Origin of the sequence: Algibacter sp. Ld11 (assembly GCF_045066735.1) — a bacterium.
Taxonomy (GTDB): domain Bacteria; phylum Bacteroidota; class Bacteroidia; order Flavobacteriales; family Flavobacteriaceae; genus Algibacter.
In genome coordinates this window covers 519,045-634,387 of sequence record NZ_JBISHH010000026.1, presented here as the reverse complement: position 1 = coordinate 634,387, position 115,343 = coordinate 519,045, and the positions used below count along the sequence as shown (strand labels likewise).

Annotated in this window: 96 protein-coding genes, 3 tRNA genes and 1 other RNA gene (2 of these 100 cut by a window edge); 39 read left to right on the top strand and 61 right to left on the bottom strand. The window is 32.9% G+C overall.

Going from position 1 to position 115,343, the window contains the following annotated elements; genetic code table 11:
• Positions 1-449 carry the end of a DEAD/DEAH box helicase gene (locus ACJJV4_RS19155; protein WP_405297004.1) on the top strand. 904 nt of this gene lie to the left of the window's left edge, so the window shows 449 of its 1,353 coding nt (coding positions 905-1,353); its start codon lies off the left edge, out of view; it ends in the stop codon at positions 447-449.
• Positions 450-506: 57 nt separating this feature from the next.
• Here ACJJV4_RS19155 and ACJJV4_RS19150 read toward each other — a convergent pair whose 3' ends face one another.
• Positions 507-1,058 carry an NUMOD4 domain-containing protein gene (locus tag ACJJV4_RS19150; RefSeq protein ID WP_405297003.1) on the bottom strand — a complete coding sequence of 184 codons (552 nt, stop codon included), beginning with the start codon at positions 1,056-1,058 and terminating at the stop codon, positions 507-509.
• A gap of 190 nt (positions 1,059-1,248) precedes the next feature.
• Positions 1,249-1,656, bottom strand: a complete 408-nt coding sequence (locus tag ACJJV4_RS19145; protein WP_405297002.1) for a MotA/TolQ/ExbB proton channel family protein — start codon at positions 1,654-1,656, stop codon at positions 1,249-1,251.
• Between the two features lie 190 nt (positions 1,657-1,846).
• On the opposite strand from ACJJV4_RS19145, the gene ACJJV4_RS19140 reads away from it, so the two are divergent.
• Both ACJJV4_RS19140 and ACJJV4_RS19135 read left to right on the top strand, forming a co-directional pair.
• The gene (locus tag ACJJV4_RS19140) at positions 1,847-2,896 is read left to right on the top strand and encodes a sensor histidine kinase (protein ID WP_405297001.1); all 1,050 of its coding nucleotides are present in this window, start codon (positions 1,847-1,849) and stop codon (positions 2,894-2,896) included.
• Positions 2,897-2,898: 2 nt separating this feature from the next.
• Positions 2,899-3,615: a LytR/AlgR family response regulator transcription factor gene (locus ACJJV4_RS19135; RefSeq protein WP_405297000.1), complete on the top strand. Its 717-nt coding sequence runs from the start codon at positions 2,899-2,901 to the stop codon at positions 3,613-3,615.
• Positions 3,616-3,664: 49 nt separating this feature from the next.
• Here ACJJV4_RS19135 and ACJJV4_RS19130 read toward each other — a convergent pair.
• The 10 genes from ACJJV4_RS19130 to ACJJV4_RS19085 all read right to left on the bottom strand — a co-directional run bounded on the left by ACJJV4_RS19130 (position 3,665) and on the right by ACJJV4_RS19085 (position 14,432).
• Positions 3,665-3,738 (bottom strand) — tRNA-Arg (locus tag ACJJV4_RS19130).
• Positions 3,739-4,135: 397 nt separating this feature from the next.
• On the bottom strand, positions 4,136-5,518 hold the full coding sequence (locus tag ACJJV4_RS19125; RefSeq protein WP_405296999.1) for an ATP-binding protein: 1,383 nt from the start codon (positions 5,516-5,518) through the stop codon (positions 4,136-4,138).
• Between the two features lie 16 nt (positions 5,519-5,534).
• Positions 5,535-5,930 carry a response regulator gene (locus tag ACJJV4_RS19120; protein WP_405296998.1) on the bottom strand — a complete coding sequence of 132 codons (396 nt, stop codon included), beginning with the start codon at positions 5,928-5,930 and terminating at the stop codon, positions 5,535-5,537.
• Positions 5,931-5,934: 4 nt separating this feature from the next.
• Positions 5,935-7,662: an ATP-binding protein gene (locus ACJJV4_RS19115; RefSeq protein WP_405296997.1), complete on the bottom strand. Its 1,728-nt coding sequence runs from the start codon at positions 7,660-7,662 to the stop codon at positions 5,935-5,937.
• Between the two features lie 78 nt (positions 7,663-7,740).
• Positions 7,741-8,205 carry a hypothetical protein gene (locus ACJJV4_RS19110; RefSeq protein WP_405296996.1) on the bottom strand — a complete coding sequence of 155 codons (465 nt, stop codon included), beginning with the start codon at positions 8,203-8,205 and terminating at the stop codon, positions 7,741-7,743.
• A gap of 21 nt (positions 8,206-8,226) precedes the next feature.
• Entirely contained in the window at positions 8,227-10,542 is a 2,316-nt protein-coding gene (locus ACJJV4_RS19105) for a TonB-dependent receptor plug domain-containing protein (RefSeq protein ID WP_405296995.1), read from the bottom strand.
• A 7-nt stretch (positions 10,543-10,549) separates the two neighbouring features.
• Entirely contained in the window at positions 10,550-11,089 is a 540-nt protein-coding gene (locus ACJJV4_RS19100) for a YfiR/HmsC family protein (protein WP_405296994.1), read from the bottom strand.
• A 995-nt stretch (positions 11,090-12,084) separates the two neighbouring features.
• Positions 12,085-12,159, bottom strand: a tRNA-Pro gene (locus ACJJV4_RS19095).
• A gap of 34 nt (positions 12,160-12,193) precedes the next feature.
• A tRNA-Ser gene (locus tag ACJJV4_RS19090) sits at positions 12,194-12,282 on the bottom strand.
• A 101-nt stretch (positions 12,283-12,383) separates the two neighbouring features.
• Complete coding sequence (locus tag ACJJV4_RS19085) at positions 12,384-14,432, bottom strand: HD family phosphohydrolase (RefSeq protein WP_405296993.1); 2,049 nt, start codon at positions 14,430-14,432, stop codon at positions 12,384-12,386.
• 210 nt (positions 14,433-14,642) lie between these two features.
• Here ACJJV4_RS19085 and ACJJV4_RS19080 point away from each other — a divergent pair, with 210 nt between their 5' ends.
• Both ACJJV4_RS19080 and ACJJV4_RS19075 read left to right on the top strand, forming a co-directional pair.
• Positions 14,643-15,821 carry an acetyl-CoA C-acyltransferase gene (locus tag ACJJV4_RS19080; protein WP_405296992.1) on the top strand — a complete coding sequence of 393 codons (1,179 nt, stop codon included), beginning with the start codon at positions 14,643-14,645 and terminating at the stop codon, positions 15,819-15,821.
• A gap of 92 nt (positions 15,822-15,913) precedes the next feature.
• On the top strand, positions 15,914-16,663 hold the full coding sequence (locus tag ACJJV4_RS19075; protein WP_405296991.1) for an NlpC/P60 family protein: 750 nt from the start codon (positions 15,914-15,916) through the stop codon (positions 16,661-16,663).
• A gap of 74 nt (positions 16,664-16,737) precedes the next feature.
• Here the strand turns inward: ACJJV4_RS19075 and ACJJV4_RS19070 are convergent, their stop codons facing one another.
• Together ACJJV4_RS19070 and gyrA are read right to left on the bottom strand one after the other, a co-directional pair.
• On the bottom strand, positions 16,738-17,988 hold the full coding sequence (locus ACJJV4_RS19070; protein WP_405296990.1) for a tetratricopeptide repeat protein: 1,251 nt from the start codon (positions 17,986-17,988) through the stop codon (positions 16,738-16,740).
• A gap of 17 nt (positions 17,989-18,005) precedes the next feature.
• Entirely contained in the window at positions 18,006-20,579 is a 2,574-nt protein-coding gene (gene gyrA, locus ACJJV4_RS19065; protein ID WP_405296989.1) for a DNA gyrase subunit A, read from the bottom strand.
• Between the two features lie 258 nt (positions 20,580-20,837).
• Between gyrA and ACJJV4_RS19060 the strand changes: the two genes are divergently transcribed.
• Together ACJJV4_RS19060 and ACJJV4_RS19055 are read left to right on the top strand one after the other, a co-directional pair.
• On the top strand, positions 20,838-23,387 hold the full coding sequence (locus ACJJV4_RS19060; RefSeq protein ID WP_405296988.1) for an ATP-dependent Clp protease ATP-binding subunit: 2,550 nt from the start codon (positions 20,838-20,840) through the stop codon (positions 23,385-23,387).
• A gap of 84 nt (positions 23,388-23,471) precedes the next feature.
• Positions 23,472-23,852 carry a hypothetical protein gene (locus ACJJV4_RS19055; RefSeq protein WP_405296987.1) on the top strand — a complete coding sequence of 127 codons (381 nt, stop codon included), beginning with the start codon at positions 23,472-23,474 and terminating at the stop codon, positions 23,850-23,852.
• A 44-nt stretch (positions 23,853-23,896) separates the two neighbouring features.
• Here ACJJV4_RS19055 and ACJJV4_RS19050 read toward each other — a convergent pair whose 3' ends face one another.
• Positions 23,897-24,382, bottom strand: a complete 486-nt coding sequence (locus ACJJV4_RS19050) for an Lrp/AsnC family transcriptional regulator (RefSeq protein ID WP_405296986.1) — start codon at positions 24,380-24,382, stop codon at positions 23,897-23,899.
• Between the two features lie 133 nt (positions 24,383-24,515).
• On the opposite strand from ACJJV4_RS19050, the gene metE reads away from it, so the two are divergent.
• A complete protein-coding gene (gene metE / locus ACJJV4_RS19045) occupies positions 24,516-26,819 on the top strand; it encodes a 5-methyltetrahydropteroyltriglutamate--homocysteine S-methyltransferase (protein WP_405296985.1) in 2,304 nt (767 codons plus the stop codon).
• Positions 26,820-26,850: 31 nt separating this feature from the next.
• Here the strand turns inward: metE and ACJJV4_RS19040 are convergent, their stop codons facing one another.
• Entirely contained in the window at positions 26,851-28,245 is a 1,395-nt protein-coding gene (locus tag ACJJV4_RS19040) for an MFS transporter (protein ID WP_405296984.1), read from the bottom strand.
• 76 nt (positions 28,246-28,321) lie between these two features.
• Positions 28,322-29,143 (bottom strand): M48 family metallopeptidase, encoded by an 822-nt coding sequence (locus ACJJV4_RS19035; protein ID WP_405296983.1) that lies wholly within the window; start codon positions 29,141-29,143, stop codon positions 28,322-28,324.
• Positions 29,144-29,346: 203 nt separating this feature from the next.
• On the opposite strand from ACJJV4_RS19035, the gene msrB reads away from it, so the two are divergent.
• On the top strand, positions 29,347-29,823 hold the full coding sequence (gene msrB / locus ACJJV4_RS19030; protein ID WP_405296982.1) for a peptide-methionine (R)-S-oxide reductase MsrB: 477 nt from the start codon (positions 29,347-29,349) through the stop codon (positions 29,821-29,823).
• Positions 29,824-29,883: 60 nt separating this feature from the next.
• Positions 29,884-30,435 (top strand): DUF1572 family protein, encoded by a 552-nt coding sequence (locus tag ACJJV4_RS19025; protein ID WP_405296981.1) that lies wholly within the window; start codon positions 29,884-29,886, stop codon positions 30,433-30,435.
• A gap of 313 nt (positions 30,436-30,748) precedes the next feature.
• On the opposite strand, the gene ACJJV4_RS19020 is transcribed toward ACJJV4_RS19025, so the two are convergent.
• Complete coding sequence (locus ACJJV4_RS19020; RefSeq protein ID WP_405296980.1) at positions 30,749-32,035, bottom strand: NAD(P)/FAD-dependent oxidoreductase; 1,287 nt, start codon at positions 32,033-32,035, stop codon at positions 30,749-30,751.
• Between the two features lie 176 nt (positions 32,036-32,211).
• Here ACJJV4_RS19020 and lpdA (ACJJV4_RS19015) point away from each other — a divergent pair, with 176 nt between their 5' ends.
• Positions 32,212-33,588, top strand: a complete 1,377-nt coding sequence (gene lpdA, locus ACJJV4_RS19015; RefSeq protein ID WP_405296979.1) for a dihydrolipoyl dehydrogenase — start codon at positions 32,212-32,214, stop codon at positions 33,586-33,588.
• Positions 33,589-33,650: 62 nt separating this feature from the next.
• Here lpdA (ACJJV4_RS19015) and ACJJV4_RS19010 read toward each other — a convergent pair whose 3' ends face one another.
• A complete protein-coding gene (locus ACJJV4_RS19010) occupies positions 33,651-34,148 on the bottom strand; it encodes a hypothetical protein (RefSeq protein WP_405296978.1) in 498 nt (165 codons plus the stop codon).
• 92 nt (positions 34,149-34,240) lie between these two features.
• Complete coding sequence (gene aroQ / locus ACJJV4_RS19005; protein WP_405296977.1) at positions 34,241-34,657, bottom strand: type II 3-dehydroquinate dehydratase; 417 nt, start codon at positions 34,655-34,657, stop codon at positions 34,241-34,243.
• Positions 34,658-34,803: 146 nt separating this feature from the next.
• Between aroQ and xerD the strand changes: the two genes are divergently transcribed.
• Together xerD and ACJJV4_RS18995 are read left to right on the top strand one after the other, a co-directional pair.
• Positions 34,804-35,700 (top strand): site-specific tyrosine recombinase XerD, encoded by an 897-nt coding sequence (gene xerD, locus ACJJV4_RS19000; protein ID WP_405296976.1) that lies wholly within the window; start codon positions 34,804-34,806, stop codon positions 35,698-35,700.
• Between the two features lie 140 nt (positions 35,701-35,840).
• Positions 35,841-37,055 (top strand): PAS domain-containing protein, encoded by a 1,215-nt coding sequence (locus tag ACJJV4_RS18995; protein WP_405296975.1) that lies wholly within the window; start codon positions 35,841-35,843, stop codon positions 37,053-37,055.
• Here ACJJV4_RS18995 and rny read toward each other — a convergent pair whose 3' ends face one another.
• From rny to ACJJV4_RS18975, 4 genes are all read right to left on the bottom strand, one after another.
• Positions 37,056-38,630, bottom strand: a complete 1,575-nt coding sequence (gene rny / locus ACJJV4_RS18990; protein WP_405296974.1) for a ribonuclease Y — start codon at positions 38,628-38,630, stop codon at positions 37,056-37,058.
• A gap of 59 nt (positions 38,631-38,689) precedes the next feature.
• A non-coding RNA gene (ssrS, locus tag ACJJV4_RS18985) (6S RNA) lies at positions 38,690-38,814 on the bottom strand.
• 58 nt (positions 38,815-38,872) lie between these two features.
• Positions 38,873-39,166 (bottom strand): cell division protein ZapA, encoded by a 294-nt coding sequence (locus ACJJV4_RS18980; RefSeq protein WP_405296973.1) that lies wholly within the window; start codon positions 39,164-39,166, stop codon positions 38,873-38,875.
• 15 nt (positions 39,167-39,181) lie between these two features.
• Entirely contained in the window at positions 39,182-39,472 is a 291-nt protein-coding gene (locus ACJJV4_RS18975) for a hypothetical protein (RefSeq protein ID WP_405296972.1), read from the bottom strand.
• A 165-nt stretch (positions 39,473-39,637) separates the two neighbouring features.
• On the opposite strand from ACJJV4_RS18975, the gene ACJJV4_RS18970 reads away from it, so the two are divergent.
• Together ACJJV4_RS18970 and ACJJV4_RS18965 are read left to right on the top strand one after the other, a co-directional pair.
• Positions 39,638-41,323, top strand: coding sequence for a M23 family metallopeptidase (locus ACJJV4_RS18970; protein WP_405296971.1), 1,686 nt, complete (start codon positions 39,638-39,640; stop codon positions 41,321-41,323).
• A 23-nt stretch (positions 41,324-41,346) separates the two neighbouring features.
• Entirely contained in the window at positions 41,347-43,803 is a 2,457-nt protein-coding gene (locus ACJJV4_RS18965) for a carboxypeptidase-like regulatory domain-containing protein (RefSeq protein WP_405296970.1), read from the top strand.
• Between the two features lie 11 nt (positions 43,804-43,814).
• Here the strand turns inward: ACJJV4_RS18965 and ACJJV4_RS18960 are convergent, their stop codons facing one another.
• A complete protein-coding gene (locus tag ACJJV4_RS18960) occupies positions 43,815-45,284 on the bottom strand; it encodes a cell wall anchor protein (RefSeq protein WP_405296969.1) in 1,470 nt (489 codons plus the stop codon).
• Between the two features lie 137 nt (positions 45,285-45,421).
• Positions 45,422-46,570 (bottom strand): cysteine desulfurase family protein, encoded by a 1,149-nt coding sequence (locus tag ACJJV4_RS18955; protein ID WP_405296968.1) that lies wholly within the window; start codon positions 46,568-46,570, stop codon positions 45,422-45,424.
• 225 nt (positions 46,571-46,795) lie between these two features.
• Here ACJJV4_RS18955 and ACJJV4_RS18950 point away from each other — a divergent pair, with 225 nt between their 5' ends.
• On the top strand, positions 46,796-47,698 hold the full coding sequence (locus ACJJV4_RS18950; protein ID WP_405296967.1) for a hypothetical protein: 903 nt from the start codon (positions 46,796-46,798) through the stop codon (positions 47,696-47,698).
• 2 nt (positions 47,699-47,700) lie between these two features.
• Here the strand turns inward: ACJJV4_RS18950 and ACJJV4_RS18945 are convergent, their stop codons facing one another.
• Both ACJJV4_RS18945 and ACJJV4_RS18940 read right to left on the bottom strand, forming a co-directional pair.
• A complete protein-coding gene (locus ACJJV4_RS18945; RefSeq protein ID WP_405296966.1) occupies positions 47,701-48,264 on the bottom strand; it encodes a Smr/MutS family protein in 564 nt (187 codons plus the stop codon).
• Positions 48,265-48,269: 5 nt separating this feature from the next.
• Positions 48,270-48,464 carry a hypothetical protein gene (locus tag ACJJV4_RS18940; RefSeq protein WP_405296965.1) on the bottom strand — a complete coding sequence of 65 codons (195 nt, stop codon included), beginning with the start codon at positions 48,462-48,464 and terminating at the stop codon, positions 48,270-48,272.
• 174 nt (positions 48,465-48,638) lie between these two features.
• Between ACJJV4_RS18940 and ACJJV4_RS18935 the strand changes: the two genes are divergently transcribed.
• The 3 genes from ACJJV4_RS18935 to ACJJV4_RS18925 all read left to right on the top strand — a co-directional run bounded on the left by ACJJV4_RS18935 (position 48,639) and on the right by ACJJV4_RS18925 (position 51,212).
• Positions 48,639-50,492, top strand: a complete 1,854-nt coding sequence (locus ACJJV4_RS18935; RefSeq protein WP_405296964.1) for a T9SS sorting signal type C domain-containing protein — start codon at positions 48,639-48,641, stop codon at positions 50,490-50,492.
• A gap of 102 nt (positions 50,493-50,594) precedes the next feature.
• Positions 50,595-50,879, top strand: coding sequence for a DUF2752 domain-containing protein (locus tag ACJJV4_RS18930; RefSeq protein WP_405296963.1), 285 nt, complete (start codon positions 50,595-50,597; stop codon positions 50,877-50,879).
• Positions 50,880-50,888: 9 nt separating this feature from the next.
• Positions 50,889-51,212 (top strand): CCC motif membrane protein, encoded by a 324-nt coding sequence (locus ACJJV4_RS18925; protein WP_405296962.1) that lies wholly within the window; start codon positions 50,889-50,891, stop codon positions 51,210-51,212.
• A 71-nt stretch (positions 51,213-51,283) separates the two neighbouring features.
• Here ACJJV4_RS18925 and rocD read toward each other — a convergent pair whose 3' ends face one another.
• Positions 51,284-52,564: an ornithine--oxo-acid transaminase gene (gene rocD, locus ACJJV4_RS18920; protein ID WP_405296961.1), complete on the bottom strand. Its 1,281-nt coding sequence runs from the start codon at positions 52,562-52,564 to the stop codon at positions 51,284-51,286.
• A 215-nt stretch (positions 52,565-52,779) separates the two neighbouring features.
• Between rocD and ACJJV4_RS18915 the strand changes: the two genes are divergently transcribed.
• From ACJJV4_RS18915 to ACJJV4_RS18885, 7 genes are all read left to right on the top strand, one after another.
• Positions 52,780-53,949 (top strand): mechanosensitive ion channel, encoded by a 1,170-nt coding sequence (locus tag ACJJV4_RS18915; protein ID WP_405296960.1) that lies wholly within the window; start codon positions 52,780-52,782, stop codon positions 53,947-53,949.
• Between the two features lie 192 nt (positions 53,950-54,141).
• On the top strand, positions 54,142-55,554 hold the full coding sequence (gene rlmD / locus ACJJV4_RS18910; protein WP_405296959.1) for a 23S rRNA (uracil(1939)-C(5))-methyltransferase RlmD: 1,413 nt from the start codon (positions 54,142-54,144) through the stop codon (positions 55,552-55,554).
• A gap of 61 nt (positions 55,555-55,615) precedes the next feature.
• Entirely contained in the window at positions 55,616-56,167 is a 552-nt protein-coding gene (locus ACJJV4_RS18905) for a DUF6452 family protein (RefSeq protein ID WP_405296958.1), read from the top strand.
• On the top strand, positions 56,133-56,861 hold the full coding sequence (locus ACJJV4_RS18900; protein WP_405296957.1) for a DUF6048 family protein: 729 nt from the start codon (positions 56,133-56,135) through the stop codon (positions 56,859-56,861). Before ACJJV4_RS18905 ends, ACJJV4_RS18900 begins: the two co-directional genes overlap by 35 nt.
• Positions 56,862-56,891: 30 nt before the next feature.
• The gene (locus ACJJV4_RS18895) at positions 56,892-58,457 is read left to right on the top strand and encodes a hypothetical protein (protein WP_405296956.1); all 1,566 of its coding nucleotides are present in this window, start codon (positions 56,892-56,894) and stop codon (positions 58,455-58,457) included.
• An 83-nt stretch (positions 58,458-58,540) separates the two neighbouring features.
• Complete coding sequence (locus ACJJV4_RS18890; protein WP_405296955.1) at positions 58,541-59,251, top strand: hypothetical protein; 711 nt, start codon at positions 58,541-58,543, stop codon at positions 59,249-59,251.
• The gene (locus ACJJV4_RS18885; RefSeq protein WP_405296954.1) at positions 59,252-60,121 is read left to right on the top strand and encodes a hypothetical protein; all 870 of its coding nucleotides are present in this window, start codon (positions 59,252-59,254) and stop codon (positions 60,119-60,121) included.
• A gap of 237 nt (positions 60,122-60,358) precedes the next feature.
• Here the strand turns inward: ACJJV4_RS18885 and ACJJV4_RS18880 are convergent, their stop codons facing one another.
• A complete protein-coding gene (locus ACJJV4_RS18880) occupies positions 60,359-60,943 on the bottom strand; it encodes an RNA polymerase sigma factor (RefSeq protein WP_405296953.1) in 585 nt (194 codons plus the stop codon).
• 235 nt (positions 60,944-61,178) lie between these two features.
• On the opposite strand from ACJJV4_RS18880, the gene uvrA reads away from it, so the two are divergent.
• The gene (gene uvrA, locus ACJJV4_RS18875; protein WP_405296952.1) at positions 61,179-63,962 is read left to right on the top strand and encodes an excinuclease ABC subunit UvrA; all 2,784 of its coding nucleotides are present in this window, start codon (positions 61,179-61,181) and stop codon (positions 63,960-63,962) included.
• A gap of 177 nt (positions 63,963-64,139) precedes the next feature.
• Here uvrA and ACJJV4_RS18870 read toward each other — a convergent pair whose 3' ends face one another.
• A complete protein-coding gene (locus tag ACJJV4_RS18870) occupies positions 64,140-66,803 on the bottom strand; it encodes a T9SS type B sorting domain-containing protein (RefSeq protein ID WP_405296951.1) in 2,664 nt (887 codons plus the stop codon).
• Positions 66,804-67,244: 441 nt separating this feature from the next.
• On the opposite strand from ACJJV4_RS18870, the gene ACJJV4_RS18865 reads away from it, so the two are divergent.
• Positions 67,245-68,753: a hypothetical protein gene (locus ACJJV4_RS18865; RefSeq protein WP_405296950.1), complete on the top strand. Its 1,509-nt coding sequence runs from the start codon at positions 67,245-67,247 to the stop codon at positions 68,751-68,753.
• Between the two features lie 32 nt (positions 68,754-68,785).
• Entirely contained in the window at positions 68,786-69,913 is a 1,128-nt protein-coding gene (locus tag ACJJV4_RS18860; protein WP_405296949.1) for a hypothetical protein, read from the top strand.
• 7 nt (positions 69,914-69,920) lie between these two features.
• Here the strand turns inward: ACJJV4_RS18860 and ACJJV4_RS18855 are convergent, their stop codons facing one another.
• From ACJJV4_RS18855 to ACJJV4_RS18840, 4 genes are all read right to left on the bottom strand, one after another.
• Complete coding sequence (locus ACJJV4_RS18855) at positions 69,921-70,907, bottom strand: aldo/keto reductase (protein ID WP_405296948.1); 987 nt, start codon at positions 70,905-70,907, stop codon at positions 69,921-69,923.
• 151 nt (positions 70,908-71,058) lie between these two features.
• A complete protein-coding gene (locus ACJJV4_RS18850; RefSeq protein WP_405296947.1) occupies positions 71,059-72,819 on the bottom strand; it encodes a serine hydrolase in 1,761 nt (586 codons plus the stop codon).
• Positions 72,820-73,027: 208 nt separating this feature from the next.
• Complete coding sequence (locus ACJJV4_RS18845; protein WP_405296946.1) at positions 73,028-73,975, bottom strand: NAD(P)H-dependent flavin oxidoreductase; 948 nt, start codon at positions 73,973-73,975, stop codon at positions 73,028-73,030.
• Positions 73,976-74,048: 73 nt separating this feature from the next.
• A complete protein-coding gene (locus tag ACJJV4_RS18840; protein ID WP_405296945.1) occupies positions 74,049-75,278 on the bottom strand; it encodes a class I SAM-dependent rRNA methyltransferase in 1,230 nt (409 codons plus the stop codon).
• A gap of 123 nt (positions 75,279-75,401) precedes the next feature.
• Between ACJJV4_RS18840 and ACJJV4_RS18835 the strand changes: the two genes are divergently transcribed.
• Positions 75,402-75,749, top strand: a complete 348-nt coding sequence (locus tag ACJJV4_RS18835; protein WP_405296944.1) for a DUF4377 domain-containing protein — start codon at positions 75,402-75,404, stop codon at positions 75,747-75,749.
• 71 nt (positions 75,750-75,820) lie between these two features.
• Here ACJJV4_RS18835 and dnaK read toward each other — a convergent pair whose 3' ends face one another.
• Complete coding sequence (dnaK, locus tag ACJJV4_RS18830; protein ID WP_405296943.1) at positions 75,821-77,725, bottom strand: molecular chaperone DnaK; 1,905 nt, start codon at positions 77,723-77,725, stop codon at positions 75,821-75,823.
• A 477-nt stretch (positions 77,726-78,202) separates the two neighbouring features.
• On the opposite strand from dnaK, the gene ACJJV4_RS18825 reads away from it, so the two are divergent.
• The gene (locus ACJJV4_RS18825; protein ID WP_405296942.1) at positions 78,203-81,751 is read left to right on the top strand and encodes a choice-of-anchor I family protein; all 3,549 of its coding nucleotides are present in this window, start codon (positions 78,203-78,205) and stop codon (positions 81,749-81,751) included.
• A 217-nt stretch (positions 81,752-81,968) separates the two neighbouring features.
• A complete protein-coding gene (locus tag ACJJV4_RS18820) occupies positions 81,969-83,390 on the top strand; it encodes an L-serine ammonia-lyase (protein ID WP_405296941.1) in 1,422 nt (473 codons plus the stop codon).
• A gap of 160 nt (positions 83,391-83,550) precedes the next feature.
• On the opposite strand, the gene ACJJV4_RS18815 is transcribed toward ACJJV4_RS18820, so the two are convergent.
• The 6 genes from ACJJV4_RS18815 to folE all read right to left on the bottom strand — a co-directional run bounded on the left by ACJJV4_RS18815 (position 83,551) and on the right by folE (position 87,998).
• Complete coding sequence (locus ACJJV4_RS18815) at positions 83,551-84,366, bottom strand: mechanosensitive ion channel family protein (RefSeq protein WP_405296940.1); 816 nt, start codon at positions 84,364-84,366, stop codon at positions 83,551-83,553.
• Between the two features lie 23 nt (positions 84,367-84,389).
• Positions 84,390-84,560: a hypothetical protein gene (locus ACJJV4_RS18810; protein ID WP_405296939.1), complete on the bottom strand. Its 171-nt coding sequence runs from the start codon at positions 84,558-84,560 to the stop codon at positions 84,390-84,392.
• Positions 84,560-85,144, bottom strand: coding sequence for an RNA polymerase sigma factor (locus ACJJV4_RS18805; RefSeq protein ID WP_405296938.1), 585 nt, complete (start codon positions 85,142-85,144; stop codon positions 84,560-84,562). Before ACJJV4_RS18805 ends, ACJJV4_RS18810 begins: the two co-directional genes overlap by 1 nt.
• Before the next feature lie 332 nt (positions 85,145-85,476).
• Positions 85,477-86,877, bottom strand: a complete 1,401-nt coding sequence (lpdA, locus tag ACJJV4_RS18800; protein ID WP_405296937.1) for a dihydrolipoyl dehydrogenase — start codon at positions 86,875-86,877, stop codon at positions 85,477-85,479.
• Positions 86,878-87,074: 197 nt separating this feature from the next.
• Entirely contained in the window at positions 87,075-87,353 is a 279-nt protein-coding gene (locus ACJJV4_RS18795; RefSeq protein WP_042494720.1) for a hypothetical protein, read from the bottom strand.
• A gap of 57 nt (positions 87,354-87,410) precedes the next feature.
• Positions 87,411-87,998 carry a GTP cyclohydrolase I FolE gene (gene folE / locus ACJJV4_RS18790; protein ID WP_042494719.1) on the bottom strand — a complete coding sequence of 196 codons (588 nt, stop codon included), beginning with the start codon at positions 87,996-87,998 and terminating at the stop codon, positions 87,411-87,413.
• A gap of 121 nt (positions 87,999-88,119) precedes the next feature.
• Here folE and ACJJV4_RS18785 point away from each other — a divergent pair, with 121 nt between their 5' ends.
• On the top strand, positions 88,120-88,782 hold the full coding sequence (locus tag ACJJV4_RS18785; protein WP_405296936.1) for an ABC transporter ATP-binding protein: 663 nt from the start codon (positions 88,120-88,122) through the stop codon (positions 88,780-88,782).
• On the opposite strand, the gene ACJJV4_RS18780 is transcribed toward ACJJV4_RS18785, so the two are convergent.
• The gene (locus tag ACJJV4_RS18780; protein ID WP_405296935.1) at positions 88,779-89,945 is read right to left on the bottom strand and encodes an MFS transporter; all 1,167 of its coding nucleotides are present in this window, start codon (positions 89,943-89,945) and stop codon (positions 88,779-88,781) included. The genes ACJJV4_RS18785 and ACJJV4_RS18780 overlap by 4 nt on opposite strands.
• Before the next feature lie 85 nt (positions 89,946-90,030).
• On the opposite strand from ACJJV4_RS18780, the gene ACJJV4_RS18775 reads away from it, so the two are divergent.
• Together ACJJV4_RS18775 and ACJJV4_RS18770 are read left to right on the top strand one after the other, a co-directional pair.
• A complete protein-coding gene (locus ACJJV4_RS18775) occupies positions 90,031-90,816 on the top strand; it encodes a TIGR02757 family protein (RefSeq protein WP_405296934.1) in 786 nt (261 codons plus the stop codon).
• Positions 90,817-90,979: 163 nt separating this feature from the next.
• The gene (locus ACJJV4_RS18770; RefSeq protein WP_405296933.1) at positions 90,980-92,173 is read left to right on the top strand and encodes an ATP-binding protein; all 1,194 of its coding nucleotides are present in this window, start codon (positions 90,980-90,982) and stop codon (positions 92,171-92,173) included.
• 271 nt (positions 92,174-92,444) lie between these two features.
• Here the strand turns inward: ACJJV4_RS18770 and ACJJV4_RS18765 are convergent, their stop codons facing one another.
• From ACJJV4_RS18765 to ACJJV4_RS18715, 11 genes are all read right to left on the bottom strand, one after another.
• Positions 92,445-92,873 (bottom strand): peptidylprolyl isomerase, encoded by a 429-nt coding sequence (locus ACJJV4_RS18765; RefSeq protein WP_405296932.1) that lies wholly within the window; start codon positions 92,871-92,873, stop codon positions 92,445-92,447.
• A gap of 290 nt (positions 92,874-93,163) precedes the next feature.
• Positions 93,164-93,658 carry a hypothetical protein gene (locus tag ACJJV4_RS18760; RefSeq protein WP_405296931.1) on the bottom strand — a complete coding sequence of 165 codons (495 nt, stop codon included), beginning with the start codon at positions 93,656-93,658 and terminating at the stop codon, positions 93,164-93,166.
• Positions 93,659-93,758: 100 nt separating this feature from the next.
• Positions 93,759-95,474, bottom strand: coding sequence for a hypothetical protein (locus ACJJV4_RS18755; RefSeq protein WP_405296930.1), 1,716 nt, complete (start codon positions 95,472-95,474; stop codon positions 93,759-93,761).
• Between the two features lie 57 nt (positions 95,475-95,531).
• Positions 95,532-95,945: a hypothetical protein gene (locus tag ACJJV4_RS18750; RefSeq protein ID WP_405296929.1), complete on the bottom strand. Its 414-nt coding sequence runs from the start codon at positions 95,943-95,945 to the stop codon at positions 95,532-95,534.
• A 48-nt stretch (positions 95,946-95,993) separates the two neighbouring features.
• Positions 95,994-96,509 carry a hypothetical protein gene (locus ACJJV4_RS18745; RefSeq protein WP_405296928.1) on the bottom strand — a complete coding sequence of 172 codons (516 nt, stop codon included), beginning with the start codon at positions 96,507-96,509 and terminating at the stop codon, positions 95,994-95,996.
• An 82-nt stretch (positions 96,510-96,591) separates the two neighbouring features.
• Positions 96,592-97,827, bottom strand: coding sequence for a DUF6638 family protein (locus ACJJV4_RS18740; RefSeq protein WP_405296927.1), 1,236 nt, complete (start codon positions 97,825-97,827; stop codon positions 96,592-96,594).
• Between the two features lie 87 nt (positions 97,828-97,914).
• A complete protein-coding gene (locus ACJJV4_RS18735; protein WP_405296926.1) occupies positions 97,915-98,376 on the bottom strand; it encodes a lipocalin family protein in 462 nt (153 codons plus the stop codon).
• Between the two features lie 41 nt (positions 98,377-98,417).
• Positions 98,418-99,005, bottom strand: a complete 588-nt coding sequence (locus ACJJV4_RS18730) for an NUDIX domain-containing protein (RefSeq protein ID WP_405296925.1) — start codon at positions 99,003-99,005, stop codon at positions 98,418-98,420.
• A complete protein-coding gene (locus ACJJV4_RS18725; protein ID WP_405296924.1) occupies positions 98,995-100,956 on the bottom strand; it encodes an AAA family ATPase in 1,962 nt (653 codons plus the stop codon). The genes ACJJV4_RS18730 and ACJJV4_RS18725 overlap by 11 nt, the downstream gene beginning before the upstream one ends.
• Before the next feature lie 76 nt (positions 100,957-101,032).
• On the bottom strand, positions 101,033-102,097 hold the full coding sequence (locus tag ACJJV4_RS18720; protein WP_304404912.1) for a hypothetical protein: 1,065 nt from the start codon (positions 102,095-102,097) through the stop codon (positions 101,033-101,035).
• A gap of 242 nt (positions 102,098-102,339) precedes the next feature.
• The gene (locus ACJJV4_RS18715) at positions 102,340-103,683 is read right to left on the bottom strand and encodes a microtubule-binding protein (protein ID WP_405296923.1); all 1,344 of its coding nucleotides are present in this window, start codon (positions 103,681-103,683) and stop codon (positions 102,340-102,342) included.
• 409 nt (positions 103,684-104,092) lie between these two features.
• Between ACJJV4_RS18715 and ACJJV4_RS18710 the strand changes: the two genes are divergently transcribed.
• A complete protein-coding gene (locus ACJJV4_RS18710; protein WP_405296922.1) occupies positions 104,093-104,251 on the top strand; it encodes a hypothetical protein in 159 nt (52 codons plus the stop codon).
• A gap of 56 nt (positions 104,252-104,307) precedes the next feature.
• Positions 104,308-104,520, top strand: a complete 213-nt coding sequence (locus ACJJV4_RS18705) for a hypothetical protein (RefSeq protein ID WP_405296921.1) — start codon at positions 104,308-104,310, stop codon at positions 104,518-104,520.
• 81 nt (positions 104,521-104,601) lie between these two features.
• Here the strand turns inward: ACJJV4_RS18705 and ettA are convergent, their stop codons facing one another.
• Complete coding sequence (gene ettA / locus ACJJV4_RS18700; RefSeq protein ID WP_405296919.1) at positions 104,602-106,293, bottom strand: energy-dependent translational throttle protein EttA; 1,692 nt, start codon at positions 106,291-106,293, stop codon at positions 104,602-104,604.
• A gap of 62 nt (positions 106,294-106,355) precedes the next feature.
• Positions 106,356-106,538, bottom strand: coding sequence for a CAL67264 family membrane protein (locus ACJJV4_RS18695; protein WP_042494706.1), 183 nt, complete (start codon positions 106,536-106,538; stop codon positions 106,356-106,358).
• A 278-nt stretch (positions 106,539-106,816) separates the two neighbouring features.
• Between ACJJV4_RS18695 and ACJJV4_RS18690 the strand changes: the two genes are divergently transcribed.
• Complete coding sequence (locus ACJJV4_RS18690) at positions 106,817-108,001, top strand: MFS transporter (protein ID WP_405296918.1); 1,185 nt, start codon at positions 106,817-106,819, stop codon at positions 107,999-108,001.
• A gap of 83 nt (positions 108,002-108,084) precedes the next feature.
• Here ACJJV4_RS18690 and ACJJV4_RS18685 read toward each other — a convergent pair whose 3' ends face one another.
• From ACJJV4_RS18685 to ACJJV4_RS18670, 4 genes are read right to left on the bottom strand one after another with little or no spacing between them, the layout of a single operon-like run.
• Positions 108,085-108,807: a pirin family protein gene (locus ACJJV4_RS18685; RefSeq protein ID WP_405296917.1), complete on the bottom strand. Its 723-nt coding sequence runs from the start codon at positions 108,805-108,807 to the stop codon at positions 108,085-108,087.
• A gap of 17 nt (positions 108,808-108,824) precedes the next feature.
• Positions 108,825-109,262: a MarR family winged helix-turn-helix transcriptional regulator gene (locus ACJJV4_RS18680; RefSeq protein ID WP_405296916.1), complete on the bottom strand. Its 438-nt coding sequence runs from the start codon at positions 109,260-109,262 to the stop codon at positions 108,825-108,827.
• 2 nt (positions 109,263-109,264) lie between these two features.
• Positions 109,265-109,795, bottom strand: coding sequence for an NADPH-dependent FMN reductase (locus ACJJV4_RS18675; RefSeq protein WP_405296915.1), 531 nt, complete (start codon positions 109,793-109,795; stop codon positions 109,265-109,267).
• Positions 109,796-109,797: 2 nt separating this feature from the next.
• Positions 109,798-110,154, bottom strand: a complete 357-nt coding sequence (locus tag ACJJV4_RS18670) for a DoxX family protein (protein ID WP_405296914.1) — start codon at positions 110,152-110,154, stop codon at positions 109,798-109,800.
• Between the two features lie 147 nt (positions 110,155-110,301).
• Here ACJJV4_RS18670 and ACJJV4_RS18665 point away from each other — a divergent pair, with 147 nt between their 5' ends.
• A complete protein-coding gene (locus ACJJV4_RS18665; RefSeq protein ID WP_405296913.1) occupies positions 110,302-111,930 on the top strand; it encodes an acyl-CoA carboxylase subunit beta in 1,629 nt (542 codons plus the stop codon).
• 82 nt (positions 111,931-112,012) lie between these two features.
• Here the strand turns inward: ACJJV4_RS18665 and ACJJV4_RS18660 are convergent, their stop codons facing one another.
• Positions 112,013-115,343, bottom strand: the 3' portion of a protein-coding gene (locus ACJJV4_RS18660; protein WP_405296912.1) for a VIT domain-containing protein. The gene runs 104 nt beyond the window's last position; the window shows 3,331 of its 3,435 coding nt (coding positions 105-3,435); its start codon lies beyond the right edge, outside the window; its stop codon occupies positions 112,013-112,015.

The following is a 115,343-nucleotide window of genomic DNA, read 5'->3' as shown; positions in this document are numbered from 1 at the left end:
TTATGGCTCGTGGTTTGGATATTGACAATGTATCGCATGTTATTAATTTTGACACACCCGATTTTCCGGAAAATTATATGCACCGCATTGGAAGAACTGGCCGTGCTGAGCGCCAAGGTGAATCGTTATTACTTTCAACTGTAAAAGAAACTGTTTTAGTTGAACATATTGAAGCTTTAATGAATATGGAAATTCCTGTTCTGGAAATTCCTGAAACTGTTGAAATTTCTACAGAGCAAATTGATGAAGAACGCGCTCAAATAAAAGAACATTACAACCCTACTAAGCGTAAGGATGAAGATGCTCCTGGACCTGCCTTTCATGAAAAATCGGCAAAAAACTCTAAAGAAAATCTAGGTGGTTCTTACAAGTTTAAAATTGCCGCAAAATATAAGAAACCTAAAACGCGTGGCGACAAGAATTATAATAAGCGTAACAAAAAGAAGTAAGTTATCGACTTACTAAAACAAAAAGAGGTTAGCTAAAAAGTTAACCTCTTTTTGTTTTCAATAATCTGTTACATGTTTCCAGTTTTCACCAGAAACTACACGATACAATTGCATTTCTGAAATCCCAAATTCTTTTGCAATCATTTTAATGCGTGTGCGCCGATTGGGGTTATTTACCTTTCTTCTAATTAGACGAACCCTACTTTCGGTAAGCTTAGCGTAAGATCGATCTATTTTTCTGTTTTTAAAATTTGTCCCCGAAAATTGATGTACTTCTTTTTCTCGCTTGGTTGCCCATTTTAAATTTTCGAAATGATTATTTTTTTTGTCATAGTCTAAATGAATAACATAAACCTGACCTTCTTCTTTTTCTAGAAAATGCTGAGCAACAAGTTTATGTATATAGCGCCCTGTACTTTTACCATTTACACGTTGCTTTAAAGAAATACTTGGATAGCCATTGGTTTGTGATAAATTTACGAGTTTTTCGCGGTCGTGTTTACAATTAATTAAGCGACCATAATTGGAAATCTTGTAGTTTTCAAATTCGGCTATTTTGTCATCAAAAACTACGTGTTTCCATTTTTCTAATGGATAATCACGTATCATATTTTATATTTTTCGTTAAGGTTTGATACAATATAAAATATATTTACTTAAATACATCTTTTTAAAACCTTAATTTTATTCTAAAAGCGCTGTAAACCCTTAAATATCAATTTATTTTGAGTTAGCTAAAAAAGAAAACCTTCAATTTATTAGTATAAAAAGAAGGCCATAAAAATATATTGTTATGGTGTTATTTTGCTCGAAGTGCTTTTAAAATAATAATTCCAATTCTTATTAAAATAAAAGTAATGGTTCCGAATACGGTTGTTAAAAAGGAGATTTTTAAACCAGCAGCAAGCATTCCAGAGGAAATACTTCCCATGCTCTCTATAACATCAAAAGCAGTAATTAAACCTATTATAGAGCCTAAAAACCCAAAAACTAATCCTAATAAACTTATTTCTGAAGCCAACTTTGTCATTTTTATAGATTGCAAAGCATCTTTTTTCAAACATAAAAAGGCACGAATAATAAAAAACAAGGCTAATAAAAAGCAAATTAATATTAATGACATAAAAAGTGGGCCACCTTCCATAAAACGATCGACAAAAACATTAGACACTAAAAAAGTTGACAAGAAATACATAGAAATTTTCATAATTAATAGTTTTAATTTAACATATAGCAAAACTAGCCCCTTTATGCAAGCTACAAGATAAAATGCGATAGATGGCCAATTTAGCACTTGTTATAACTTTAGGTTAAATCCCTAACAGAATCAGTTATCTATCTATAAAACACCTTTAAAAATCAAAAATATAGTATTATTGTAAAGCTACAATAAAAGTATGTTAACAAAAACGATATTAAATAAAACAGGGCAAGCCTTGCTACACGCTATTTTTTGGTGCGGTGTACTCTTGTTTTATACTTATTTTTTTGGTTTTAATAGCGCCGATTTTAATTACGTATTATCGTTTTCTTTGTTTTTAATGCCAATAACCATAGCTACCACTTATGTTTCTATATACAAGCTTATTCCAGATTATTTTGTAAAAAAAAGATATGTTCTATTTGGATTATACAGTTTGTACACCTTTATAATTTCGGCATATTTAATTGTGGTTTCCGTTTTTTACGGGCTTATTTATTTGTCCCATTTTCAATTTAAAAATATGGCGCCCATTAGCAAAAGCTTATTGTTAGTTGGTACGGCAGTGTATTTAGTAGCCATAATTGTAAGCGCTTTTAAATTATTAAAACTAAATGTAAAACATAGTGATGAAACAAAGAAGCTAGAAACAAAAATTTTAGAAACCCAGCTCAAGTTTAAAGAACAGGAATTAAACTACTTAAAAATGCAAATTCATCCGCACTTTTTGTTCAACACCCTAAACACTCTATATGGTTTTGCGCTAAAAAAAGCTGATGAAACTCCTGATATGATTTTAAAACTATCAAACCTTTTAGATTACTTACTTTATCAAACCGACAAACCTTTTGTTTCGTTAACAGAAGAAATACATCATATTCAAGACTATATTGATTTAGAGAAAATGCGGTTTAATAATACTTTAAGTATTAATTTTTCGATTAATAACATTTCCGAAACATCAAAAATAGCCCCCATGTTATTACTTCCGTTTATAGAAAACAGCTTTAAACATGGCATTATAAAAAACGGCAAATTAACGATTGATATTGATTTACATTGCGATCAAAATAAAATAAGCTTATTGGTTGTAAATACATCATCTAACACCAACGCGTCTAAAAATGGTATAGGGTTAGAAAACATAAAAAAACGATTAGATTTACTATATTTAAATCAATATGAATTAAAAATTGAACAAAATCAGGATTTATTCAAAGTGAATTTAAACCTCGAATTAAACTAAACATGGAAAAAACCAATAACATTTCATGTATTATTGTTGACGATGAAAGTATAGCTAGAGATGTTATAGCTAATCATGTTTCAAAAATTAACAACATTAAAATTGTTGCCAGTTGCACTAATGCTATTGAGGCTTTTAATTATTTAAATACCCACAAGATCGACTTAGTGTTTTTGGATATAAATATGCCTGAAATATCAGGAATTTCGTTTGCCAAATCGATCAACAAAGACATCAAAATTATTTTCACAACAGCCTATCGTGATTATGCTGTAGAAGGTTTTGAGCTGCAAGCTGTAGATTACTTGCTAAAACCTATTTCCTTTGATAGGTTATTACAAGCCGTAACTGCTTATTTCAAAACTTACACCAACATTAATAACGATAAAACACCAATTTTAGAAAAGCACGACTTCATGTTTGTAAGGGCAGACAGACGTATGATAAAGATAGATTTTTCCTCAATTTTATATATTGAAAGTTACAGTGATTATATAAAAATTAATTTGAAAAACGAAACTATTGTAACTAGAGAAACTATTAGCGCTATTGAGGCTAAATTACCTAATGATGCCTTTTTAAGAATACATCGGTCGTTCATTATTTCTCTTAATTTTATCACATCTTTTACCAACGAAGAAGTAACCATTGATAAAACATCTTTAACCATTAGTAGAAGTTACAAAAAAGATGTTTTGAAGGTTCTTGAGAAATTCTGAAAACATGTATAAAACAAAAAAGCTCCACTATAAATAGTGAAGCTTTAAGTGAGCCCTGAAGGATTCGAACCTTCGACCGCCTCCTTAGAAGGGAGGTGCTCTATCCAGCTGAGCTAAGAGCCCGTAGTTTTTATGTTTCTACGAAAACATTGTATCAATAGATATTTTCTATGTTATACAATATATTTTAAATTGGTTATAATTAAAAGATAACCTTAAATTTAAGAACTTAAAAGTAAAGGGTTTTACTTTATCGGGTGCAAATATATAACTTGTTAGAGTTCTAAACAACAAAATTTACTTTTAATTTTAAATAAATAATAGAATTTAAAATCAAATAAATATTCCAGATTTAACGACAAATACAAACGAATTAGTAACACATTGAAATTCAGTATTTTTTATTTTATAAAAAGACTTAAATGCTTTTTTTTCTGATAAGGTAAAAATTAAAAAAATATTTATTATCTCCCATTTTTTTAAGTTAACCAACAGGTTTGAATTAAAAACAAGAAAATATTTATTGGACTTTTTTAATATTATTACAGTTATTTGGTATAACCTCACTGTTCACATCCATAAGTGGAATTGAAAAAAAGAATGAACTCCCTTCTCCTAAAGTAGAATCTAACCACATATTTCCTTCTAAAAGATTAACTAACTTTTTTGCAATAGTAAGCCCCACTCCTGCACCCTCATAAGGCCGGTTTAAAGAACCATTAACTTGAGTAAAACTTTCAAAAATTAAATCTTGATGTTTTTTCTCAATACCTATACCCGTATCCGAAACAAAAAATACAATATGTTTCTGTTCTTGCTTTTCGCATATTCTAAATCCGTAGTTAATAGCACCGCTTTCAGAAAACTTAATTGCATTTCTCAATAAATTAACCAAAATGTTTGTTAATTTGAGCTTATCGGTATAGATAGTTAAACCGCTATATATTTCAGGTATTCCCAAATTGAAATCTAAATGTGATTTGCCCAACCTTTCTAAATAAATTTTCATGTCTTTATGAATTTCATTTAGAAAGAGATTCAAATTAACATCCTTTATAAACACTTTTGTTTTGCCAGATTCAATAAGCGATACATTAAAAAGATCATCAATCAATTTAAGCAACTGTTCACCACTATTATTAATTATTTCGATGTATTCCAAAACTTCATCTGCTGATGTGTCCCTATCGATTAAACCAGAAAGCCCTATAATAGAATTAAGAGGTGTACGCAACTCGTGAGACATCGTTGCTAAAAATTCAGACTTTAATCGGTCACTTTCTTCGGCTTTATCCTTAGCTACTGTTAATTCTAAGGTACGCTCTTTTACAAGGTTTTCTAAGTGATTTCTATAAGTTTCTAGCTCTTCATTTTGAAGAATAATTTTTTCTTGTTTTTCTAAAAGTAAATTATTTTTATTATTTAGTTCATGCGTACGTAATTGAACTTTTTGTTCTAGCGAAGTGCTTAACTCTAATAATTCGTCATTTTGAATTTTAAGCTGATTTTCTTGCTGATAGCTTTTTAAGGCCTGCTTAACTGTTAAAACAAGATCATTAGTATGCCATGGTTTAGAAATATATCGATACAAACCTGCGTAATTTATTGAGTTTGTAACCCCTTCAATAGTGGCCTGTCCTGTTAACAATATATTTAAGGTTTCGGGCGATTTACTATGAAGATTCATCAAGAACTCATCTCCCTTCATAACAGGCATTGCATAATCTGCAATAACCACTTGTATTTTATAGTTTAAACTTATTAAGTTGTCGATAGCCTCTAAAGCTTCATTACCAGACTCTGCTGTTTCTATAATATATTTATTGCCAAACGCATTTTTTAGTTCCGTTTTTAAGCTATTTAAAACGATTTTCTCATCATCGACACAAAATATCACATCCATTTTCATTCGTCATCATTTAAATTAATTGCATACCCGAATCAATACAAGAAAATAACTCGGACCGAACCCATGGTTTTTTAATACACTTATATAAATCTGCTTCACTTTCTGTTTTTTTAATCGACATAGCATCTGCATGGCCTGTTAACATTATTTTTAATGAATTAGGGTACATACTATGCACTTTAATTAAAAACTCATCTCCTTTTATGGAAGGCATTAACCAGTCGCTAATTATTATTAATTTGGTGCTTAAATTTATGTTTAAGTCGTCAATAATATCTAAAGCTTCTGCCGCACTTTCTGCAGTTTCATATAAAAATGAGTTTCCGTAATTCTCTTTTAATTGTGCTTTAATACTATCTAGTATAATTTTTTCATCATCGACACATAATATTACATTTTTCTTCATAGTATTATTGTTGAGGTTTTATAGGTTCTATATTGTTGCTACCAATTATAGGTAAATAAACACTAAACGTTGTTTTACCTGGTTCGCTTTCTACTTCAATTTTTCCGTTATGCTTTTCTATAATTCGTTTTGAGATATCTAGCCCAATTCCTGTACCTTCTCCTGTTGGTTTAGTACTAAAGAAGGGATCGAATATTTTATCAATTTCATCTCTAGGAATCCCTCTACCACTATCGGTAATTGATACCACTACCCAGTCTTTATCTACATCTGTTTTAATTGTTAATCTACCACTTAGATCCATTGCATAAATCGCATTGTGCAAAATATTAGTCCATACTTGGTTCAACTCATCATAATAGCAAAGAATTTTTGGTATCTTCTTATATACCTTTTCTACTTCTATCCCTTGCTTAATTTGGTTATTGTACAAAATTAAAACACTTTCAATACCCTCAGTAACATCTGCTAAAACTTGCTCTTCGTAGTTATTAACTCTTGATGAATTCTTAAGTGCGAAAACAACTTTTGAAGCTCTATCGGCGGCAAACTCAATATTTTCTGTACTTCTTTGTAAGCCCGTAATTTTATAAGCTGTTTCTATAATTTTTTCAGCATCTTCATGTTGTAATAAATCGAGATAGTTTTCTACATTTTCCACAACCATCATGTCTACAAAAGTATCTGCAAATGAATAGGCGTTTGCAATATCATGATTTTCAAGTAATTTAGATATCTTTTTTTTAAGTGTACGCTCTTCTTTTGAAGTAAGCATATGCTTGTTTTTTTTAAAAGAATCTTCAACTAATTCTAAAAATTTTGCTTTTTTATCTTTGGGTAATTCATTAATAAATAATGGATATTCATTCAACACAAAACACATGGTTTTATTAATATTACCAATAGATGACCGAATAGCACCAAGTGGTGTATTAATTTCGTGTGCAACACCTGCGATTAACTGCCCCAGCGCCGCCAGTTTTTCTGAATTAATAAGCTTTTCTTGGGTTTGCTTTAAATCGCCTAAGGTTTCTGTTAACTCATGCGTTCTCTGCTTTAAAGCCTCTTCTCTTACATAGATTTGAGATAACATTTTATTGTACTCATCAACTAAAACTCCAATTTCATCATTACCTTGCTTATTAACCCTTAATTTATAGTTTCCAACTTCAGAGATTTCTTTAGTAGCCTTGGTTAAGTTCAATATAGGTTCCGAAAGTACTTTTTGCAACCATGTAGCAAGTATATAATTAACGAGAAGTAGTGATACTAATAATATAGCCATTTTAACCAAATAATCGTTAATTTTCATGGTTAGTTCTTCTGTAGAAACCCTTAAATAAATGGTTCCTGCAAATTCATCATCACTAAAGATAGGTTTAGATACACTTAAATAATTGTTTTCAAATTTATTCCAAGACCCTTTTTTAACGGTACTAGAAATAGAAATTTTATTCCCGTTTTTATAGTATTCAGCAAAAACTTCATTTTTATCATTATAAACTATACCCACTTCTAAAGATGGGATATTTTGTAATTTCCCTAACGTCTCTGTTGCACTTTCTGAAACATCAAATACCAAAGGCACAGCGCAATAATCTCCAACTAGCGTGGCGTTAATTACGGCGTTGTTTTTCATATCCTCTTTAAAATCTGTTATATTACTAAAAATAACATAAGTAAAACCCAATAATAAAGAGGACAAGGATACTAACTGAATAATCAGCATCATTTTAACTTTAATAGAAAGGTTTTTAAAGATCATTATTAATATAAATTAAATGATTTTTGAAGATGAATTAAAAAAAAATTAGATAAATGTTATTGTAAGCTCATAATTTTCACCGCCAAAAACCGATTCTACCGTTCCTACTACTTTAGATGATGATATAGATATAATATCAATAGTTGAAAACCCCATTTCACCAACAACAGGATAGTTGTAAACAATTGGTTCTCCAAAAGACAACAGTGTGTTATCGGAGTTTAAAGACCATGTGCTTTCAAATACACTGGCTCCTGCTGCATCTCGCTGAACGAATGTTCCATCAGATTTGAATTCAAAAGAATAGTTTCTAGTTTCCTCTGGTTCAAGCACCATAATATCTGTAATCTCTATAGTTCCATAATTGATAGTAGGTGAAAGCATCTTACTTTCTATTACCCATGTTTTAGAACTCATTATGTCGCTTTTCGTTTCAGAATCACTAGAGCTACAAGATGTTAAAGATATAATTAAAGCAAAAATAGCAGTTAAATAATAATTGTTTTTCATAATTAAGTGAGAGTTAAATTTTTAGTATTTCCATTGTAGACCTATTAATACAATAGATCCAATATTGTCTGCAAAGCCATACTCGCGGTGCTTACCTAATATATTTTTAGCGGTAATATTAGCCGATATGTTTTTATTTAATTGATAGATAGTTTTGACATTCAAAATCATGTTAGTTCTAATGTCCATCTGGACTTTAGCGTCATCAATATTCTCTACGCTAGATATTTGATAGTAATTATAGTTCGCAAACTCATGATTAGAATAAATGTAAGCATCTGTATTAAAACTCCACTTATCATTAGGTTTATAATTCAATGAAAAGCCTCCGAAAAAAGAAGGTGTTGCTTCTTCACTCCATTGTGTAGGATTTGTTCTATTACTTAATGTAGTAGTTAAAATATCGTTAGTAGCATTAGGCTCTAACACAATATCTGTTAATTCAATCTCTATATCTTTCCTGCCAGAAATATTAGTTTTTTGATAGGTACCAAATGCCTTTGCTGAAAAATTATTGCTAAAATCGTAATTTAAAGTAAACCCTAAACCGAATTGATTAGCGTTTAAATCGTAATTTTCAAATATTACTGAACCATCAGCATGAAGAGATAATATTTCTCCAGGTTCACCAAATTCATCTATTTCTTGGGTTGTTACATAATCGTAATACGCATTTGGATTTACAAAATTATCTACTTTAGAATAGAACGCCTCGAAATCTAAAGTTAAATTTTTATTCAATTTAGTTCTCCAGCCTACTTCAAAACTTGTAATAGTTGGGTATTTTAAATCTTTTTGGCCACTAACAGTAAAATCTACAGGTACATTTACACTAGCAGCGCTACTGTCATATTTCACAGTTAAATCACTGTTTAGATAGGTATCAAAAAAGAACGGGGACTTACTAGCTCTAGAAAAAGAGCCACGAACTAAATTGTTTTTATTTAACCTATAAGTAGATGCTATTTCGAAATTGGTAAAATAATTTTTATTAAACCCAAACTTATCTACTCGAACAGCTCCTATCATTCTAAGTTTCGCTATTGGTTTCCATTCTGTTAATATGAAAGCGGAATAAGAAAAAGTTTCTCTAGGTTCGTCTTTAAATTCATAATTTAAATTATTGAAACTTAATGGTTCATCGTAAGTAAACGGGCTGTTATATGATAAAAATTTATAATTTACTCCCGGCCTAATACTAAACGATTTAAACTCTTTAAAATACTCTAGATTCCCTTCAACATTAGTAAACTTGTAAGAATTGAACTTATAGTTGTTTTCATCCTTTCCTGAGTTAATATTTAATTGTCCGTATAAGTTGTTGTGCTGTATTTTTGCGTTTAAATAATAACTTTGTGATTCCGTTTGAGACAATGGCGTCGCTAGATTTACAAACCCTGTTCTCTGGCTTTGAGATTTTTGAGCGCCCACGGCAATATCAATGTTTGAATTCTCGGTGTAATGATGTGTAAAGAATATATTTGCTCCTGCCCGTCTTAAACTAAGATCTTCATTATAATAGGCTCCAAGCTCTTTTTGATACTCAGTAAAATTCCATGGCTCATTCCCGTTAATATCTTTCACAGGGGATACAAACATGGTTAAACTATCTACACCAACATAACCTTTTCTTATAAAGTCGAAATAATCTGTATCAAAACGATAGCGTTCTGAAAAATTACCCGAAAATGAAAGCTTTGTTTTATCATCCCAATTATAACCTATATTTAAACTAGCATTTTTAGCTTTATTAGTACCTAATTGTGTATTGACAGTTATGTTTTTACCTTTTTTATCTGCATGAGATGTAATGATGTTAATAACACCTGTAACAGCATTAGGCCCGTATAATGCGGATGCTGGACCTCGAACAACTTCAATTCTTTCAACATCATTCAAATCAACAGGTAAGGTTTCCCAAAATGTTCCTCCACTAAAATAACTGTATACTATTCGGTTATCAATCATAACCAATATTGTTGTATTATACGATAATGTTAAATAAACATTTTTTGTTATATCATCATATCCTCGTATATGTATGTCGTAATTTCCAGGTGTTATTTCTCTCACTATTAATCCCTGAGACAAGCGCAATGCCTCTGGAATATTTGTAACTCCTGAATTACTTATTTCCTCTTTGCTAATAATAGTTGTAGACAAAGGTGTTTCAAATAAATCTTCGGGGTGTTTAGAGGCCGTTACAACAACATCAATATCTAACAACTCTTCAAGAGTCATTTCATTATAAACTTTATCTACTTGCGCAAAAGTTTTAAAGCATAACAGAGATGTTATGATCATAATGAATAAAAGTATTTTCTCCTTAAAATTCATAATTGTTTCATTTAAAAATTTTTCCTATCCTCAATATATCTGATGAGAATGATTGACCTTCCATATCTAATGATGTTAAATTCACTAATATCTTGGGTTTACTATTTTCAATTCCAAATCCGAGGGATATTTCGCCTTGCTCGACAAAACGAGTTGTACCAGTAACTGATAAAACATTATTAACTTTACATATATTAGAAAAACCGTGTATGCCTTCCATGAAGTACACAACGTGGCATCCAGCAATATTTTTTTCTAATTCTTTTGGGGTAATTGCTTTAACAATCATAGAACTACCTAAACCTTTGATAAATTCATCTTTATCTAGTATAGAATTATCATTAAAGACAACTAAAATTTTAACTTTTGTGTTTTGAGGAATTTGAGGATTGTATTTTAAAACCTTAGTTAATAGTGCAGCTTGAATATTTTCGGGTACAGAAATTTTTTGTGCAAAACTTGAAGTACTACAACAGAGAAAAATGAAAGCAAAAAGTAGCCCCTTAGCTAAAAAGATGATATTTTGTAGGAACTTATTGTTAATCATTTGTAGGTTTCAATTTTACTTAAATTAATATTTATAACAAATTATACTTTTTTAAAATACTACAATATGATTTATATCATACTGCAAATTTATTACAATACACTTCCAAAACTGCAAAACGAGGGCAATTAACTTTAAGCAGAAAGTAGTGTGATATTAATTTTACTAATCCTTAATAGATATAGTGGGCTTATTTTAATAGAAAAAATTAGTTTTTGTAGTCGCCTCGCAGCGCCTTAATGATAATAGACTTTATTTATTTTATTACATTTAGCTATGCTTCTTGATTAAACAGAACTTGAAACACGAGAGTCAGCTTTTTTTAATAATTGAGCTAGTAATACATCATATTCTTTTACTATTCTACATATAGACTAGTAAAAAGCATTGATAAAATGCTCTTTTTTAATTTCATTTGGGACTATTTTTGTTATGCCATTAATTAAATAAGAAACAAAAGTTGATTCTATATTAAAAAACGCTATGTTAATATTTTGCTAAAATAAACTTTTTAACCGACATAAAAGCATTTTAACGATGTTTACCAGTAATTTATAATAAAAACAAATAACACAGAAGTAAATATCCTACAGGGCAACCAAGAAAAACAACCTTCGAATTCATTTAGAGATAGAATAAGCCTAATACTAAAACCCCTACTCTTCTCTTACAAAAAATAGCACATATATATCTCTAAGTTGAAACCAAATGCTCGCTTCCTTAATATATGCTTTCGAATAAGTTCTTATTATATTTTATATCTAAACAACTATCTATTTAAATATCTTTAACATAATTCTATTCAGGTTCTATTAAATACATCAAGTATTACTAAATCGAAATGAGAAAAACAACAATAACTAAAATACCTTAATTAAAACGTTATTAATTTTAGTAAAAAAAATAGTAATAATTTACAATGAATAAATGTCAAACAAAAAAAACACCGCCAATCAAAGATTAACAGTGTTTTAACAGCTCCTATAATAGGTTAGTCGGGGTGGCAGGATTCGAACCTGCGACCTCCGCGTCCCAAACGCGGCGCGATAACCGGGCTACGCTACACCCCGAATTGGTTATCTATATTTCAAGCGAAATATTTTGCGGAGAGACAGGGATTCGAACCCTGGGTCAGTGTTTCCACCAACGACGATTTAGCAAACCGCTCCTTTCGGCCACTCAGGCACCTCTCCAATAATTGTTCTAAGAACATCGCACTAATATTGTAATGCGGGTGCAAATTTAGGTTTTCATCTTAAATCTAACAAACATTTTTTAGTTTTTTTTTTGAAAATTATTCAGGGTATTCAATTCTTAAATGGTAAATGTTTGCTAGCTTGTGTTTTAGCACTTTTTTAATCGATTCAATTTCTTTGAAAGTGATGTTCGCATTTAAAAATTGTCCCTCATCTATTTGTTTATTGATTATATTTTCTACAAAAGCGTCTATTTTGGTCGAGGTTGGTTCCTTTAAACTCTTAGATGCAGCTTCAATACTATCGCACATCATTAAAATTGCAGTTTCTTTACTAAAAGGCTTTGGTCCAGGATAGCTAAAATCCAATTTATCTACAACATCATGATTCTTTTTTTCCTGCATATAGAAGTAATAAACTACACTAGTACCATGATGCGTTCTAATAAAATCGATAACACGGTCTGGTAAATTATTTTTCTTAGCTATTTCTATTCCATCAATAACATGGTCGGTAATTATTCTAGCACTTTCTTTAGAAGACAGCTCGTCGTGTGGGTTAATTCCTGTAGATTGATTTTCGGTGAAATATGTCGGGCTCTTCATTTTACCAATATCATGATACAAAGCTCCTACCCTAACCAACATGGCATTTGCTCCAATTTCATTTGCTGAAGATTCTGCCAAATTAGCAACGTTTAGAGAGTGGTGAAATGTACCAGGCGCTTTATTCGATAATTCTTTTAAAAGCTTAGAATTAGTATCCGAAAGCTCTAACAATGACACATCGGAAACTAAGCCAAAAACCTTTTCATAAACATAAATTAAAGGTTGTACAAATAATGTCGCTAAGCCACACAATACAAAATAACCAAAAGTTTTCCACTCTAAAGTTTCCACGGTACCTTCATGTATTACAAAAAACGCAAAATAAGCTATGAAGTAAATAAGTGTAATTTGTCCAACCGAAATAAATAAGTTAGCTCGTTTATAAAGTTCTTTTACCGTTAAAATGGTTACAATACCAGCAATAATTTGCAAGAACATATACTCGTAACTATTAGGCACAACAAAACCTAACAGTAATACCGTAATAACATGAGAAAACAACCCTAATCGTGCATCGAAAAACGCTTTAAAAACCAACGGCAAAATACAGATAGGCACTACATAAATAAACTTAGAATTGTAATTTACCACTAAAGTGGTTAGAAAAATTAACAAAAAAATATTAAAAAATATAAACGTGACTTTCGTGTTATTTTCAAATACACTCAATCTATATTTTCTTAAAAATAACAAAAGCATAAGCAAAGCCAACGCTACTAAAAGCGTGTAAGCAAACAAAATCCAGATATAACTAGATTTGCTCCAAACCTGAGATTCGTATTCAGATTGTAAAGACTTTAATATTTGATATTTATCCCCCTGAACAACTTCTCCCTTAGAAACTATTAAAGTCTGCTTTTCAATACTACCTCTTGCATAAACTATTTTATCAAGTTCCTCTTGTAAAGCCTTATCTGTAAAAGATTTATCAAAAGTTAAATTAGGCTCTACTAAATCGTAAAAGAGAGATACAAATTCTGTTTTGTTCGACGATAATTTATGCTTTTTTAAAACTTTTTCAATTACAGAAGTTACTTTATCAAGCTTAATTAAGTCGTAATATATTCCTTCTTGTTTTTTAACACGCTCATCTAAAATCACTATTTTTTTCTCTTCCGAAAAACTATAGCTTTCATTTAAAACTCCAAAAGCATAAAGTTGAGAAATAATATCAATTCCCGTTTTGTATAATTCACTAGATGTTGTTAAGGAAATAGTATCAGAAAAATTAGTGGTAAACTCTTCCTTAAAAGCGGTTTTCACTTTATTTTCTATACTGCCATCAATTGTAAAATATAACGTTCCATTGTTAATAATATCTTCTTTTTCCTTGTTAATCTCACTGTCAGATTTTTTTATGGCAAAATCAAATGGCGCATACAAATTCTCTGACTGCCAAGGCTTTCCCTTTTCAAAACTATATTTAAATTTCCCACTTTTCGGAAACAAATAAACAATTAAAAACGTAGTAATAATAAATAAGAGTACCTTATATATTAAAGAGTGGTTTCGATATAATTTATTTAAAAAGTCTTTCACAGGCTATTTGTTTAACTAAATACAGATTAAAATTTAGTTAATGATTTCATTTTCAAATGTAATAAAATATTAGGCTTTAACCACCTTTTATAATGAACACATCTCGGTATATTATTAAAAAAATCGTTATTTTCGCAATGAATTTATTCCTTTTCTCAAGATTTTAAATTGTATAATATAAATTCAAAAGCTAAACCAAAGTAGATCGTTATGAACAAAGAAGTCGTTATAGTTTCTGCAGCACGAACACCAATAGGTAGTTTTTTAGGAAGTTTATCAACCATTACTGCTCCTAAATTGGGAGCTATTGCAATTAAAGGCGCTTTAGATAAAATTAATTTAAACCCTGAATTAATTGATGAAGTTTTAATGGGGAACGTGGTACAAGCAGGCACAGGACAAGCTCCGGCAAGACAAGCAGCCATTTACGCTGGCATTCCAAATAAAGTGCCGTGCACAACAGTGAACAAAGTTTGTGCTTCGGGCATGAAAGCCGTAATGCAAGCGGCGCAAAGTATTGCTCTTGGCGATGCAAATATTATAGTTGCAGGCGGTATGGAAAACATGAGCTTAATTCCACATTATTTGCAGGCAAGAACAGGGACTAAATTTGGTCCAACATCTTTAATTGATGGCTTACAAAAAGATGGTTTAGTAGATCCGTATAGCGAAGATGCTATGGGCGTTTGTGCAGATGCTTGCGCTAGTAAATATGAGTTTTCTCGTGAAGACCAAGATGCTTATGCCATACAATCTTACCAACGCTCTGCGGCAGCTTGGGGATCTGGTAAGTTTGATAACGAAGTAGTACCAGTACAAATACCACAACGACGAGGTGAACCACTTATTTTTTCTAAAGATGAAGAGTTCACTAACGTGAAAATGGATAAAATTCCACAACTTAGACCAGCTTTTAGTAAAGATGGTACGGTTACAGCAGCCAATGCTTCGACTATAAATGATGGTGCTGGAGCTATGATTTTAATGAGTAAAGACAAAGCAAATGAACTTGGCTTAAAAGTTCTAGCTACTATAAAAAGTTATGCAGATGCGGCTCACGAACCAGAATGGTTTACAACTGCACCTGCAAAAGCGCTTCCAAAGGCTCTTAACAAAGCAGGTATTAAAATTGAAGATGTAGATTTCTTTGAGTTTAATGAAGCTTTTTCGGTTGTTGGTTTGGCAAATATGAAAATTTTGGGTCTCAATGACAGTAACGTAAATGTAAATGGCGGAGCTGTTTCTTTGGGGCATCCGTTAGGCTGTTCGGGAGTTAGAATACTAATTACATTACTAAATGTGCTTGAACAAAATAACGGAAAAATAGGTGCTGCTGCAATTTGTAATGGCGGCGGTGGCGCATCGGCTGTAGTTATTGAACGCACTTAAAACAATACATATATTGGCTTATGCTAATATTGATATATTAATTTAAATAAAACAGCGCTTTATTTAAATTATTAAACAACGATAATTGATTAATGCAATACGGAATTTGTAATTTAAGCATTGTACCTTTAAGACTAGAACCATCGGATGCTAGCGAATTAATTTCGCAAGTTATTTATGGTGATTTGTTTAAAGTTTTAGAGCAACGTAAAAATTGGAGTAAAATTAGAATTGCCTTTGACACCTACGAAGGTTGGGTAGACAATAAGCAATATGTTGAGTTAACTGAAGAACAGTACACAAATTTAAATAATGAGCCTTTAAAGCTTTCTGCCGATTTGGTTGAGTTCATAGAAGATAAAAACGAACAACTCTACCCTATTGTTTTTGGATCTAGCTTAAACGGATTATCTTTTTTAAACCATGATTATGACGGCGGTATAATATCAGGCATACGACCTAAATCAAACATAATTAAAACGGCATTTACATATTTAAATGCACCTTACCTTTGGGGAGGAAAAACACCTTTTGGTATAGACTGCTCTGGCTTTACTCAAATGGTATACAAACTAAACGGATACAAGTTACTTCGTGATGCATCACAACAAGCAACGCAAGGTGAAGCTTTAAGTTTTATAGAAGAAAGCGAACCTGGAGATTTAGCCTTTTTTGATAATAGCGAAGGTACAATAACGCATGTTGGATTAATCATGGAAGACAACTACATTATACATGCACATGGCAAAATAAGAATTGACCGCCTAGACCATTCCGGTATTTATAATGTGGATAGAAACACACATACTCACAAACTACGCGTGATAAAGAAAATTATTTAATTTTTTATTAAATATAAAGCATAAAAAAAGGTCGCAAATTGCGACCTTTTTTTATGTTGTAAAAGAGACTTTAATTATTGTCCTCCTTCTAAAGCTTCAACTTTAGCTTTTAAAACTTTAGACTTATCAGATTCACCTAAGATATTATAGATGTTCATTAAGGTTTTAGCGGCACTTAAGTTTTCAGTATCTATTTCTAATGCTTTTGCTAAAAATGGTACTGCTTCTTTATATAAGTTTTGACGCTCTTCTCTTAACTCATCATAACGTAAATCGTCTTTTTTAGAACTTCCTAAACCATTCATTTCTTCAATAAGTGGTTGTTCTCTTTCTAATACAAGAGCAGAGATATTAATGTAAGCATTAACATATTCAGGATCTAATTCAATCGCTTTTTCATAATAAGCTTTTGCTTCTACTGGATGATTAGATTGCGATGCAATTACACCTAAGTTATATTGTAACTCAGCATTCTCTGGCTCTAACTCTGTAGCTTTCTTTAAAAGTGCTTGAAACTCTTCAGTATTACCCATTTTGAAATGAATATTAGCCTCGGAAAGAATTAAGTTAACATCTTCTGGATTTTCATCCCTAGCTTCTTTCATTGCCTCAATAGCCTTTTCATTGTTACCTTCACTAACATAAATTAATGCTACGTTTTTAACAATTTCTGGTTTTTTAGATTCTGTTACACGCTCACCTGGTTTAATATGGCTTTTTGCTTTTACGTACAAATCACGAGTAGCTTTGTCAAGAATTTCTTCTTCACCACTTTCTTTGTTAGTCGCAAAATATTGCGTCTGAATACCTGTATAACCTAAATCCTTAAGTTCTTCATACAATCCCAAAGCTCTGTCGTACTCTTTTACGTTAACCGCTGTTGCAGCTGCATAATAAAGATAAACCGTATCTTTTTCTTTTACTCTATAAGATTTTTCGAAATACTTGGAAGCATTAGAATAATCTTGCTTTTCGTAAGCAGCATTACCTTTAGTTAAAAACTTGTTCGTAATAGTTTGCTTTAAAGCCGTTACTTCCGATTTGTACGCACTTTCTGCTTTAGTAAAACTTTCTAAAGCCGTTGCAATATCATTATCAGATCCTTTTCCGTCTGCATAAAGTGCTTGCCCTAGTAGGTAGTAATATTTTGCTTTAGATTTTTCATCCATCGCACCTAAAAGACCTTCGGCCGTTGTTGCTGCTACTTTTGCTGCTGCAAAATCGCTCGATTTAATAGCTTTTTCTACTGCCTTCAATTCTTTCTTTTGTGCAAATGAAAATGCACCCATTGAAATGGCTAAAGCTATGATTAATTGTTTTTTCATTTTAAATAATATTAAGTTTAAATTTCAGTGTTATTATCGTCTAAATTATTATCAAGAGTTGTGCCATCTTCTGAACCCTCAGTGTTTTCAACACCTTCAGCGCCTTCTATAGTTACCTCACCATCTTCGCCTTCAAGAACAACCTCTTCATCTTCATGCATTACTTTAGCAACTGCAGCAATAGAGTCTTTACCTTTAAGGTTAATTAATTTTACTCCTTGAGTTGCACGCCCCATAACTCTTAAATCGGCAACAGCCATTCTAATTGCTACGCCCGATTTATTGATAATCATTAAATCATCGTCATCCGTTACGTTTTTAATAGACACTAGATTACCTGTTTTCTCTGTAATAGAAATGGTTTTAACACCTTTTCCACCACGGTTAGTAATTCTATAATCTTCTAAACTAGAACGTTTTCCATAACCATTTTCAGATACTACAAGCACGTTGCTTTCCATATCATCAACAGCAATCATTCCGATAACTTCATCTGTTTCTTCATCTTGTAAACGAATACCACGAACTCCAGATGCGCCACGACCCATTGGGCGTGTTTTGGCTTCTTCGAAACGAATAGCTTTACCAGATTTTAATGCTAACATTACTTGGCTTTCACCAGTTGTAAGTTTAGCTTCTAATAAAACATCATCGTCCTTTATAGTAATAGCATTAATTCCGTTTGTTCTTGGACGAGAATATTGCTCTAAAGATGTCTTTTTAACCTGCCCTTTTTTAGTAGCCATAATTACATAATGACTATTAATATACTCTTCATCTTTTAAATCTTGAGTACAGATGAAAGCCATAACTTTATCATCCTGTTCAATATTTACAAGGTTTTGAATTGCTCTACCTTTAGATGTTTTAGATCCTTCTGGGATTTCGTAAACACGCATCCAGAAACATTTTCCTTTTTGAGTAAAGAACAGCATATATTGATGGTTTGTCCCCACGAATAAGTGCTCTAAGAAATCTTCGTTTCTTGTCGTAGATGCTTTTTGTCCTACACCTCCTCTATGCTGCGTCTTGTATTCTGTTAAGGATGTACGCTTAATATAACCTGCATGAGAAATAGTAATCACTACGCTCTCGTTAGGAATCATATCTTCAATACTTAAATCGCCACCAGCATACTCTATTACAGAACGACGCTCATCACCATATTTATCACGAACAACTACTAATTCTTCCTTAATAATATCCATTCTGCGCTCTTTACGGGCTAAGATATCTTTAAGGTCGATAATGGTTTTCATAATGTCATCATATTCAGCACGCAATTTATCTTGCTCTAAACCTGTTAACTGACGCAAACGCATCTCAACAATAGCCTTAGCTTGTATTTCTGAAAGCTCAAAACGTTCAATTAAGTTGCTTCTCGCTTCATCAGCATTATTAGAGGCACGTATAATTTTAATTACTTCATCTATATTATCTGATGCAATAATTAACCCTTCTAATATGTGTGCACGTTCTTCTGCTTTACGTAACTCATAAGTAGTACGTCTAACAACCACTTCATGCCTGTGCTCAACGAAATAATGAATTAACTCTTTTAAGTTTAACATTTGCGGACGCCCATTTACTAATGCAATGTTATTAACACTAAATGAGGACTGTAATGCTGTATATTTAAAAAGTTTATTTAAAACGATATTTGGAATAGCATCACGCTTTAATACGTAAACAATACGCATACCATTTCTATCAGATTCATCTCGAATAAGAGAAATACCTTCTAATTTTTTATCGTTTACTAAATCGGCAGTTTTCTTGATCATATCTGCCTTATTGACTTGGTAAGGAATTTCGTCAACAATGATACATTCACGACCATTTACCTCTTCAATATTAGTTTTAGCACGCATAACAATACGCCCACGACCTGTATGGAAAGCTTCCTTTACACCATCGTAACCATAAATGGTACCTCCTGTTGGAAAATCTGGTGCTTTAATGTGTTGTATAAGCTCATCAATTTCAATATCGTTATTTTCGATATAAGCAATTGTTCCGTTTACAACTTCAGTTAAATTGTGTGGTGGCATATTAGTTGCCATACCTACCGCAATACCCGATGCTCCATTAACTAAAAGCCCAGGAATACGAGTTGGTAAAACTGTTGGTTCTTGTAACGTATCATCAAAATTCAACTTATGATCTACAGTTTCCTTATCAATATCTGCCAACATGTCTTCAGCAATTTTACGCATACGTGCTTCTGTATAACGCATTGCTGCAGGACTATCACCATCAATTGAACCAAAATTCCCTTGTCCGTCTACAAGCATATAACGTAAACTCCATTCTTGAGCCATACGTACCATTGCATCGTAAACAGAAGTATCGCCGTGTGGGTGATACTTTCCTAAAACTTCCCCAACTATTCTTGCCGATTTTTTATGTGCTGTATTTGCTCTAATACCCAGCTCATGCATACCATAAAGTACACGTCTGTGAACGGGTTTTAAACCATCTCTTACATCTGGTAAAGCACGTGACACGATAACTGACATTGAATAATCAATGTAAGCCGATTTCATCTCATCTTCAATATTAATTGGAATAAGTTTTTCTCCTTCTGCCATATATATTTTAATTAAGTTTTATGTAATTTTCAAAACATGCTAATATAACAATTCCAACAGTTATACTAAGGGTTTAAAATCATTTTTTCATGTTTTTTATTAACAATTTCAGAACTGTTTTTAGTTAATAAGTATGTATTCTAAAATTTTGGATTTATATCCTTTTTTTCGTCAATTAGCATTTTACACACAAAAAAAGGTATAGTTTTTGTCGTTGGTAAAATGTTTTAGTATTTTTAATGCAGAAAGGACACGAATATGGATGATAATTTTTCCCCAAGAGTAAAAGATGTTATTGCTTACAGTAAAGAAGAGGCATTACGATTAGGTCACGATTTTATCGGAACCGAACACCTTATGCTTGGTCTTTTGCGTGACGGCAACGGCAAGGCAATAACAATTTTAAACGCTTTAGATATTGACTTAAATCATTTAAGGCGTAAAGTAGAAATATTAAGTCCTGCAAACCCCAATATAGCAGTAGGTTCTAACCAAAAGAAAAACCTACATCTTACAAGGCAAGCAGAACGCGCGCTAAAAACCACGTTTTTAGAGGCTAAATTATTTCAAAGCACTTCAATAAATACAGCGCATTTATTGCTTTGTATTTTAAGAAATGAAAACGACCCAACTACAAAGCTTTTAAACAAATTAAAGGTTTACTACGACAATGTTAAAGAACAATTTAAAATTATGATTACAAACGATGATAGTTATATAGAGCCAAAATCTGAATTTCCAGATGACGATTCTAACATAGAAGACGATTCTTCTAAAGAGAATATTTTTAATGCACCAACAGGTGCTAAAACCAACAAAAAGTCTAAAACACCTGTTTTAGATAACTTTGGACGAGACTTAACTGCAATGGCCGAAGAAGGAAAATTAGATCCTGTAGTTGGTCGTGAAGAAGAAATACAACGTGTTTCTCAAGTTTTAAGTAGACGAAAGAAAAACAATCCGCTCTTAATTGGAGAACCAGGTGTTGGTAAATCTGCGATTGCCGAAGGTTTAGCGCTTAGAATTGTAAAACGTAAAGTATCACGAATTCTATTCAACAAACGTGTAGTAACTCTAGATTTGGCCAGCTTAGTAGCAGGCACAAAATACCGTGGACAGTTTGAAGAGCGTATGAAAGCCGTTATGAACGAGCTTGAAAAAAACGATGATGTTATTTTATTTATAGATGAAATTCATACCATTGTTGGAGCTGGTGGAGCAACAGGAAGTTTAGATGCCTCCAACATGTTTAAACCCGCTTTAGCAAGAGGAGAAATACAATGTATTGGTGCCACAACCTTAGATGAATACAGACAATATATAGAAAAAGACGGAGCATTAGAGCGTCGTTTTCAAAAGGTAATTGTTGAACCTACAACGGTAGAACAAACTATCGAAATACTTAACAATATAAAAGGTAAATACGAAGAGCACCACAATGTTGATTATACACCAGAGGCAATTGCTGCGTGTGTAAAATTAACAAACAGGTACATGACAGAGCGCTTTTTACCAGACAAAGCTATCGATGCTTTAGACGAAGCCGGTTCTCGCGTACACATTACCAATATTGAAGTTCCAAAACAAATTCTAGAATTAGAAAAGAAACTAGAAGAAGTTAAGGAAACAAAGAATACTGTTGTTAAAAAACAGAAATACGAGGAAGCTGCAAAATTAAGAGATGATGAAAAACGTCTTGAAAAAGAACTTGCTGTTGCTCAAGAAAAATGGGAAGAAGATACCAAGCAACATCGTGAAATTGTAACAGAAGATAATGTTGCCGATGTAGTTTCTATGATGACTGGTGTGCCTGTAAACCGTATTGCGCAAACAGAAATTAATAAATTAGCAGAATTACCTGACCTTATAAAAGGAAAAGTAATTGGCCAAGATAATGCTGTTGCTAAGGTAGTTAAGGCTATTCAAAGAAACCGTGCTGGACTTAAAGATCCGAATAAGCCAATTGGGTCATTTATATTTTTAGGGCAAACTGGTGTAGGTAAAACACAGTTAGCTAAAGTATTATCTAGAGAGTTATTCGATTCTGAAGAGTCTTTAATTAGAATTGATATGAGTGAATACATGGAAAAATTCGCGATTTCTAGATTAGTTGGAGCACCTCCGGGATACGTTGGTTACGAAGAAGGTGGACAACTTACAGAAAAAGTACGTCGTAAACCTTACGCGGTTATTCTATTAGATGAAATTGAAAAAGCGCACCCAGATGTATTTAATATGCTACTTCAAGTTTTAGATGATGGTTATTTAACCGATTCTTTAGGTCGAAAAATTGATTTTAGAAATACTATTATCATAATGACTTCTAATATTGGGGCTCGTAAATTAAAAGATTTTGGAACTGGTATTGGTTTTGGAACAGCATCGCAAAAAGCGCAAGAAGATGCTAATGCAAAAAGCGTTATTGAAAATGCTTTGAAAAAATCTTTCGCACCAGAATTTTTAAATAGAATTGATGATGTTGTTGTCTTTAACGCTCTAGAAAAAGGAGACATTAACAAAATTATCGATATTGAATTAGAAAAACTTTTAGTCCGTATTAAGCTATTAGGTTATAACCTAACCATTACGGAAACCGCAAAAGACTATATTGCCGATAAAGGTTTCGATAAACAATATGGAGCAAGGCCTTTAAAAAGAGCTATTCAAAAATATGTTGAAGATGCTTTAGCTGAAGAAATTGTAGCATCGCATTTACAAGAAGGCGATCAAATAAAAATTGATTTAGACTCAAAAACAGAAGAATTGAGTATTTCAATTATAAAAGCTGAAAAATCTACAGAGTCTTAAAACATTTATTTTCATAACATCAAAAAGCTCGAAATTAACTTTTCGGGCTTTTTTTTTATATAAAAAAAGTAATATATTGTATACATGAAACACCTCGTTAAAACATCTGTTGGAGTCATGCAAGTTTACGAAAACTACATTGTTGCTATCGTTAATGAAGGAGAAACAGTAACCGACTTGTCGAATGCAGACTTATTTAAAATAGTAAAAAACCATTTTAAGAATAAAAAATTTATTTACATTTCATATCGGGTTAACTCGTATGCCGTAGACCCCATAATCTATATTCAAGCCTCAAAAATTGAAAACTTAATAGGTTTTGCCATCGTTTCATCAAAAAAAATAGCACGTATTAATTCTCAAATTGAACAAATATTTTCAAAGAAACCTTTGAAAACATTTACAGATATAAATGATGCTACAGAATGGGCAAACAACACAATAAAAGAAGCTGAAGAAAAATAAAGCATAACTAGCCTATAAAAAATTAAAACTTAGAAAAACCCGAATTAGATAGGCACAGCATATGCGTTTTTAATTTCTCCCATTACAAAAGTACTTTGTGCACTCCCTATGTTTTTTACGCTTCCTAAATGGTTTAGTACAAAATTCTGATACTCCTTCATGTCTTTTACCAAAATTTTGAGCAAAAAATCATAATCTCCCGAGATGTTATAACACTCTACAACTTCTTCAAGAGACACGATATCCTTTACGAATTGATTTCCTATAGTCCGCGTGTGCTCTCTTAAAGTAATATTACAAAACACGGTTAAGCCCTTTTGCAGTTTTTCGGCATCCAAAACAGCAACATAGTTTTTAATATAGCCTGCTTTTTCTAATTTTTTAATACGCTCAAAAACTGGCGTAGTAGATAGGTTTACTTTAGCCGCTAACTCTTTTGTTGTTAAATTAGAATTAGCTTGCAACATTCTTAACAATCGCAAATCTATATCGTCTAGCGGTAAAGCAGAATTATTTTCTGGGAAACTCATATTTAATCAGATTTAAAAAATAATATTCTAATTTATATCCCAAAAATAGGTAAATCCTCTTAAAAACAGCTATAATTTCTTACTTAAGCACTGTAATACTAATTTTGAACAGCAATAAAATCTAATATTACATATGAAAACTACCCTTTTAGGACACCCAAGAATTGGACGCCATCGTGAATTGAAAAAAGCATGCGAGTCTTTTTGGTCAGGTAAAATTAACGAAAGCGCATTACTAAAAACAGCCTACGATTTAAAGAAACAAAACTGGCTTCAACAACAAGAGCTAGGTATTGACGTAATTCCGTCGAACGATTTTTCTTTTTACGATCAAGTTCTAGATACTTGCTTAACTTTCGGTTGTATACCAAAACGTTATAAAGTTATTGATAAAAACAACTATTTAGAACTGTATTTCGCTATGGCTCGCGGGCTTCAAAAAGAAAATATTGATGTTACAGCCATGGAAATGACGAAATGGTTTGATACCAACTACCACTATATTGTTCCTGAGTTCGAAAAAGAACAAACCTTTAATTTCTTCTCAAAAAAAATTATAGAAGAATACAAAGAAGCTTTAGACTTAGGGATAAAAACTAAACCTGTTTTAATTGGTCCAGTAACATTTTTACTTCAAGGGAAAGAAAAAGAATCAGGGTTTCATAGGTTAGATTTATTAGATAAATTATTACCCGTTTATTTTGAAGTAATAAAAGAATTAATCGATTTAGGAGTTGAATATATTCAGTTTGATGAACCTTGCCTAGCCTTAAACCTCTCTAAAAAAGAACAACATGGCATTATAAAAACATACAAGCATATCTCAAAGAAATTTCCAACATTAAAAGTGTTTTTAGCAAATTATTTTGATTGCTATGGAGAAAACTTAAATGTTGCTTTGCAACTACCTTTAGATACGCTCCACTTAGACTTGGTAAGATGTCCGTCGCAATTAAATGATATTTTAGAATCTAAATATTTTAATCCAAAAACAAAACTATCTTTAGGTGTTGTAGACGGAAGAAATATTTGGAAAAACGATTTTGAAGCCACTATTAAAACCATTGAAAAAGCGAGCAAAAGTTTAAATCCTGAAAATTTATGGATTGCTTCGTCTTGCTCCCTACTCCATACTCCGTACGATTTAAATTTAGAAACCATACTAGAGCCAGAAATAAAGCAATGGTTAGCTTTTGCCAAACAAAAAATTGAGGAAATTGTATCACTTAAGCATTTATTAAAAGATGAGAATGATGGCTATCTGCATTTGTTTGAAGAGAATAAATTGGCTAATTTGACCAAAAAAAGTTCAAAACTAATTCATAACGATTCGGTAAAAACACGAATTTCTAATTTAAAATTATCCGATAGTCATAGAGAAAGCATTTTTTCTACACGTCAAGGTTTACAGAAGCAAGCATTACACCTTCCGTTATTCCCAACTACAACTATTGGATCGTTCCCCCAAACCAAGGAAGTTCGAAGCTGGCGTTTAAAATTTAAAAAAGGGACGTTATCACAGCAAGAATATGACGACTTAATAGCAAAGGAAATTGAAGATTCAATACGTTTTCAAGAAGAAATAGGTCTAGATGTTTTAGTACATGGCGAATTTGAACGTAATGATATGGTGGAGTATTTTGGTGAACAACTTCAGGGATTTGCCTTTAGTAACTACGGTTGGGTACAAAGTTACGGTAGCCGCTGTGTAAAACCACCTATTTTATTTGGCGATGTATCTCGCGAACACCCAATGACAGTAAAATGGTCTGAATACGCACAATCTTTAACTGATATTCCTGTAAAAGGTATGCTTACTGGTCCTGTTACTATTTTACAATGGTCTTTTGTTCGAAACGATCAACCAAGAGAGATTACTTGCAATCAAATTGCTTTGGCTATTAGAGATGAAGTAACCGATCTTGAAAAAGCAGGTTTAAAAATTATACAAATAGATGAACCTGCCATTCGTGAAGGTCTACCATTACGAGAAGAAGAATGGAAAAACTACTTAAATTGGGCTGTGAAAGCATTTAGAATTTCGGCAAGTGGTGTGCAAAACCAAACACAAATCCATACCCACATGTGCTATTCCGAATTTAACGATATTATTGCAAGTATTTCTGATATGGATGCCGACGTAATAACCATTGAAACCTCGCGATCTGAAATGGAATTATTAGACGTTTTTGTTGATTTTAAATACCCTAATGAAATTGGACCGGGTGTTTACGATATACATTCACCTCGCGTTCCATCACTAGAAGAAATTGAAAACTTACTTATAAAAGCTAAAAATGTTTTACCCAAAGAGCATATTTGGGTTAACCCAGATTGCGGGCTTAAAACTAGAGATTGGCCAGAAACTAGAGATGCACTAAAAAATTTAGTAACGGCCGCTAAAAACTTAAGGTCAAAAACACTTGAGTTGGTATAAGTTATTCTGTAACAAAAGAAAGGCTGTTTTATTATTTTAAAGCAGTCTTTTTATTTTCATTTGGAACTCTAAAAAGCAACACAATACCTCCAATAAAAAAAACGACTAATACTAAAATAGCATTTCTCATCGTTCCTGTAATTTGATCTACAGTAGCAAAAATAACCATACCAATTACAATACCTATTTTCTCGGCTACATCATAAAAACTAAAATACGATGTGGTGTCTTCTGTTTCTGGTAAAAACTTAGAATATGTAGAACGTCCAAGGGATTGCACACCCCCCATTACTAAGCCAACAATACCCGCCGCAATGTAAAACTGCATTGGTGTATGCATCATGTACGCATAAAAACACAGTATCATCCAAACAAAATTAACAGCAATAAGGGTTTTTATATTTCCATATGTTGCGGATGCTTTGGATGTTAAATAAGCGCCAAGAATTGCTACAATCTGTATGACTAAAATACTAACAATTAATCCCATGGTTTTTTCGCTATCTGTTCCCCAAGAAATTTCTTCTTCACCAAAATAAACAGCAACTAACATAATTGTTTGCACGGCCATACTAAAAACAAAAAAAGCATATAAATAGCGCTTTAACCTTAAATCTTGTTTAAGTTGCTTCCATACTTCACGTAATTCTCTTAAACCATTAAACACAACAGCACGAGTTACTTTATGCCCTGTTTTAGCTCCTTTAGGTAAAAAATAAAAAGAGTATTGACTAAATAATGCCCACCAAATACCAACCGTAATAAAAGATATTTTCATGGCTTTAAAAGATGCGGCATCTTTAGCTTCACTTAATGCCAATTGTATCTCAGCTTCTGTTCCTGTTTCTCTTATAGATTCTGCAATACTTAAATCGAATCCAAAAAACTGCGGAAACATAACCATACATAAGTTAAAGATTAACAACAGTACACTTCCAAAGTAGCCTAAAGAAAACCCTTTAGCGCTAATACTATCTTGCTGTTCTGGATATGCAATATCTGGCAAATATGAATTATAGAAAACTAAACTTCCCCAATAACCAATTAACCCCATGAAATAGAACAATAAACTCAGATGAATTTTATCTAAACTAAACCAATACAATCCAACGCAACCTGCACTGCCTAAATAACAGAAAAATTTAAGAAAGTTCTTTTTGTTCCCAACGTAATCTGCTATACCTGATAATATTGGAGATGTAAAAGCTACAATTAAAAAGGTAAAAGCCGTAACAAAAGTAATTAACGCAGTACTCTTAAAAACCGTTCCAAAAGCTTCTACAGTTTTAACTTCTGAAAGAAATAATGCAGAATAAAAAATTGGAAAAATAGAAGATGCAATAGTTAAAGTGTAAACCGAGTTTGCCCAATCGTAAAACGCCCAAGCATTTAATAGTTTTTTACTTCCTTTTTCAAGTTGAATCATATAATAAATATAGCTAAATAAAAAAAGCTGCTAAGTATTAGCAGCTTCTAAAGTAAACAAATATTTTATTATAATGTTATATCGCTCTAAACGATGTTATACCAAATTTAGTTGCTTCTTTTTTAGCATCTGGCGCCCATTCTGTTAAATTATTGATTCTTGTATCGTTAGATGGGTGTGTACTCATAAACTCTGCTGGAGCATCTCCTCCACTATTTGCTTTCATACGCTTCCATAATTCAGCAGCTTCATCTGGGTTATACCCCGCAACAGCCATTAAATATAAACCAATTTTATCAGCTTCAGTTTCATGACTTCTACTAAATGGTAACATTCCTAAAACTTGAGATCCTACTCCATAATATTGATTAAAAGCATTTCTAGATTGCTCATCTTGTATTGCTACATTTCCTGCAACGGCTAAGCCTTGTTGCAAATACCCTGCACTCATACGTTGTTGTCCGTGGTTTGCTAAAGCATGTGCAACCTCGTGGCCCATAATAGCTGCGACCCCGGTTTCGTTTGCCGCAATTGGTAAAATACCTGTGTAAAATACTATTTTACCTCCTGGCATACACCAAGCATTTACAGTTTCATCATTTACTAAATTATACTCCCATTTATAATCGTTTAAGTAACCAGCATGTCCATTTGCGGTTAACCAACGTTCTGCTGCTACTGCTATACGCTGGCCTACTCGTGTTATCATTTCAGCATCTGCTGTGCCTGTTACTACATTATTATCAGTTAAAAACTGATCGTATTGAGCAAAAGCTGTTGGAAATAATTGCGCGTTCGACACAAATGCCATTGTTTTCTTTCCAGTAAATGGGTTCTCTGCACATGAAAAAATTATACTGCAAATCCCTAAGGCTATAAAAGTTGTTTTTAATTTCATTTTTGTGGGTTTTAATTGATCTAAATAATACAAACTGTATCCATTACATTAATGAGACACACTTTTCTGTAAATTGTCACATTCAAATAAACAAACTTTAAATAGAATATAATAGCTTTTTCGATAAAAAAACGACCCCATTTAAAAATTTACTATTTGTTATTTTTACAACAATTATTCGACAAACTAAAGAAACATACCAAATGAAAAAGATATTAGTAGCACTTAGCATATTTTTAGTTTTTAGCTGTAACTCTTCTGCACAAAAGAAAAAAGCAGAGAAAACGTTTGAAGTTACCAAAACAAAAGCCGAATGGAAAGACCAATTAACGGCAACTGAGTTTTACGTTTTACGCGAAGCTGGAACAGAACGTGCTTTTTCGAGTAAATTAAACAGTAATAAAAAAACGGGAACCTATGTTTGTAAAGCATGTGAAACTCCTTTGTTTAAAAGTGAACATAAATTTGATTCTGGCACAGGATGGCCAAGTTTTGATCGCGAAATAGAAGGTAATGTTGATTTTTCTACCGATTACGATTTAGGATATGCTAGAACCGAAGAACATTGCGGTACATGTGGTGGCCATTTAGGTCATGTATTTAACGATGGGCCAAAAAGCACAACGGGAATGCGCCATTGTATTAACGGCGTGTCTTTAACATTTGTTCCGGCTGAATAAGCTTCTTTAAAAGCTACATTTCCATTTGTTTTTATTGCTTTGATGGATTACATTTATATTATGGAAAGTTATTTAGAAAGTATTATTAAACAGTTTGAATATTATAAAGGTTTGGGCGACAAAACTTTTGAGCAATTATCATTTGATGAATTACAAAATGAAATTGCCCAAGACGCCAATTCTATAGCCATTATGGTAAAACATATTTCTGGAAATATGCTAAGTCGCTGGACTAACTTCTTAACTGAAGACGGCGAAAAGCCTTCGAGAAATCGTAACCGAGAATTCGATGATACTTTTGAAACCAAAGAGCAATTGTTAGAAAGTTGGAATAACGGTTGGAACTGTCTGTTCAATGCTATAAAACCTCTAAACGAAAGTGATTTAGAGCGCATTATCTATATCAGGAATGAAGGCCATACGGTTATAGAAGCTATAAATAGACAGTTGTCACATTACTCTTATCATATTGGGCAAATTGTGTTTTTAGGAAAGGTTTTTAAAGGAAAGGATTGGCAAACGCTATCTATAGCTAAAGGTACTTCTAAAGCTTACAATGATATAAAATTTAATAAAGAGAAGTCTAGAAAGCATTTTACTGATGATTTATAATGGTATATTTTATGTTTATAACATTAATATAGGTTTTTGAGATTGAAGCGCTCCATATTACACGATGTCTCCTAATATGTACATGACAAAATATCCTAAATCAATAATGTTTAAAATATCTTTTACAGATTAGCCCCGCGAGAAGGATTGATGCGGCATCCTTTTTTGTGCTGCCTTTCCCTTGTATAATTTCTCTCGCTTAATGCTGGCCAATTGCGCTAATATAAAGCTATAACCGCCTTGCACATAAAAGATATAGCGGAAAGCCTGGTTGCCTATTTTTCATGGCAACTCGCCCAAAAAAATTAATATATTATTCTGCTTTAAATTTATTTTTAAACGGACGAATTATTAATCGTGCTTCGCGATCAAAACGAATATAATTATAAACCCAATTTACGAATACAACCATACGATTTCGGAAACCAATAAGGAAAAACAAATGGACAAACATCCAAACATACCATGCAAAGACACCTTGAAACCTAATGTTTTTTAAATCGACTACAGCTTTATTTCTACCTACCGTTGCCATGGCTCCTTTATCCTTATACTCAAAGGGTTCCATGGGTTTATTGTTAATAAGCTTAAGTATGTTTACTCCCAATTGCTGACCTTGTTGAATGGCTGGTTGAGCCATCATAGGTAATCCTCCTGGAAACTCTTCGGTTGCCATACAAGCAATATCTCCAATGGCAAAAATATGCTCGAAGCCTTTTATTTGGTTAAAATGATTTACTAAAAGGCGGTTACCACGAGTGACAAAATCTTTAGCATCTAGCCCTTTTATAGTTGCGCCTTGCACACCTGCTGCCCAAACTACGGTGGCTGTTTCGAAGGTTAAATCGGTATTTGTAGTTACCGTTTTTCCGTCGTAGTTAGTTACTCGTAAATTTTTCCAAACGTGAACACCTAGTTTTTCTAAAAAATCTTCGGCTTTGGCCGATGCATTTTCACTCATCCCTTTTAAAATACAATCCCCAGATTGGATAATATTAATCTGTGCTAATCGCGTATCTAAATCGGGATAATCCTTCGGTAGAATACCTTTTTTAATCTCGGCTAAAGCTCCTGCCAGCTCTACACCTGTTGGTCCGCCTCCTACTATTACAAAATTCATAAGCGCTATACGCTCATCCAAGTCGGTTGTTAAAAGTGCTTCTTCGAAATTTTCGAGTATTAAACTCCTTAAGTTTAGCGATTGTGGTATGGTTTTCATGGCCATACTGTGCTTTTCGATTTCAGAATTTCCAAAATAATTGGTTTTAGAGCCTGAAGCGACTACTAAATAATCGAATTTTAAATCACCAATATTGGTTTTTATTGTGTTGCAAGTGGTATCTATTTGATTTACTTCTGCTAGTCTGAAATGAAAGTTAGGAAAATCTTTTAATACTTTTCGAATTGGGTATGCAATAGAGTCTGGCTCAAGCCCACCGGTAGATACCTGATACAGCAATGGTTGAAAGGTGTGGTAATTATGCTTATCCAAGAGCACTACTTGTACTTCTTGTTTAGATAATTTTCTTGCTAAGGCAATTCCTGCAAAACCGCCACCAATTATAATAATTCGTGGGTAACTTGTTTTAGGTATGTTCATAAATAATAACTTGCAAAGCAAAGGTAGTAAAACAATGGTAAATTCCTTTAATCCCTGTTACTTCTAATTTATTGAAAACCAAATGAAAAGTTACAAAGCTTTTTTTTTCGATTTAAGCCTTTGTTAATTCATTATTACATTTCGATTTTGTAAATTCGTAACCTAAAAATTAACAAATGAGTAAATACGATATTATTGTTCTTGGAAGTGGTCCTGGTGGTTATGTAACAGCTATTAGAGCATCACAATTAGGTTTTAAAACTGCTATTGTTGAAAAAGAAAATCTTGGTGGGGTTTGTTTAAACTGGGGTTGTATTCCAACCAAAGCCTTATTAAAATCTGCTCAAGTTTTTGAATATCTAAAACATGCTGAAGATTACGGTTTAAAAGTAACAGATGCAGAACACGATTTTGATGCTGTTGTAAAACGTAGCCGTGGTGTTGCAGATGGTATGAGTAAAGGTGTTCAGTTTTTACTTAAAAAAAATAAAGTAGACGTTATCGATGGTTTCGGAAAGTTAAAACCTGGTAAAAAGATTGATGTTGATGGTACTGAATATAGTGCCGATAATATCATTATTGCTACAGGAGCTCGCTCTCGTGAGTTACCAAACTTACCCCAAGATGGTGAAAAAGTAATAGGATACAGACAAGCTATGACTTTAAAGAAACAACCTAAAAAAATGATTGTGGTTGGTTCTGGAGCTATTGGTGTTGAGTTCGCATACTTTTACAACTCTATGGGAACCGATGTAACTATTGTAGAATATTTACCTAAGATTGTTCCTGTTGAAGATGAAGACGTATCTAAGTTAGTTGAGCGTTCTTTCAAAAAAGCAGGTATAAAAATAATGACTTCTGCTGAAGTTACAAGTGTGGATACATCTGGTGAAGGTGTAAAAGCTACGGTTAAAACAAGTAAAGGTGAAGAAGTTCTTGAAGCCGATATTATTTTAAGTGCCGTTGGTATTAAAACAAACATTGAAAACATTGGTTTAGAAGATGTTGGAATTGTTGTTGATAGAGATAAAGTAATCGTTAACGATTTTTACCAAACTAATATCCCTGGGTATTTTGCTATTGGAGATATCACTCCTGGCCCTGCTTTAGCACACGTTGCTTCTGCTGAAGGTATACTATGTGTAGAAAAATTAGCTGGACAACATGTTGAAGCTTTAGATTACGGAAACATTCCTGGTTGTACTTACTGTACTCCTGAAATTGCATCTGTTGGTATCACTGAAAAGCAAGCTAAAGAACAAGGCTTAGATGTAAAGATTGGTAAATTCCCTTTCTCTGCGTCTGGAAAAGCGAGTGCTGGTGGAAACAAAGAAGGTTTTGTAAAAGTAATTTTTGATGCTAAGTACGGCGAATGGTTAGGATGCCATATGGTTGGTGCTGGTGTTACCGATATGATTGCAGAAGCTGTTTTAGGTAGAAAACTAGAAACTACTGGTCATGAAGTTTTAAAAACCATTCACCCACACCCAACAATGAGTGAAGCTGTTATGGAAGCTGTTGCAGCTGCTTATGATGAAGTAATACATATCTAATTACTATTAGATATTATAAATATAAAAAGTGCGATTCAATTTATTTTGAATCGCACTTTTTTTTAGAATTTATATTTCCCACTTAATTTAAATATAGAATTTGTAGTTGGTAGATTTGATTTAAAAGGAGAATCATCGGTTAAATTATAATTTAGCCTCGCTTCCATTAAAAAGGATTCAGTAAAATCGTATTGAACGCCTAAAGTTCCTGATGTAGCTACATCTTCAATAATACCATTTTTTAATAATAAACGTGTCGTTGGCCCAAACATGACGCTAAATTTTTCAGTAAAACTGTATTTTGCTAGTAACGGGAAATCTTTAACCCTATAGTTTGTACTAAAACCTCCAAAGTTGGTTTCAATATTTTCTGGTCGTATAATCCAATTATCATTTAATCTGTATTCTGAAAAGTAATTTGAAAACGGTAAAACAGTATTGGTGATGTTAACCTCGTCAGTTATAACAAATGCATCTTGTGTTTCAGAAGAATTCTCCTGAGCATTTAGAACAAAAAATGTTGGAGAGATTAAATATAAAATAAGTAAATTTTGCTTCATACATAAACCTTTATAAATTTAATACTACACAAACCTACCGTTAATCTTTGTTAATGTTTCACAAAGCTCTTATAATTAAAACTTAAAAGTATTTACAAAAAGCTTTGTATAGCCAGACCATAACTTGCCATTCCAAAACCTAATATTACACCTTTAGCATTTGGAGAAATGTAAGATTGATGACGAAAAGCTTCCCGGCCAAATGTATTAGATATATGTACTTCTACAACAGGAGTTTCAATGCCTTTTATAGCATCGCCTATACCAATAGATGTATGCGTGTAAGCCCCTGCATTTAAAATAATACCATCTAAATCAAAACCAACTTCATGTAATTTGTCTATAATTTCACCTTCAATATTAGATTGAAAATACTCTAAACTTACCTCAGAATACTTTTCTTTTAAATCGCCAAAAAAAGCTTCAAAAGTTAAACTACCATAAATTTCTGGTTCTCTTTTACCTAATAAATTTAAATTGGGCCCGTTGATGATAATTAGTTTTTTCATATTGTAAATATATTTAATTTTTACATAATCGTGATTATAAAATTAATCACAAAAGCAGTTTTTATTTCTAATCATTTTATAAATAATTTAGAATTAAAGCTTTCATTTAAATAATTCAATAGGAAAATTTATTTACTTTTATGCTAATGAAATGGAGTCAAGCGTTAAAAGATTATACTTTTTATTTAAAAATAGAGCGAGGATTATCACAAAATTCTATAAACAGCTATGTACTAGATGTTGAAAAATTGATTTCCTTTTTAGAACAAAATGAAATTAACGAAACAGCAATTTCAATTACCGACGAAACTATTAGGGAATTTATATACAATACATCAAAACACATTAACGAACGCTCTCAATCCCGTTTAATATCAGGTTTACGTAGTTTTTTTAGTTACCTAGTTTTTGAAGACTATCGTGCAGATAACCCGCTAGAACTTATAGAATCTCCAAAAATAGGTCGAAAACTTCCGGACACTTTATCGGAAGAAGAAATTGATAACTTAATAAAAGCTATAGATTTGAGTAAACCAGAAGGCGAACGCAATAGGGCGATGTTGGAAACGTTGTATGGTTGCGGGTTGCGTGTTAGTGAGCTAGTTAATTTAAAACTATCCGATCTGTTTTTTGAAGAAGGCTTTATAAAAGTTACAGGCAAAGGAGATAAACAACGCTTTGTTCCTATTATAGATGTTACCAAAAAATATATTAATATCTATAGAAAAGAGATTAGAAACCATATGAATATTCAGGCTGGTTTTGAAGATACTTTATTTTTAAATCGTCGAGGAAAACAATTAACTAGAGCCATGATTTTTACCATTATAAAACAATTAGCTATAAAAATAAATTTAAATAAAAGTATTTCTCCACATACGTTTAGACATTCTTTTGCGACACATTTACTTCAAAATAATGCAGATTTAAGATCTATACAGCTTATGCTTGGGCATGAAAGTATAACAACAACAGAAATCTACGTACACTTGGACAGAAACCACTTAACTAAAGTCGTAGAGCAATTTCATCCAAGAAAATAGTACTTTTATCCAAGAAATTGCGTTTTTCTTGTAAGAAACGAACCTAAAACAAGACTTAAAATGTGACCAATTTATATTTAACGCGTCAAAATAAGACCTACTTAAGTTTAAATTACATTTTTAACCCAAACAAAACCTAAATGATTAAGCGTATATTCTCCCCTATTCGTAGTCTATTTGAAAATAGAACTAATTCCACGAACACCAATAGTGAAAAATGGCAATTCGCTGTAGAAAACTCTAAAATTGGCGTCTGGGATTGGGATGCTAAAATGAATCAAGTTTTCTATTCCGCAGAATCTAAAAATATCATTGGATACAACGACCACGAAATTGAAAATAATGCCGAAGAATGGAATAAACGTGTACATCCTGAAGACCGCGCTAATTATAATAACGATTTTCAAAGACATTTATCTGGAGAACTGGAGGTTTATAAAAATGAACATCGTGTACTTTGTAAAGATGGCAGCTACAGATGGATTTCCGATAGTGGAAAAATTGTTAGTAAAGATAAAGCTGGAAAACCGCTTCGTATTATTGGTACTCATATTGACATTACACAGCGTAAGCAGAACGAAATGCTACTAAACGAAAACTTCAACATTATTACTAGCCAAAATAAAAGGTTATACAATTTCACACATATTGTTTCGCATAATTTAAGAACACATATTGGTAACTTTAAAAATGTGTTAGAATTTCACGAGGCATCAAACACTCAGGAAGAAAAAGATGAAATGTTTAATTACTTAAAAACAATTTCGTCTGCTTTAACAACTACTATTACAAATTTGAATGATGTTATTAGTGTAAACTCTGAGTACAACGATATTAATAATAACATAAGTATAAATGCTGTAGTTAGAGAAACACTAGGTAATCTATCTATAGATATTGCTAAAAAAAGAGCTATTATTAATACAGATATACCTTCTAATCTATATCTAAAAGGTAACTCGGCCTATTTAGAAAGTATATTCCATAATTTAATTTCTAACGCTGTAAAATATGTTAATCCTAATAATACACCTGTAGTAAATATTAAAGGGATTCAAACTGAGGAAGGTTTTGAAATTTCCATTTCGGATAATGGTATTGGTATTGATTTAAAAAAATACAAAGAGCAAATTTTTGGAATGTACAATACGTTTCATGAAAGTAATAGAGAAGATTCTGAAGGTGTAGGTTTATATCTTACTAAAATACAAGTTGAAGATTTAGGAGGTAAAATTACTATTGATAGCGAACTGAATGAAGGAACCACATTTAAACTGTTTTTTCCAAAAGAAAAAGCTTTCCTTCTTAATAAAAAAAAGGAAAGCTTTAGTAAATCTTCTATTTTAATAAAGTAATTATTTTGCGATATTAACAGCTCGTGTTTCTCTAATAACAGTAACTTTTACTTGTCCAGGGTACGTCATATCCGTTTGAATTTTTTGAGAAATATTAAACGATAAATCGGCTGCCGTTTGATCGTTAACTTTTTCACTTTCAACAATAACACGTAGCTCTCTACCTGCTTGTATAGCGTATGCCTTTTTTACACCACTAAAACCGAAAGCAATTTCTTCTAAATCTTTTAAACGTTGAATGTAACTATCTAATACTTGTCTACGAGCTCCTGGTCTTGCACCAGAAATAGCATCACAAACTTGTATAATTGGCGCTAATAACGATTTCATTTCTATTTCATCGTGGTGAGCTCCAATGGCATTTATTACATCATCTTTCTCTCCATATTTTTCAGCCCATTGCATTCCTAATATAGCATGCGGAGTTTCCATATCGGTTTCAGCATCTGGCACTTTTCCTATATCATGTAATAATCCGGCACGTTTTGCAAGTTTAGGATTTAAACCTAATTCTGCTGCCATTACACCACAAAGCTTAGCCACCTCACGCGAGTGTTGTAGTAAGTTTTGCCCGTAAGACGAGCGATACTTCATTCTACCAACCATTTTGATAAGTTCTGGATGTAGATTATGAATACCTAAATCGATAACCGTACGCTTACCAACTTCAATAATTTCTTGTTCAATTTGTTTTTGAGTTTTCTTAACAATCTCTTCAATACGTGCTGGGTGAATTCTACCGTCTGTCACTAACTTATGCAGTGATAACCTTGCTATTTCACGACGTACAGAATCAAAACAAGATAAGATAATAGCTTCTGGTGTATCATCAACAATAATCTCTACACCTGTAGCCGCTTCAATGGCTCGTATATTTCTACCTTCACGACCAATAATTCGGCCCTTAACATCATCCGATTCTATATTAAAAACAGATACACAGTTATCAACCGCTTCCTCTGTTCCAATACGTTGTATGGTGTTTATTATAATTTTCTTAGCGTCTTGTTCTGCTGTAAGTTTAGCTTCTTCTAAAGAACTTTGAATAAATGCCATCGCATCATTTTTAGCTTCACCTTTTAAAGACTCTACTAATTGCTCTTTAGCTTCTTCTGCCGAAAGACTGGAGATAACTTCTAATTGTTGTACTTGACTTCTATGTAATCGCTCTACCTCTTCTTGCTTACTTTCTAGTACATCAAGACGGTGGTTGTAATCCTTTATTTTACTTTCTAAACTATCGTTAGATTTTTTACTTTTAGAAAGCTCATTAGATATTTGAGATTCTTTATCTCTAGTGCGCTTTTCAGCCTCACTCATTTTTTTATCACGACTTAAAATAACTTTTTCGTGTTCTGCCTTTAGCTCTAAGAATTTTTCTTTAGCCTGTAGCATTTTATCTTTTTTAATACTTTCACCTTCTAAATTAGCTTGTTTAAGTATTGATGCTGCATTCTTTTTAGCGTTTTTTATAAGTTTAGACGCATTATTTTTTTCTAACGTTTTTGCTATAATAAAGCCTATTGCAAGCCCTAAAATAACACCACCTACTGCAAATATAATTGAGTTATCCATCGTTTAAATTAGTTGATTATAATATATAAAAAAGCCTACACCAGCATAAAGTTTTGTATAAACTCCTTAAAAACAAGTTTAGGGCTAACAAGCTGATCAAGGATCTGTCTAATACCAAATAAATTAGTATTGCAGCCTGCTTTTACAACTTAAACTCACCCTTTTTAAAGAATTAACGTTGAGTTTATCAAAAAAAATAACCAATGTAGGCAGTAACTTTTTAGTTTATTTTAAAGAACGAATTAAGAGTCTAAATAAGAATCTAACAAACCATTAAGCGCAACAAGCTTTTCTTCAACATGCTCGTTAATATTTGTTTTATCTATAGACTTCTGCTCTACTTGAGACGCAAATTGTAAGGCACACATGGCCAAAACATCTTGCTTATCTCGAACAGAATAACTTTGCTCAAATTGTTTAATCATTACCTCAATGTTCTTTGCCGCCTTACGCAAACCTTCTTCTTGACTTGGGTCAATAGTTAAAGGATATACGCGATTAGCAATAGATAGCTTTATTTTAAGCTTTTCAGACATTGAATTTAATTAGCATTATTCAGAGAGTTGCCCGATACAATGGTCAATTTCTCTAATTAAGGCATTTATTTTAAGCTTAGTTTCTCTTTTATTATCGTCACCACCAAGCATTGAATTTGCAATTTTAAGAGCTTCATATTTTTCTTCCCAATTGGTGTTTAGCCTTTTTTGGTTCAAAATTTCTTGCTTTGAAACTTCTAATTCTTCATTTAATTTCAAATTAGTTTGCTTTAAAAGCTCTATTTTACGTAATACTTTGCTAATTTTGTTTTCTAACGAATCTACAATATCCTCAATATTACTCATTTACCAATTTCAATACTTATCTTACAAAGTTAACCAAGTTCGCCATAAATTACAATAGTTTTTCAATAAATTTTTAAATACTATATTTCAATACAACGGCTTAGTTTTTGCTTTATTCTTTGTGTTTTCATCTCAAATTAATATTTTAGCAGTTACAACTATTCTATGAAATTTTTTCTTTCCTTTCTTCTGTTATGTTCATTTTTTTTGGACGCCCAAAACAATTATCCACAAGATTATTTTGCTAATCCGTTAGAGGGTACGTTAGTTCTTGCTGGCACTTTTGCAGAACTGCGTTCTAACCATTTCCATTCTGGACTCGATATAAAAACAAAACAGCGTATTGGCTTAAAAGTAAATGCGTCTGCAAGCGGTTTTGTAAGTCGTATTAAAATTGCGCATTATGGTTATGGAAAGGCTTTATATATTACACATCCTAATGGGTACACAACAGTATATGCGCATCTTTCAAAATTTTCTCCAGAAATTGAAGCTTACATTAAAAAGAAACAATATGAGGAAGAAAGCTATGAGATTGAGCTATTCCCGACGCCAGAGGAATTATTAGTATCTCAAGGCAACCTTGTAGCTTACAGCGGCAATACGGGGAGTTCTGGAGGTCCGCATCTTCATTTTGAAATTAGAAATAAAGAAGAACACCCTATAAACCCAATGCTTTTTGGTATTGACATTCTAGATACAAAAGCTCCTGTTGTTCAATCGCTTTACGTATATCCTTTAGATAATAATTCCTTTGTAAACAAGAAAAATACTAAACAAAAAGTAAGACTTGTACCTTTGAAAAACGGCGATTTTGTAACCGAAAAAATCGATGCTATTGGTAATATTGGTTTTGGAATTAAAACCATCGATAGGCAAGATTTGGCAGGGAACTCTAATGGCGTTTACAACATTCAAACCGTTATTAACGGTTTACGAAATTTTGAAATTGATTTTAAAGAGTTTTCATTCGACGAAACAAAACACATAAATGCGTTAATAGACTACGAGCATTTTAAAACTAAAAAAGAACGTATTCAACGTTTGTACAAACAAGATGACCTTCTAAGCTTATATAAATCGGTGTCTAACAACGGAGTTTTAAGTATAAAGGATAGTACCAATTCGGTTTATAAAATTCAAGTGTCCGATTATAAAAACAATGCCACCTGGATAACCGTTAATATAAAAGGTACAAAAAACACAATAGCCGAAGCTAAAGACAAAAAAATAACTCCTTATTTTATAAAAGCAGACCAAGTAACCAACTTGAAACAAGGAAAAATTGCTGTCGATTTTTATAAAAACACCTTTTACAACGATTTTTATTTAGATTTTGAAGTAAAAAATGACACCTTATTATTACATGATGATACCGTGCCAACTCAAAAAAGTTTTAATATCTCGTTTGATGTTAGCCAATATAACGATACTGACAAGAATAAACTTTTTATTGCACGCTTACTTGGCTATAAAGATTACCCTGCTTATACTACAACAAAAAGAAAAGGAGACCTATTATCAACAAGTACCAAATATTTAGGTAAATATGCTTTAGCAATGGATACTATTGCCCCTACCATAAAAGCCAATAACTTCAAAAATAAGCAGTGGTTAAGTAACTTTAGATATTTAAAAGTTAAAATTAGCGACGACCTCTCTGGAATTTCAAATTATCGCGCCACCATAAATGGTAAATTTATTTTAATGGAGTACGAATACAAAACAAATACTTTAACTTACGATTTTAATGATGGTGATTTTAAAGACACTAATAATAATTTAAAAGTTATTGTTACTGATAATGTTGGAAATAATTCTACTTTTGAAGCGTTATTTTACAGGAAATAGCGCTAACTAACTCATCAATACATTTGAAAACAAAACTTCTACTTTTCGGTTTATTTTTTTTCAGTCTTTACATAGGTTTCGCGCAAACAGCAACTATAAAAGGTGTTATTTTAGATGAAAACAATTTACCCGTAGAACAGGTTAACATAAAATCTGGAACACAAGGAGCCATTAGCAATTCCAACGGATTTTACAGCTTAACGATAAATGTAAACGAAGACGTTTTAGTTGAATTCACTCACCTATCCTTTAAAAAAATATCGAGTACATTCAACCTGAAAAATGGTGAAATCTACGAATTTAACCCTGTAATGAGTACATCTCTAGAGCAAATAGCCGCTGTTGTAGTTACTAGCAATCGTAGAAAAGATATAGAAGGTATTATTACGCTAAAACCAGAAACTATTAGAAAAATACCTGGTGCTAATGCCGGTGTAGAGAATTTATTAATGACCTTACCAGGCGTTAGTAATAATAATGAATTAAGTACGCAATACTCTGTACGTGGTGGAAATTACGATGAGAATTTGGTTTATGTAAATGATATTGAAGTGTATCGTCCGTTTTTAATTCGTTCAGGCCAGCAAGAAGGTTTAAGTTTTGTTAACTCCAATTTGGTACAAAATGTAGATTTTTCAGCAGGCGGATTTCAGGCTAAATACGGCGATAAATTATCTTCAGTTTTAGATATTACTTACAAAACACCTTACCAATTTGAAGTTAATGCCGATTTAAGTTTACTAGGCGGAAGCCTTTCAATAGAAAACATAAGTAAAGATTCTAAATTTACTAGCATTGTAGGATTACGTTATCGAGACAATAGCTTATTGGTAGACGCTAAAGAAACCGAAACCAATGTAAAACCAACCTTTGCAGATGCCCAAGCATTTTTTACTTATAAATTTACAGATAAGTTTCAATTAAGCTTTTTAGGAAACGTATCTATCAATAAATACAATTTTGAACCGCAAACCCGACAAACAAATTTTGGAACACTCGCAGACCCTATTGCGCTTTTAGTATTTTATGACGGGCAAGAAAAAGATGAATACCAAACTTATTTTGGAGCTTTTAAAGGAACTTATTTTGCAAATGATGATTTAACGCTAAAGCTAATAGCCTCAACTTACCATACTACAGAAGAAGAGTATTTTGATATTTTAGCCCAATATAGGTTAGGTGAAGTTAATAGTGATATTGGTGACGAAAATTTAGGCGAAGTAGAATTTAGCGAAGGGGTAGGAAGTCAATTAAATCATGGACGAAACGACCTCGATGCGTTAATTACAAATATAGAGCACAAAGGTGATTTAACAATAGATGATAATCGTATAGAATGGTCTGTTAAATACACTCACGAAGATATTAGAGACCGTTTAGTAGAATGGGAAACCATAGATTCTGCTGGCTTTTCTATTAGGCCACCAAAAACAGCAATAAACGAGCAGCCTTATACGTCGTTTAGTGGCCCATTAGAACCTTATCAAAATATTAGAGCTACAAATAGCACACAAATTAATCGTCTGCAAGCCTATGCGCAGTGGAGCAAACGCTCTACTTTAGGCAATAGCGATGTTTGGTACAATGCCGGAGGACGTATACATAGTTGGTCGGTTTCAGGTGATGGCATTTCAGGTAGCAATCAAATAGTGTTTAGCCCTCGTGCACAATTCACTATAAAACCCAATTGGGAGAAAGACATGCTATTTAGAATGTCTACTGGCTTATATTACCAGCCTCCTTTTTACCGTGAATTGCGTGATGCTTCTGGAACGATTCAGCCAGATGTTAAAGCACAAAAATCGCTTCATATTGTTTTAGGAAACGATTACAGCTTTAAAATGTGGGATCGCCCATTTAAGTTAACTACTGAGGTTTACTATAAAGGTATTACGGATGTTAACCCATATACTTTAGAAAATGTACGTATTCGCTATGCCGCCAACAACAATGCTAAAGCCTATGCATACGGTTTGGATATGCGCTTAAACGGTGAGTTTGTTCCTGGAACAGAATCTTGGTTTAGTTTTGGCTTTTTAAAAAATGAAGAAAATATAGATAATCGCGGTTACATTGCCCGACCAACAGATCAGCGTTTAAAGTTTGCTGCCTTGTTTCAAGATTATGTGCCTAATGTTCCAAACATGAAAATGTATTTAAACCTGGTTTACAATACAGGTTTACCTGGTGGATCGCCGAGTTACGCCGATGCCTACAATTACCAAAACAGATTGCCAGATTATAAACGTGCCGATTTAGGTTTACAATTTGTGGTTGTCGATGATAAAAAACAATTTGATAGTGGTTGGAGAAAGCCTTTTAAAGCCTTGTCTTTTGGCTTTGAAATCTACAACATGTTTGATGCTCAAAACTCGATAACAAATACTTGGGTGCGCGATGTATATAGCAAACGCCAATACGCAATTCCTAACTATTTAACACCGCGAGTTTTTAATGTGAAAACTAGTATGAGGTTTTAGTGCTCGAAAAATTATTTAATACTAAGGTTTTCTGAAAAAACAACCAATGCATCTGTCATACTTCCCGTTAATCTCTCTGTATAAACTTCTATATAATCTCCATTTGAAAGGTTTACATCCGCATTGATAGATACGTTTTGAATTTGGCTATCACTATCAATGTATACAATAGAATTCGATTCGGTTACCAAAACACCATTTTTAGCTATTACAAAGGCATAAAAATTCGTAGCTGCACCTGTAACCCTAACAGATAGCGATGCATTTATTTGAAACTCCCTCGCCTTTAGACCTTGATAACGCAACCTATTACCTCCTCCTTCACTTGAAAAGCGAAATAAACTATTTGCCGCAAAAGGAGGAGTAGCTTCAGAACCTTGAACTTCAATTGGGTCTCCATTTAATATACTTTGAGAAAACCCTGTAGTTAAGCTTCCTGTATAGTAAAAGTTACCGGTTGCTACACCATCGGTCTCCTTAGGTATACCCGGACAATCTACATCCCAGTCATTAGTGAAATTATATCCGCTATATATTATTGCAGGAGCTACATAACCAGATACTCTTGTCCCATTTCCAGATATGTTTAAACCGGTTAAAGATGCCGATATACCTATAGCAGGGTTTGCACTAACATCAATTCCTGTTTCTCCAGAATCTGCAACAACTCTTCCATTTGCAATTTGGAAATTATCAAAAGCACCGGACAAATCTAAAAACGTACCTGAATTACTTTCCGTCCAAAAAACCTTATCCATAAAGAAAGTATTTATATTGGAAAGAACTAAACCATTATTACTATTCACAACTTGTAAAACCTCAAAAAATACTGTACCCAATTCACTCAAAGTACCTACCGCAGAAGCAGAGGTAATTACTATAGAATAAGCAATGATCGAATCTGTACCGCCAGGGCCTGACCCTGTGATATCAAAAATTGGTGAACTCCCTCCATTAATAAGTAAATCTTTCATTCTACCTGAGCTACCAATAAACAAAGCTCCTCCACTAGCATTAACTAATATGTCTTCTCCTGTATCTTGTCCTCTTATGTAAGCTCCATTCAAATCTATAGGGAAACCAAGGGTAATTGTACCATTAATTTCATACATAAAATTTTCATCCAACTCATAAACACTTCCGCCACCCGCAGCAAGCTCATCAGCCAAATCTGCAGCAGATTTCACCAATTTATAATTATCTCTTGTTTCTGCTCCTTCTAGTTCAACCCATGATAGACTATCAAAATAGTAAAAAGCGCTTTCATCCGTATCATAAACAGTTAACCCTTCCGCTGGAGATGCAATAGCATTTCTTTGTACGGTTGTCATTCTAGGTGTTAAAATTCCTTGTGTAGTCGATTCTATATCTAAAATTGAAGATGGTTCAGGATTTGTAGTTCCTATACCAACTTGACTATATGATTGTACTTGAAAAAGAGCAAAAAACAGTAAACCAATAAAATTTTTATAGTTCTTCATGTTATAATAGGCTTTAAGTTATTCTAAATATACTAAATAAAGCACAAATTTAAACAAAAAACATAGAATAAAAACTACATAACAACATTTAATCTATAATTAAATGTATTTCATCGTATTTTTAAAAAAAACATCCTCTAATTATAAGTAAATTCTTTCAATACAGAAATTACATAATCTATCTCGTCTTTAGTATTGAAAATACTAAACGAGAATCTTAAAGATGGTCTATTTAAATCCTGGTCTGACAAAATTTCTGATAATACATGCGATTTTTTATTACTTCCACTTTGGCAAGCACTACCTCTCGAACACGCAATACCCTTTAAGTCTAATTGAAATAAAAGCATTGCAGATTTACTAGCAGCAATAGGTAAACAAACATTAACCAAAGTGTAAGTGCTTTGTTCTAAATTTGCAGACTCACCATTAAATACAACACCTGGTAAAACTTCCTTAATTTTATCTATAAAATAAGTTTTAAGCTCTTGAACATATTCATTTTCTTCCTCAACCTTATCGTACGATATCTTTAAAGCAGTCTCTAAACCTGCAATATTGTGTACACTCTCGGTTCCTGCACGCAGCCCACGCTCTTGCTCACCTCCAAAAATCAAAGGCTTTATAAAACCTACATTTTTTCTAATAAAAGCAAAACCAACTCCTTTTGGTCCATGAAATTTATGGCCAGCAACAGCTATAAAATCGACTGGAATATCCTGTAAATCTAAATTATAATGACCTACAGATTGCACGGCATCACTATGGAAAAGTGCATTGTTAGCCTTACACAAGGTAGCAACATACTTTATATCTGTAATGTTCCCAATTTCATTATTAATATGCATTAAGCTTACTAATGTTTTTGTCTCAGTTTGTAATAAAGATTCTAGGTGATTAAAATCTAAATTCCCCTTACTATCCAAATCAACAAAACTTACATCAATATCATATTTTTCCTGTAAAGCTTCAACCGTATGCAAAACGGCATGGTGTTCAATTCTAGACGTTATAATATGCCCAACACCTAAATCTCTTACGGCACTATTCAAAATTAAATTATCGGCTTCCGTTCCTCCGGATGTAAAAATAATTTCACCTGCTGAAACATTTAAACAGTTAGCAATAGACTTTCTAGATTTTTCGATTAAAGATTTTGAAGACCTCCCGAAACTGTGCGAAGATGATGCATTTCCGTAGTTTTCCTTTAAAACATTCGCCATAACATCAATAACCTCAGGTCTCAATTGCGTTGTTGCGGCATTATCAAAATATACTGGTTTCATATCCTTTTATTGAACAACAAAAATACTTCAAATAAAATTATTTCTAATATCGTTCGTTATTAGTTTGAATGAATTCTGAGTAATTTAAAAATTGCATGTATTAATTATTTTTTGATTTCTATTTAAGTCGGTTAAAAAAATGATAAAAACGAATTTAATCTGTAATTTTGAAGTTTATTTGTTATCAATATCAATTCCACTATTTTTGTGGCAAAATAGATTTTTATGCGTAAGTTAATTTATATTTTTATTGCTGTTTGTTTAATGTCAATACAAGGGTGTGATGATGGTGATATTATTACCGTAGAACTTGATTTTGAAGATGAGTTTAGCGCATGCGAAGGTGTATCTGATCTTGTTTTTTATAAAACAAAAGACGATCCTTCAGAATCTTTATCTGTACTAATTTCAAACTATACCTTAGACGAAATTCTTGCCACAGGAACCGACGGAACCTTTAGCGTTGAAAAAAGTGCGACGTTCTATTACAGAACTTACAGTGATGAAAGCTTACCTTCTACTCTATTTTGTAACGATATTCCTGAAGAAGTTACTATTAGCTCTAGCGAAAGTGACGACTGTACTGCTGAAATTATTACTGTGCTAACTAAGGATGATGAAGATGGTATTTTGGCCATTTTAGAAGACATAAATGGAAATGGAGATTTAACGGATGATGATACAGATGGTGATGGCTTAGCGGACTATATTGATTGGGATGATGATGGCGATAATATTTTAACTGAAGATGAAAACCCTGATCCAAATGGTGATGGTGATTTAGAAGATGCTCAAGATACCGATGGTGATGGTATTCCTGATTATTTAGATGCTGACGATGATGGCGATGGTGTATTAACAAGAGATGAAGAAAACGACTCTCAAGATCAGCGACCAAATAACGATATAACAAATAGTGATGTTGGAGCCGATTATTTAAATCCAGCCGTGGCTACAACCGTTTCTGCAACAGCATATAGAGAGCATACTATTTACGAAACCTATGTAGTTACTGTAACTTTACAAGATATTAGTCTAAGCTTTTTATCTCAAGATAGTTTCGATTTTGGAGTGCTGAGTGATAGTAGTTTAACATCTTCGGAAAGTATAACTCCAGATTTTGAATAACTTTAATTTGCACTTACATTCTGGTAAATATAGACTTCAGTGGCACCTAAACCATATTTTTGGTAATTGGCGTCATAAAATTTAACGTTATTATAACGACCAAACAAGTACTCTAATTCCATTTTAAGGACGCCTTCGCCTACGCCATGGATAAATACAATTTTTTGTATTCGCTTAGATATAGCCCAATCTAATTTATATCGTGCCGTATCCAGTTGTTTTGTTAGCATGTCGTGATTACTCATGCCTTTAGACGATTTCACTAATTGGTTTATATGTAAATCGACCTCCATAGTAGGTTCAAACCGCTCTTTAGGTTTAACTCTAACCGATTTTCTTCGGCCAGGCTTTTCCTTTTCATCTATAACAGAATTTATACTTTCATAAGAAAAAACACCTGTTGAGAAATCGCTTTTAGACGAGTCGTTAACCAGTTCCGCTGCTTCAAAATCTAACAAAAACCCATCGGTTGTTTCAATAGATATTGTATTTCCAGAAATAGCTTTAATATGGCCAGATAAGTTTTCATCTAAAACTTGAACAAAATCGTTTACTTTAAATTTCATATCGATTAATTCTCTATTGAGTCATTATTTTCGGCTTCTTCGTCTTTTCTGCTTGGTACTAATCTAGAAATTCTATATACGCCCATCATCAAAAAAACAATACCAACCATTAATAAATATTGGTTTTGCTCGGCATCTACTTTTGCATACATAGCAATAACTGCCCCAATTAAAATTAATATATAATTTAAATACTTCATACCGCAAATTTAAACAAATACTAATCAAAATATTCCAGATTATAGCTTGTTAAATTATACAAAAAAAATAAACCTCTTAAAATCAATAATTTGAAATTTAGTGGTTTATTAAAAAAAAAACAATATATATAAAGTTTTAGTATATTTGCATGACTCCATACTATACCTATTATTATGATAAAATTTATCTTAAATCACTATAAAGAACTTTTTACTTCGCCGAACACTTCTTTTTTGAAGGAAAAAACAACAATTAAAAAATTTGGATTAAGTTTAATAGTTGCAGTAATATCTTGCAAATTCGCAGCAGCTCAGTTATCTGTAAGAAACAGTGCTTATGTATTTATAAATGATGAAATTGTTTTTGTTGAAGATGATATTAACCTAGAAGAACCAGCAAGTACCATCTATTTAAGAACAGACGCTCAAGTTATTCAAGGTACGGGAACTACAGGAAACTCAGGAGAAGGAGAGTTAAGTGTTTATCAAGACGGAAATGTGGGAGCTTACGAATATAACTTTTGGTGTTCGCCTACAGGAAGTAGAGTTGATAATAATCTTAATAACCCATTTGGTATTACATTACTTAATGATATTGATGATTTAACAAATTCTATACCAGCGGAAACAACTCACCAAGCTGGCTATAATGGTGATGCTACAGGGCTTAAAATAGAGCCTTACTGGATTTGGAAATTTATTGAAGGTATTGATTATGCAGATTGGATATATGTTGGAGATGCTACAACTATAGAAGCTGGAGAAGGCTTCACGATGAAAGGTACTGCAGGAACCAGTGCTAATAACCCAGGTGAGAACCAAAAGTATGATTTTAGAGGTAAACCAAATACAGGAACAATTGCTGTACCTGTAGACGCAGGAAAACAATCTTTGGTTGGTAACCCATACCCATCGGCTATGGATGCCCATGCTTACATTTATGATGCTAACAATATAGCTACTATTGATGGGACCCTATTTTATTACGACCAAGATCCCGATGTAAATTCTCATAATTTAGCAGCTTATGAAGCAGGATACACAACTTATACGATAAACTCAGCTGCCGATATGGAAACTATTGTTCAAGCTACGTTTTACACCTATAATACGGACGGTACGATAAACAGCACTACGGGTGATGTTGGAACAAAAATACCTGCACGTTACGTGCCTATTGGACAAGGTTTTATGGTAATGGGTATTGCTAGTGGCACTGTTAATGCCCAAAATAGTCATCGTGTTTATGAGAAAGAAAATGGAACAACTAGTACCTTTTTTAAATCTGCAAACTCCAAAACAGCGCCAACTGAAGCTAAATCTATATTTACAACGGTACCAACCAGATATAAACGCTTTAGATTAAATATTAACTTTAACAACACATACACGAGACAAATAGTAGAAACTTTTAGCCCCAGTGCTACCGAAGGTTTCGATCGAGGTCTAGAATCTAGACTACCCGCAGGTGATATTTTGGCATCTGATGCGGCATGGCTAGTGAACGATGTGCCTTATATCGCAGAAGCTCTGGCTTTTGATGAAACCATGAAGATACCACTAAACATAAAGGTGGCTAACAATATGCCAATACAAATTACTATTGCAGACGTGCAAAACTTCGATTCTAATTTACCGATTTTTATTCACGACAAAGCAACTAATATATATGTGAATTTAAAAACTCAGAATTTTAATTTAAACCTAGATACTGGTAATTATACAGAGCGATTTGAAGTTACATTCAAAGAAGATTCAACTTTAGATATCGAAGAACATAAGATTGATAGCCTCGATGCTATTCAAAATAACACAACCGATGTATTAAAGGTGTTAAACCCATCTAATTTAGATATCACATCTATTTTTGTTTACGATGTTGCCGGCAAACAAGTTTTAGTGCAAAAACCTAGCACAACATCTACAGCCTACACGCTTTCTACAACACAACTTAGCACAGGTGTTTACGTTGTAAAAGCTACGCTAAATAACAATACAACATTCAGTAAAAAAATTATTATAAATTAACCATTGCAATTCTGGTTAAAAAAGCCAACTAACAAAAAAGCTGTAAAGCATTTTTTTGTTAGTTGGCTTTTCTTATTTTAGCATAACAAGAATTTACAACACATGCAATCTCTAGAAAAATATATGCTCCCATGCCTCAATAAAAAACTATTTGGCGTGGAATGTATGGGCTGCGGTATACAACGCTCTATTTCATTAATTTTTCAAGGTGACTTTATTGCTGCTTTTAAAATGTATCCTGCAATTTACCCTTTAATATTTCTTTTTATTTTCATAGGAAGTAATATGGTTTTTAAATTTAAACATTCAAACATTGTTACTACAGCCTTAGCTATACTAACAGCAGTTACTATTGTAACAAGCTATCTAATTAAAATAATCAATTAAAATTAACACATGGAACAAGAAAAACTCAACCCAACGCTAGTATATGTATTAGCAATTATCGGACTATTATGCTGCTGTATTGGTGGTTTTGGCTTTATTTTAGCAGGTATTGCCTTTTTTATTGCAAATAGTAAAATAAACGCAGCAAAAGCAAACCCAGAAAATTATGATGCTGCAAGTGTAAAAGGTATGAATACTGCAAAAACAGTGGCATTGGTTATACTTGTAATAAATATTCTTTATTTAATTTATACCATTTATCAAATATCAACTATTGGTTGGGATGAAATGATGTTACGTTCTCAAGAAATGATGGAACAATACGAAAACTAAGAATTAATATCTATTCATAAAAAAAGCGACCAATTGGTCGCTTTTTTTTATATCATTTTCAACTAAAACAATTACTTTTCAAATTGAGAAAGTGTTTTTGTTATAATAGAAACACAGTCTAATAATTGTTCCTTCGTCATTACTAATGGCGGTGCAAAACGGATAATATTACCATGCGTTGGTTTTGCTAACAAACCGTTATCGCGCAAAGCAATACAAATATTCCAAGCGGTATCACTTTCTTCTGTATCATTAATTAAAATAGCATTTAGAAGGCCTTTACCTCTTACACCATTTACTATAGAACTTGTTTCCACAAATTTTGATAATTCAGATCTAAATAATTCACCTAACTCAAAAGCATTATTAGCTAATTCTTCATCTTTAATAACATCCAAAGCAGCGATACCAACGGCCGCTGCAATTGGATTCCCTCCAAAAGTACTACCGTGATTTCCTGGCTTTATAACATTCATAATGTTGTTATTGGCTAAAACCGCAGATACAGGATATGCTCCTCCAGACAAGGCTTTTCCTAATATTAAAATATCAGCTTTTACTTCAGGAGTTCCAGAACAATGTTTATCTGCACAACTACAGTTTCCACAAGTTGCAAGTAAACGCCCGGTTCTTGCAATACCTGTTTGTACTTCATCGGCAATGAATAAAACATTGTGTTTTTCACAAAGTGCTTTTGCTGACGCTAAATAACCTTCGCTTGGTACATAAACACCTGCTTCACCTTGGATTGGTTCTACAAGAAAACCAGCAATATTTTTATTACTCACCAAAACATCTTCTAATGCTTTTAGGTTATCGTACTCAATTTTAATGAAACCGTTAGTGTAAGGTCCAAAATTCTTTCTAGCTACAGGATCATTACTGAAAGAAATAATAGTTGTAGTCCGACCGTGAAAATTATTTTCACAAACTACTATTTCTGCCTCATTTTCATCAATTCCTTTTACTTCGTAAGCCCATTTTCTGCATAGTTTTAAAGCTGTTTCTACAGCTTCTGCACCAGTATTCATTGGTAATAACTTATCGTAATTAAAGGTTTCTGTTGCATATTTCTCAAACTTACCAAGCATATCATTATAAAATGCTCTAGAGGTTAAGGTTAAGGTTTGCGCTTGTGCCGTCATGGCTCCAACAATTTTTGGATGACAATGCCCCTGATTTACTGCAGAGTAAGCCGACAAGAAATCGTAATACTTCTTACCTTCTACATCCCAAACATACACACCTTCTCCTCTACTCAATACTACTGGTAGTGGATGGTAATTGTGTGCACCATACTTGTTTTCTAATTCTATCGCTTGTTGCGAAGTTAATTGGTCTAAAACAGCCATTTTAAAAAAATTTAAATGTTTATATCCAAAAAAAATGGATATTATAAAATAACCATTCCTTCTCTACCTTTATCCTTTCGAGGTTTCGAAAATTCAGCGTGGGAGAGAAATCATCCCTAGAAGCCTCAAATTTATAAAAATTTAAGATAAAATGTGTCTTTTTAATCTTTTATGTGTCGTAAGAGTAACTATTAATTAATCACACACATAATATTATGAACTATTTATCAAATGTATTAGATCAATTCACACAATCTATCGGAGGAAATCTATCAAGTGCTTTAGGTGCTTTAATCATCCTAATAATAGGTTGGTTTGTTGCTGGTTTGCTTAAACGCCTTATTTACAAATTACTTCAAAAATCGGGGATTGACAACAAAATAAAAAACTCAAAAATCAGTATTTCTAAATTTATCAGTAAACTAGTTTACTTTTTAGTTATGATTTTTGTTTTCACCTTGGCCTTAGAACAATTGGGTATGCGAGGTGTTTTAGATCCTTTAAAAAATATGCTGGACGAATTCACTGGGTTTATTCCAAATATTATTGGAGCTGGCTTAGTTTGCTATATTGGTTACATGCTAGCAACTATAGTTTCAGAATTGGTAGAACTTTCTGGCGATTCCATTAAAAAACTAACACCAAAATTAAAGTTACCAGAAAATATTGATATCGTTAATGTGATCAAAAAAATTGTTTTCATCTTTATTTTTCTTCCTTTATTAATTTCAGCATTTAATATTTTAAATATGGATGCTATTTCTGAACCTGCTACAGCTATGCTAAAGGATTTCTTTAGTGCTATTCCAAAAGTAATTTTAGCTGCAATTATTATTATCTTATTTGTAGTTGGTGGTCGTTTTTTAAGTGAACTTATTAAAGACTTACTAAACAGCATGAACTTAAACAACTTCTTTAATAAAGCAGGTTTAGGCGCAGTTACAGGTAATACTAACTTGGTTAAAATTATTGGAAACTTAGTGTATTACTTCATTATTCTATTCGGTCTTACAACAGCTGTAGATAAGTTAGAATTTGGATATTTATCTGATATATTATATACGATTACAAACTATTCTGGAAAAATAATTTTTGGACTTGTAATTTTAGCAATTGGAAACTGGATTGCTTCTGTTGCTGCTGATAACTTTTCTAAAAATGACGATAATACCTTCGTAGCTTCTATTATTAGAATTGCCATAATAGCTATTTTCTTAGCCATCGGATTAAGAACGATGGGCCTTGCAGATGAAATAATTAATTTGGCCTTTGGTATATCTCTAGGTACAGTTGCACTTACCATTATATTATCTTTCGGTCTTGGTGGACGTGATGCCGCAGGAAAACAAATGGATAAAATTCTTAACAAATTCAACAAAAAATAAGACACACTATATCTTAGTTTTAAAAGCTGTTCAGTAAATTACTGAGCAGCTTTTTATTTTAAATAAATCTACTAACTAACTTCACTACTTTTTCAACTAAAAAAACACCTATATTTTAAATGAAATTGAAATTACAATAAACTAATTGAAAATAATATGAAATTTATTTCTGGCTATTAGTATTTTTGCAGCATGTCAAGAAGAAAATCAAGAAAACAAGTTTTTGAAAACGTCGAAGTAATAGATGCTGGAGCTAAAGGAAAAACCATAGCTAAAGCACCCGACGGAAAAGTTATATTTTTACCGAATGCCGTACCTGGAGATGTGGTAGATGTGCAAACCTTTAAAAAGCGTAAAGCTTATTATGAAGGAAAAGCAACCGTTTTTCATAAACTATCGGATAAAAGAACCAAACCTGCCTGCGAGCATTTTGGGACCTGTGGTGGTTGTAAATGGCAAGATATGGCTTACGAGCATCAGCTGTTTTACAAACAAAAAGAAGTTACAAATAATTTAACCCGTATTGGGCATATAGAACTACCTGAAGTTACTCCTATTTTTGGAGCAGAAAATCAGTATTTCTATAGAAACAAAATGGAATTTTCATTTAGTGATAGCCGTTGGTTAACACTAGAAGAAGTACAATCGGATGAAGATCTTGGAGATAGAAATGCTTTAGGGTTTCATATTCCTGGTATGTGGGACAAAATTTTAGATGTTAAAAAATGTCATCTACAAGCCGATCCTTCTAACGCTATTAGAAATGCGGTTAAAGCATTCGCTCTAGAACACGATTTAGAATTTTTCAATACTAGAAATCAAACCGGATTATTGCGTACCATGATGATTAGAACATCTAGTACTGGTGATATTATGGTCATGATTCAGTTCTTTAAAGAAGATAAAGAAAAACGTGAATTAATTTTAGATTATTTAGGTGAAACTTTCCCTGAAATCACATCGCTACAATACGTGATTAACGGAAAAGCTAATGATACCATTTACGATCAAGAAGTTATTTGTTATAAAGGTAACGATCATATTTTTGAAGAAATGGAAGGCTTAAAGTTTAAAATTAATGCTAAATCATTTTATCAAACCAACTCCGAACAAGCCTACGAGCTTTATAAAATCACAAGAGATTTTGCAGGATTAACTGGTAATGAGCTTGTTTACGATTTATACACAGGTACCGGAACCATTGCACAATTTGTCGCTAAACAAGCAAAAAGAGTAGTTGGTGTAGAAGCTGTTCCCGATGCAATTACTGCGGCTAAAGAAAATGCACAATTTAATAGCATAAACAACGTTGAGTTCTTTGTAGGCGACATGAAGAATGTTTTTAATGCCGATTTTATAGAAGCCAACGGTACACCAGATATTATAATTACCGATCCGCCGCGCGATGGTATGCATAAAGATGTTGTACAACAAATACTAAATATTGCTCCAGAAAAAGTAGTTTATGTAAGCTGTAATAGCGCCACACAAGCTAGAGATTTAGCATTAATGGATGAGCAATATAAAGTAGTAAAAACTCAGGCTGTAGATATGTTTCCGCAAACATTTCATGTGGAAAACGTCGTGCTTTTAGAAAAACGATAATCCATTAATTTGGAGTTAAGAGTTTGTTTTTCTTTTAATTAAGAATACATTTTAGTTAAGTATGAAATATTTTAAAATTCTTTTTATCCCCATAATTTTATTAATCGTGGGGATAACTATAAGTTGCGAACGTGATGATATTTGTCCAGAAATCACGCCTACAACACCAAGTGTTATAATCGATCTTTTAGACTTCACTGATGAAGACAGCAGTAAAAATGTGTTTAAGTTAGTGGTTATTGGTGTCGATAATGATGAAGTATTACCAGGATATGAAATTGTAACAAGTAATGAATTAGTACTTCCTTTAAAAACAACTGATAACACAACACAGTACGCACTGATAAATAATTATGTTCTTGATGATAATGATACGCCAGATGACACTAGCGACGATTTTATATCCGATGCATCAAACATAGATATAATTACTATAAACTATAGTCGTACCGAAGTCTATGTATCACGCGCTTGTGGTTACAAAACTATTTTTGAGAACGTAACAGTACAACTAGAAAGTGACGAAGACAATTGGATAGAATCCATTCAACCCTTAAATTCAAACCAATCTGTAGAAGATGAAACAGAAACACACTTTAACTTATTTCATTAATAGCCTAGTGTTATTGGTATTTTGTGTGTCTGTAAATGCGCAAAACGATAGTATTCCAACTACGGTTACCGACTCCGTTAAAATAAAACAGAAATACGGTATTCGAATAGGTGGAGATATTAGCAAATTAGTGCGCTCCTTTGCAGACGATGATTATAGCGGTTTTGAAATAGAAGCAGATTATAGACTAAAAAAAGATCTTTATGCTGCAGCTGAAATTGGCTTTGATAACAAAAACACCATTACAGATTACCTTGATATTACCTCTAAAGGAAGCTACATTAAAGCAGGTTTCGACTACAATATGTACGATAACTGGCTTAACATGGAAAATATGGTTTATACAGGGTTCCGTTTAGGTTTTAGTACCTTTAGCCAAGAACTTAACAGCTTTATTATTTACAACACTAACCAATATTGGTTACCACAGTACTCGTCTAGCGATTTACAAGAATTTAAAGATTTAAGTGCTGTTTGGGCGGAAATTATACTAGGTATGAAAGTAGAATTATTCAATAACCTATTTGCCGGAGTAAACGTGCAACTTAAATTATTAGTAACCGAAACGGAACCGGATAATTTCCAAAATGTTTACATTCCAGGTTTTAATAAAACATACGATAGCAATAATATTGGTGTAGGGTTTAGTTATACGCTATCTTACCGTATTCCGCTATACAAAAAAGATAACTAGTATATTTTTAATACGCTTAATACCAATAGAATGAAACGTTACTTTTACTTTATATTCACTATAGGTTTTTTAATGGTTTGGAGCTCTTGTCGAAAAGATTTTGAGTTTTCTCCAAGTACCGGCAACCTGACCTTCTCGAGAGATACGGTATATTTAGACACCGTTTTTTCAAAAATTGGTTCTAGTACATATAATTTAAAGGTTTACAATAAAAGTAATTCCGACATCAATATACCATCGGTAAAATTGGCCTTAGGCGAAACTTCTAATTACCGATTAAGTGTTGATGGTATTTCAGGAAAAACCTTTGAAAACGTCGAACTTTTAGCAAAAGACAGTCTCTTTATTTTTATAGAGACCACCGTTGATATCGAAAATGAAGCTGCCACATCAAACCAATTTTTGTATACCGACGCTATTGAATTCGATTCTGGAACAAACCAACAAAAAGTAGAATTAGTAACACTTATTCAAGATGCCGTTTTTATATATCCAAATCGAAATAATACCACAAAAATTGTAGAAACTTTAAGTCTGAATGTTGATGGTGAAACTATAGAAACCGATTTACAAGGCCGAGAATTATTACCAAACGAACTCAACTTTACAAACGAGAAAGCCTATGTTATTTATGGCTTTGCTGCCGTACCAAATAACGAAACACTAAATATAGATGCTGGTGCTCGCATTTATTTTCATTCGGAATCAGGCATATTAGTTACCAATGGAGCCTCAATAAAAGTAAATGGTGCTTTGAGTACAAACCAAGAAACTTTAGAAAATGAAGTTGTTTTTGAAGGCGATCGTTTAGAACCTGGTTTTTCAGATACACCAGGCCAATGGGGGGCCATTTGGCTTTTCGATGGCAGTATAGAAAACGAAATACATTACGCGACCATAAAAAATGCTAACGTCGGTATCTTATGCGACGGAAACCCAAATGCCAGCAACAATAAATTAAACATCACAAATACTCAAATTTATAATTCAGGGAGTTTTGGCATCATGGGTAGAAATACCTCAATCGCTGGTAAAAATGTAGTAATTAATAATGCTGGTCAATCCTCTTTTGCAGGAACTATTGGTGGCCGTTACAATTTTACGCATTCTACTATTGTAAATTATTGGGATAATGGTTTTAGACAATTACCATCGGTATTGCTAAATAATTTTGTTTTAGATGAAGACAACAATGCCACGCTAGCAGATTTAGGCGAAGCTAATTTTAATAATTGCATTATTTACGGAAATGATAATCCTGAATTTTTATTGGAACAAATAGAAGACGAATCAGTCGCTTTCAACTTTAAATTCACCAATTGCTTATTACGCTTTCAAGATGATAGTAACTTTTTCTCGGAAGATGTTTACGATTTAACAGACACCAATCACTTTGAAAATAACATATTCAATAAAACACCTGATTTTAAGGATACCGATTTAAATGAATTTATAATTGGAGAGAATTCTGAAGGAATAAACCAAGCAAATTCTACTTTTGCGACTCAAGTACCTCAAGATATTTTAGGAGTAAACAGAACTGCCTCTGCCGATATTGGAGCTTACCAACATATTACATTTCCAGAGGAAGAATAAAAAACACATTGTTTTAATAGCTATTCATATGTTGTGTGTAATTCCAAACACATAACAAAACTCAACTCTATTAAATAAAATATATGAACATATTCTCTTATCACCTTGTTAGAATTCCATTTACATTGGCGATAAAAGGCTTGTTCTCAGCTCCTATTAAAAGAAACACTAAAGGCCTAATTCATTCTGAATACATGACAGCAATGACGCTAGGTTCTCCAATTATTTCTTCTTCTAGATTTCTTATAAAACAAGTCGCTATTTTTGCGCAATGGGAAAACGAAGAAGCTCTTGAAAACTACTTGAAAAAAGAAAAACTTGGTAAACTCTTGAATAAAGGTTGGCACGTGCGCTTAGAGTTTATGAGAGAATGGGGAAAAATAAGCGGATTCAAAATCCCTGAACGTAAAGCAACATTAGAAAGCGAGCTATCTCCGGTTGTTGCCGTTACAATTGCTAGAATGAAACCTTTAGCAATTCCAAGGTTTTTGCATTGGGGAAGACCAGTTGAAAAATTAGTTCGTGACCACGAAGGCACTTTACTTTCATTGGCCTCAGTAAGGTTTCCTAATACAGTTTCTACGTTTTCTCTTTGGAAAACAGAAGAGGAAATGACCAATATGGTTCACGGTCATAGTGCTATGCCTAAGCCAAAAAGACATTCAGACGCCATGAAAGAGCGGGAACGAAAAGATTTTCATTTTGAATTTACAACTTTACGTTTTAAACCTATTTCTGAATTTGGCTCGTGGAAAGGTAAAGAGAATTATATTCCTAATCTTAAAAAGAGTTAAATGGGAATTGCAATTCTAAAACAAAACCTTCAAGATTTAATTACCCAACAATGGGTGATATTATTTGGGAAAAAAATCAGCAAGAATCAATATGAATGGCTTTTAGGTCCTTTTGGAACTACAAAAGGCATCGGTGTAAAATTCATTAAGCAACTAGCTAAAAATGAACAGCTAACAATAGATGAGAAAGAAAATGATAAAGGGATATTATCATCTATAAATCAGCTAAATTTATCTAGTGAAGCACAACATAAATTATCTAAAAACGTCATTGATTTCTACGAAAACACAAGTAATTACGATTTTGATTTAAAAGTAAAGTGGAATCCTTTTTTTAAAGTATTCGGCATCTTATTAAGATTATTATTTAGTAATCGTATTGAACAATTAAACGTTCCTATTGAGAACATCGAGAATTCAAAATCATTAAAAAGTGATATAATCCATTTGATAGACGCTAAAACAAAAAAAGTTAAACGCAATATATGGCTTAGAACTTTTAAAACATCTGAAGAAGTAGTGTATTCAGGTGTTTATGAAACTTGCGTAATACCATCAGGACAAACGTGTATTAAAGCTATTTTTCCATTACCAAATGGTAATGCTACAGTCATTTTAAGTCCGAGTGTTGGAAAAAACGGCGAACTCATTTTAACATCCTCAGGAAAGAAAATTGGTGATAGTGGTTTTTACTTTTTGCTAAACGACTCCAAAGGAAACTTATGGACTAAATTCATTAAATCATTTAAAGACGAGCTCGTTGTTGGTTCTAAAAATGAAAACATTACAGCTCTACAAACCTTAACTTTATGGAATTTAAGAGTTCTACAATTTGAATATATTATAAATGAAAAAACGTCTGAAATATAATTTCAGACGTTTTTTTATGTTTTTTAATTTAAGAGCGTTTCAAACTCCAGATTGTTATATTTCAAAACTTTAAGCGCTTTGGAATAGTTGAGAAGAAAATTAATAGTCTCCTCACTTGGCTCAAGCTTTTGTGATTTTCCAATACATTTCTTAGAGTAAATTTTTTCCATTTCTTTTAAATTAAGGTTAACTTAAATAGTAAACGGAACAAAATTCACTTTATTGTATTTAACAAAACTAATCTGTTAATACAATATTATGCTTTTCAATTATTTTACGCAGGTTTATTAAAGCATAACGCATTCTTCCTAATGCCGTATTAATGCTAACACCTGTTCTGTCTGATATTTCTTTAAAACTCATATCATTATAAATACGCATTAATAACACATCGCGTTGATCTTCTGGAAGCTCATCCACCAAACGTCGAACATCATTTTCAACCTGTTCCTTTATAATGGCTTTTTCAGCATTTAAACTGCTATCACTAAGTACAGAAAAAATACTAAATTCACCCGTGTTATCAAACTTAGGCATACGACTATTTTTCCTAAAAAAGTCGATAACTAAATTGTGAGCAATACGCATAACCCAAGGTAAAAACTTACCTTCTTCGTTATAAGCACCACGCTTTAATGTTTTGATAACCTTAATAAAAGTGTCCTGAAAAATATCATCGGCAACATCGCCATCATATACTTTCGAATAAATAAAACTGTAAATTCTTTGCTTGTGCCTTTTTATAAGTACTTCTAAAGCACATTCATCGCCCTTAATGTAGTTACTAACAAGTACAGCATCTGTAGTAGGTTCGTGTTTCATAATCATTACTTTATTATAAAGAAAAACAGGGTTTTCTCGAAAATTAGAATTTTTAAAGTAATGTTATGCGATAGGCAAGTGTTGATTTATAATTAATTAGCTGCTTCAAATATAACAACAATCGTTCCTAAAATACAAAAATAAATTCATTTTTTTAACATTTCTTTACATTGCATTCCATTTTTTAAGCTCATACACAAGTGTTATCTTTGTAAATTATTCCTTTTAATAGCTTATGAACACTGCAATTTCCGAAGTAGATCCAAAACAAAACATCATTATAAAAGGTGCAAAACTGCATAACTTAAAAAATATCGATGTTGTGATACCAAGAAATAAATTGGTTGTTATAACGGGACTTTCTGGTTCAGGAAAGTCAAGTTTAGCCTTCGATACGCTATATGCTGAAGGTCAGCGCCGCTATGTAGAAAGCTTATCCAGTTACGCACGGCAGTTTTTAGGGCGTTTAAACAAGCCTAAAGTAGATTACATAAAAGGGATTGCACCAGCTATTGCTATAGAACAAAAAGTAAATTCTACCAACCCAAGATCTACAGTTGGAACAACCACAGAAATTTACGATTACTTAAAACTGCTGTTTGCAAGAATAGGAAAAACAATATCTCCAGTTTCTGGAGATGAAGTAAAAAAAGACACCGTAACAGATGTTTTAAATTATTTAAAAACGTTTCCTGAACGGGAAAAAATGCTCCTCCTCGCTCCTATTCATTTAGAAGAAGGACGAACTATAGAGGATAAGTTAAAAGCATTAAACCAACAAGGTTATGCTAGAATAAAAATAAACAACGACGTTATTAGAATAAGTGATGTCAAAAAAATTGGTAAAAAAGACAAACTGTTATTGGTGATCGATAGAATTATAACCAAAAACGAAGAAGATTTTTATAACCGCTTGGCCGATGCCATACAAACTGCCTTTTTTGAAGGTAAAGGTGAATGCATCATCGAAACTTTAGCGGACAATAAACAACGTACTTTTAGTAATAAATTTGAACTAGACGGATTAAACTTCTTAGAGCCAAACGTTCATTTATTTAGTTTTAACAACCCGTACGGCGCTTGCCCTACTTGCGAGGGTTATGGAGATATTGTTGGTATCGACGAAGATTTGGTAATACCAAACACAGCACTTTCTATTTACGAAAATGCCATTTTTGCATGGCGAGGCGAATCTATGAGTTGGTATAAAGACCAGTTGGTAAACAACTCTCATAAATTCGATTTCCCAATACACAAACCCTATTTTGAGCTTACCGAAGCACAAAAACAACTAGTTTGGGAAGGCAACAAATATTTCGAAGGACTAAATAGCTTTTTCGCCGAGTTAGAATCTAAAGCCTATAAAATCCAAAACCGAGTAATGTTATCACGGTATCGCGGTAAAACTAAGTGTAAAACTTGTAATGGCAAACGTTTACGTGTAGAAGCCAATTATGTAAAAGTAGGTGGCGCTAGTATTTCCGATTTAGTAGAAAAACCACTCGATCAACTTGCTGTGTTTTTTAAACAATTAGAACTAAATGAGCATGACAACACCATTGCTAAACGCTTATTAAAAGAAATTAATAACCGCTTAGAGTTCTTGGCCAATGTTGGTTTAGATTACCTTACCATAAACCGAAAATCCAACACACTTTCTGGTGGAGAAAGCCAACGTATTAATTTAGCAACCTCTTTAGGTAGTAGCTTAGTGGGCTCTATGTATATTTTAGACGAACCAAGTATTGGTTTACATCCAAAAGATACCGAACGCTTAATTATGGTATTAAAAGCACTACGCGATTTAGGTAATACCGTAATTGTTGTGGAACACGATGAGGATATCATGAAAGCCGCCGACAGTATTATAGATATAGGTCCCGAAGCCGGAACCTTTGGAGGTCACGTAGTAGCACAAGGTGATTACAAAGCCATTTTAGCTTCCAATTCCTTAACGGCGCAATACTTAAACGAGACCATAAAAATTGAAGTTCCAAAAAAACGTAGACAATCAAAATACTACATCGATATCAAAGGAGCACGCGAAAACAACTTAAAAAATATAGATGTTCGCTTTCCTTTAGATATGTTAACTGTAGTAACTGGTGTTTCTGGTAGTGGTAAAAGTACACTCGTTAAAAAAATACTATACCCAGCACTGCAAAAGAAATTAACCGATTTTGGAGACAAGCCTGGTCAATTCTCTAGTTTAGAAGGTAATTTTACCAACGTAAAACAAATAGAATTTGTTGATCAAAACCCAATTGGGCGCTCTTCGCGTTCTAACCCAGTAACTTATATTAAGGCTTATGATGATATTCGCGCACTATTTGCCAAACAAAAACTGAGTACTATACGTAATTACCAAGCCAAACACTTCTCGTTTAATGTAGATGGCGGACGCTGTGAAACCTGTAAAGGCGAAGGCGAAGTAACTATAGAAATGCAGTTTATGGCCGATGTGCATCTAGAATGTGAAACCTGTAAAGGTAAACGCTTTAAAAAAGAAGTGCTCGAAGTTACTTTTGCAGACAAAAACATAGACGATATTTTAAACCTCACCATAGACGATGCCGTAGCATTCTTTGAGGCTAACAATCAATTCAAAATAAAAAACAAACTCCAACCATTACAAGACGTTGGTTTGGGCTATGTAACACTTGGTCAAAGTTCTTCTACCCTTTCTGGTGGCGAGGCACAGCGTATTAAATTAGCTTCGTTTTTAGGTAAAGGCAACAAAAAAGAAAAAGCTCTTTTTATTTTCGACGAACCTACCACCGGACTCCATTTCCACGATATTCAAAAGCTTCTTAAATCGTTTCAGGCTTTAATTGAAAATGGTCATTCTATTATTGTTGTAGAACATAACATCGAACTTATTAAATGTGCCGATTTCATTATCGATTTAGGACCTAAAGGAGGCGAAACTGGTGGAGAACTCGTTGCAGTAGGAACGCCCGAAGAAATTGTAAAAATTAAAGCTTCGGAAATTGGGAAGTATTTAAAAGATAAAATTTAGATTTATTTTTTGAGCGTTACCCGAAAAGGGTCGGGCTATCACTACTCAATCTTTTTGTTTTTTAAGAAAACAAAAAGGATTTCAAACATGCCGTTCTATCCCTAACGCGGACTGGTGAGCAGTGGTTCGTTTTTCAATAGACAGAAAATTCAGTCTTGCTAAGTTCTGCAAAAAGGGTTATCTTATTAATGAGAAATGTCCGGAAAATATTTGTCCGTTACTAAGTTTAACTTTGTACCAATAATCATCAGAAATCAATGCTTTTTTATTATAAAAACCGTCCCATCCAACACTATTTTCTGTAAATTCTTTCAAGAGTTTACCGTATCTATCAAATATAAAAACACGCGAATTTGGATATTTATTAATGTTTTTAATTTGCCAATAATCATGAAATCCATCATTATTTGGGCTAAAAAACTTCGGTCCATCGATAACCACTTCTTCTCCCGATTCTTCGATACAACTTACTTTCGAAACTGTTCGTAATAGCACTCTAATTTCTGTAAAACATCCCGTGTCACTATCTGTAAGTCTTGCTGTAATAAAGTCACTATCTAGAATTATATTAGTGTATGGATTTTGAAGTTCAGATAATAAATCGCCGTTGCTATTATAAAAAGCAACATCCATATTAGTTTGATTGCCTAGTACTTCCGCTTTAACCATAGAAGTATCAAAATATTTAGAAATACCATCATTATCATCATCACAGCCCGTTAATTCACTAATAATATTTGCTTTTGGTTGCGGGTTAACCACTAAGTTTATTTCGGTTTCAGTAAAACATCCTGTTTCTGTGCTTACAATTCTTGCCGTAATTTTTTCGCTATTAGCTATAGTATTCTCATAAATACTTAACGAACTCACCGGAATTATATTCCCAAGATTATCATAATACACCACTGTAACTTTATCTTGAGCACCAATTACAGTGGCTTCGGTAGAAGTTAAATCAAATAGCGCAAAACCATCATCGTTATCATCACAAGTAAAAAGGGAGCCAATGGCATTAGCTCTTGGTGGTGCCTCATAAATAATATCAAAATCGGTAATAACAAAACAACTAGAGTTATTCTTATTTTGAACTCGAGTATAAATAGTTTCGTTTACATTCTGGGAGTTATATGGCATGGTAAGTCTATATACATCAGATTCTGCATTGTTATAAGATGTATAATAAAACAACTCAAAATTATCAAGCGATGCTCCTTGAAGTATTTCAGTATCCTTTAAAGTATTAAAATCAAATGTATTAACACTACCTCCTGAACATGTTACAAGGTCGTCTGGCTTTGCTATACTAGGTAATCCAATGATATTAACAACCTTTGTTATTGTACTTGTCAAGGTACCTTTAGTGTAAGTTGCTGAAATGGTATACGTCATTTCATTTGAAAACAAATGACTTGTTTTCTTATCTAAAGACGTATTTAATGCACCTGTGGTTGGATCATCAAAACTCCATATAACCGAGTCTGAATCACTGTTAAGACTAAAATTTAAAGTGTTATCACAAATGCAATTTTGACTTACAACAATGTCTGATGGCGCGGCCTTATCTATCAGTTTATTTTCATAAATATAGGTGATTTCATTATCCCTCGGGTCTGATATCCTTCCAAAATAAAGAATATCTAAATCGTTATCATTATCAAAATCACCAAATTCAACACCTCCAAAACGGCAGTCGGGTAAGGTATGCGAAAAGTTAGAAAAAGTTCCATTTCCGTTATTTTTATACATTTTCGTTATTTCCGGAAAAGTCCCCCAAGGTCCTGTTCCATAATTTATGGCATCTAAAAACCCATCATTATCCATATCCCCGAGTTCGATATCATTATAAAAAACACCTTCGTCTGCAATTGTAAAAGTGTTGGAGAAATTCATATTACCATTATTGGTAAAAATGTAAAAATCCCCTGTTCCATCACCTGATGTATTTTCAAGATTAGGACTCCCCGTAAATACAATATCTGCAAGTCCATCATTATTAATATCATCAATGTCCATAGCAACATATGAAAGCTGAGGAAGTCCGATATTTTGTTTAGAAAACTGAAAATTCCCTAAATTTTTATAAACATCAAACGACTTGTCTGTTTTAGAAGACACAGCAATAATTAAATCTTGTAAACCATCATTATCAAAATCTTCCCACCGCGATTTGTTTCGTGTAAAATTACCTCTCCCTCCTAATACGCCATCAAGTGTCGATATATCTTGCTTTGTAAACGTATCATCACCTTCATTTTTATATGCTGTAATAATAGCCACACCACTCACATCAAAACCAGATAAATAAATATCTAAAAGACCATCACTATCAATATCGACCCACTTAGAACTTCCTGTATAAATACCTGGTAAGCCTAAAGGAATTTCGATAAATTCACATCCATTTTTAGAATTTTTATAAACTTTAGTAATAGCATAATCAGCCCCACCACTTGTAGTTCCGGTGTAAAGTAAATCTTGGGTGCCATTATTATCAAAATCTCCCCACGAATGATCGCCATAAATAACTCTAGGAATATTAGTAATATTGGATTCAGTAAAGCTTAAATCGCCATTATTTTTATAAAACACAGCATTATTGAATCTATTATCAAAATCGACTCCGGTAACAAAAACATCTAAAAACCCATCATTGTTATAATCTACAAACGAACTAAAACCAATGTGACCGCCTTTTAGGTTTTGCGTATTTAATCTGTCGAAAGTTTGACTAACTGCAGAAAATGAAGTTAACAATAACAACGCTATTAAGCCATATGAAGATTTAGATTTAAGAATAAAAAGTTCATGAAACTTACGGAAATAATTATCTAATATGTTCATTTAGCGCATTAGGTATATATGCAAATGTAATAGGTTCTGTATTAAAATACCAAATATTTGAATAAGGCAATGTATATATTTAGTCAATCATCTAAATTTAAAGCAAGCTTATAACGCCTTGCAAAACAAGAGCAGACCATATTTTTTTGATAAACACTAACCCTTAATATTCAAACCACAGCTGCAAGCTATGCGCAAGGGATAGCAGTGAAAAGCCCACAGTAGCACAAATTTCCATTTGTGCTACGAGGATTTGTAGCGTATAGCCCGACCTGAAAGGTTGCGCCAAAAAAGTGTAAATAATCGACCTAATGCTATTTATATTCGATTAGTTTTTATAGGATAATTCGTAACTTGTGCTCCGTAAATTTATAATGTAGCATGATTTCTCTCCAAAATATTAAGTCGCCATTTTTCGGGCTAAAGATTGTATTAATTTTAATGCTTTTTTTTCTAACGGGTTGTTACTCTTATAAATGGGCAAACCATATAGGTAACGAAGAAAATAACGTACCAAGTGATATTAAAGCATATTTTGATGAGTTCCCTAATGGAATAATGACCATCAATGCCATAAGCCCCAGTGAAACTTATAACTTCGATGCCTGGGAAAAAGATGCTGCCTACGCAACAGATAGTTTGTCTATGCATTTTAATGTGGTTAAATTAAAGCTACATGACGCCACGCCTAAAGGCTCCCTAATTGTTGATTTTATTTTTATGGATGGCAAAGGAAATCAGGTGCGTGTTCCCGATTTTGATTTACTTAGAATTGTACCTTCATTTAACGCTAAAGGTGAGCATTTATACCCTGAATTGCTTCTGGAAGAGTTTAATAGATATGGCGTGAGTTTAAGAAAGGAGTTTAAAGAATTTGAAGTTCTTTTTTCTGAAACTTCTACCCCTGTTGATAAAAATGCACTTAATAGAGTTTATAGAACAGGAATTACAAATGGCTGCTTATCTGCTGGAAAATGGGAGTTTAATTTAAACACAGAAGATTTTTCGGATTTTGATAAGCGCATACATAATCCGGTAAACTACAACCAAAGTAAAATTCTAGCGCACTCTTGGTTTTTATTGGACCAGAATTTTTATAAGCGTTTAATAACCTATAAAAATCCAGAAATGACTATTGAAGATGTCGATTTAACTGGATTTGATTATGATACACTATCTGAACAATCGCAAAATATTGTTATTGATTTTAACGCTTTAAGAAACCCTATTAAAAAGGTGTGGAAAACAGAAATGGTAGAGGTTGGCCATAAATCGGAACGCGCTATAGAACTTTTGGATATGGAGGAGCATTATAAAATTGAATATGGATTGTTCCTGAACCAAGATTTAAACAGTATAAGCAAAGAAACGTATAGGAGCATTATTGCGCCGGAAAAGCAACCTATTAAATTGGCTCAATTTAGAGATGAAGGTTTTTACTCAAACAAAACACCTCTTATTTTTGATATGAATTGGTTGCAATATCTAGACAACATTACTATTAGTGCCATTGATATTAAAGACACGGAATGTTTGAGCGAAATAAAGGTTACCGGAAAATGGTCACCGTTTACACTTACCATTACAAACGTAGATTTAGCCATGATACAAGAGCAAAAGCTATATGGTTTACATTACGGTTTTAATGTTTACCCAAAAAGTCGGCGTTATAATCCAGCGCAACCTACAATAAGTTTCGATAGTGATTTAATGCCCAAGGCCTACGAGCAATCTACACTTTTAACTGAAACAAAAACAGGTAAATGGGTGGATAATTTTAAGAAAGGCTTAAGTAAAGTTTACCTAACCTATCCTACACTTGAAAAGGATGTTTTGGATGTATACTTAGTCTCTTATGAACGTATCATTCCTTTATGGATGGGCCGCGTAAAATTGCCAAAAGAATTACGAGAAAAAGTACGTATTAGAAGTCAACTTTACAATTATTAATTACAACGCAAGCTTTTTTAAATTTTATATTAATGAAATATTACGCGTATATTTTTACTAGTATTTTCTGTTTTTTATTCACAACTACAGAGGCACAAAGCTCTTTAAAAAGATCAAAACAAACCCATAGGTTCCATTATTTACAAGCTAATATCCATTTAGGGTATTTGGATGGAAATACCGAACGTTTTGACTTATCGTCTTCTGGACCAAAAAATAGATTGGTATACCAATATTTTGCAAAAAACCAACGTTTGTTGCAAAAGGGATACATACGCAATGTAGCTTTAACCAGCTTTAAATCTCAAGTTTCCTTAGATTTTGTTGGAAGTTTAGAAGATAAAACATCACTTAATTATCAATTAAAACTACAAAACGTTGGGCTCTCATTTGGAACCAAATGGGATAGAACTAGTTTTTTTATAGGCTATTCGAATATTAAATTTGGGCATAACCCAAAAATAGATCCTGTAACCTCGTTTATTGCAAATAGTTTAAGTTTAGATCTTGGCTTTACACAAGATTTAGGAATTTCTTTTAAAACAGCTATATCTAACACCTTGGATTTTGAAGGTGCCATTTATACGGGTGGCCTATTAAGCGCTCCTTTAGTGACTTACGCGCCATACCTTACTGATGAACAAAAAGCAAATAGAGATGCTGTAAAGTTTATTGACCCTAATTTTAATGGATCTTGGTTAGGAACAGGACGTATTGGTTCTCCGCTGTTTAAATCTTTTGAATATGGTATTATTACCATGGTAGGAAAAACGGGTGAAGGTATTGATGAACGTTACATAACAAGACTTGGTGCAGATGTTGTTAAAAAAATTGGTGAAAAATTTAAATTTGAAACGCAAGTACATGGAGGACCAAATTTTTACCAAGAACGGGATAATAGTACCGATTTAGCTTTACAGAATAACCTAGAGTTTTATATTAAAAGTGTATTTATTATTAATACCTCTAACGCAGTTATATTTAACCTTCCAAATAATGCTAATGAAACAAATACAAAAGGAAACTTGGTAAACAGCATCTCTTATGTTGTTTCACCACACACTAGAGTGCGATTGAATCACTTTTATAACTATGGAAATATGTACGACAATAATTGGGGATTAACTTTTCAATTAGTTACTGGTATAGGTAAAAGATAGAAACAAATTAATATCCGCCACGAATCTTATCGTGAATTTCTGTTTTATATAATTCGATTAATGCGCTGTGAACTTGTGGTGACAATACTTCTAGATTGGAAGTTTGCGCGTTTGAAATTACATGCTTTCCAGAACTTGCTCCAGGAATAATAGAGCTTACAGCATCGTGATCCAGAAGCCAGCGTAAAGCCAATTGTACCATGTTCAAATCACTTGGTAAAATACTGGTTTTAATGGTTTCTACAATCTCTATACCTTCTTGAAATGGAAGACCTGCAAAGGTTTCTCCAACATTAAAAGCATCGCCATTTTTATTATAGTTACGATGGTCGTTTTCCGGAAATGTTGTGTCTTTATTGAATTTACCTGTTAACAACCCACTTGCTAAAGGCAAACGTACTATAATACCAACACCTTTCTCTTGGGCCTTTGGGAATAATTCCGTTACTAATTTTTGTCTAAATATATTGAAGATAACTTGCAGAGATAATAAACCTTCTTGTTCTAAGCATATAAGAGCTTCTTCTACTGTTTCTACACTAGCTCCAAAATGTTTGATAAGACCTTCGGCTTTTAATTCCCTTAACCAATCGAAAATATCACCTTCTATTAAATATTGCGTTGGTATGCAATGAAGCTGTAACAAATCTAGCGATTTAACACCCAGACGCTCTATTGAATCTTCTATACTTTTACGCAACAAAGCTTTGGTATAGCTGTCAGGATAAACATCACTAGAACGACCAAATTTAGTAGCCACTTTTATTGGTGTTTTAATTGTTTTTAAGAATTCACCAATTAAGGTTTCACTTTTTCCGTTACCGTAAACATCGGCAGTATCAAAAAAAGTAATTCCGTTCTTAAAGGCTTCATCTAAAATATTAAAACTAGTTTCTTTAGATAGATCTTGTCCCCAATCTGCACCTAATTGCCAGCACCCTAATCCAACTTCACTTACCTTAAATCCCGATTTTCCTAATTGTCTTTTTTGCATATCACAAAGTTATGTTTAAAACAGCAATTGGTAAAAACTTTAAAACGTTTTTAACACTCCGTTTTTTTTTTTAATAATTGATGCTTATTAAAAAAAAAACACCTTCCATGAGATTATGTAAGGTGTTTATTTCATTAATGGATGACTACAATTATTTTATACGTTTACCTGTAATTTCACGTCCACCTTGAAACAATGTTACGCTTTCTATATTTCCAGATTCGTCTTTATTAAAAGTTAATTGTGCTGTAACTACTTTTAAATAAAAAACGTTTTCAGATTTTGGAAATACATCAAATACAGGTTGTCCTGTTGCTTGAGTTTTAAGTTGATTCCCTTCTCTAGTAACTGCTAGGATAAATCCTGGCATAAGTTCGTAATTACCAATGTAGGTTTCTAATGTAGCTTCTGGCACTTCAACTTGTTTTACCAAGTCACTGACATCCTCTCCTAACGTTTTTAGGAAATCTATTCCGTTTTGATTATTAGGGTTTAATTCTACTGATTTTCTATAATTAACAATAGCTAAATCTTTTTTTCCTAAATTCATTAAAGCTTCAGCATAACTGTCATAAGCATTTGATGACTTCGAAAAAGTATCTACAATTAACTCAAACACTTTTACAGATGCCTCTATATTACCAGAGCGCATCAGTGTATATCCCATAGTATTCAAATCACTTTCTTCTAAATTATAAAGTTTAGAGTTTTTAATTTCATTATAATGAGTAATTCCTGCATCTATTCCCTCTGCTTCAATAACAGTTAACACAGCATCTGCTACCGATTTTTTAGGCATATTATAAGCTTTGTTATTAATAATTCCTAAAATAGCATTAGATATTGAATTAAGCGGAGCACCTCCTGTATTATTTAAAAGTACAATTAACGATTTATCTAAAGGTGTTCGTAATATATTGGTATTAAACCCATTGATACCACCACCATGCTGAATAGCATAAATACTATCTTTAGATGTACCAATTTCAACTTTACCAACCCCCCAACCATAAGCGTATTGAAGATTTCCCCAAGCTTGAATTTGAGGTTTAAAATACAAGTCCATATACTTTCTAGATAATATTTTATTAGTATAAAGTGCTTGGTCCCATAAGTATAAATCTTCGGCTGTTGAATACATTGAACCTGCGGCATACGGAATAGACATATCTAAATATTTAGAGTTTTTATAACTTCCGGCTTCTTTCTCATAGCCAGTTGCTCTATTTTTTAAAATATCACTATGCTTATCAAAACCTGTCTCATGCATACCTAAAGGTTCAAAAATATTTTCGTTTAATAAAACCTCATAGCTTTTACCTGATAATTTTTCCGCAATAACACCCAATAAAAAATATCCAGAATTACTGTAGCTAAATCGTTCTCCTGGCGTAAAATCTAAACGTTTATCTTGAAACTTTTTCACAAACTTTTCGGGTGTATATGGATTTCGACTTTCATCTTCCATAAAACCCGGAAAAGAGGTGTAATTTGGAATACCCGAAGTGTGGGTTAATAAATGATGTACCGTAATTACATTTCCTGTTTCCTTATGATAATCTGGAAGATAAGTGGCTATAGGTGCTTTTAAATCTAACTTACCCTCTTGAGCGAGTTGCAAAATAAGCATAGCGGTAAATTGCTTGGTGATAGAACCTAAACGGTGTTTTGTATTTGAAGCATTTGGCATATCCCATTCCATATTTGCCATGCCGTAACCTTTTTTGAAAATAATCTGGCCTTGATTTGCAACTAAAACAGAACCGTTGAACTTACCGTACTCGCTATACTTACTAATAAGTTGATCTATTTTTTCGGACTTTGTTTGAGCCAGAGTTATATGGCAAACTAATACTAGTACTAAGAATAAAAAGTCTTTTGTTGAGCTTAAATTTTTTGATTGTGATTTCATAAGATGTTTTTTGATTGATTGATTGATTGATTGATTGATTGATTGATTGATTATTCTTGTAAGACGGTTAATACCCCCAATAAGTTACAAAAAATCTCAAAAAACATCTTCATGTAAAAAAACAAAAGTTTACAAACCGAGATTTGTAAATTTTCATCATTTAATTTTGTATACGTTAGGGTATACAACTTACTAAGCCTTTAATATATTATTCAACTAAACGCTTAATAATATCTTTTGTTGGTAGAATTTTATTGGTATGTGCAATACTAGGTCCTGCAACCCAAACTGTTTTATAAGTCGCTTTTGTTGCAGCATTTTGCGTGGCTTTCATCCCGATGGAAAAACGTATCATTTTCACCCATTTCTTAAGGGTTTTACTTTTGTTTAAAAAGGATTCTATCCAAGTAGATTTGGTTCCTATTTTCTGAACATACGGCGTATTTATTACGGTACATGGTGTTCCAGAAATACGCTCTGTCATTACAATATCTTCAGCGCCATAATCTACACACGCTTGCTTATACTCTTCGGTTACTCCAGCTTCTAAAGATGCTATAAAAGGACTTCCTACAGAAACACCATCTGCTCCATAACTTATCATAGTATCAATATCGGCTTTACAACCTACACCTCCAGCAGATATTACTGGAATACTTAAATTCAATTTTAATTCTTTTATAAGCGCTTTTGGAGATAATTTACCGCGATGTCCTCCTGCCTCATTATTTACAGCAATAGCAGCATCGGCTTTTAGGCTTTCTACTTTTTTGGCAAAATGTAAATCTGTAACATCGCAAAACACTTTAATACCAACTTTGTGCGCTTGATTTATAGTTTCTTCTGGACTTCCTAAAGATGTAATTATAAAATCGCAGCCTTCTTCGCAAAGCACACGAAGTTGTTCTTTATATTTTATATTCGATTTATTTACTATTAAATTGAAACCAAAAGAACCGCCTTCTACTTTAGCCGCTTTTAATTCATGAATAGCTGCTTTTAGCTCTTCTAGCGTGCGGTAATTTAATGCTGGAATACAACCAGCAATACCACCTTTCATAGCTTCTATAACCATGGCCGTATTCGATACCAAAAACATTGGAGCCTGAATTATTGGGTATTTTATATTAAGTATTGTGGTGAGTTTAGTTTCCATTGCGTAGAATTAGTTTCTACAAATATAATAAAATATTATGCACGCATAACATTTCTCATATTACAGATATCAACTAATCAATAAACCGGTAATACACAGATTTTAAATAAGCACCTTCGGGAAATCCAATGGGATGATCGGTATCATGCTGTGTTTTAAGCAAAATATTATAATTACGCTTAGTAGATGCCAACACCTGACTATTAATATCATAAAAAGCCTGTGCTAGTACTCTAGAGGAGCAAGACGCCAACATAAGTAAGCCGTTTTTAGCAGTTAGCTTCTCGCCTAATTCTGCTAACTGTGCATATTTCTTTTTGGCGAGTTCTATTTCCGAAGCTTGCTTGGCAAAACTTGGTGGATCGATAACCACAACATCAAAAGTAATTTTATCTTTTATTAAGTTTTTTAATTCCACAAAAGCATCGCCGGCAATAGTGATATGCTTGCCTTTATATTTATTAAGCTTACCATTGTCTAAAGCAATTTCTAAAGCCTGCTTACTAATGTCTAAACTGGTAACTTCTCTTGCTCCATTATAAAGTGCATGCACCGAAAATCCGCCAGCATACGAAAACACATCAAGCACCGATTTATCGCTACTCCACTCACCTACTTGCTTCCTATTTGGTCTATGATCCAAAAAATAACCCGTTTTGTGGCCTTTTATCACGTTTGCTGAAAAGTTTACGTTGTGCTCTACAAACTTAACAACTTCATTTTTTAAAGTTCCAAAAACCACATCGCCATTTTCTAACTTATGTTTTTTAGAGTTTTCTAAACTTCGACTTAATCGAATAACTACTGTTTTACATTCTGAGATTTCTTGTAAATCCGGTATAATAGTTTCTATATACGGTAACCAAATTTCAGAATATATTTTTACCACTAAAACAGATGCATAAACATCGGCTATTAACCCTGGAAAACCATCATTTTCACCAAATAACAAACGATAACTATTGGTATTAGTTTTAAGTAAAGATTTTCGTTTAGCATAAGCTTGTTTTATTTTATGCTTAAAAAAAGTAGCATTAATCTCTACTTTTTCTGCGCTGCTGTGTAGCATTTTAATTCTAATTGGTGAATTAGCATCATACAAGCCTAAACCAATAACGCGGTTTTTATTTTTTCCAAAAATAATAGCCAAATCGCCAGACTTGGCGTTATCATTAATTTTGGTAATATTATCCGAAAACACCCATGGATGCCCCTGAACTACAAACTGTTCGCCTTTAGCGTTTAGTTTTACAGCTAACCTTTTTGGATTATAATTAGATTTTATTTTAGAAGAAAATAGCATGCTTAAAATTTACTGTAAAAGTACTTGTTTTCTTTGGGATAAATACAAAAACTATTTTCTAAAATAATCTTATAACAGCACGCAACCATTTATAATTTTTTTCATCTTTAGAAAAACTCAAACATGAATATTAAACTGACCATAATTTTAGCTTTTTTAGTTTTAAACCTAACCTCTTGCAGCGATGACACTGATTTTATTGATAGTTTATGGATTAATTCTGAAAAAATTGACGTTGAATCTTTTGCTGGAGGAACTCTTAATTGTTATCAAGCTCAAGAAAATAAAATAATTAACGAAAATGATTGGCAATATTTTTGTCAAAGTATAGAAGGCTTTGATGGTATATACGAAGAAGGCTATATTTATCAAATAAGTGTCAATAAAATAAAAATTAAAAATCCGCCACAAGATGGCAGTTCAGTAAAATATGAACTTATAGAAGTTCTAAGCAAAGAAATAGAGAAATAAAAAAAACGCAACCATTTCTGGTTGCGTTTTTATAACTATTAGCTTCTGCCTTACGGCTTCTGCGTTTTAATTTATTTTACTTCTTCGAAATCTACGTCTTCAACGTCACTTCCTTCAGCTTGAGCATCTCCTGCTCCCGCATCTGGTCCTGGTTGAGCGCCGCCTTGCGCTTCCGCTTGTGCTTTGTACATTTCTTCACTTGCTACTTTCCAAGCTTCGTTTATTTTATCTAAAGCAGGTGTAATAACAGCTAAATCTTTAGATTCGTAAGCTGCTTTCAATTCTGCTAAAGCATCAACAACTGGCTGTTTTTTATCATCAGATATTTTATCACCAAACTCTTCTAATTGTTTTTCCGTTTGGAAAATCATAGAATCTGCTTCGTTTAATTTCTGTGCATTTTCAGCTGCAGCTTTATCTGCTTCAGCATTTGCTTCAGCATCTGCTTTCATTTTCTCGATTTCTTCTTCGCTTAATCCAGAAGAAGCTTCGATACGGATATCTTGTTTTTTACCAGTTGCTTTATCTTCCGCAGATACTTTAATAATACCATTTGCATCAATATCAAAAGTTACTTCAATTTGTGGAGTACCTCTTCTTGCTGGTGGAATATCACTTAAGTGAAAACGTCCAATTGTTTTATTGTCGGCAGCCATTGCTCTTTCACCTTGTAATACGTGAATTTCTACAGATGGTTGATTATCTGCTGCTGTCGAGAATACTTGCGATTTTTTAGTTGGTATTGTAGTATTTGCTTCAATTAATTTAGTAAATACGTTACCCATAGTTTCAATACCAAGAGATAAAGGCGTTACATCTAAAAGTAATACATCTTTAACATCTCCCGTTAATACACCACCTTGGATACCAGCTCCTAGAGAAACAACCTCATCAGGATTTACACCTTTACTTGGCGCTTTTCCAAAGAATTTCTCTACAGCAGCTTGTACTGCAGGAATACGAGTAGAACCACCTACTAAAATAACTTCATCGATATCAGACTTAGATAAACCTGCAGCTTTTAAAGCAGACTCACATGGTTCGATAGTACGTTTTACTAAATCGTCAATTAATTGCTCGAATTTAGAACGTGTTAATGTGCGCACTAAGTGTTTTGGTCCACTAGCAGTTGCTGTAATGTAAGGTAAGTTAATTTCTGTTTGTGCAGAAGATGATAACTCAATCTTAGCTTTTTCAGCAGCTTCTTTTAAACGTTGTAAAGACATTGGATCTTTTCTTAAATCCATGTTTTCTTCAGCGTTAAACTCATCGGCTAACCATCCAATAATTTTCTCATCAACATCATCACCACCTAAGTGTGTATCACCATCTGTAGAAAGTACTTCAAATACACCATCACCTAATTCAAGGATAGATACATCATGCGTTCCTCCACCAAAATCAAATACTACTATTTTTTGGTCAGTTCCTTTTTTGTCCATACCGTAAGCTAAAGCAGCTGCGGTTGGTTCGTTAATAATACGTCTAACTTTTAAACCAGCGATTTCACCAGCTTCTTTAGTTGCTTGACGTTGACTATCGTTAAAGTAAGCAGGTACAGTAATTACCGCTTCACTAACATCAGTCCCTAAATAATCTTCTGCCGTTTTCTTCATTTTTTGAAGAATCATAGCCGATAATTCTTGTGGTGTATATAAACGACCATCAATATCAACTCTAGGCGTATCGTTATCTCCTTTTACTACTTTGTAAGGAACACGTTCCGCTTCGTTTTTAGACTCAGAATATTTGTTGCCCATAAAACGTTTAATAGAATAAACCGTTTTTGTTGGGTTAGTTACAGCCTGACGTTTTGCAGGATCACCAACTTTAATTTCACCGCCTTCTACAAAAGCGATTACTGATGGTGTTGTTCTTTTTCCTTCTGCATTAGGAATAACTACTGGCTCGTTACCTTCCATCACAGAAACGCAAGAGTTGGTTGTTCCTAAATCGATTCCAATAATTTTACTCATAATATATTTTTTATTTGTGTTGAAAATTCATTTTTAATTTCGAGTTGTATAAGTCAATCATTATGCCAACAAAAAAAACATGTCATAGTGTCATATTTATATTGTTACAGTCGTAGTAACAACAGACAGTAGTAACCAAATTTAGTAAAGCTTTAGTATTTTGGGTAATCATTGTTTTGTGGCGCAATAAAAAAGCGTAGGCTTTAATCATTGGTTTTTATTTTAAATTCTTGAATTTATTGATATTATTATTTCACTAGTTGCGCTCTTAAAGTCGGGAGTTCCAGCATGCCGTTCAATTCCTTAATCAAACTTCATTATCACTACGTAAAAAAACACACTTAAACTCCTAAAAAACAATAAATTAAACTCTACTTAACATATAACCTTGTTTGTTTAAAGTTTTATAACAATTACATCATATTTTAAAAATATTTGGAGCTTAATTTCACAAGCTAATTAATCCTATATATTATTATGAAAAAATTTTTACTAGTCCTCTCTCTCTTTATTTTTGGTCAGCTCAACGCGCAACTCAATCCTGGCGACATGGCATTTATTGGTTTTAATGCAGATGGTGACGACGATTTTGCGATGGTTACATTTGTAGATATCCCTGCGAACACAACAGTTTACTTCACAGATTCGGAATGGAATGGCAGTGCTTTTGGAACCGATGAAAACGATTTTTCATGGAATTCGGGAGCCGCTACCATAGCAGCTGGAACGGTTATTACTTTTTATACCATTAGTGAAACTCCATCCGTTTCCGCCGGTACTATTTCGGGAGAACCTGGTGGTATATCTGCTGGATCCGAAGCTATTTTTGCATTTTCAGGCACAGCACCACGTACACCAACACGCTTTATTGCTGCAGTAGCCAATGCTGGCTCTGCTTTTGGTGATTTATCGGGAACAGAATTAACTGTTGGTACAACTGCTATTACTTATCCAGATGGTACCGATATTGCACAATATAAAGGTACACGCACAGGCCTAGATATTAATGGCTTTTTAGTAGAGCTAAATAACATGTCAAACTACGATTTACAAGATAATGGTGACGATAATAGTGCTGATGGCATTGCTCCAGATGTGCCATTTAATACTATGCCATTTTCAATTTCATCAATTGACTCTACCTCACCATCTGTTGCCAATATTTCCGTAATTAATGCAAACACTTTAGAACTTGTTTTTTCTGAAAATGTAACAAAAAGTTCTGTAGAAGATCTATTAAATTACAATATGAATAACGCTGCTAGTATTTTGTCTATTACATATAATGATGCTACTAAAACAGCTACTTTAAACCATTCTGGATTTATTACAGGAAAAGCATATGTGCTTACCGTGAGTAATATTGAGGATATAGCTGGAAATACTCAAGAGTCAATATTTACGAGCCATGCCTTATATTTTAATAACACGGCTTCGGGTTTAATAATAACCGAAATTATGTATAATGCGCCTTCTGATAATTCTGATGCTTTAGAGTTTCTAGAAGTTTATAATAATAGTAACACTACCATAGAATTAGGAGGTCTTCAAATAAAAGATGAAGGGAACTTTATTTTCACCTTTTCGGAACAATCTTTAGCAGCTAATGGCATTATTCTTCTCGCAACAGACAAAACAACAGCTGATACATTTTATAGACAAACATTTATTGATATGCCACAAGGTATATCGAATGCCTTAGGAAATGGCGGAGAGCTTTTAAAAATTTTAAATACAGAAGGTTCAAGTATTTTTGAATTTGAATACGACGATAAATCTCCTTGGCCAACGGATGCTGATGGTAATGGCCCTTCAATCGAATTATTAAATCTTGATGCCGATTTTAACGATGGCACAAACTGGATAGCAACTACAAATTTTATCGGTCAATCTGAACAAAATAATGTTTACGCTACGCCAGGTGTATATTCACCGGCAACCAATGTTATGCCACAAATTACATTTGCTGCGGCGCATTACAGTATTGCTGAAAACAGTAACTCTGTTAACGTTGTTTTAGAAACATCAGTTGTCTCTGCTAATACCATTTCTGTAGATGTTAATTTGGTAACCGAGTTGCTTACGGCAACACAAAACACAGATTTTACTTTTGAAAACCTAACCTTTAGTATTCCTGCCAATAGTACATCTGCCGAAATTAATATTCCTATTATTAATGATAATGAAGCTGAAAGTGATGAATTATTCATTTTACAACTTTCAAATCCAGTTAATGCGGCACTTGGTAATAATGACATGAGTGCTGTTTATATTTTGGATAATGACAACACTGATAAAATAGCTAGCAACAATTTAGGGATTACTTATGAAACTAGCTATTTAGTAGATTCTAATGGTTCTGCGGAAATTTCAGTACATAGCCCAAGTTGCAAATCTTTATTTGTAATAAACTCAATCGCTCAGAAATTAGAAATACTAAACTTCTCTGACATAGATAATATATCATCTAAAAAAACGGTAGATCTATCTACTTACGGCGATCCAACAAGTGTTGCCTATAAAAACGGATTAATTGCAGTTGCCATCTCTAAAGGTCCGTTAGAAAATGGGCTTGTTTTATTTATGGACCATAATGGAAATAATATATCAGCTGTTACAGTCGGTAACTTACCAGACATGGTAGCTTACACTCCAGATGGAACTAATCTATTATCTGCTAATGAAGGCCAACCAAACAACGATTATTCGGTAGATCCTGAAGGTAGTATCTCAGTAATTGATGTTACTCCGGGTTTAGGCAACATAAATCAAAATCATGTTAACCTTTTAAATTTTAATGCTTTTGATAACCAAATAGAAAGTTTAAAAGCAGTAAATGTTCGTATAACTGGTCCAAATGCTACAGTATCTCAAGATGTTGAACCAGAATACATAACCTTTGCAAACGATTCTAAAACCGCATGGGTAACGTTACAAGAAAATAATGCCGTTGCGGTTATAGATTTATTAACAAATAGCATTACCAATATTATTCCTTTAGGTTTAAAAGACCATAGTTTAGTGGGAAACACGATAGATGCTTCCGATAAAACAGACTTTATATTTCATGCTAATTGGCCAATAAAAGGTATGTATATGCCCGATGCTATTGCCTCTTACGAAGTTAACGGAATTACATATTTAGTAACAGCTAATGAAGGTGATGCTCGAGAATACGACACTTACGAAGAAGAAGTAAAACTAAGTGATGTTACCTTAGACCCAACCAAGTTTCCAAACCAAGATTTGTTAGCTTTAGAAAGTAACTTAGGACGTTTAACCTTTACCAACGCAACTGGCGATACAGATGGTGATGGGGATTTAGACGAAATACATGCTTTTGGTTCCCGCTCTTTTAGCATTTGGAATGCAACCACCGGAGCTTTAGTTTATGATAGTGGAGACGATTTTGAGCGCATTACTGCAGCAGACCCAATTTACTCGGAACTGTTTAATGCTAGTAATAGCAATAATAATTTTAAAAATAGGAGCGATAATAAAGGTCCAGAGCCAGAAGGTGTCACTGTTGCCGAAATTAATGACCGCTTTTACGCATTCATAACTCTTGAGCGAGTTGGTGGCTTTATGACTTATGATGTTACCGACCCAAATAATCCAATCTTCATAAAATACATTAATAATAGAACTACAGGCGATGATGAAGGTGGAGATTTAGGTCCAGAAGGTATTATTTATATTCATCCTGAAAACAGTCCAAATGGTAAAGGACTAATCGTTCTATCCAACGAAGTGAGCTCAACCATTAGTATATATAGCATTAACAACATATTACTTAACACGGATAGCATTGAAGCGAACCATACGTTTAAAGTATACCCAAACCCTGCCAAATCGAACCAGACTATTTACTTTAATCAACCGAGTAATGTAAGTCTTTTTGATTTACAAGGACGCAATATACTCTCCAAACAAAACGCTACTCAACTAAATTTACCAAATTTATCGACGGGAACTTATGTTTTAAAAACAGGAGATAATGACAGTTCAAAACTGATAATCAAATAGACTTATAAAAAAAATCATTTTAAACAAAGCATCTTCATATTGACTGAAGGTGCTTTTTTTTATTTCAAAATTTAATTGAATAAATGGACATTAGAGCTTTTTAATTAATTTCAATTTACAATCTTTTAACTTTTCAACTATAAAAATTGATACAATATTTAATTCTTCTCTTAAAACATTATATATATTTGTCTCCAAATACAACGTTTTCGTAACTATGGAATGTATCTCTGTTTTCGATATGCTAAAAATAGGCATTGGACCATCTAGTTCTCACACCTTGGGGCCTTGGCGTGCTGCAGAACGCTGGATTAGCGAATTAAAAGCGAACAACACTTTTAATCTAGTCGAAACTATTCAGGTAGACTTATATGGCTCATTATCACTAACAGGAAAAGGTCATGCTACAGATTATGCTGTAATGTTAGGCTTAACTGGTGCCAACCCAGAAACACTACCAATAATTGACATTGAGACGACTATTGCTTCTATAAAAGCGACGGAAACAATACCTTTTAACAACGAGAAAACATTAAGTTTTCAGCCTGAAACAAACATCATTTTTAATAAGAAGTTTCTACCATTTCATTCTAATGGCATCACTTTTAGTACCATAATTAAAGGTAAAAAAGTGAAATCAACCTTCTACTCTATTGGTGGCGGATTTGTTGTGAAAGAAGAACGTAAAAATGCTAAAAAGAATTTTGAAATAAAATGCTCTTTTCCATATCCTATTGATAAAGGTTTAGAATTGCTTAAGTTTTGTAAAGACTTAAATAAACCAATCTCTGAAGTTGTTTTAGAAAATGAAAAATCTATTCGATCAGAAACGGAAATAGACTATGAATTGAAACGCATTTGGGATACCATGCTAGAATGTATGTATACAGGTTGCCATACTGAAGGGCATTTACCTGGTGGTTTAAATGTACGCCGGCGTGCTTTTGATATGCACACACGCCTACAAGGTACATCACCATATACAAGTCCGGTAGAATGGATTTATGCCATAAGAAATACCGAAGTTAAATTTCGACAAATATTGAAATGGGTAAGCTGTTTTGCCCTATCTGTAAACGAAGTAAATGCGGCTTTAGGTCGTGTTGTTACGGCACCTACCAATGGCAGCGCTGGTGTAATTCCAGCTGTATTGATGTATTATTTAGTTATTGAAAACCACGATGGTAATTTCGAGGATATTAAAAAATTTCTATTAGTTGCTGGAGAAATTGGCAGTATCTTTAAAAAAGGTGCCACAATATCCGCTGCTATGGGAGGGTGTCAGGCCGAAATTGGTGTATCGTCAGCTATGGCTGCTGGCGCTTTAACAGAACTACTTGGAGGGTCTCCGGAGCAAGTTTTAGTTGCTGCCGAAATTGCAATGGAACACCATTTAGGCTTAACCTGTGATCCTATTGGTGGCTTGGTGCAAATACCCTGTATCGAGCGCAATGCTATGGGTGCTATAAAAGCTATAAATGCTGCAGAATTAGCTTTAGACACAGACCCCAATAACGTAAAAGTACCTTTAGATAAAGTGGTTAACACCATGTGGGAAACAGCGAAAGATATGAATTCTAAATATAAAGAAACCAGTGAAGGTGGTTTAGCTGTAAGCGTTAACTTGTCCGATTGTTAATCCTTTATCTCGGTATTTTCCTTTTTAATACTTCTTAATTTTTCTAACGTAAATTTTAGATAAAAAAAAAGGTCTCCTCTCAAATTAATGAGAAGAGACCAGTAGAAAGTGGTTCTTAATACAAAATAGTAACCAACCAAATTTTAACCCTAACTTAAAGTTAACCTTGTATTCGTACTTGACTTTCCACTATATCTTTAATAGGAATTACCATTTTCCCTGTTGTTGTTTTTAATGTTACCGATATACCATCGATAGATTCAATTTCTCCTTTTATGTCGTTAAATTCTATAATTTGTCCAACTTCGTATATTTTTCTTGTGTAGAAAGTTTTAAATAAATCTCCTACCACTTTTTGTGCTCCTAAACCAACAGCTAAAGCAAAAGCTAATAAAAATGCCGCCAATATCATGGTAATGTTACTGGTAATTATTTCGGTATCTACACCTGCTTGATTTAGAGCTGTAATAGAAATAAAAATAAGAAGCAACATAAATACAGACTGGCTAATCATTTTTCCACCAGACAATTCCATCGATTCAAAAAATGTTTGTAACGATTTCTTAACAAAATTCGCAAACAATAAACCAATAACAAATATCGCTAGTGCTGTTATTAATTTAGGTAAATAACTTATAATACTCTTGATACCATCAGATATCATTGTTAAATTCAATAAATCGGTAACAATCATTATTAAAATAATATAGAGCATCCATTTTACGAACTTCGCTACAATATCAATAATATTAATTTTTATCTTTTTATCTCCAAATAAATCTATTTCATTTATTTTATCATCAAGCTTATCCGCCTTGATAAACCTTAATGATTTCTTTATAATATTAACTACTAGCTTAATAATTAATATTCCAATTATAATACCTATTATCGCTCCTGCGATAGTAGGCAACACACTTACAATACTCTCCCAAATTGTACTTAATGATTCTTTTAAACTGTCGACAAGGTTCATTTTATATAGGGTATTTTGGTTACTTATTTTCTACTTCTCATGGTTAGCTCTATTACACTCGATAAATTGTACGAAAACAATTCGGCTATTTCCATAATTAACTTGGCCATGGCAATATCGCTCATAACCTTGGCCTTCAGTTCTTGAGGAACTTCCTTTAAAGGCTTATTTATGTTTAAAAACGGGTTCTCCATTATCCAAGGTTATTGTTATAAACGTCTACTAATTTATCTTTAGCTCGTTTAATTCGCATTTTTACGGCACTTTCTCCTATACCTAAAACATCTTCAATTTCTTTTATAGTCAAGGAGTCTTGATATTTTAAAAGCAAAATCATTTTTTCCTCCGGAGAAATCAACTCTAATGCTATTTTTAATTTATCAACTTTCATATTTAGAAAACTACTATCATCTTCTTCATCTTCATAGAGGCTTTCTACATTTTCCGCATCAGCATAATCTACTGATTGCTTTTCTATTTTTTTCGCTGTATTTCTAGTTACATAATTAACACAATGATTATAAGTAAACGCATACAACCATGTTGAAAATTTTGAATTTCCTTTAAAGCTTGCTAATTTAACAAATAACTTTAAAAAAATATCTTGTGTTAAATCTTTTGCTTCATCTTCATCTTTAGCAAACCCCATGCATTTGTTATATACCAAGGTCGCATACCTATCGTATAGAACTTCAAAAAGCAGCGTATCATTGCTATGAACGATGCCTTTTATCAAATCTTCATCAGATTTGTTATTAATATTTGGTAGGGTTTTCAAATTTAGCTCACGCTAGTTTAAGGGTTACAATTGTTAAGACACGCATACATTTAAATGGTCACACTTTTTTTTATATTTCTTTAAAAAAACACAAAACAAAACTATAAACACCTAAAATAAAGATGTTTATACTTCAAAATAAAATTTAAATATTTTAAAATTAAATTTTGAAAGAATAAACCTTAACTAATCGATGTAAATTTAGCACAATTTTAAGAAAAAAAAGCTGTTTTATATCATTGCTTTTTATTAAGAACAGAAAAAAGGCTGCTAACCGAAATTAGACAGCCTTAAAAACTATTTTAATATTTTATCAAAATAAATATTGAGAACTATATATGTAATGCTCTATCTTCAGTTGCAGCTAATGCTGCTTCTTTAATAGCTTCTGTAAATGTTGGATGTGCGTGAGACATACGAGATACATCTTCCGCGGAAGCGCGATACTCCATAGCAACTACAGCTTCAGCAATCATATCGGCAGCACGTGCACCAACCATATGTACTCCTAAAATTTCGTCTGTAGCTTTATCGGCTAAAACTTTAACAAAACCATCTAAATCCATACTTGCTCTACTTCTGCCTAAAGCACGCATTGGAAATTGACCAGTTTTATATTCTACACCAGCTTCTTTTAATTGTTCTTCAGTTTTACCAACTGTAGCAACTTCTGGCCATGTGTAAACAACACCTGGAATTAAGTTATAATCAATGTGTGGTTTTTGTCCAGCGATAGTTTCTGCTACAAAAGTCCCCTCTTCTTCAGCTTTATGGGCTAACATGGCTCCTTTAATAACATCTCCAATGGCATAAATATTAGATGCGCTAGTTTGTAAATGCTCGTTTACATCTACTAAACCGCGATCTGTTAATTTTACTCCAGCAGCTTCGGCATTTAAACCATCAGTATATGCATGACGACCAACTGAAACTAAACAGTAATCGCCTCTAAACTCTACTTCTTCTCCTTTTTTATTATCAGCTTTAACTATAACTTCATCACCAACGCGTTCTACAGATTTTACTTTGTGAGATGCATTTATTTTGAATTTTTGTTTCTTTAAAACCTTATTTAATTCTTTTGACAGACCAGCGTCCATAGTTGGAATAATACGGTCCATGTATTCTACAACAGTTACTTCGGCTCCAAGACGTTTATAAACTTGTCCTAATTCTAAACCAATAACTCCACCACCAATAACAATTAGGTGTTTTGGAATTTCTTTTAATTTTAATGCTTCCGTAGATGTGATAACGCGCTCTTTATCTAATGTAATAAATGGCAATGTAGATGGTTTACTTCCGGTAGCTATAATAGTATTTTTAGCTTCAATTTCGGTAGTTTCTTCTCCAGCAATTGAAATATGTGTTGCGTCTTTAAAACTTCCTAAACCTTGATAAACATCAATTTTATTCTTTTTCATTAAAAAATCAATACCACCTGTTGTTTGATCGACAACTGCTTGTTTGCGGCTTATCATTTTTTCTAAATTCACTTTAATTTCACCAGGGATTTCAATACCGTGTTCTTCAAAATGTTTTACAGCATCATCATAATGGTGTGAAGAATCTAAAAGGGCCTTACTCGGGATACATCCTACATTTAAACAAGTACCACCAAGGGTACTATATTTTTCAATAATTGCAGTTTTCATTCCTAATTGTGCACAGCGAATCGCTGCTACATAGCCTCCTGGACCTGAGCCAATAACGGCTACATCGTATGAATTCATAATATTTTTTTGAAGTTTATTATTGTAATATAAAATCAAAAATACGAATGTTTTATGGGAAGTCAATAAAAAAAATAACTTATCAAATAGAATTATAAGTCTTCTATTTCTTTAGCCTAATTATTTAAAATTCACTCATTAAATCCTTTAAATTGTAAATTATCACTAAATTGGTTAACCAATTTAACAGTTTTCAATTAAACTTCTATAATAGTTTCCTTTGCTTTATAAACATAGGTGTATAGCCACATAAGTGTAAATGTTGGAATAACGTCTAAACCAGGCGCTGCTTCTTCTAGAAAAGAAATTACAGCTGCTATTTTACCGGGTTTACCTTTGTAAAGCTTCGTCATTAACCAAGCTGAAACAGGAGCCCATACCACATCGGTAAATTCTCCAAAACCTGGAATTACGAAAGAGACGTAACCTAAAGCATCAAAGGCAATACTTATGGCTAATTTTTTGTATTTGTTCATTTAAATAGTAATTTATACTTTTTTATAAACAAGAAACATACCAAGTTTATTGAAAGACTACTTCCCTATTAATTTTAAAAACTCGTTTCTAGTTTCAATTTTCTCAAATTGCCCTCTAAATCCAGAAGTTGTGGTTATGGAGTTTTGTTTTTGTACACCGCGCATCATCATGCACATGTGCGATGCTTCAATAACAACAGCAACTCCTTGAGGTTTTAAGGTATCGTTTATACAATCTAAAATTTGTTCTGTTAAGCGTTCTTGCACTTGTAAACGTCTAGCAAAGACATCTACAATTCTAGGCAATTTACTTAAACCTACAATATGGCCATTTGGAATGTAGGCTATGTGCGCCTTTCCAAAAAACGGTAATATATGATGCTCGCAAAGTGAATACAACTCAATATCTTTTACAATAACCATTTCATTATAAGACTCCTTAAACATAGCGCCTTTTAATATTTCAACAGGATCTTGATCGTAACCTTGAGTTAAAAACTGCATGGCCTTTGCTGCACGTTCTGGAGTTTTTACTAAACCTTCGCGCTCGGTATCTTCACCTAAATCTTCAATGATGTTTCGGTATCTATTTTTAACATCATCGGTAACCTGCATATTGTATTCTTCTAGCTTTCTGTAAGGCATCTTGTACTATAGTTTAATTTTGAAAATAAATATAAGTCTAAAAAAGGACTATACAATAAAATTGATTCAAAATTGTACGGCACAACTTAAAGTAGTAATTTCACGCCTATATTTTTTTTAGATGATTAAAGCAAAAAACATTCAGAAGTTCTACGACGATTTACAAGTTCTAAAAGGTGTTGATATACATATTAAACCTAGTGAAGTGGTATCTATTGTGGGTGCTTCGGGTGCAGGAAAAACAACTCTTTTACAAATTTTAGGAACCTTAGATAAAGCCTCGCCTGTTGCAGGTTTTGAGTTATTAATAAACAACACCAATATTGGCGAGCTTAACGATAAAGCTTTGGCTAAATTTAGAAACGAGCATATTGGTTTCATCTTTCAATTTCATCAATTACTTCCTGAATTTACAGCTATAGAAAATGTTTGTTTACCTGCTTTTATAAAAGGAACAAATAAAAAAGATGCAGAAAAGCGCGCTAAAGAATTGCTAGATTTTCTAGGCTTGTCGCACCGATACAACCATAAACCTAACGAATTATCTGGAGGAGAGCAACAACGTGTTGCTGTGGCTAGAGCTCTTATTAATAGTCCCGCTTTAATTTTTGCCGATGAACCTTCGGGAAATTTAGATAGTGAATCTGCCGAGAATCTGCATAGTTTGTTTTTTAAATTACGAGACGAATTCGGACAAACTTTCGTGATTGTAACCCACAATGAAGAACTGGCTAACCTCGCCGATAGAAAACTAACCATGGTAGATGGGAAAATTGTAAACTAGTTTTTCTTTAAAAGGCCAACGAGTCCTAAAACCGGACCGATAGCAATAAATAAAAACAAATATTTAACTTCTATAACGTCTATTAAACTAGTGGCCAATTGAATACTAGCAATAGTAATAGCAAAACCAATAGAGTTAACAATAGTTAACGCTGTGCCTTTATGCTCCGCGCTCACATTTTGAGCAACTAAGGTCGAAAACAAAGGAGAATCGGCTACGACAACCATACCCCAAAGCACCAAAAACACAATAAATACGGTTTCCGATTCTAGATTAAAAAATAAAGGAGAAACTAAACAACATACACCAGAAAGAAAGAGTGCCATTGCTCCTATTTTCTTAATTCCAAATGCTTGGGATAAATAACCCGAAATGACACAAGCAACACCACCAGATGCTATAATTAAAAAGCTTAATAACGGTATACTAAAAGTTAAGTTTGGGTGATACTCTAAATACCCACTTAGAAGTATAGGCACAAAAGCCCAAAAGGTATATAATTCCCACATGTGGCCAAAATAACCGAAAGCTGCCTTTCTAAAATCACGTACTTTAAATACGTTAAAAAGTACGGAAACATCAAATTTTGTAACCGCCTTTCTGTAAGGTCCATTAGGCACAAAAACAAGCATAACAATACCGCCAAGTATAGCTAACATCGTTGTTGTGTATATAATGTGTTGCCATAGAAAAGTGCTTCCAAATCCTTTTAAAATATGAGGAAAGGCAGTGCCTAAAACTAAAGCTCCTACCAAATACCCCAGAGATTTCCCTAGGCCTTTATTATAATAATCGGCTGCTATTTTCATACCTACCGGATAAATACCTGCTAAAAAAAAACCGGTAAAAAAACGAAACATTAATAAACTAAATAAGCTATTTTGTTCTAAAACAATAAGAAGATTAAAAATAGCCGCCGATGTGGCACTTACGAAAAAAACTTTTGAAGGAGAGAAACGATCTGTAACCGTTAGAAGCGCAAATAAAAATGTACCAATAATGAAACCAAATTGCACTGCCGACGAAAGATGTCCTAAAGCCGAACTATCTAACGTAAAATTAGATACTAAATCTTCAATAACTCCATTTGTAGCAAACCACAATGATGTACAGCAAAATTGTGAAAACACAATAATTGGTAAAATATGCTTTGAAGACCTCATAAAAATAACTGAGCCACGAATTTAGTTTTTAATTGATGGATAAGACGAGTGAAAAGTCAACTTATTACAATATTTTTGTTTTATTATGACAAAGAAATCGAAAAAACTAACCAAACAAGAACTTAAAGAATTTTTAGACACCAAGGTTTACGAGTTTAATAGTCCTAAATTTATTGATAGCGATCCCATTCAAATTCCTCATCAATTCTCTAAAAAAGAAGACATAGAAATTGCTGGGTTTCTTGCCGCAACCATTGCTTGGGGAAATAGAAAAAGTATTATTAACAATGCTAATAAATTAATGGGACTCTTAGATCATTCCCCTTTCGATTTTGTTCTAAACCATACCGAAGACGATTTAGAGAGGCTTCTACCTTTTGTGCATCGCACTTTTAATGGTAACGATTGTGTACAATTTATAAAATCACTACAGCATATTTATAAAAACCATGGCGGTCTAGAAGCTGTTTTCGCTAAACATGCGGACCATGCCTTTTTACAAACTTCTATATCTGAATTTAAACGTACTTTTTTCGAGATCGATCATCTAAAACGAACCGAAAAACATGTGAGCGATCCATTAAGGAAATCGGCCGCAAAGCGCATTAACATGTTTTTACGCTGGATGGTTCGAGATGATAATACAGGAGTAGATTTTGGTATTTGGAAAAGCTTATCGCCTAGTCTACTATCCTGTCCTTTAGATGTGCATTCTGGAAATGTTGCTCGCAAACTAGGACTATTAGATCGAAAACAAAACGATGCCAAAGCGCTTTTTGAATTAGACACAAATTTAAGAAAACTGGATAAAGCCGATCCCGTAAAATACGATTTTGCTCTTTTTGGATTGGGTGTTTTTGAAGGTTTTTAGCAGCTAGATCTTTTCAAAAAAAATAGACGAATTCAAGTTTTTTTTAACAATAAAGCATTTCTCTCTTTAATTTAACCGTTTTAGTAAGTTTTTGATAATGCTAAAACTAAATTATCATTATTTTCGTATCATAAAGAGCACTCAGCCCTAAAGACTCAGTAAAATGATAGCACCAGATTTCCCTAAAAATGAAAGAGAACGCCTTGCGCAACTTAATCAATATAAACTACTAGATACGCTACCGGAAAGTGACTTCGATAACATAACTAGCTTGGTGGCTACTATTTGTGAAGTTCCTATTTCATTAATAACACTGTTAGATTCTGATCGTAATTTTTTAAAATCACATCATGGTATCGATATACAAGAGTCTCCGCGAAACATTTCTTTTTGTGGACACGCCATTTTACAAGATGATATATTTATAGTTGAAGATGCTAGAAAAGATATACGCTTTAAAGACAACCCGCTCGTTGATGGCGTAAATGCTATTTTTTACGCTGGTGTACCTTTAATTACTAAAGAAGGTTTTGCTTTGGGAACCTTATGTGTATATGACCACGTACCTAGAAAATTAACTGAAACGCAACAGAAAGCACTTATTACAATCTCGAAACAGGTTTTAAATTTATTTGATTTAAGATTAAATAATAGATTACTCGCTGAATCTAAACAGGAATTACTAGATCGTAATAATGAACTTGGCAAATTTGCCAGCCATGTGTCTCATGACCTAAAATCGCCTTTAGCTAACATAATGTCTTTAACTACTTTTTTAAAAGAAGATGAAGCCAATATATTTTCAAGTGAATCTATAGAGTATATTAGTTTTATTGAAGAGTCCGCAGAGTCTTTAAAAAATTACATTGATGGTATTCTAATTCATTATAAGGCTAGTGAATTGTTAAATGCTGATAAAGAATATGTACAGTTAAATTCTGTTTTTGAAGACATACAACGGATCCATTCATTAAGTCACGACCAATTTAAAGTTGGCACATACAACGATAATATTTTTATAATAAAAGCGGCAGTAACCCAAATACTAATAAATTTAGTTGATAATGCCTTTAAATACAATAACAAGCACAAACCAGAAGTTATTTTAAACTTCTCTGAAAATAAAACCGACTACATATTTACGGTTACAGATAATGGAAATGGTATTGCAAAGGAGCAACAAGACCAAGTTTTTAAACTTTTTAACAATAATAACCAAGTAGATGTTAAAGGCAATAAGGGTACTGGTATTGGTTTGTTTACAGTAAAAAACTTAGTTAAAAAATTGGGAGGAACCATTAAACTCGAATCGGAAATAGATAAAGGCAGCACCTTTACTTTTAATGTTGCCAAGTAAAAATTAAATAGGGTAAGCTTTACTTTTTTGTGTTATAGGAATAAACAATAGCAGTACAAAAATGATGTATAATAGATACCTGCGTTAGGGATTGCAGTGAAAAACCCACAGTGAGACCAATGGAATTGGGCTTGCGAGGATTTGTAACGTAAAGCCCGACCCTTTTCGGGTAACGCCCAAATTATTGTTTTCTACAAAAATAAAACCCGACCTTATTTACTTAAAAACATTAAGCAAATAAGGTCGGGTTTTTATAAAATAAGTGTTGTATTTATTTAATCTCTAAAACTTCAAGATCAAAAACAAGATCTTTACCTGCTAAAGGATGATTTCCATCTACAACAATAGATTCTTCTTTAACTTCTACAACAACTAAATTAAATTCTTGACCGTCTGGAGACCTAGACACTAAGCCCATACCAACTTCAGGAGCCATTTCTTGAGGAAGTTCTGATTTTTGAACCTCTTGAATTAGATTTGCATTAACCTCGCCATATGCTTCTTCTTTAGCAATGGTAATGGTTTTTTTCTCATTCACTTTCATGTCGATTAACCCTTTCTCAAAACCAGGAATTAGTTGTCCTTGTCCTAAAGTAAATTCTACTGGCTCTTTCCCTTCTGAACTATCAAAAACTTGTCCGTCGGTTAATTTACCTGTGTAATTTACTTTTACCGTGTTATTCTCTTTTACTTGACTCATACTATAATACTTAATTTTTTAAAAATAGTCTTTGCATAATTCTTACGCAGCAAATATTTTAGTTTAAACTTTCTAAACAAGTATCCACCAAAACCAAGCCAAAAGCCAAAATGTGGTAATGAATATTAAAAAACTAGTAAATTGCTAAATTATTATTAGAAGAAACCACTTGTATCCCTTTAATAGCAGTAAATGATGATTTTTATAAGTTTTTGAAATAAAAATTTTAATAATCAGTAAATCTGTCAGTTCTTGCCAGATAAACACAGTTTTAGCGACATTTTTAATTTTTACTCAACTTCCAAAGCATAGTCTAGTTCTTTACAGAATTCATTATTATCAAAGCAAAGTACACTTAGTGTTTCAATAATTAATTGATTCAATCTTTCACTTTCTGGATTTACATTATAAGCCAATTTAAACTCAGAATATGCACCAAGGGCTTGGTTATTTATTAAACGATTTTCTCCTGAATTTACAAGAAATGAAAACGTTTCTAAATCTTTTTTCTTTTTAGTGTTGATGATATCTTGATTATGTTTATCTGAATAATCTACAAAGTGATTAATTGTAAAAATAGACAATAGTAAAGCGCTAAAAACAAAAAGAATCGTTATTAACCCGTTTAGTTTTTTGTTCTCTTTTCTATTAGATTGCAATTTAAAGGTTCGTGAATATTTGGGTAACGCAGTAAAAGATTTCAAAGGTTGTTTTTTGAACATCTTTTTTTGCGGATCTCTAGAATAAATCCACTGCTGTAAGCCTAAACCCATGTATCCTCCCATAATATAACTTTAATATATAGGTAGATATTTAGAATGAAATGTTACAGTTTTAATCAAAAAAAACCTTTCAGAATACTTATTCTGAAAGGTTTTTAAAGCTCTATTTAGAAGCTGCTTTTAGCGAATCTATTTCTTTCTTCAATTTTTCAATTTCTAATACCTTTTTCTCTTCTTGAAGTTGTTTTAGTAACTCATCATTAGACATTGGCTTTATAGAATCTGTTGGTTGTTGTACAGCATCAATTTGCTTAGTTTCTTCTAGAAAATACTTACCAATACCTTCACTAGATCTCCAAGCTTCGTTTAGCTGGTCGTAAACTGTTTTATTCCATTGACTCGGGTGTTTTACATCAATCCAAACTACATCTCGATATTCACTATCTACTAATGCTAAATCTGGAGTTGCAGAACCATCGAAATTATTAGAATCTTCACGAATTGCCGATATAGTACCTAAGAAAAACATACGTCGACGCCCTGCGATATCTTTTATATACGGACGAAACTCCACAGGCTTATTTACAGACCAATCGAATTCTTTACGAGATTCAATAACCTTTAAAGGCATGGCAGAAACTCCTGCGTAACCTTCCTTTTTAGAAGAATGATCGTAATAGTAAAAAGCATTACTACCATCTGCAGGTACAAAAACACTATAAGATAAACTGGTACGCTCACTGCCTACAGGTTCTAAACCAAACCAATGGTAAAGGCCACTGTAAGCATTTGTACTAGTATCGGAAAAATTAAAATCGGTTACAAAAGGTTGCTTGTTTTGATCATCGGCCAAATTCGGAATCTTAACAGCTGTTTCCATATTCCATGGTAAAGGATCGCTAAAACCGCCTAAAAATTTTAAAGATTCAGCTTGTAGACGTGATACCTTTTCGGCCAATGTATTCTGACCTATTAAATAAGGATGATTTTTCATTTCCTCAGGACTTATATACGTTCCCTTCCCTATTAAAATACGCTCGATATAATCATTAAAATCATGTTCTCCACTATCAATAACCATAACACCGCCATAGGTTGGGTATGGAAACAAAAAGCCTTTCCATTTTATTAAACTCACCACTTCTACCCATTTACCAGCATCATTTTTCATGTAATAGGTATCGCTAGGTTCCATGGTAAATAATTGAAAAACATTAAAACGTTGTACGACAGCATTGTAAGTGTTTCGGCTAAACTTCAAAGATTCGCCTATAGAAAATGTTACTGGAATACGATTTTCACTAGAAAAACGAGGGAATGGTGTGGTACTCGACACAGCAAAAACCTCTTCCGTATTATCCGTCATACCTTGCCATCTGTATTTTTCAGTGGGTTGTATAGCCATAGTCCACTTGTTTTCATTTCCAATACGCACCAAATGCGGAAGCGAAACATCTTTAGTTTCACCAACACTTTCGTTAGCCATAGAATACACGTTACGCATAGGCTGTATACGTTCGTTTTGGGTTAAGGGCAATTCGTTTATTTCAACACGATTTAAATGATTAAACACGTTGTAAGTTTTCATGTAGTCGTACATTTGAAACTGCCACCCTACCACATATAATATACCGAAGAATACAATTAAAACAGCAAGCATACCCAATCTGCCGCCGGTGCTTACAGAATTTCTAAACTTACGTAAGCCTAAAAACAATACTACCGCACTAAGTAAAATTACAAAAATGTATTTTCTAATAAATAATAAACCAGGTTGGTAATCGTCTCGTAAAACAAACAATAAAATCAGTAAAATTATAAACCCAATTACGGTTACTGTTTTTTGTTTTTTTCCTTTATTCCAATAATTTTTAATCATTTCTGTATTGTAAAATTTTTATTCTTTTCGTTTTGATTTACACTTAGCGCGAAATCATTATAAATCTTGTTGCAACGTGTTTTTCATTACCATTCTTTCCATTGAAAAGGTATCTGAGTTTTCATCTAAAAAGTTAATCAAAAGTATATTTTTTTTAATCAATTCTACGGTATCAAAACCAGTTGTTTTATCTGTTTGGTTTACTTTTCTCAAAACTTCAAAAATAAGTTGCGTTAATTCTTCTACATGTGCCTCATTGAGACTTGTAATTACGGTTGTAAACTCATCGCTAGGCATAATAGCCATAGCTTTTAAAGATAGGTTGAAATTACTTTTTAAAACCGTATCCATCTCCTCCAGTGCAACATCGATATCGCTAGGCTCAACATCTATAATTTTACTAATTAATGTTTTTAAAAGCAAGGTTAGGCGTTGAATTTCTCTAAGCAGTGTATCTTTCTCGTTAATCACAATTCCATTTATTTAAATAGTATAAAACATCCTTTTTTCAAAAAAATTCTACAACAATCCCTTATCTTTCAATCTTTCTCGCGCGCTTTTCTCTTCGACTTTAGGCTGCTCTATTTTTTCTGCTTCTATTTCAACGTTATCTTTACTCTTTAAATCTTCAATAAAATCTTTACCTTTTTCAAAAGTATCGTGCATCATATCTTCTAAAGAATCTGTTTGCTCTTCAATAACTTCACTAGATTTAAATATAAAATTGGCCAAATAAGTCCCTACTATAGTACCAACAATCATGGAAGTGAATATAGAAATTGTAGCCACATCTATAGGAACTAAAAAGCGAACAATTACAATACCAACAAGAAAGAGAAAACCTATAAAAACCAAGCGTAATAAAAACGATTGCTTATACACAAAACCTGTTTTATCGTCAGGTTTCATTTGCAATGCCTCAGAGTTTATAACCTTGTTAAAAAACCGGTAAAGACCATTATTTCTAGACTCTCTCCAATAAATAAAAATTCCGAAAAGGATAGCTGCAATAAAAATTATAAGTTCTAGTGTCATGTTATTCTGTTTGTTATTATGCTATGTTATATCGCTTTCGCGGAAAAATTACATGCTTATTTAATATATAAGTCTCTCTGTTTTAAATATTGTTACTAATAGTTTCTATTGCCCAATCTTTTAAAGACTCATCCCAGGTTTCAAAGCTACTATAAAACGCTTCTTTATCGAACCAATATAAAAACAATACATCTTTAGGTGAAATATTAACCAAGAGCATCCAAATTAAATCTTGATGTTTAGCTGATAGCGATGAATGCGGTTGATGCAAAGCTTCGTACATTTTAGAATCTACAATATCGGAAATTTTATACTGATTACTTGTTTCTAGTTTTTCTAAATAACGCTCTACACTCATCACCTTTTTACGTGCTTTAATGTCGAGTTTATTTAAATAACTTTTATATAAAATCGGGTCGTTTAAAATATCTTTTATAGGGTGTTGCGTATTTTTTAAATACGATGCCATCTCGTATTTTTTTACGCGCTCATAACGTTTATCTTTTACAACCTCTTCCAAATCGCATTCTATAATAACGTGATCACGAAGCTTAGCCATAAGTTCAGGTTGTGAAATATGAAAAATCATAACCTCGTAACTGGTATCCTTTATAGCTTCCTTATGCCAGGTTTCATCCTCAAAAACAACAATAGGCGTAATAAAATCACGCAGTACATAAACACCACCAAAAGCACGTGTATAGAACGAACTCGCGGTATATTGAAGTTCGTGTAAATCTAAATCGCGCTCGCGTAAATCGCCATGTTTTTTAGCAGATTGTAATAAAGTTGCTTGAATATTTTCATCTATGAAATTTTGATCTCTATTGAAAGTTTTAACCAGTTCGCGTTGCTGTTTTTGAACGTTAAGCAAATCGTTTATTAAATGAAAATGGATATTTATCGTTTTGTACTTTAAAACATCTAAAGGCTCGTAAAACACATCAATACCTTGATCGAAATCTAAACAAATAGCACAATCTCTTGTGATATCTTTAATTTTATCACCATGAATTTTAAATACAAATTTCATGAGTTCTCTATCGAATGTATGAAACGGTAAATACACCGGTTTCCCTTTTTGTAAAGGCGAAATTATAATACCATGCGGATTTGCTTCACCGTTATTTAGGTAATTTACTTCACCCTTTTCCTCTGCTACTTGTGGGCTCCAACCAATACCATCAATTTGAAAAGACTTTAATTTGGTTTCCGAAAAACCAAGCTTTACCAAGCATTTATTGTAACGCTCGACGAGTTTCCCGCTCACTGAAATGAGTTCGCTTCGGTATAAATTCGCTTCTAGTAATTTTTGCATGTTTATTTCTTTAATACTTTGAGCTTATTGTTACTCATGGTATACTTTGATTTGAGGTTCCGAAATATTAATAAATTTTGGAATATTTTATTTTACATATTGTAATTCAAAATCATCCGCTTCTCCATCCCCGTCGATATCAACTGAATCAGTTTTTATTTTTAAATTAGAATCCGACAATTCTAAAATCTCAAAAATATAAGTTTCGTCTACAGTTAAATCTCCAACTTGAGAATAGTTCATTGTAATTGTTGAATTCTGAATAGTCCAATTTCCTAGAGATGGGTTTGCCTCCACACAATCTTCTCCTACTGGATCCAATTCTGTTATATAAAAAGTACCATCCATTTTAAATTCAGTTGTCTCAATAGCCTGACACTCATCTTCAAAATCTAGATTATTATCATTTAATAATTGCTTATCGATTTCCCATATTCCAACTATTAAATTAGAAAAATCAGAATCGGTTGATGAGTCTTCGTCATCGCTACACGAACTAAAAGTTAAAATTGAAATTAATATTGTAAATAGTAATGTATTTATTTTCATATTTTTTTTAAGTGTTTAAATTAAATAAAAGTCATGTTTTTTTAACCTTTACCCAATCCATGAATAATAGCATACTGCAACAAAACAATAGTACGCATATCCTGAATTTCACCGTTATTAAGCATCTCTATCGCCTCTTCAATGGGTAATTCTAGCACTTCAATATCTTCAGTTTCAGTTTCTACACCGCCGCCTTCGCTCACCTTCATATCATCGGTATATTCAGCAATAAAAAAGTGCATTTTCTCCGTCATTACACCAGGCGATGTATAGGCTTCGTAAACTTTGGTTACTTTATTTATACGGTAACCTACTTCCTCTTCGGTTTCTCTAATAATACAGTCTTCCGGATTATCTTTATCCAACATGCCAGCAGTAATTTCTACCAAAAAGCCATCCTCGTTATCGTTTTGATACGTAGGCATTCTAAACTGTTTAGTTAAAATAACCGTCTGTTTTTCGGTATTGTAAAGTAAAATTCCCGCCCCGTCTCCTCTATCGTAAACTTCGCGCATTTGGTTAACCCAAGTACGGTTAGACATTAAATAGTCGAAACTTAATTTTTTAAGAATGTAATAATTATCAGAAAGCAACGTGCTTTTTATATTTTTTAATCTTTTAGATGCCATTTTCGAAAGTTTTTCTTGCCGCGGTTTCTATATTTATTTGGTTTACTCTAGCGTCTACTTTGCGTTTAAAATCGGTATCGGCAATAGTGGCAACGTTATCTAAGTAACGTACTACTTCCTGACGTCTAATTTCAGAGAAATCTAAACCTTTCATATTCCCTTTCATCACTTCCTGAAGCATATTAAACTTAGTGTTGTAATCTTGTTTGAAATAAGTTTCAGGGTTTTCGAACCAACTTTCTTCTAAATCAAAATCGGTTAGACGTAAAGAAATAGCCGACTGAATATTTCTAACATCACGAGATGAAAAGAACGGGAAAGCCTTTTGCATTTCTTGATACAAATTAGCGTAAAACAAATGCTCGTTACTTTTAAATTTAGCTTCCACCTTATCGCAAATAGCATGTACTCTCGCTTCACTAGGTTTACTAGATGTATTTAATATTTCCCCCATATTTTTAGAAAGCCCTTGATCGCTTAAATACTTATAACTTTCAGGGTTTTCCATGTTTACAAAATCGGGTAAAGATTGGTTTAGTTTATTCCACCAAATGTAATCTTGATCTAAAAAATCGTGTTCCGTACGGGCTCCATCAATTTTAAAACGACCTTGTACACGAGAAATCACGGCCTTATCTAACATTTCTGGTAAATTGGTAAACAAACCAATAGAACTGTTACCGTAATTTACGGCATAAGCGCCCTCTGTATACCGTAAAAACACGCCAATAACTTCTTTTACACCTGCAGATACGCCTTGAGCTGTACGCTCTTGTAAATTGTTTTCGGCATCATCAATAGGTGCGAAAATCAATTTTGTAGGATCTTGCATCGGTTTCATCCACTCTACCATTTTTTCTGCCGATCCACCTTGAAAAGTGGAAATTAAAGTATCTGGCATCGGGTGAAACAAAAACGGGATTTCTAAATTATCACAATGCTCTTTTAGACGTGTTGCAATAGCCGCAATAAGCATACTCTTTCCTGTACCAGGAATTCCGTAGCCCATAAAAACCGGCATAAACCCTCCAAGTTCCTGAAACGGATTCTTTTTTGCGGTAAAATCGTAACTCAGCATACGCTCTGTTAAACGACGCGCAAAGTGCTTCGCATCTCGGTTACCTACAATTTGTTCAAATTTTATTTTGTTGAATTCAATACTTTTGGCAGTTCCTGAAAACACATTATTCCAGCCAGATATAGCAAATTCCGATTTTTCGAGTTTATACGTTCTATCTTCAATGGTTTCCGTATACTCTAAACTACTTTTTCTAAGTTGAATTTCGCCAATTAAAGCCTCAAAATATACCACTGTAAAATCGATAACATCTTTATCAGACTTTACAATTTCCGGGTGTCCAAGGTATTTATCAAAATAAAACAAACTACAAGCAATCCCTTTTAAAGGTGATAACAATGAAACCTCTGGAATACCGGCAAATTTCTGTTTCATAACCGATAAATCGTCTGAAGCAAAAGGTTTTAAATCGTTTAGAATTTTATAAGCTGTTGAAAATAACATGAATGCCGTTGCGGTATGCATTTTACTTTCGAACTCACGTTTTCCGTTAGAATCTAAAGCCGATTTATTTTCGTTTAAACTAGATAATCCCGAAGCATCATAATAACTATCCTTAATCCAAATACCCAAAGTAATCCCTTCTTGCACAGCATAAAGAGTTTGATTTAAATGAATAGGAAGCGCTACAGAATCGGGTAATAATCGTTTTTTTAAGGCTAAAATCGTTTTAGAAACCGAGGTAATCTCTACTGAAGAACCGCTATTTGCTCTAGATAAATAGAGTAAAATAGATTCGTCTTTAGCATCCTTATCTTTATTTTTCGCTCTTGAGCCTTGTTCCCATTGCACACTTTTTAAGTATGATGAAGCCTCGTCACGAAGCATATCGAGTTCAGTAAGTTTTATCGGGAAAGTTGAGTTGTGTTCCATTTTTTTAGTTGGCAGTATTCAGTTTTCAGTAATCAGTCCCAAAAACTGAGACTGAATACTGCAACTGTATACTTTTTTATTTTTTAATATCTATTTTTAAACTTGAGACTTCAAAAGGTGCTTTCGCTAAACCATTTAATAACTCTGGCGTTTTATTGTATAATAATTGAATAATTCGGTGTGGTGCAAAAATGTACTTTTGCTTAAATACCGTATCCCATTTTTGAAGGGTTTGCTTGCTAAAAAAACTACCTTCTTTAAATTCACTTCCAGATGCAACTTCATCTATTTCTAAAGAAATGGCATAAGATTCTAAGGGAATTTCCTTTTTACCAATAGATTCTAAAATAGTATGGGTTACTAAATTTTCATCTTTTGCAAATACGTTGTGTATTGGACCTAAATCTACACGCTTTATAAGTTTTGGTGATACTTTTGGTAATTTTCTATCTATGGTATACGCCATAGTATCTAACGACATTTTACGGTCTGATGTGGTTTTTAAAACCTCGTAAATTTCATCTTTATAATCGTTTATTCGTGTACCATCGAAATTAAAATACATAAAACAAACAAACGGCCGATTTAATGATACATCAAAAAAGGACCAACTTACTAACAAATCGGCTACCGAGTTTTGCGGCGCTCCTAATATTTTACCTTGTACAAAACGATTAAAAATATATTCTTTCTTTACTGAAGAATAATACACAATAGATGCCGCTTGAAACAACTTCCGTTTAGAAATGGGTTGTTTTTTATGCATTAAGGTGTTTAAAAAATCTTCTTTTAAAGTTGCTATTGGTGTTAGCTTTTCTAGATATTCTTGTCGTAACTCAAGATCGTTAAACAGATATCGGAATTCTAAATAATTTGGAAAACCAGACTCGGTTAAATCGACTTTCATATTATCTTCATCATCGTACATATATTTAATACGCATGGCTTCAATGGAATATAAAAGTAAATCTGAATATTGCTTGAATAATTGAACCTCCTGATCGTTACAAAGTTTTTGCCTTTGCACGGCAACTATAAGTTCTTTAAAAACAAAGTCGACCATTTTATGATAAAAGACATACTGCTCTTTGGAATCAAGAATGGCAGAGTCTAATGGGGTAACTATTTGGTTTATTGACATTTATTTTAATTAAATATGAATCTTTTACAGATAGTTATTTGCTTTAAGTTACGGTTGATATTGTTTTTGGGAAGTATATAAACCCCTCTGCAATTTGCCCCGCGTTAAGGATTGAACGGCTTGTTTAAGCTCCCCGACCTTAGGAGGGAGCGAGTAGTGAAAGCCTGACTTTTTACAATACTGTAAGGTTTAAAAAAACTTGTAGTATTGTAAAAAGAAACGCTCAACTTTATTTTACTATTTTAACTTAACAAATCGTCTTCGGCTGCTTCTGGTTTTGCTTTTGGAGTTGGCTCGCCATTATTGTCTGCAGGTGTATTTGCATCTGCTTTATAATAATCTTCAAAAATCTCTTTCATGTCAATACCGTAACGCTCTGCAAAGTTCTTTTGAATTTCGCCATCCTTTGCACGAATTTCTTGTAAAGCCTCGGCATAACTACTGTAAACACCTTGCATAACTTTTTCGTGTACAGGAATATTATCCATCATGTCTTGACGCGCTTTAGCACTTGCTGTATGCATAGATGCTAGAGTTTGACCAATATGCTCATCTGTTTTAACACCTAAATGCTCTAAAATTGCCGCAAATTCCTGATCTGTTCTCGCTTTTAAAGCCACAACGTAACCATCGTAATATTTAAGACGCTCTTCTGTATCCGACTTTAATTTTGCACGGTGCGTTTGCAAGTTACTACGCAAAGACGTTAATACTTTTATAGTTAAATTATGCTTATGGACGAAACTATCTTTACTGGCAGCCAGCGTAGTGTAAGCATTTTTAAGACCTTCTAACTCTTCTACTTTTTGTTCTAAAGCCGTCATTTTACCAATAGCCTCAGAATACTCGGTAGATTGCTTATCGGCAATATCTTCTAGTTCTTGGCGTGCTTGTTTTAATAAAGCGTACTGCTCTTCTAACTTTCCTTCTACTTCTTTCTTTTTCTCTAAAGCTTTAGTATGGTTTTTAGAAGCTTCTACAATAGCGTCTTTAAGTTTTTCTTCAACCTCTTTAATTTCTACTTCACGATTTTTTAAACGTGTTACTGCAGCTTGAGATTTATAAGATAGCTCGCTTAAAAGTGTTTGTATATCTGCACTTTCTATGCGTTCCTGAAACATGGCTTTTGCTTTGTTATCTGCTCCTGCACGTACTTTTTCTGCTTCTTTATATTCGGCTTGTTCTTTTTTAATTTTACTTTTACGTCCCCATAGGTTATTCCACCAAGTATCTGCTTTATTTTCTGCATCTTCTAGTTCTACTCTGGCGCGTTCTAATGCTTTTTGAGCATCATCTATCACCTTTTGTTCTGTTGGATTTAACGCTGAGAATTTCTCAAACATAATACCAACTTCATCTTGATAGTCTGTTAAATCTTTAATTGCATCTAATAATGTAGAACGATCTTTTTCTGCCATATGAACAACATCATCCAAGGTGGCATTTAGAATTTTTTGACGCACTTCTGGATCGTCCTCTTGAGACAATTTAGATTTCATGGTGTCTATGGCTTTTCCCCAATTGACATCTACTTTTTCTGTTTTTTCGTTGGAAGAGGTTTCTAATAAATCAAAATCATCGGACATACTGATACTTTATTATTTAAGATTAAACATTTTTGCGTAAGCAATTTCGGTAAAATTTGTGAGTTCTAAAAGTAAAACTAAAATATAGTTCTTTTGATTTAAATATTTCACTTTTAATTTCTACACAATGTAAGTCTACCACTTTTTAAAAATGTTACACAACCTTTTTAAATTTATAATAGAAATACTTATTAAAAAGACATATTAGTACTTTATTTTACGATAAAAATTGTTGATAAAGTTTTGAATAATAATTAAATAGAAGAAAAACCTTATAAAAAAAACATTATCTTTGAAGTGCTATTAATTAGATTTTATGAACCCTATGTTGAATTTTCAACTACATCTGCTATTGCCTATAATTGTTCTTGCATCTCAATCTGCAATTGTTACAGTATTAACTATTGTCTTGATATTTTTTGTTGCGCTGTTATGCCTTGGTGTTAGAAAGTCCTACAAGTTACAGAAGGAAAATGAGCGATTAGAAGCCATGAATCCTCAAATAGAAGACGAAAAAGATAAACCTTACAATGATTTTACGCAAAGTCATATGTATGATAAAAACTAGCTTTTATATACTTTTGCATGATTTAAAAGTTATATCCCACATAAAAACCTAAGCCCATGAATATACTTTTAACATCCACCGCTATTGCACAAAACACAACGGAATTAGTAAATAGTTTAAATAGCCTAATTTCCATTCTCTCCATAGCTTTTATTACCATTCTTGTTTTGTTAACACTAAACATATACAAGGTATACAAGTTGAAAAAAAGAAATTCCTTATTAGAATCGGAATTGAGAACTTTAAGAACAGAAACTAAGCAATCTTAAAAAAAGGTATCTTCTATAAATTTTACAAACAAAAAACGCCCACCGAAAAGTGAGCGTTTTTTATTTTATATAAAAGTAAAACTATCTAACTAGTTTTTTATACTTAATTCGTTTTGGCATTAAATCTCCACCAAGACGTTTCTTTTTGTTTTCCTCGTAATCAGAAAAACTACCTTCGAAGAAATAAACTTGAGAATCCCCTTCAAATGCTAAAATGTGCGTACAAATACGATCTAAAAACCAACGGTCGTGACTAATAACAACAGCACAACCTGCAAAGTTTTCTAAACCTTCTTCTAAAGCTCTTAATGTATTTACATCTAAATCATTGGTTGGCTCATCAAGAAGCAATACGTTTCCTTCTTCTTTAAGCGTCATAGCTAAATGTAAACGGTTACGCTCTCCACCAGAAAGTAATTTAACTTTCTTGTTTTGCTCGCCTCCAGAGAAATTAAATCGACTTAAATAGGCACGAGAATTAACTTCTTTTCCTCCCATCATAACCAATTCTTGCTCATCACTAAAGTTTTGCCAAATTGTTTTTTCTGGATCTATATTAGAGTGTTTTTGATCTACATAAGCCAACTTCGCTGTATCTCCAACTTTAAACTGACCTTTATCCGGAGTTTCCTCACCCATAATCATTCTGAAAATGGTAGTTTTACCAGCTCCATTTGGTCCTATAACACCAACAATACCAGCTTGGGGTAAGTTGAAGTTTAAATCATCATACAACAACTTATCATCATAACCCTTAGCAACACCAGAAGCTTCGATAACATTAGTACCTAAACGTGGTCCATTAGGAATGTATATTTCTAATTTTTCGTCAAGTTGTTTTTGATCTTGACTCATTAATTTGTCGTAATTATTTAAACGCGCTTTTTGTTTTGTTTGGCGCCCTTTTGCTCCTTGACGAACCCATTCTAACTCACGTTCTAAAGTCTTTTGACGTTTAGAAGCTGTTTTGCTTTCTTGAGCCATACGTTTAGATTTTTGATCTAACCAAGATGAGTAGTTCCCTTTCCAAGGAATACCTTCACCTCTATCCAATTCTAAAATCCAACCAGCAACGTTATCCAAAAAGTATCTATCGTGCGTTACAGCAATAACAGTACCTTTATATTGCGCTAAATGATGCTCTAACCAATGTACAGACTCTGCATCTAAGTGGTTGGTAGGCTCATCTAAAAGTAATACATCTGGTTCTTGTAAAAGTAAACGGCATAATGCTACACGACGCTTTTCTCCACCAGATAATACACCTATTTTTTTATCACCATCTGGAGTACGTAATGCATCCATAGCAATTTCTAATTTGGTATCTAATTCCCAAGCGTTAGAAGCGTCTATTTGATCTTGAAGCTCCGCTTGGCGGTTCATCAATTTCTCCATTTTATCGGCATCAGAATACACTTCTTCTAATCCAAATTGATCGTTTATTTTGTTGTACTCATCAAGAATAGCAACCGTTTCGGCAGCACCTTCACGAACTACTTCTATAACCGTTTTCTCATCGTCTAATTGTGGTTCTTGCTCTAAATAACCAACAGAATAATCTTGAAGAAACGTAACATCACCTTGATAATTTTTATCGACACCTGCGATAATTTTTAATAAAGTAGATTTACCCGACCCGTTAAGACCTAAAATTCCAATTTTAGCTCCATAAAAGAAACTTAAATATATGTTTTTTAAAACTGGAGTATTCGCTCCAGGAAATGTCTTGGTTAAACCAGACATTGAAAATATTATTTTTTTATCGTCACTCATTCCTTTGTAATTATCTATTTAAAATGGTTTTAGATTTCAATTATATTGTTTAAAAACTAAATTTAAACACGCCCTTTTAGCGCGTTAAATACCCAAGCTACAGCAAAAAAGCCAAAACCTACTGCTGCAAAACCCCAGCCTGCTACATCATCATACCTAAACGCTCCTAAAGCGATTAAACCTAATCCTACGAAAATCATTATGATAGTAGCCCAAGCTAAAACCGTGTTTTTGTTCATTGCCATATTCTTTCTCTTGTTTTTTGATGGTTAGTCTAAACGCAAATATCGGATTTTTAGAAATAAAACTAAAGCTCTATTGATTATATTTTTTTCAAGTTGATATAATTATGTATTAGGCCTAAATATAGGAATACAGCAAAACACGAACACCTTTCTTATTCTTTCATTCATTTTTTATATTTTATTTTAAACACTTCTCAATTAACTTTTTTTTAATAATAAAACAGTCTTTATCAAACCGTGTAAGCGCTATTTTTGCAGTTGACAAAAACCTAACTATAATGAACAAAGCCCTACTCTCTTTAGCTATAGGCGGATTTGGTATAGGACTTACCGAATTTGTAATTATGGGTATACTGCCCGATATAGCGACTTCTTTCGATATCAGTATTCCTAAAGCAGGGCATTTTATCTCAGCTTATGCACTTGGTGTTGTTGTTGGCGCTCCCATACTAACGGGTTTAGGTAGCAAATGGCCTGCTCACAAAGTTTTGTTTGCTTTAATGCTATGGTTTACTGTTTTTAACACCTTTTCAGCCTTTGCTACAGGTTACAATTCTTTTATAATTTTACGCTTTTTATCTGGCTTACCACACGGTGCCTTTTTTGGTATTGGAGCTGTTGTTGCTGGAAAATTATCTAAAAAAGGAAAGGAGGCACGGGGTATCGCTATTATGTTTAGCGGCCTAACTGTTGCAAACCTTTTAGGTGTACCGTTGGGCACATATTTAGGCAAACATTTTAATTGGAATATCTCCTTTATGATGGTTGGTATTGTTGGCGTATTAGCCGTTTTATCGGTTAAATTTTGGATGCCTATTTTAAAACAATCATCAGAATCTAATTTTGTAAAAGAACTAAAAATATTTAAACGTTTAGAACTTTGGCTCATTATACTGCTCACTACCATTGGTACAGGTGGTTTCTTTGCTTGGTACAGCTATATTGCTCCATTAATTACAGATGTTGCTGGGCATAGTAAAGATGTTGTGCCATACGCCATGATTCTTGCTGGATTAGGTATGGTTATCGGGAATATTATAGGCGCTAAACTTGCCGAAAAACTGCAACCTATTGTTGCCGTAATGCTTACTTTGATTTTTATGGCTATTTGCTTAGTGATGAACACTTATTTAGCCAGCGACAAAGTGATGATTTTAGTGATGACTTTAATAATTGGTATGGTTACTTTTTGCTTATCTACTCCCATTTCAATGGCTATTATAAATGCATCGAAAGGCTCTGAAACTTTAGGATCATCATTAAACCAAAGTGCATTTAATGTTGGTAATGCGGCTGGTGCTTATTTTGCTGGTTTACCTATAGCTATGGGATACGGATATACTGCTGCCGATTGGGTTGGAGCAGCTATGGCAGCCTTAGGCGTTTTTATTGCCCTAGGAATTATTCTTTACAGACGGCATCGTTTTAAACAGAGATATAAAATAAAAGTTTTTAGTTCCTAAAAAATTTAGGAGTTGCTGAAAAAAAAAGACTGTTTAAAATTTTATTTAAAACAGTCTTTTTTTTTATTGTAAATTATAATGTATTAATACTCCATAGGTACTTCAATAAAGAGCAAGCTTACATCTTCTAAGGCTTTAATTTGAAATGTATCGGTGTCTAAAATTCCAATGGCGTCTCTTGCGTTTAAAATCGAATTCCCAATGCTCACCTCTCCATGAATAACCAACACGTAAACACCATTATTTTTATTCTTATAAATGTAGCTAATAGAGTTATCTTTATCCAAGTCTATTCGAGAAATAACAGCATCTTGATGAATTTTTAAACTACCTTCTTGATCATCATCTATAGAAGTTACCAATGTTTGAATTTTATTTTTTCTCCCATTCACATCAAACATTTTCTGATCGTAACGTGGGACCACATTTTCCTTATTTGGTATAATCCAAATTTGAAACAAGCTTAAATGTTCAGCAACCGATCCATTAATTTCAGAGTGCTCAAGCCCAGTTCCTGCAGACATAATTTGAACTTCTCCTGGGTGAACTGATTGCCATTGCTCGTGCATAGAATCTCGATGTTTAAGAACACCTTTTAACGGAATGGTAATAATTTCCATATTATCGTGCGGATGCGTTCCAAACCCCATTTTAGGTGCTATAACATCATCGTTTAAAACACGTAATGCCCCAAAATTCATTTTTTCAGGATTGTAAAAATTAGCAAAACTAAAAGAGTGATTAGCCTGCAACCAACCATGGTTTGCAAAACCTCTACTATCTGCTTTATGTGTTATTGTTTTCATAATATTCTAGTTACTCATTATCGCATTTTATCAAGTAAATCGCTTAATTGTCTAGCTTCTTCTTCATTTAAATTTTTAAACAAATCTGCATTAAGCGTATTTGGTATGGATTCTAATAAATCAATTCCGTTTTGGGTAATTTGGATAAAAACAACACGCCTATCTTCCTTACAGGGTAAACGGTTTATATAATTCTTGGCATGCAATTTATCCATTAAGCGAGTCGCATTTGGTGCACGTTCAACCATTCTATCTTTTATAACTTGCACACTTAAAGCTTCCTTCGCACCGTTCAGTATTCTTAATATGTTAAATTGTTGAGCCGAAATACCAAAAGGCTTAAAAAACTCCGTTTGGTAACTCGCTATCCAGTTTGCCGTGTATAGCACATTCAACATCGCTTTCACCTTATTATTAGGGAATTTCGAATTTATATCTTTACTAATATCGCCCACGTTTAAAGCGCTTTTTGAAATTTTACAATGGCACTTCTCAATTGAGCATTAAGTGCTTCGTCTACTATTTTATCTTCTTTAAAATTTTCTCCAAAAAATGGCAGAGAAAAGCTTTCTATAATGTTACTGTCGTGAAAAGGGAATCTACCTTTTGCAATCTCTAAAACAGATAAACCTCCTCGACCACCAGGGGAAGTTGCCATAAGTAGCATGGGTTTTTTGAAGAATAATTTTCCTTCAATACGCGTCATCCAATCGAATAAATTTTTAAAGACCGTTGAATAAGCACCATTATGCTCTGCTAAAGACAAAACAATACCATCGGTGTTTTTTAAAATCTCTAAAAACTTATAAGCATCTTTTGGTATGCCATTTTCATTTTCATAATCGATGCCATAAAGTGGTAAATCAAAATCATTTAAATCTAAAACTGTAGTTTCAACACCACCAACTAAACGCGCTGCATAAGTTGCTAGTTGCTTATTTATAGAGGTTTTGCTATTACTTCCTGCAAATGCTATAATTTTCTTCATAATTATTTTTTTATTTTTTTATTAAAAATATAAGATACTATTAAAAACACTAACGCTAATGCTGCTGTCATGTGTCCGCCATCATTCACCATAATATGGGCAAAAAAAGCTAAAATAAAAGCAAAAAAGAAACCCGAATAGGCCCATTCTTTTAGTGCCTTGAAATTAGGATTCCATACCGCAAATAAGCCTAGTAATTTTAAGCCTGCATACGGGTAAATTAAGTAAGGCGGGTAACCTAAACTAGTAAAGGCGCCAACAATAGCTTCATGTTTAAAAACATACATGTAAACTGAAAATAACACAATTACAGATAGTAAACCTGTTGCTATATAAAATATAATTTTATCTCTTTTCATCTTTTTCTATTTCAATATTAGAATACAAAATTAAGAAAAGTAAATTTATATTCCAAGGAAAATATTTCCATGTAATATATTTTAACAAAATATTCGCTTTATAATTGTTTTTTGGTTTCGTAAATTCGTGCAAATAAAATTTCGACAATGGATATTAACTTCAATAAAAACGAAGATCATAACAAACTCTTACTTTCCGAATTAAAAAAACGCCTTGTTAAAGTAAAACTCGGTGGCGGAAAAAGTCGTATTGAAAAACTGCATAGTAAAGGAAAAATGACAGCTAGAGAACGTATTGACTTTTTGCTCGATCCTAAAAAGAAATCTATTGAAATTGCTGCCTTCGCAGGTGAAGACATGTATGCTGAACATGGAGGCTGTCCTTCTGGTGGGGTGGTTGTAAAAATAGGTTATGTAAAAGGCAAGCAGTGTATTGTAGTTGCTAATGATGCCACAGTAAAGGCCGGCGCTTGGTTCCCTATTACTGGAAAGAAAAACTTGCGCGCTCAAGAAATTGCTATAGAAAATAGATTGCCCATTATCTATTTAGTGGATTCGGCTGGTGTGTATTTACCATTACAAGATGAAATTTTCCCTGATAAAGAACATTTTGGGCGCATTTTTAGAAACAACGCAATAATGAGTAGCATGGGTATTACTCAAATTGCAGCCGTTATGGGAAGTTGTGTTGCTGGTGGTGCGTATTTACCAATTATGAGTGATGAAGCTCTAATAGTTGATAAAACCGGAAGTATATTTTTAGCTGGAAGTTATTTGGTAAAAGCAGCTATTGGAGAAAGTATTGATAATGAAACTTTAGGAGGAGCAACTACGCATTGTGAAATATCTGGTGTTACCGATTATAAAGCAAAAGATGATGCCGATGCCTTAAATACCATAAAAAATATTATTGATAAAATTGGCGATTTTGATAAAGCAGGATACAACCGTAGCGAAACCAAGAAACCAAAAGAAAACCCGGATGACATTTATGGTATTTTACCAAAAAGCCGTGCAGATCAATATGATATGTACGAAATTATTAAACGCCTAGTTGACAACTCGGAGTTTGATGAATACAAAGCTGGTTATGGGCAAACTATTATAACGTGCTATGCCAGGATTGATGGTTGGGCTGTTGGTATTGTTGCCAACCAACGTAAACTAGTTAAAACGGCTAGTGGAGAAATGCAATTTGGTGGTGTTATTTATAATGATAGCGCCGATAAAGCCACACGTTTTATTGCTAATTGTAACCAAAAGAAAATCCCTTTAGTATTCTTACAAGATGTTACTGGTTTTATGGTTGGTAGTAAAAGTGAACATGGTGGAATTATTAAAGATGGAGCAAAAATGGTAAACGCCGTTAGTAATTCTGTAGTTCCAAAATTTACCATAATTATAGGAAATAGTTATGGTGCAGGAAATTATGCCATGTGTGGAAAAGCATACGACCCCAGATTAATTGTAGCTTGGCCAAGTGCGGAACTCGCAGTTATGAGTGGAAATTCTGCAGCTAAAGTATTGCTTCAAATAGAAAAAGCCTCTTTGCTAAAAAAAGGAGAAGAAATTACTCCAGAAAAAGAAGCTGAATTATTTAATAAAATAAAAGACCGATATGATAACCAAGTATCGCCTTATTATGCAGCTGCACGTATTTGGACAGATGCTATTATAAACCCTCTAGATACGAGAACATGGGTAAGTATGGGAATTGAAGCTGCAAACCACGCTCCTATTGAAAAACCTTTTAATTTAGGCGTTATACAAGTTTAGAGTTGTCAAAATTTATAAAATTAACGACGCTCATTTTACAAGATAAAATGAGCGTCGTTGTTATATTAAAATATGTGGGTCCCTATATGCTAATAGTGCCCACTTCTATTTCATCTTCCTCTTTATTTAGTCGTAAAATTCTAATCTCTTTTTTTTCATTTTTTCTTCCATAATTAGTAAAAATTGTAACCTTTAATGTTGTTGGCCCCGATATTTTTTGAATCCGATCGCCATAATAATCAACAAGAATTTCATAATCACCTTTGGACGCCTTTTTAATCAAAAATTCTTCCGGTCCATAACCTTCTGTTATATCTTCAGAAAGTCGCCCACCATCTCTAGAATTCTTATTACTATATAGTAGCTTTTCAGCATTCGGGTTTTCTACCCAAAGATCTAAATCTGTATCACTATGATTCCAATCAATTACAACTCTCAAGTCTACAGCAAACTCATTAAGTAACTTACTTTGACGCTCTGTAAGGCTTAATTTCTCCTTATGTAGCATTACTAAATGACATGCTTCTACATAAGCAATATGCTCAACGCCATAAAAACGCTCATCTTCATCTTTTTCTAACAAATCCCCATCAATAATTTCTAATAGCATATTAAAAGCTTTTTGATAAGATCCAACTGCTTCATATGCCAAGGCCAAATCCCGATAAGAATGCGGTTCTTCTGGTCTTAATTTTAAGATCTCTTCATAAACATAAACTGCTAAATTGTAGGCTTTAAAATATTCTAACTTATAAGCTAAAGCCCTACTAAGTTCATGGTTATCTAAATCAATTTCAACTAAATTAGTAACAATTTGTACAGCGGTTTCCTTTTCATTAATAGCATCAAAATACTCGGCAACATCCATAAAAAATGTTGGTGTATTTTTGTATGTTTTGCGCAAATCTAAATACTTTTTATAAGCTATTTCTACTGTCTCAGATTTAGACAGAACTTCTAAATACTCAGCTTTTGGCGACCAAGGTTTAAAACGAATCTCTTCGTCTATTTTTTTATTTAGCCTTTCAATTTTATCTCTATTTTCTAGTATTCCTTTTTTAGTTGATATAAGAATAACACCGTTTATAGCTCTATTTCCATAAATTGAGCTTCCTTCCCCATTTTTTAATACTCTTATATTATTGATATCAGTTGTTGCAATATCCTTAAAATTAGCTTCCGTATAAACTAGGCCATCTACAATATATAATGGTTTACTATTACCATCATTTAAATTAAATCGAGCAACACGAATTGATGACTTGTCGCTATTAAGTGATTCATTATTTGATGCTATTTGCACACCCGCTACTCGCCCCTGCAAAGCCTCAACCACTGCATTTTCATTTTCCATATGCTCGGCAGACACTGTAGTAACCGAAGAGGTAACAATAGACCTCCGTTGTACTCCATAACCAACAACTACAACCTCATCTAAAGACGAGGTGTCCTCTTTTAAAAATACATTAACAACTGTATTAGAACTTAACGTGATTTCTTCTGATATAAAACCAATTAATGAAAACACCAAAACCTCTCCTTCTTCTGCATTTAACACATACTTACCATCGAAATCAGTAACAACGCCGTGAGTATTATTTTCTGTATAGACACTTACACCTACAAGAGGCTCGCCTTGATCATCTTTAACATAGCCACTCACTACATTTTTTGTATAGTCTATAGCAACACGACTATTACTTGAATTTATATTAACCAAAGGAGCTTTGCTATGTGGTGTTGAGACTAAGTTTGACTCTGTTTTTTCAATAATAGGTTTCTTTACTTTTGAAAAAACTTTAGTGTACCAATGCATCAAATCTTTATAATCCAATAACAAATCATTCTTTCTGTGATTTATAAGTTCCCTTCTTTCATCTTGATTAGCTTTCTCAAGTTTTACAAGTGCTTTGTACCGTTCTTTTAATTCTGCAGGTGGTTCTATTTTGTATCGTGCATAATCTTCTACTCTATCCAAAATTATCATAGAAGTATATTCCGTTATTAAGTGATTTTTCTTCGCTAGTTGAATAATTTCTTCTTTATTTTCTTTAGAATTTTCATTTAAATAAATTAGTTTTTGCTTCGCCCACAAACGCTGTACCGCTGGGCTATTTTCTGATTTTTCAATATTAACTTTTACACGTTCCGTTACAGTGTTACTGTACCCGAATAGCAACTCAATATTTATTTTAGTTTTAAACTTTCCTGATAAAGAAAAATCTTCATTTACAGTTGTGTTTTTTAATGGATAAACTTCATATATATCATTATTTTGTGCAATCCCTAAAAACTCATAATTTTCTGTTGTAACAGCATTGATTGCTTTTTCAATAGAGCTTATAGATAGATTAATATAATTAGCATGAGTATTATTAGCTAATTGTGATAACCTATTATGATTTGCTGAAGTCAATGAATTAATTGTATAAATGGCCGGCTTTTTGCCTATATTAAAATCTCCCAAATTAAACATACCATCTGTAAAGAATAAATTGGTTTCAGAAATATGATTTTCTAAATCTACGTAAGATGTGCCACCATCGTAAACTACATTTTCGAGAGCTTTTTTAACCGCGTTCCAATCTCCGCTTTTTATATTATATGTGTTATTACTTCTAATTTTGGTATTAAACACAACCACATTCAATTTAACATTTTCTAGATATTGTAAATAGGCATCTAACAACTCAAATTCTTTATCTAGTTTTCTGCGTTCCATAGAATATGATGCATCCCAAAAAACAGTAATAGCCTTTGGTTTCGATTTTAATCGTGATTTTGGCTTAAAAGCTTTATAAAAATTAAAATAATCATTGTAAGTGGTTAAGTTGGCTTTATCTTCCAACCTCATTTCTAAAGTAATGGTGTTTCTAGGAATAAAATTTTCAGCTTTAAAATGCGCTTTTTTAACTCCTAATGCATTTCTAAACTTCAAATCATTATAAATAGAAGAATCGGTAATTTGAATATTTTTATTTCCAAAAACATTAATATCAATTGAAAATTCAGATAATTTATTTTCAAAATTTAAAGGTATTTGATAGCGATGCTTTTTATTATTTGCAACCAGTGTTTGCTCGTAGGTAATTTCGATGCTTTTATAACCATTAGCAGGTATTGGATAAATTCGAGCTTTATAGTTATTGCCCTTTGTCATTTCTAACAAACCTGGATCTATGGTTTTTCTTATTGTTGTTTCATAAGCAACACGTCCCAATTCTTTTTCCACAATAGCCGCATGCCGCATAACGCCATTAACATCCATAGCAAAATCTGTTACCGATTGTCCTTGACCTAATGGAAATGCCAATTCTCCCTCCAGAATAGTGTTTGAGCTATTATAAAATTTCATTTTATAAGTTGTCAATGCTATATTGCCAGTGATATTAACTTCAACATTTAAACTTTTA

Bases quoted from the DNA above. Each gene is read 5' to 3' on its own strand.
- ACJJV4_RS19150 (WP_405297003.1), bottom strand. From the start codon at position 1,058: ATGATACGTGATTATCCATTAGAAAAATGGAAACACGTAGTTTTTGAT.
- ACJJV4_RS19145 (WP_405297002.1), bottom strand. From the start codon at position 1,656: ATGAAAATTTCTATGTATTTCTTGTCAACTTTTTTAGTGTCTAATGTT.
- ACJJV4_RS19140 (WP_405297001.1), top strand. From the start codon at position 1,847: ATGTTAACAAAAACGATATTAAATAAAACAGGGCAAGCCTTGCTACAC.
- ACJJV4_RS19135 (WP_405297000.1), top strand. From the start codon at position 2,899: ATGGAAAAAACCAATAACATTTCATGTATTATTGTTGACGATGAAAGT.
- ACJJV4_RS19125 (WP_405296999.1), bottom strand. From the start codon at position 5,518: ATGGATGTGATATTTTGTGTCGATGATGAGAAAATCGTTTTAAATAGC.
- ACJJV4_RS19120 (WP_405296998.1), bottom strand. From the start codon at position 5,930: ATGAAGAAAAATGTAATATTATGTGTCGATGATGAAAAAATTATACTA.
- ACJJV4_RS19115 (WP_405296997.1), bottom strand. From the start codon at position 7,662: ATGATGCTGATTATTCAGTTAGTATCCTTGTCCTCTTTATTATTGGGT.
- ACJJV4_RS19110 (WP_405296996.1), bottom strand. From the start codon at position 8,205: ATGAAAAACAATTATTATTTAACTGCTATTTTTGCTTTAATTATATCT.
- ACJJV4_RS19105 (WP_405296995.1), bottom strand. From the start codon at position 10,542: ATGAATTTTAAGGAGAAAATACTTTTATTCATTATGATCATAACATCT.
- ACJJV4_RS19100 (WP_405296994.1), bottom strand. From the start codon at position 11,089: ATGATTAACAATAAGTTCCTACAAAATATCATCTTTTTAGCTAAGGGG.
- ACJJV4_RS19080 (WP_405296992.1), top strand. From the start codon at position 14,643: ATGAACAAAGAAGTCGTTATAGTTTCTGCAGCACGAACACCAATAGGT.
- ACJJV4_RS19075 (WP_405296991.1), top strand. From the start codon at position 15,914: ATGCAATACGGAATTTGTAATTTAAGCATTGTACCTTTAAGACTAGAA.
- ACJJV4_RS19070 (WP_405296990.1), bottom strand. From the start codon at position 17,988: ATGAAAAAACAATTAATCATAGCTTTAGCCATTTCAATGGGTGCATTT.
- gyrA (WP_405296989.1), bottom strand. From the start codon at position 20,579: ATGGCAGAAGGAGAAAAACTTATTCCAATTAATATTGAAGATGAGATG.
- ACJJV4_RS19060 (WP_405296988.1), top strand. From the start codon at position 20,838: ATGGATGATAATTTTTCCCCAAGAGTAAAAGATGTTATTGCTTACAGT.
- ACJJV4_RS19055 (WP_405296987.1), top strand. From the start codon at position 23,472: ATGAAACACCTCGTTAAAACATCTGTTGGAGTCATGCAAGTTTACGAA.
- ACJJV4_RS19050 (WP_405296986.1), bottom strand. From the start codon at position 24,382: ATGAGTTTCCCAGAAAATAATTCTGCTTTACCGCTAGACGATATAGAT.
- metE (WP_405296985.1), top strand. From the start codon at position 24,516: ATGAAAACTACCCTTTTAGGACACCCAAGAATTGGACGCCATCGTGAA.
- ACJJV4_RS19040 (WP_405296984.1), bottom strand. From the start codon at position 28,245: ATGATTCAACTTGAAAAAGGAAGTAAAAAACTATTAAATGCTTGGGCG.
- ACJJV4_RS19035 (WP_405296983.1), bottom strand. From the start codon at position 29,143: ATGAAATTAAAAACAACTTTTATAGCCTTAGGGATTTGCAGTATAATT.
- msrB (WP_405296982.1), top strand. From the start codon at position 29,347: ATGAAAAAGATATTAGTAGCACTTAGCATATTTTTAGTTTTTAGCTGT.
- ACJJV4_RS19025 (WP_405296981.1), top strand. From the start codon at position 29,884: ATGGAAAGTTATTTAGAAAGTATTATTAAACAGTTTGAATATTATAAA.
- ACJJV4_RS19020 (WP_405296980.1), bottom strand. From the start codon at position 32,035: ATGAACATACCTAAAACAAGTTACCCACGAATTATTATAATTGGTGGC.
- lpdA (WP_405296979.1), top strand. From the start codon at position 32,212: ATGAGTAAATACGATATTATTGTTCTTGGAAGTGGTCCTGGTGGTTAT.
- ACJJV4_RS19010 (WP_405296978.1), bottom strand. From the start codon at position 34,148: ATGAAGCAAAATTTACTTATTTTATATTTAATCTCTCCAACATTTTTT.
- aroQ (WP_405296977.1), bottom strand. From the start codon at position 34,657: ATGAAAAAACTAATTATCATCAACGGGCCCAATTTAAATTTATTAGGT.
- xerD (WP_405296976.1), top strand. From the start codon at position 34,804: ATGAAATGGAGTCAAGCGTTAAAAGATTATACTTTTTATTTAAAAATA.
- ACJJV4_RS18995 (WP_405296975.1), top strand. From the start codon at position 35,841: ATGATTAAGCGTATATTCTCCCCTATTCGTAGTCTATTTGAAAATAGA.
- rny (WP_405296974.1), bottom strand. From the start codon at position 38,630: ATGGATAACTCAATTATATTTGCAGTAGGTGGTGTTATTTTAGGGCTT.
- ACJJV4_RS18980 (WP_405296973.1), bottom strand. From the start codon at position 39,166: ATGTCTGAAAAGCTTAAAATAAAGCTATCTATTGCTAATCGCGTATAT.
- ACJJV4_RS18975 (WP_405296972.1), bottom strand. From the start codon at position 39,472: ATGAGTAATATTGAGGATATTGTAGATTCGTTAGAAAACAAAATTAGC.
- ACJJV4_RS18970 (WP_405296971.1), top strand. From the start codon at position 39,638: ATGAAATTTTTTCTTTCCTTTCTTCTGTTATGTTCATTTTTTTTGGAC.
- ACJJV4_RS18960 (WP_405296969.1), bottom strand. From the start codon at position 45,284: ATGAAGAACTATAAAAATTTTATTGGTTTACTGTTTTTTGCTCTTTTT.
- ACJJV4_RS18955 (WP_405296968.1), bottom strand. From the start codon at position 46,570: ATGAAACCAGTATATTTTGATAATGCCGCAACAACGCAATTGAGACCT.
- ACJJV4_RS18950 (WP_405296967.1), top strand. From the start codon at position 46,796: ATGCGTAAGTTAATTTATATTTTTATTGCTGTTTGTTTAATGTCAATA.
- ACJJV4_RS18945 (WP_405296966.1), bottom strand. From the start codon at position 48,264: ATGAAATTTAAAGTAAACGATTTTGTTCAAGTTTTAGATGAAAACTTA.
- ACJJV4_RS18940 (WP_405296965.1), bottom strand. From the start codon at position 48,464: ATGAAGTATTTAAATTATATATTAATTTTAATTGGGGCAGTTATTGCT.
- ACJJV4_RS18935 (WP_405296964.1), top strand. From the start codon at position 48,639: ATGATAAAATTTATCTTAAATCACTATAAAGAACTTTTTACTTCGCCG.
- ACJJV4_RS18930 (WP_405296963.1), top strand. From the start codon at position 50,595: ATGCAATCTCTAGAAAAATATATGCTCCCATGCCTCAATAAAAAACTA.
- ACJJV4_RS18925 (WP_405296962.1), top strand. From the start codon at position 50,889: ATGGAACAAGAAAAACTCAACCCAACGCTAGTATATGTATTAGCAATT.
- rocD (WP_405296961.1), bottom strand. From the start codon at position 52,564: ATGGCTGTTTTAGACCAATTAACTTCGCAACAAGCGATAGAATTAGAA.
- ACJJV4_RS18915 (WP_405296960.1), top strand. From the start codon at position 52,780: ATGAACTATTTATCAAATGTATTAGATCAATTCACACAATCTATCGGA.
- rlmD (WP_405296959.1), top strand. From the start codon at position 54,142: ATGTCAAGAAGAAAATCAAGAAAACAAGTTTTTGAAAACGTCGAAGTA.
- ACJJV4_RS18905 (WP_405296958.1), top strand. From the start codon at position 55,616: ATGAAATATTTTAAAATTCTTTTTATCCCCATAATTTTATTAATCGTG.
- ACJJV4_RS18900 (WP_405296957.1), top strand. From the start codon at position 56,133: ATGAAACAGAAACACACTTTAACTTATTTCATTAATAGCCTAGTGTTA.
- ACJJV4_RS18895 (WP_405296956.1), top strand. From the start codon at position 56,892: ATGAAACGTTACTTTTACTTTATATTCACTATAGGTTTTTTAATGGTT.
- ACJJV4_RS18890 (WP_405296955.1), top strand. From the start codon at position 58,541: ATGAACATATTCTCTTATCACCTTGTTAGAATTCCATTTACATTGGCG.
- ACJJV4_RS18885 (WP_405296954.1), top strand. From the start codon at position 59,252: ATGGGAATTGCAATTCTAAAACAAAACCTTCAAGATTTAATTACCCAA.
- ACJJV4_RS18880 (WP_405296953.1), bottom strand. From the start codon at position 60,943: ATGAAACACGAACCTACTACAGATGCTGTACTTGTTAGTAACTACATT.
- uvrA (WP_405296952.1), top strand. From the start codon at position 61,179: ATGAACACTGCAATTTCCGAAGTAGATCCAAAACAAAACATCATTATA.
- ACJJV4_RS18870 (WP_405296951.1), bottom strand. From the start codon at position 66,803: ATGAACATATTAGATAATTATTTCCGTAAGTTTCATGAACTTTTTATT.
- ACJJV4_RS18865 (WP_405296950.1), top strand. From the start codon at position 67,245: ATGCTTTTTTTTCTAACGGGTTGTTACTCTTATAAATGGGCAAACCAT.
- ACJJV4_RS18860 (WP_405296949.1), top strand. From the start codon at position 68,786: ATGAAATATTACGCGTATATTTTTACTAGTATTTTCTGTTTTTTATTC.
- ACJJV4_RS18855 (WP_405296948.1), bottom strand. From the start codon at position 70,907: ATGCAAAAAAGACAATTAGGAAAATCGGGATTTAAGGTAAGTGAAGTT.
- ACJJV4_RS18850 (WP_405296947.1), bottom strand. From the start codon at position 72,819: ATGAAATCACAATCAAAAAATTTAAGCTCAACAAAAGACTTTTTATTC.
- ACJJV4_RS18845 (WP_405296946.1), bottom strand. From the start codon at position 73,975: ATGGAAACTAAACTCACCACAATACTTAATATAAAATACCCAATAATT.
- ACJJV4_RS18840 (WP_405296945.1), bottom strand. From the start codon at position 75,278: ATGCTATTTTCTTCTAAAATAAAATCTAATTATAATCCAAAAAGGTTA.
- ACJJV4_RS18835 (WP_405296944.1), top strand. From the start codon at position 75,402: ATGAATATTAAACTGACCATAATTTTAGCTTTTTTAGTTTTAAACCTA.
- dnaK (WP_405296943.1), bottom strand. From the start codon at position 77,725: ATGAGTAAAATTATTGGAATCGATTTAGGAACAACCAACTCTTGCGTT.
- ACJJV4_RS18825 (WP_405296942.1), top strand. From the start codon at position 78,203: ATGAAAAAATTTTTACTAGTCCTCTCTCTCTTTATTTTTGGTCAGCTC.
- ACJJV4_RS18820 (WP_405296941.1), top strand. From the start codon at position 81,969: ATGGAATGTATCTCTGTTTTCGATATGCTAAAAATAGGCATTGGACCA.
- ACJJV4_RS18815 (WP_405296940.1), bottom strand. From the start codon at position 84,366: ATGAACCTTGTCGACAGTTTAAAAGAATCATTAAGTACAATTTGGGAG.
- ACJJV4_RS18810 (WP_405296939.1), bottom strand. From the start codon at position 84,560: ATGGAGAACCCGTTTTTAAACATAAATAAGCCTTTAAAGGAAGTTCCT.
- lpdA (WP_405296937.1), bottom strand. From the start codon at position 86,877: ATGAATTCATACGATGTAGCCGTTATTGGCTCAGGTCCAGGAGGCTAT.
- ACJJV4_RS18795 (WP_042494720.1), bottom strand. From the start codon at position 87,353: ATGAACAAATACAAAAAATTAGCCATAAGTATTGCCTTTGATGCTTTA.
- folE (WP_042494719.1), bottom strand. From the start codon at position 87,998: ATGCCTTACAGAAAGCTAGAAGAATACAATATGCAGGTTACCGATGAT.
- ACJJV4_RS18785 (WP_405296936.1), top strand. From the start codon at position 88,120: ATGATTAAAGCAAAAAACATTCAGAAGTTCTACGACGATTTACAAGTT.
- ACJJV4_RS18780 (WP_405296935.1), bottom strand. From the start codon at position 89,945: ATGAGGTCTTCAAAGCATATTTTACCAATTATTGTGTTTTCACAATTT.
- ACJJV4_RS18775 (WP_405296934.1), top strand. From the start codon at position 90,031: ATGACAAAGAAATCGAAAAAACTAACCAAACAAGAACTTAAAGAATTT.
- ACJJV4_RS18770 (WP_405296933.1), top strand. From the start codon at position 90,980: ATGATAGCACCAGATTTCCCTAAAAATGAAAGAGAACGCCTTGCGCAA.
- ACJJV4_RS18765 (WP_405296932.1), bottom strand. From the start codon at position 92,873: ATGAGTCAAGTAAAAGAGAATAACACGGTAAAAGTAAATTACACAGGT.
- ACJJV4_RS18760 (WP_405296931.1), bottom strand. From the start codon at position 93,658: ATGGGAGGATACATGGGTTTAGGCTTACAGCAGTGGATTTATTCTAGA.
- ACJJV4_RS18755 (WP_405296930.1), bottom strand. From the start codon at position 95,474: ATGATTAAAAATTATTGGAATAAAGGAAAAAAACAAAAAACAGTAACC.
- ACJJV4_RS18745 (WP_405296928.1), bottom strand. From the start codon at position 96,509: ATGACACTAGAACTTATAATTTTTATTGCAGCTATCCTTTTCGGAATT.
- ACJJV4_RS18740 (WP_405296927.1), bottom strand. From the start codon at position 97,827: ATGCAAAAATTACTAGAAGCGAATTTATACCGAAGCGAACTCATTTCA.
- ACJJV4_RS18735 (WP_405296926.1), bottom strand. From the start codon at position 98,376: ATGAAAATAAATACATTACTATTTACAATATTAATTTCAATTTTAACT.
- ACJJV4_RS18730 (WP_405296925.1), bottom strand. From the start codon at position 99,005: ATGGCATCTAAAAGATTAAAAAATATAAAAAGCACGTTGCTTTCTGAT.
- ACJJV4_RS18725 (WP_405296924.1), bottom strand. From the start codon at position 100,956: ATGGAACACAACTCAACTTTCCCGATAAAACTTACTGAACTCGATATG.
- ACJJV4_RS18720 (WP_304404912.1), bottom strand. From the start codon at position 102,097: ATGTCAATAAACCAAATAGTTACCCCATTAGACTCTGCCATTCTTGAT.
- ACJJV4_RS18715 (WP_405296923.1), bottom strand. From the start codon at position 103,683: ATGTCCGATGATTTTGATTTATTAGAAACCTCTTCCAACGAAAAAACA.
- ACJJV4_RS18705 (WP_405296921.1), top strand. From the start codon at position 104,308: ATGAATATACTTTTAACATCCACCGCTATTGCACAAAACACAACGGAA.
- ettA (WP_405296919.1), bottom strand. From the start codon at position 106,293: ATGAGTGACGATAAAAAAATAATATTTTCAATGTCTGGTTTAACCAAG.
- ACJJV4_RS18695 (WP_042494706.1), bottom strand. From the start codon at position 106,538: ATGGCAATGAACAAAAACACGGTTTTAGCTTGGGCTACTATCATAATG.
- ACJJV4_RS18690 (WP_405296918.1), top strand. From the start codon at position 106,817: ATGAACAAAGCCCTACTCTCTTTAGCTATAGGCGGATTTGGTATAGGA.
- ACJJV4_RS18685 (WP_405296917.1), bottom strand. From the start codon at position 108,807: ATGAAAACAATAACACATAAAGCAGATAGTAGAGGTTTTGCAAACCAT.
- ACJJV4_RS18675 (WP_405296915.1), bottom strand. From the start codon at position 109,795: ATGAAGAAAATTATAGCATTTGCAGGAAGTAATAGCAAAACCTCTATA.
- ACJJV4_RS18670 (WP_405296914.1), bottom strand. From the start codon at position 110,154: ATGAAAAGAGATAAAATTATATTTTATATAGCAACAGGTTTACTATCT.
- ACJJV4_RS18665 (WP_405296913.1), top strand. From the start codon at position 110,302: ATGGATATTAACTTCAATAAAAACGAAGATCATAACAAACTCTTACTT.